This is a genomic window from Paenibacillus sp. CAU 1782 (genome assembly GCF_054551715.1).
This window is the reverse complement of record NZ_JBTOLL010000015.1, coordinates 1-114,338: the sequence shown is the minus strand read 5'-3', so window position 1 is coordinate 114,338 and position 114,338 is coordinate 1. Positions and strand designations below refer to the sequence as shown.

Here is a 114,338-nt window from a genome sequence, read left to right as displayed (position 1 = left end):
TAAACGTTTTGGTTTCTTCTGTGAGGTAAATCAGTCCGTTGTCCTGTCTCCATTCGGGCAATGCATCCAGCCAGTCGGCATATATATCCCGGCCACTTATCGCCCTTAGCTGATTGCAGCAGTTGCTTACCGCAATTAACTGGATGTGGACTAAATGTGATTAATTCATTTCCTTCATCAAAAAATAGATTTCCACAGCTACTGCATTGATAGATTGTTTTTGTAAGATCATAAAAAGAAGATCGCGCCTTCATTATTGCCTCTTCCTTCTCCTCTGGACTAGGCCCTGAGTTCTCGATCGCTTTATCGATTTCATCCAGCAGATCAAAAAAATCCTGATCCGATACTAAATGACCTTTATAAGGCAAATGATCGGTTATATCTCTTATGACATATCCACACTGACATTTAAAATGCAAAGTTTCACCTTCCCGTAAGAGATATTGTGCAATCTTTACCGCTCCCTTAAAGCCAACTCCTCAATCAAAGGCTTACAATCCCCTATTCACGCTCTCTTTTATTCTTAACTCCGAATTCAACGAATTGATGGCTGCTCATCCACGTATTCAAAAGGTCAGTGCTTACGGATTGTTGCCAGAAGTCTGAGGTTTTCCGCAGACCTTGCTCAATCTCTTCCGGCAATTCCACGATATATCCGATTTCCTCATTTGTAAAAGAAACTACCGTTGCTTCATCCTGGGTTAGAGCCAATACTTGAAACAAGTAGCAGCCTGGCTGCTCCGGATCGTTATTTAGCGGCGTTCCGAACAATTGCACTCCTTTGTCCGTATACAATAAGACGATTTGATGTTGATAAGCACTTAATTTGTGCATAAGCATCTCTCCTCCTCTGTACAGGAATTCCTCATCCTGCGTATCCTTTTCCATCCAGTTACATTCACTATACCGTTTATTCCCAAAGGATGGAAGACAACAAAAAAAGAAGGACAAGGCTTACTCCTCGTCCTCCATCACCGCAGCATCACTTTCGTCATCCTCAACATATTCCAAAATATCGCCAGGCTGACATTTCAACACTTTGCATATGGCATCCAATGTTGAAAACCGAATCGCTTTAATTTTCCCCGTCTTCATCATGGACAAATTTACATTCGAAATGCCAACCGCATCGGCAAGCTCATTCAGGCGCATTTTGCGATCCGCAAGCATTCGATCAAGTCTTATGACAATCATAACGTATGATCAGCCTCGTTCTGCAAATAGATGCCGTAATGAAAAACATAAGCCATAACCAGCGCGATAGCGCCTCCAATCAACGCGATAAAATCAATGGATGCGTTCGCAGAAATGTGGTTATCCGTGACCAGATTGATGATCGCCGGCATTGCAAATCCATTAAGGATTGGCGCGATAAGCGCAGCCGCCACAAGCACTGCTCCACACCTCAATAACAACGTGGCATTAACGGGAACAAACACGTGTCCATTGGATACATTACCGAAAAACCTTGCAATTAAATAGAAGCTATACCCATGCGGAGCCACGGTGACAAGACCCATGATCATAATCCCCAGAATCGTAATAAGCTCAGTTTTCCCGCCAGCAGGACGCATGTCGACATGGAGATCCAGGTAAGACAGGTCCACAAGAAAAGCCCTGGACTCTACGCTATGATCCTTCTCAAGCAGAAGCGCATTAGTGTAATGTCCTTCCGGTATGGTCATGTTCACTTCCATTCGCCCGATCAAAATTAAGACGACACTTAACACCGCCAGCCCCACCAAAAAATAACAGAGACCCTGCAGCAGCTGTGCCAATTTACTAGCGCGTTTTCTGTTCATCAGCTTACTCATCAGCCACCAACTTCCTTTTCCCTTTTCCAGGATCGTTTTCCATTTGAGTATATCACATTCCATTATGATTAGGAATAAAAAATTAATGATAAACGATAATTTTTTAATGTTTGTACCTCTTGCAAGCATATAGATAATTGCATCCCTGAAAAATTATTTTACAAAAATGGAACTTTTCTTGCGCTAATGTGTCTGTTTATAGGAGGTGAAGGAAGTAGTGGAAGATGAATATCTCGTAACGATGACGAGTTTGGGATCGACAGAAATGGAACCAATCATCGTAAAATATTGGAACGATATTTGGAATTATGCATTTGTATTAACCAAAAATCATGATGTAGCAGAAGATCTCGCGCAGGAAACCTTCATTAATGCCTTTCTTGCGCTGGACAAGTTCCGGGGACAATCGACGGTAAAAACGTGGCTGCTGAAAATTTGCCACAATCTTGCGATAAACCACAAGAGATCGGCCTTTTTTCGTAAAATTCTCCCTGTTCCGATTGTACGTTTTTCGGAGGGCGCTCCTTCCGCTGAAACCATCTATTTTTCCGAATCCAAGATGGACGAGGTTTGGAGCGAATTGTTGACGTTACCACTTAAACATCGAGAAGTTCTTATACTGGAAGTAAAATATGGATTATCAATTGCTGACATTGCTAACTTTCTCTGTATTGCAGAAGGCACGGTGAAATCAAGGCTTCATCGGGCGAGAAGCAAAATGAGAAATAAGCTGCGGGAGGAATGATATGAAGAGGAAAAACGTTGAAGACGCGCTTCAGAAAGGGCCTTATTCCGAGCCACGCCAGATCACAGTCGAACAAATCAACTACATACAAGAAAGAGTGCTTCGGAGGGGGCGGCAACAGCCGTTTGTACATGTAAAAAGAGTCATTCCATTCATGCTCAGTTTAGCAATTTTGGCCGTTATCGCTTGGGTCAGTCTGCCCATCGAACAGCAGTCCACTCCGATGGCATCCATACCTCCTTCGGATGAGCAAATTTTGCAGCTCATTCAAATGAACGAAACCGATCCCGATATGATGCCAAAAATTATGTATAAGGAAGAGCTAAATGATAATCAAATGCTCATTTTCACAAATACCGTAAAGCATGCGGATTCTATCATGATCTGGGAGGCAGGGGTATTGCAGTGGGATGAACACGGCATGGCGTGGGTCGTTGAGGGTAAAGTAAAAGTGCCACTAGGCACTGAGTTGGAAAACGAGAGCCTGAATGCAGAAGGAATAAATGAAGTCTTTTCCTACACATTTGTTCAATTGGCAGATCAAACACCCTCATTGGAACCCTCCTCCTACTTGCTTGCATTCGGAGCTTCTGTCGATCCTGATGTTCACTCCATTTGGTTTACTGACGAATCCAAGCAAGCTTATACTGCCAAAATGATCCCGTATGTGTACGAAGGTTATACGCTTTGGTTCACTCCCCTTCCGGGCCAAAACGAATTTTCTTACCAATTGCATGCGGTAGATGGCGAATCTGTGTCTGAACCGATAGATACTAACGATCATAAAATACCGCTTTATAGAAGGCTGGATATGTCCAATATTGCACCGGAGGACATTCATATCCCTTTGAATTTAGCCGACAATCAAACAGATGAAAATCCGGTAATCAAATTGCTGAATACATCGGCAAAAATCGACAGCCCCGAAGGTATTTTAATTGAAGCGGCTTATCTGCTTCGGGATGGAGTATCAGAATTTTGGATTTCACAATTTAGCGGACAACAAGGAGATCCGGATCAAGTATTGGAGGATTTAAAATTAGAGTTCCCCACAGAAACGTTAACCGAAACCATGATTAACGGCCATAAAGCGCTGATCGAGCAGAGTGAGGCACGCGGGCAAATCTTTATCGTTACGGAGAATTACTTTTATGCGGTTAATTCCGTCTATTCAGTTGATATTGATGTATTATTGTCTGCCGCGAAACAAATTAAGATTAGATAAGGAATAAAAAGCGGCAGCAAAAGGCTGAATATAAATGCCTTTTGCTGCCGTAGCATTAACATGAAGCGATACTATTCTCGTTAACCTATTAATCGAAACCAATTCCTATTCCTTAGATAATTCAGCTGACGCCTGGGCCGGATATGACTGGTCTACCATTCCATTCGGGATAGTAATATTCACTTTGTCTCCTACCGAGACAGCATTGAAATCTTTGTTATTAACCGAGAGCCAAATTGCATCAGGCTGAGCCTCCTCCAGGATCTCGTTAAGCGGCGCGTCGATTTCATCAACCTTATCACGCACTACCAGAACTCTCCCATCCTCTTTTGAAACAACAAAACCCTTTTTATAATTCCAAGGCCCGTCTACTTCATCTTTATTAACCGATGAACATCCTGTTGCCAGAACCAGTGCGAATACGAGTAAAACTATTATTTTTTTCAAAATAATCCTCCTCCAGGTTATGTAAAGATAAAAACGGCCCAATAGACGAATTTGTTGCAAAAGCAACAAAAAAAAGAAGCCCTTCGGCTCCCTCTTTATTGCGGCAATATGCCTTTATCTATGGCTTGCTGTACAAGCTCCTGCGCATGTGACCATAACTTTGCCGAACCGTCATTTATGCCCGCATTGCGTTTTAAAACCTGGCTGCTCGTAATGCCATATTGTCTCCAACTGGCGCCATCGTTATGATAATTATGGATGATAGGCTGAAGCCGGTCGAGTGACGAAGCAAATGCAGCTTCCGGTGTCGCCCTTTCTTCAAACTCCACCCATAGCTCCATCAGCTCTTTGGCCTGTTCCTCCGGCAGCAAACCAAAGATGCGGTCAGCGGCCTTTTGCTCACGCTCCGCTTTGTCTGTATGCCCCTGCTCGTCATAGGCAAATGTATCTCCGGCATCGATTTCGACCAGGTCATGAACCATAAGCATTTTGATAACCTTTAACAGATCAACCTCTTTATTGGCATGCCCTTGCAGAACAAGCGCCATCATCGTCAAATGCCAGGAATGCTCCGCGTCATTCTCCAGCCTGTCTTCATGAATAAGCTTGGTTCTGCGCTGGATGGATTTTAACTTATCAATCTCGATCAGAAATTCCATTTGCTTTTGAAAATCGTTGCTGCTCATTTAGCTCTCTCCCCAATACATACGATTTGGGCCATTTCAACCTCTCCCTATGTGACGGCCTACAACTTCTCCGCAACGATAATAAAGCTTTTTGGAATACCCGCGTCAAAAACATCCGATGACAAATTGGGCAACTCCTTCAGCACCTTCATATGAAGCCCGGCATTTGCAACCGAAGTGACAACTTCGCCTAATGTCCAGTTTCTCAAGTAAACTTTTGTTGCCGTAGGTTCCCCGTCCTTGTATTTGGAAAAAGAAATATCCCGCTCCTCTAGCTCCGTACTGAAATAATCGCCGCTCACTTTGTGTTTGCGGATTTTGGCTGTGGTTCCTTTGGAAGTGATCAGCTTGGTGGACACGGGATGAAAATCCTGCAAGATCAGTTTCCCGCCGCGCTTCAGCAACCCTGAAACGACTTGAAAGAGTGGATCAAGATCAACGAAATAATGCAAAATGCCGTTTTCCATAAATACAACGTCGTAGTCCCCAGTCAACTCATGGGAAGGGAGCTGGAGCACATCAGACAAAATATATCTCAGCTCCACGCCAGCCGCTTGGGCCAGTTCATGAGCATAACGCTCGTTGCCCTCCGAAAAATCAACCACTGTTGCTTGAGCGCCGAGCATTGACAGAGCTACTGCTTTCATTCCATTGGAACCAAGCAGGTTGATCACCTTTTGCTGGGACAAATTTTGCTCAAAATAATCGTAGATTTCGCCAATCCGCTTTTGCGGATAACTTCTCAGTTTTTCCGCTGCCTCCGCAGGCGTGCCAAACCGGTTCACCCAAGCCTCATAGGTGTCCGTGTTCCAGGCTTGTTTATTGATTTCATTCTGCTCCATCGGTCAAACCTCCACTTATGCTTGCGCTCAGTTCCTTTTCCATGCAATAAAACGGCAGAGGTCTTCTGGGGAATGTTACCTCTCCACGCAGCTCATACCCAAGCTTTTTGTAAAACTGAAACGCCATTTCGTTCCCGCTGTATACGTCCAAACGAATGGAGCCATAGCCCATATCAAGACACTGGTTATGTACAAACTTTATCAAAGATTGAGCGATGCCCCTCCCCTGATAGCGGGGCCGCACAGATAGTCGATGAAGAATCGCATGTTTGGCATTTTCGCTTTTCCAGCCAATAGCCTCATATTCCTTATAGCCGTGATCATCAAAGGAGACGACTCCCGTCACTTCCCCATCAACTTTCGTAATATAGATGCTTCCGCTGCGAAAATCCGCCTCGACATCTGTCATGTTTGGATAAATATCATCCCATTGTTTAATTCCTTGGGCCTCCAAATGAGCTCTGCACTCTTGCAATAGTTCAAAAATGGAAGTAAGCTCTGTCTCATCCGGCCTTATGATCTGCACTCCCATAAACATTATCCCTTCTGATACGAACTCTTACACTCGCAAATCGTATCATTATAAGGCATCGACAATCAAGGACCTATGACTCCTAAATCGGATTAGCTCGTTTTTGAGCTCGGATGAAGACCGAGGTTGGTACAGATATCTGTATTAATTGGAATCTGAAGATGTTTGTAAGCCAGCAAAACGGCGCCAGCCGCAGGAGAAAAGGCAGGAGTAATCACCTTGTAATGCTTGTTTCTGCCCTTTTGCATTTTGGAGCTGAGGTTTTGATGAAAGTAATCGCTATTTATGACACTGCCAATAAAAGAGAGCTTTACTTCAGGGCTCGCAAAATATGTGGCAAGCATTTCAATCCCCACCGCAATCTGATGGATTGCACGATCGCATACCGTCTGCGCCAAATGGCTATGATGGAGAGCTGCTTCCGTTATAAGGGGTGCTAACTGTGCAAACCTGCGATTTCGTTCTCTTTGATCTTCAATAAAACCACTGCGAGCCAGTTGCGACAAACCTTCAACTGAAGTTTGTTCCCAAAACGAAAGTATAGCTGCCGCCAGCGTCTGATCCGTTTCATCGATGTTGCCCGCTAGCAGCTCAAAGGTTGCATCATAGGCCAGAAATCGGGCTGCGCTTGCAGCATAGTGGCAAAGATCGTAATTTCTGATTTGCTGCCCGGACTCGGTTACTGCGTAGAGGATAGACCCTGTTCCGGATATGATAATAATGCCCGGCTCCGTGAGAAGCGCGCCGCTATGAGCTACCACCGCATCATTTACATGCTCCTTGAGGCAATGAAGTCCCGGGACTGCTGTCAAAGATGTCACCCACTCCTCATCGGACGGGGAATCGTATCCGGCAATACCCGCCGTCAACAGCCTTACTTGGGATGTGCTTTTTCCCGCCTGCAGCAGAGCTTCCTGGATGGCTTGTTGTACATTTTGGCTGGCATTGGAATCTTTATGAAGCGAAGAGGCTCCTTTTTCAACATAGGCAAGCACATTTCCTTGCAGGTCTGCCACCATCACTCGCGTATGCGTTCCGCCTCCATCGATGCCGATTACAACATCGTCCGCCTGTTTGTCCATCATATTTTCTCCTCTACTATTCAATAAACCCTTTCAAAATGCTCTACCGTCGGGGATGGATCATAGAAATGATGGAGCAGCGCTTTCCATTCCTGATAGTCAGCCGACTTCCGAAACCCAACCGTATGATTCTCCAATGTTTCCCACCGGATAAGCAATACGTATTTATTGGGCATTTTGTGTGCGTATTCTGCTATAACGCTATAAATCTTTTAAATAGTCCGTTGTCCCCGTCAACTCTGCCCATCTCGCCGACAAAAATTTTGCATAGTTAAATGAGCTGATCCCAAAGGTGCCTAACGAATGGCCATCGTTAATCTCTACCAGTTTCAACTTCCCGTCTCTATTAATGCCAAAATCCATGCCGTACGCAGCCGGCGCATCGGAGAAGTCCTTCATTGCATTCCGAACAATGCTCAAGTCCAGCCTGGAATCCCAAGCCCCTTTATAGGGTCTCACATCGAGAATTTGCCCGTAGCGGATAAAACATCGCCACTCCGTTACAAAATCGACGATCTCGGAGCACCACACGGCTGTCTCCTCTCGATCATCATCCAATCCGATGAAATCCCGATATTCTCGGACAACTTTTCCGGCAAATTTTTTGGTCGTGTCTTTTGGCTTAATAAACACATTCCATTGTTCTGGATGTTCCATAAGCTCCCGAATCGTAGTAGTCCAGACTTTCCTGCCCAAGTAGCGAGACAATGATTCCGGGTAATCAATTTCACCCTGGTTTCTTGAAAAGCCTAGCAGATCCAGACGTTTTCTCACATTGCCTATTCCTCCAACAACAACATCCTCCGGGTTATCTCCTTCAATTTCTTCCGCATGCGTATATTTGACCGTCTCCCACCCTAATGAAGCAAACCCTTCATTTGCAATAAAAGCATTGACGTTGTAGAAATCGCCATTTTTATCGCTCTGAATATAGGCTCTCATGTTCCATTCTCTCCTTATTTGCCTGCTGTATTGATCCAATACCTTTTGATCACGTTGCCGTCTTCCTGCGGCTTCACTAATTGTAGTTGAGTCATAGGCTTCAGTTCCTTTGTCTGCGAATAATTTATCCCCTGTTAAATCTGCTGTTTTCGCCTGAGCGAAGTAATATGAGCAACGTGATGATTGCCATGCCAGGCGTAAAGACCTAAATTGTAATCCAGTTTAATTACAGCCCCCGATTCCGGATGGACAAAATGCCTCTTGTAGTCGGATTCGCTCATTGCTTCCAATAAAATCGCCCATCTTTTATGCAGCAAATCCAGAAGGGAAAGAGACAGCTCAACCTCTGCGCGACTCGAATCCATAAGCTCCGCCCATCTCTCTTCGTAATAGGGTTTAATGGTAGGATTCTCTTCCGTTAACGCCAGCTTGAATCGAATAAAGCTGTTCATGTGACTATCCGCCAAATGATGCACGACCTGCCGGACAGTCCACCCTCCGTCTCGATAATGCAAATCAAGCTGTTCATTGCTTAATCCATGCACGGCCTCTTTAAGCTTGGCAGACAGCTCTTTTATTTCATTAATCCACTGACCTCTTTGCTGTAGAGTGATTTCTCCGCTTACCGAAAACTTTCCGATTGGGTACCTTTCTTCCATACCAACTTCCCCCTTATTCTACTTGGCGCTATTCGGAAGCCCTTCTATGATCGGCATCTCGTCAATTGCTATCGCAATCGGTGTCGTATACGACTTGATATGATAAGCAGCGCTTTGCGATGTCCTCGGTTTTAGATGTATCATGCCATTTTTAAGAGTAAGCGATGCGGCCAAAAAGAAGATATCCTCGTAAAAATTCAACTCCAAAAAAGTCAACTTCCGCCTGACATTGTTAAGTAAGTCATGATATTCAATCAGCGCTCGCGATTTTTTATTTAATGGTCTGATTTGATAGCTGACTTTTACACTATATTTGCTTGTTTCCTTTGTCAGATGTGTAATCTCCATTTCGCTGCCTGCTTCAAGCAATAACTGATAAACCCCATTCACTAACAACGTTTGCTCCTCGCTTTTGGCGATTGTCCGCAACACATTTGTGATGAGTTCAAGTATGTAGCGTTGCTTTTCGAGGTTGTTTTTACGGTTAAAGGCTGATTGTGAGACTCCCACATCATAATATTTCATCCACTTGTCAGCCCCGCGCTGAGACGGTGTAATGGTTTGCTCCTCCAACGCTTGCGTCATGACAATATAGACGTGATCGAAATCGCCTGTAATGTAACCAACTTCCCGCAGCTTTCTTGCATAACGGGCACATAGATAATGTGCTTCGTGGTCGGTCTGGTACTTCTTCCCGGCATAAACAGGAAGCGATTGGACAGTTTCGGCCTCTTCAAATAATCGGATGTCTACAATTTTTTTGTCTTTCATTGGTGCTCCTCTACATTTCTACGTCTGCAAGGTAATAGCCAGCATTAGAGACGCCGTCTTTTACTCCATTTTCATATCCAAAATAAACAAGATTACTTCAATTACTAATAACAAACTAGAAATTATAAATCCAATGATGAGCATAACGTTGCTTAATGAAGCGATTAAAAAAAAGTACCAGCAGATGAATAGGAAACAGGACAAAATAAATAGATTAATCGAAAAATTGAGTAATCATCAGAATGCAGGAATACGGCAAGTCCTATACCTAGACACATCGTGAGGTGAAAGCCCAATTTAAACAGTGAAACATTCAATCGCATTCAGCGTCACCTCTAAGCCGGATTAATCTAGAAACCCCGTCATTATACCGAAAACAAGCATTGCGACCAATAAAGCAATGACGCAGTACCCAAAAATTCTGAGAGGCTTAGGCAGTGTTCTAAAATCCACTTTTTTGGGAGGACCTGCTCCTTCTATTCTTTGTGCATCCTCCATCATGGAATGAATCCCCTTATTCTGAGCTTCTGCATAATCCGTCAATTGGTGAGTTTCGTGTTGTTTGTTGTTGTCCGACATAACCTCCTCATCCTCCTCTAAACGTCTACAAACTTGGAATGAATAACTTAGGCTCTCTCGACCTAATCCTCTGTATCCTCTTCCTCCAGGCAGGCCCCAATAAATTCAAATAAGCTCTTCGCTTTAACTGAACGATTGCCCCAATCATGCCAAAAATAGAGCACTTGCCCCGGTTGCCCCTCATCCGTTGGATCCGTATCCAGGCACAAATAATCCCCGCCACCGTTAGATGCAATAGGCAGCCATTTAGGGTTCCAAAGCAAAGGCTTTATCTCTTTGTCAAAACTTTCCTCCAGATCATCGCCTTCAAACTCTTCATTTAAGAAATTCCAGTTCTCCAGTATTTCCGAGATAGGAGAAAGCGTCAAATTTCGTATAAAACATTGACCCCCGATATCCCATAGCTGGCCGTTATGGATTCGATAAAACTCCACCATTTCCTTCGGAATCGTTACATTCATTGTCTCCTGAAGCTGATTAAGTTCTTCCTCGCTGGCGCCAGGCTGCAAAAATAACTTATTTTGAAAATCCGCGTCCTTTTGCAGCCCTTTTTGAATAATCGACTTCCATATCCATTCAGCCTGGCTCATTATGTCCAATCCCTTCCGGTTAGATGTCTGCGCTAATTAATTGATACTCGTAATCAAATTCCGAATGTATTCGATGTCCACCAAACATTTCCCCATCATTGAATTCGCAGTAGATATGCGTAGGATGAATGTGGATATGAAGCAAAGTAATCTTCGTTTCGAAAACGGCTTCAGTCAGATCATATTTTCCAGTGTTAACTTCGTCCCAGTCCAAATTTTCATCATATTCATCATATTCCGGCCAAAAGTCATTTTTGTAATCAATTAGCTCACGAGCGATCTGCGGCTTAACTAACTGTTCGAAAATTTGATATTTGGCAAATATCGCTTCTGCTCTGGCCATCAATTCGTATGCGTCAGTTTTCTTATCCTTCAGGTTCAACGCAAAACTTACTTTCCCATCATTTTTTTCATAGGCGTTGAATTCCTTGTTGTAAACAAATGAGCCCATTGTTTGGCTTTTGATCGTAGTTTCCATAAATGTCTGCTCCCCATCTATGCTCGATTTCCATCGACTCTTCAAGTATCTCCTTCTGCACAATATACAATTTGAACCTTCTAAAGCTTGTCATCTATTTTCCACTCATTATTTTCATACTTGAACAAATAACTCGCTTCACTACTTTCATCATTCTCCCATGTTCTAGTCACGGAAAGAATGACTTCCTCATTTTCGGTGATTTCTATTTCATTAATGGCAACCGCTTTTAAAATCAAAGACTCCTTATTGACTTCATAATAAATATCAACCATTTCATCCAATGTTTTTTCCTCTGAATAATCTTCTGTGCACCATGCATAAACTTTTTTTATAAAAGAATCCGTAGCATACTGCCGCCAATACCTAATATTATCGAAATTGCGAAAATAATCATTAACAGTAGCTTGAAAGTTCCCTCCTGGAGTAGATTCAATATGATAAGTCACTTCAACCGTTTTTTGTTGTGTACAACCAGCAATAATCACTAGCATAAACATAAAAATGAACATCGATTTTATTTTCATTAGAGAAAACCATCCTTTTCAGCTTTGAAAAATCAATTGTTGCTGAAACATCTCCTTGATCCCAATAATCAGGAAACGATTCAATCATACTTTGGAGTAAGCTTCGGGAACACTGTCATCTAATTTTCCTGTGCTACCTGTTAAGCATAATACCCGCCCTTTGCCAAATACTCTCCGGTTTCCTTGTAGTGCTTAACTATCTTGCCGAAGACCTTGTTTGCCATCCACTGGCTATGGTCGGTATTGAGGAGAATGACTACCTCATTCATTGGTGTATCCCACGAAGTCTCTCCACTGATTAACTTTTCAACGTCTACCTCAAGCAGTCCGCTCAACTCCTGAAGACAATGGCCAAATCGATACTGAACAGCTGTTCCATTCATTCCTGCAAGCTCAAAATCTATACATATAGCCATATAGGCATATCATCTCCTAATCATAACTATAAACGATTCCAAAACACGAACCTCGGCTGATCTTTCATTTTCACACTATCCGTTATTTCAGAACTCCGCTCCCAATAAAAGCTTTCATCAACTCTCTGGATATTTCCAAACCTTGCTGTCTATTGTCTGCGGGACCAGAAATGACGATCCCGTCTTCTGAACTCCAGCCTCTGCTTGCCTCGCCTGTATCCTGGTATTTTGCAATCGTTAATTTCTCAAAATCTCCTTCCATAAACAAATCGCCATATAAGTAATATTGCCCGTTGCTGTTGTTGATGTCATTATATTCCATGGGCCCTCGGCCATTTTTGTCAAAAGAAATGTTCAATTCTATCCGGTCTTCGGATACTGGCAATGTCTCGCCTTCAATGGATACCGATCCATAAAAATTCCGGCTGCCATTAAGGTTTCTAATGAATTCACCATCAATCAGGATAGTCACATTTTCGATATATTCCGGATTGGAATCGCCAAGCTGATATTGGACTCCTTTGACTTCCATCAGTATAGGTTTAGGATAAAAAAACCAGATTGCTGCTGCAACTATAGCGATTACTGCGGCTACTGCTATAATCAAGGTTTTGACTTTTCTACTATTCATATCGATGCCCCTCTGTCATATATCTATCTAAATCCCTCGCTCTAATCCATTTCTATTTCTTAGGCAACAAAATAAGCAGCAGCTAAACCAATCACTCCTGAAATGATCATGGCCAGTGGCCTGTCTCTAAAATCCAGCATTCTGTTTTCAGTGACATATTTGATCGTGCCTTGATTTCTAATTTCTTGAATTTCACGTTCAGCCTCAGCAGCATCTAGAACGGCATGTTCGTTTTCGTGCGGCGCAACTTTATTCCCAAACGCTCTGCCTCTCATTGAAGAAAAGATGCCAACTAGCAAAACAATTATTCCGCACATAAATAATGCATCCGATAAAGCAGACTCATTGTATTTGCTAATTACAAAGCTGGTTATGAATAGGCTAGCCGTAATGATGGCTGTTAAAATAAGCAATGATTTCATCTTTTTCATTAGGTTTATCTCCCTCTTACTCTTTTCAATAATCGTTAACGAACCTAATCGATTACAATACTTTCTTCTTCACTAAACAAATACTCATCATTGTTCAGTACTTCTTCCTCAACAAGCAGCCTTACTTTTGTAACGAGCTCATATGGCACATTATATTGTTCCAAAACCAGATACACCGCTTCAAAATAATAGTATAGATATGTTTTTAATGGATCTGCAGAGCTTGTAATTTGGTTATAAGGAAGCCACAATCCCCAGTCAATCTCTTTATATTTTTTAGAAATGTCGGGGCCTTTAATTCTGACTTCCTGTTGATCGCTTTTTGTTGAAACAATTAAATTCAAAGACCACCCTGCCTTGTTTGCATACAACGCGCATTCTTCCACGATAATTTCATTTAGTTTTTTTCTGATATACAAAGTGACCTTATATGAAATCGAAAAATAGATTCCAACTTGGCTAAACAAACTGGACGCGGTTATTTGCATATAAAATCCTTTCCACTTCGGAATTAGCTCCCATTATTACACAACACACATCCAAATAGTGATAAGTAAACAGCGTGCTTCTCACATGTCGGATATCCCCTTGGAATGGTAGAATTCACATCATCCTCTTCAATTTCGGTCCATTCCAGATAGCTGTCCATATTAACATATTCTTTTTCGAATACTTGAATCATTAGTCGGAATTTTTCCAAACAGCTAATGACCCAGTCCTTGCGTGGTTCATAACTTAACTTTTTCCAGCCTAACTCATGTATTGCTTCCGAAGCGATGCTCAACATAAACTTTTTTTCGCTTTCAAAACATTCTTCGGTCCAAGGCATTTCGTCAAGCTCAAACCCAACCGTTCCTATGCCTACTGCAGACTGGTCTCGCTGTGCCAACCAAATGACCAGCTCTTTTTCGCGATTGGTCTTTGCTAGTATGGAGCCGCTAATAGCCAGCACTTCAATAAAAACCGCGGTTAAACCATTCGACATCCCGATTGATTCCGCTAGGTGCTCCAGCTTTTTAGGCAATGATATCGTGTTTGCCATGAATGCTTCATCTCTTTCTATAACTTCATTCTCTAACTGTTGGTCAACTTATCTAGTTGGGGGTACGAAAAACAGTCTACGTTTCTACTGTTCTTCCGAATTGGCGCTACCGGCTTTTTGCAGTATCGTTGAATACAACACATTAAAGTCAATATTGGAAAACGTCGAAACTACAACCTTTACAGCATAGGTTTTGCCAAACAATCGGTCGGTCCGTTGCCAAAAAGACGGTTTACTTAAATGCCTTGTCCATATTCCAAACATCGTCACACCATTTTCAGAAAAACAGCCCATTTTCTCTATTTGATCAAACTCAATTACAACATGCCCAAACAACCATTTATATTCAAAATGTTGATCTACAACAAGGATATAAGGTTTATTAAAATAAGCTAACGACATCCAAATATAACCAAAGACTATAGCAAAAACAATAAACATTATATTAAGCACAATTTTCTGAGGATCGTCACCAGGTATGAGGACAAATCCAAGAAAAATCGCAATCAAACAACCATATAAAACATGAAGCCACCTCTTCAGCTTCGCCTTTTGATATAGGGGGAGAACATACAGTCCGTTCTCTTTAATTAGTGACTCTTTCATAACATCACCCTACTATAAAACGTTATTTGTCTACTTCCGTTAACTCATGCTTTGTCCAGGGGAAATGGTGAAGCACTTGATTTTCATATTGATCCAATTCTTCATGATAAACATGCATGTGTGGATCGGGAAAAACGATTCCTCCCTCGTATGGCTCAAAACCCACTTCATCAAGAAGCTGTTTGAAAAGTTCTACATTCCCATAAGCCAGCAAAATGTTTTCCTCGTCATATACGAAATAGGTCAGACTTTCATCCGATGAGCGAATCACAACCCTATGGCGACTGTCAAATTCAATGAATGTCTGGAAGACATCCAAAAAATTGACAACCTCGTTTAACTGCAGATGCTCCGCCTTGTATCTTGCTTCATCGTTATTACATCTAGATGTCATTAATATATACATCACTTCAAAGTTTTCTTTCGATTTCTCCAAGAGCTTCTTCAAGGTATCGATTGCACGTTCGTTAGGCCAAATAACAAGCCTTGAAAAATAATCAAAATTCTGCTGTATATACACTAACTTATCGCAAAATTGACTAAATTCATCTACGTACTGCGAATCATCCAAAACTACAAATTTTCTATTCATTGAGTAGTCACCTTTCTTTTAAAAATGAATCTATTACGAATCATCACCGGCTGAACTCCATAATCTTTTCTATAACAGTCTGAACCTCGCTTGAATCCCGAATGACAAAAAAATGATCGGCCTCGCCGGATTCTGGATCAGGCTCCCTTAAAGCGATTTGCCTGTTTAACACTTCCCCGAAGCTTGAGGCCGCCCGAAACACGTTGTGACTCCGTCCACTAACGGATATTCTCTCTTGAAGAACTGCATCCGGTATATCAAAAAAGACAAGTATGCTTTCAAAGTCCTTATTGTGAAAATAAGACAGAATCTCCTCTCGACCATGACGATTTCGATTGGAATTACAGAGGATGAGGTGGCGATTCGTATGTTGAACAGCGTAGTCGATAATCGTCCGGGTTATCGCATATTTAATCGTATTTGGTCCTTCAACAGGCCTTAAATTTATATAGTGAGCATTGATGAATTCCGCATGGTTGTCCTGATCGATGATGATGGAGTTGTTTATTTGCTTTTCCAACTCCCGTGCAAAAGTCGATTTCCCGCTGTGCGTCTTTCCTACGGTCATGATCACTCGCCGTTTCATATTATCAGCCTCCAAACTTTACCCGGGAGCATACTCCGAAACCCTCCGTCGGTTCCACAGTGGTATAACCCAAACACAATGCCGCCAGGCTTGATAATTCGGTGACCTTCACCCATGCCATGGTGAAATAACCAAGGCCCTTTTTTACTATAAATAATATCAAATGAAGCGTTAGGAAACGGCAACGTTTGATGTGCATCCACGACAAGAAATTCCAATGAACCATGCTCATGGATTTCTTTCTTTGCCGATGCAATGTACCCGTCAATACTATCAATGCCAATGACTTGTTTTGCTTGATCAACAAACCTTCTCGTGAAATGGCCATGGCCGCAGCCTACATCCAAGACGCGGGTTTCCATATTTATTCTAGACATAATTTTGTCCCCAAAAATATTCTCAGCTGACGGTTCATCAAAAACCGATTTCCATGGATATTTATACTCACCGGTTTCTATCGACAACCTCTCATACCACTCTGCTGTCTGCGGCTGAATCCACTCCGGATGTTTCATTGGGTCAAACAACCGCTCCACCAATCCAATCCCTCCCAATTAGGTTTGCTTATACATCATTTCTCCCACAATCTATCCACATGTAAAAGTTTTTCGCCTTCAAAAGTCATTTTGTACACATCAGGTTTTGATGTTTTCATCAAAAATTCAAAGCCATATTGTGGATCAAAATGTTCCATCATTAATGTCATGACTGCGCCGTGGGTGCCTATAGCTACCTTTTGGCCGTTATTTTTCTTCAAAATCTCCTCAAGAACGGCTACTGATCGTCGCTGGCAATCCACAACACTTTCTTCACCCGGCGAAGACAATTCCCGATTTATAAACATCTTATTAACCAACGGGTACAGTTCATGATCGGGCATAATCTTGTCATCGCTTAAAAAGACAATCTCTTTAAGCTCTTCAACCAGCTCGACTTCGCAGCTTAGGCTCCCTGCCAAATCTTCTACCGTTTGTACGGCTCGTAAATATGGACTTGAGTAAAAAGCATCGATGCCCTCCCGCTGAAGTAGACTCGTAATCCGTTTTGCATCAGCTGCACCTTTTTCCGTTAATCCACGGGTGCGTTCGTTTCCTTCGGCCTTTGGCGATTCTCCATGCCTTACCATATAAATGTATGTATACATGCCGTGAATTCTCCTCATGCCATAATGTTCATCAATATATTCATTTGAAGAGATCGGTTAGCCGTTTATATTAATCACTGATATTTGCTCTCGATCAAAATCTATGCTCAAAATATGATCTTGCAGGATATTGTCTCCACAAGTTATTGTTGCGCCGTAATCCTCACAGCTGTTAAACGTGATGTCCACGTTATAAACTTCAATCTCATTAAACCAATTCTGGGGTGTTTTGTGTTGCAGCTCATTTTCGTAAAAATGCCGAACAATCGTCTCGCATTGAGTAAACCAGTTGATGTAAGATTCAACATTAGGTGAAATGGAATACAGATCAACTTCAGTAGATATATAGATTCGAACATCATCTAAATTCTCATCGCAAATGATCTGATTAAATATCTGCACTGCATTTTTTAATGTATAGCATTTGTAGCGCTCATCGCTGTCTTTAACATTCTCCACGAAGACATCTATCATTATTTTTCTCCCAATTCCATCAAGTATCTTGTTCTACCAGATCTATAAGCCTGCATTTCAATACAAATCTCCCATTCCAGTATATCCTATTTTTTCTTGATCTGTTTCATTTTTCTGATGTGGAAACAAAAAAGCCGCTATACGAAAAGAGTGTTTTCTTCTCACAAGCAGCTCATGTTATAGCCTAATTATTTGTAGGCTTCAGTTTTAGATTTCGATAAATTTTCAGCATTTCTTTTAGATAAGTAACTTCATCAGCACTCAGGTCATCTTTCATTTTTTCACTAAAATGATTGACTAGTCGAAGCTTTTCCTTCTCAACAAACATATCCAGAGTAACCGCGACATGAACAATATCTTTATTATGTATATCCGAACATGATAGTACAAACAACTCATGCCATTTTTTATTCATTACATGGCAAATCTGGACAACTTCCATTATAGTGATAGGAAATTGAGGATCTTTATCGCAGCTATCTATAATCTCCTTCAATCTTTCTTCTTTTATATCAGTTTCAACAGATAAATGAGATAAACTCTGAAATTGGTCTTTATGATCTTCATCAAAATTCTTATAGGTTGGACGGAATGATCTCCATATAGAGGAAATTTTATACCTCCCCGTTTCTATTGCTGCTATAGCATTAGCTTCTGGTATTTCATATCCATGAATTTCAGAACCTAATTTAACAAAACCCTTATAGCGGTAAAATGCTACTAAACCGCTATACTCGGAAAATTCCAGGCTATTAATAATTGTTTTTATGCAACTATAAGCAGGTTCAATTTCACTCCTTAGTATCTTGCCAATATAGGATTTAGAATATCCTGACCTATAGGCTAAATCCTCTGTGGTCAAGTTATGTCTGGTTTTATACTCATTTAAATACCATTCAAAGTCTTTGATCATGTCATTGCCCTATCCTCTCTCATCGCCTGAAGTGACAATATAAAAACAAAATAAAAAGATCATTAAAATGTCGCTTTTTTAATTTACCATTTACACAAATGTTAATCAAGGATTTAAAATAACTTACTGTTCGCCTAAGTAGAACATTTATACTACCTCCCTAAACAAAAAACCTACAGCTTGTTACAAACTGTAGGTGAAAAGCACTTTAACTTTATTTAAGTTTAATAACTTTGGATCAACACGTCCATCAGAATATTGACTTGATTCATTGCCGAGATGGGATCATTAAACAGGAATTGGTCAAAATTGATCTGGTAGACATGATTGTTTTTGACAGCATCAAGATTTTTCCACATCGGGCTTTCCATCAGCTTGTTCACGGAATCCTGAGCGATTTCGTCCGATGCCAACACGAGGTGATCGCCGATGTATTCCGGAATTACCTCTTCGGATATGTCCAGATAAGACGACTCGTCTAGAATCCCGTTAATCACATCTTCAAGCACTTTCTCTTGCGGCTTTAATCCCCAATACGAGTACAAAATATTACCGCCCATATTACGGTCACGGTAGATCATTCTTGATGTTTCGCTGCGGACGTTCAGGATCGTAAACGTTTCATCAGGACCAAAAACTTGCTGAATCTGCTCTTTTGTTTGAGCTATTTTCTCATTATATCCCGTAATCCACTGTTCAGCCTCTTCTTGCTTGCCTAATAAATCGCCGATCAACCGGATATCTTTTACCGGATCCTGATTGACTTCAATGACGACGGTTGGTGCGATTTAGTTAAAGCCTTCATATCCGCCGCTTGGCTCCAGGTAAGCTTCGATCAAAATAATCAAATCCGGCTCCAGGCTTGCAATCAACTCAAGACTAAGCGGAGCTCCAAGATCCGTTATGCCCGTTGTATCCATTGCGCTTTCGGAATATTGCAGAATATAGGTCGCTGCGCCAAGCGGGCGCTCTCCCAGCGCCAACATATGGCCCAAATGATAGGCCGTAACAACGCGTTGCGGTTTGACCGGAATTTCTGTTTCTCCGTATTTATGAGTATACATTCTGGTCGCAGGGCTTGTTTCCGCATCATTGCTGCCATCGGTGCTTGCATTCGCGGATGCCGTCGTACTTGCTGTCGGAGATGCATTGCTTCCCTTATTATCTACGTTTGCGGCGATATGCCAAACTGTTTTTGGAATAGCCGACTGAAATAATAGACATCGGAATAACCAACAGCCAGAGCGATTTCACGTAAAGTAAGCCCCGTCGTAAGTAAATGCTGCCATGCCTGCTCCATCCGCAGCCCGATCATATAATCGTTTGGGCTTTTGCCAATCTCCGACTTAAAGAGCCTGTACATATAGCTGCTGCTGCATCCAAGCAGTTCCGCCAACTGTTCCATCGTTACGGTTTCTGTGTAATGTTCGTGAATGTAGCGAAGTCCCTAAGCCACAAGATCTGACGGGGCACCCATATCCCTTGCATTTTGAATTTGACTGAATAGCTCGTATATAAATTCAAATAGCATCGACTTCATTCGAATTTGAGCCAGTAAACCGGTTTGTTGCCATTCCTCATACATGCGACGCATCTGACTATACAGGAGCCCAGGCTCAGGTAGAATCACGTGATAAACAAACCCAAAGGGTTGCGGCAATTGGGCACGTTTTGTTAAAACTGCGGGTGTTGGCAGCACAGCCTTGTAGTAAAGAAAATAGTAAGAAAACTCATGTTTGGCGGGCATAATGTCTACAACCATCCCTTTTCCTGCATGCAGGAGATGGTGGCGCTTGAGGTAATATTTTCGCTCATCAATCCGCACGTACGCACTGCCGCTTACCACAAGCAAGAAGATATTTGCCGGAAGCTGATAGGAGGTTAAGTCCTGACCTTCCCATAGCACATTGTGCCGGACATCCAATATATTGGCGGCCGCCTGATTCCACAGCTGCATTTGTTCATCCCAATTCAATGCCTACACCTCGTGATAGCCCATTCTGAATCGGGGTTATTATATTCGATAATCATTCTCATTACAAGATTGGTATTAAACTTCTTACCGGTCTCTGATCATAGCTCGCTCCATTCTCTCGTTACATGCACTAAAGCATCCCCTTCAAATTCAAGCTTATAGATATCGGGCATTGTAGTCGATCTCCAAAAATCGTAGTGGAAGGTTTTATCGAAATAGTTCAGCATCAACGTCATAATATCACCGTGAGTACCAACTGCAATTTTCCTACCTTCATAAACTTTCAGCAATTGCAAAAGCGCTTTTACTGCTCGTTGTTGAGCCTGTAGCGAAGATTCTCCATCCTGAAAAGAATACTGAAAGTCATCATACAGCATAAATTTGGCCTCTTTAAAGGTGCCATGCCCCTCGGGTATTCTGCCAACATGCCGCTCTCTTAAGTCCTCTACAAGTACAATATCATTATGTTTAGCAGCACCGCCGCTTATCGTTTGAATAGCTCGTTCATACGGGCTTGAAAGATAGATCTCAATACCTGCTTGCTCCAATTTCGCAGTAACTCTGAGTGCGTCATTTTTCCCTTTTGGAGATAACCCTCGTGAACGTTCCTCTCCGGCAATATAAAATGATTCTGCATGCCTGACAAAATAAATAATGGTATTGGGATTAGTCATCGGCATTATGAAACTCCATTCTTCTTTTCATTAATTCCTGGATTACTGGTAAAACAGGCGGGCTTATCTTTTCGGGCAACACATCGATCGGAAAAAATCGGACCTCTTGCCCCTCGACATTTACCCTGATATCGCCGGTATAGGATTTGCTGCTGAAAACAATATCCACGTTATATACCTCATCTCCATTCGGGTACTTGTAGTACATGTTCTTTCCTGAAAAAACACCAAACAACGTTAATTTATCAACAGTTAGCCCTGTTTCTTCAAAAGCTTCTCTTGCCGCCGCCTCCTCGACTTTTTCCCCAAGTTCAAGAGCCCCTCCAGGAAAACACCAGCTATCGTTATCCGTCCTGTGCAGCATTAACACTTCACCCTCAGAGTTATAGAGAATCACGCTAGCACCGCACATCAAAATAGGACGACTTCCAACTAACCTTCTCATCTCTTTCATATATTCGTCCATGTCCATTTACCTCCAACGTGTAAGTTTCAGCATATAAGAAGAGCCTTTATTCCACTTGATGTGGTTTAAAGGCTCTTCTGCTGCTTTGTAGTTTCGTATTCCCTTACAAGCAGCCGTACACAATATTCCGTAAACGCCGTTGAACGTAATTCTCTTGGCTGTTCAACAGGTGCTGGGCATACATGACTGTAAGTCCGGAATCTGGATCAATAATACCCAAACAACCAGCCAAACCGCTCCATCCGAACTCTCCATGAGGACTTAGCGAACCGCTTATTGCCTTGGATACATGTGTGCGAACACCCAAGCCATAACCGTACCCCTGCATATGATCCCATGAGCAGTCACCGCGCGTAATATCGTTTAGGTGGTCGGTTCGCATCAGATCCACTGAAGCCTGCGACAAAATACGTACGCCCTCCGGGCTTGTGCCGCGTTGCGTCAACGCATTCAGGAACAGCGCGTAGTCGCTAACCGTAGACAATAGGCCTGCACCGCCGCTCTCTAGTTCCGTGCTAAAATAGAATCCGTTCCCATCTTCCCGAACGGCTTTTTCAAGCTCTTCATTATACATATACTGGGGAATCAGGCGAGTCTGCTGCTCACTATTCAAACGAAAGGCCGTATCATTCATACCAAGCGGGCCGGTAATGTGCTCCTGCAGATAAACGCTAAAGCGTTTGCCGCTTACAACCTCAACCAAAGCTCCCAGCACATCGTGACAAAAGCTATAGTGCCAATGGGTTCCCGGTTCGAACAAAAGCGGTTCCTTTGCCATTGCTTTCACGCAATCGCGCGTCGATAAGGTGCCGTTGGAACTCTTAATTGCTTCTTGAAGGGATGGCGTGCCAACATCATAGGAAAACCCGGCTGTCATCGTAAATAAGTCTCTGACCGTAATGGCTCTTTCCGCTTTCTCCAGCCTGACCTCCCCGTTAGACAACGTCTTCCTTACGGTCATTTCGGCAAACTCCGGCAAGTAATCGGATAAATTATCGCTAAGCAGCATTTGCCCTTTTTCAACCAACTGAAGACCTGCAACACAGGTCATGATTTTGGTCATGGAGTAAAGATTGAAGATGGCCCCGTCACCAATAGGCGTTTTTTCCTCCAAATTAGCGAATCCGTTACGATAGCGGAATACGGTTTCATTCTGATGCATGACCAGCACCTCTGCCCATGGAATCCTCCAGGAAGTGATACGGTCAATAAATGAAGCGAGCGGTTTAAAATCCATTTTGCCCCTCCTGCTATGTAATTATCGTATAAGACTATATGATAACTATACGACCATTTGTCGACATTGACTACTATCACATTCCTTTGCATACCCAAAGCTGCTTTATGACCCGAAGCCTACCTGTTCTATTTTTGCATGCCTGCCATAAGCCGGCCAAAAAATGATTTATTTCGTTCCGTGATGCCCCATGTTAGTCCCAATATAATTGGCGGATAATACATAGGGTTAATCCATGAGTAAGTCCCATCTATTAGCAGACGCCCCAACAATATCTCATTCTTATCATCAACTTTTAAAGACCATTCTCCGCTATAGGCTTGTTTGCCTTTGTTTTTTTGAACATATTTCACTGCTTTTCCAAAATCAAACGTTTCGACCAACGTATTATCAACATCTCTGCACATGGCTTTGAACTGGCTTTCCTTTTGCTTCCATGAAAAATGAGAATCCCAGATTTCAAGCAACTGGTACCCTGTTGAATTACCCTCTATTTTTGCCTTGATTTCATCTGAAACAAACACTTGATTAATTACCTTCTCTCCAACTGGAGGCTTAATTCGAAAGATATCATATCCCTTCACTCTCTCTTCAAGGAGGGCAACCTGTTCACAAATATCAAAGATATCTCTGATGTAACCGGGTGGTTTCATTTTTGAGTTTTCACTATCGATACAATCTGTAGCGCTAAGAACCTTCAAAATATAACATTGGAACTGACATTGCAGAGGTAAAAACTCGAATCGTTCGTTTGAATCGGTCAGTAATTCCTTTACTTTAGCGCTTACAATAAGACAACCTTCAATTGTTCCTAAAAAATCGGATGGTCTGTTGTTATCTTTATAGGTTACAGGTATTGGATTCCATTCATTTAAAACGGAACCTTCTGATTTCAGCAATTGGATCATACTCTCATGATCATCACGGTCTTCTACGTCCACCCTATTAAACGCCGGGTGATAATCAAGCCAATAAATTTTCATATGAACACTCTCCTTGAATTTAGTTCTACTATTTTTTGTATCATTCTACAAACGCTCTTTTAATCAAGAGCTTCCATTTATCTTTAAATCAAAGTATCTGTTTCCCTCAACATCATAGTTGATTGAGAAAAAGGCGGCTCCTCCATCATTCACTTGTATGTAATTTTCTTTCCAATCTTCATTACTTATGCTTAGAAAATTACAATACATTGTTGACTTACTGGGTCTATTGATTCCGATATATTGTCTTTTATAAGTTGTTATATAATTTGCAATGTGCACAAGTTCCTCAGTATTGTAAGTCATACCCGCTTGATCCATACCACCGCTATTAATTAGATCAACAAGATACTCTCCTATCCCTTCTTCAAATTGAGTTATCATCTCTATTGACGGCGTCCAATCACTTAGCTTGCTATTTGTTAAAATAACGCCTTCATAGTCATCTGTTTTAAGCAGCAACAAGTCCATTTCAATTGATCCTTTATTCGTACAACCCAAGAGCAGCACAGAGATAAGAATCAGTTGAAATAACGAATATGACTTCAATACTTATCAGCTCCTACTGTGACTATTTTAGGAACAACCCTATTTTATCCCCGAAACACAAATATGTTTACCGCTTTCAAAAAGCTCGACATTTCTGAATCCGGCGTCTAATAGTAGATTTCCAGTAAGCCCAGCATTATTGTATTCCTTCATGTGATATTCAATTTTATATTTCTCAGCCACCAAAACAAATTGACCTCCCGCTTTAAGTTTATGTCGGATTCCCTGAACAGCTTGCAAAATATCAGGCCAATGATAATGAGACTGGAAGGTTGTTATTGCGTCAAAATAATCATTTTCAAAAGGAAGCTCTAACACTGATGCCTGCTGAATATAGACATCGCCTTTTTCTATTAAGTCCTTGTTATGGTCGCTGGCCAAAGCCACTGCTTCCGGGGAAAGATCAATTCCGTAAATGCGCTCAAACTTACCGCTTTTGGATAATAAACCAATTGCGCTCCCTCCGCCACAGCTTGCATCCAACACGTTTTTTCCTTTTGAGAGCTTGGAGATCCCCCAAAGCGTCAGTTCTTTATGGGCGTTGTTCATAATTTTCAACATCACTTTACCAATAAAACCGTGTGGCAGACGACTTTGTTCAATCAATTTTTGCAAGATGCCCATACGATCATCCTTTTACTTATTGATCTCTACTAACTCAGATCCATCCACTTTTCCAATCTTCCATGTTTAATCCTCCGCCGCTTAAAATTGATACTCCCAGCGTTCTTCGATCATTTCCTGATTTGAGAGTATCTCGACTTTGCTTTCAACTATGCTAAAGCCGTACCGCTCATAGAGGCTCCTTGCAGCCGTTAATTTCTGATTAGTCCACAAGGTAATCTTTTTATATTGCCTTGCTTCAGCAAATTTCAATGCTTCTTCTAGTAGTTTTCCTCCCCAACCTTTGCCTCGTGCTTCCGTTTCGAGAAGAAACCATCGCAATTGGGCTGTATCGTCGCTTAGCCTGGTAATTCCTATACTTCCTTTTGGCCTTCCGTCCAGCTCCAGAATAAAAACCATTTCTTTCTCTTTGTCCACATTCTCTCTGAAAGAATGGATGGCATTCGATATAAAGCTTTTAAAAGATTCATCAAATTGATATTCATGATGGTATATTCGAACGTGGGATTCCATTATGTAATTGAAGTCATCTGAAGTAAAAGAACGAATCAATAGCTGCACCGCCTCTAATCTGCAAGTAATCTTTCATTTCCTTCTTATACAGTGAATGAATTCAGTACATTTTTCAGTGATTTTTTATCACATATTCTAAATAATTTGGTTTTATAAACTGCCATCTTCTTCTCCATCTCTTTCCGATTGTGTTCATAGTCATTGGTCCACTTGAACATCATTTTTAGCATTTGCAAATCCGGCTTATAGTGGGATTGCTCAAGCTTCAACCGTTGCTTTAAAAACCGGGTGATGATTCTTTTTCTGCGTATCCACAACGGTGGATCAAGGTATATGATCATATCAGCCATATCATATAAGTACTGATACGATTCCCTGTCCGTCCTTTCAAATATCCACATTCCATACTCTGCGTCAATTTAAGATTTTACTCAGTGGACTCCCCTCCGGTTTTCGGTAGAACGCTAGATCCTGGCTCTATAGTCGAAGGGGCTGTCCAAAAAGTCAAACGCTCTAACGGACACGGAAGTCCGTTAGACGCGTAAAACGCAGATTTTGAAATTCTAACGGACATCAATGTCCGTTAGAGCCCTAAAATGGGTAATTATTGGATAATTTTCACTGTAACGGACATCCATGTCCGTTACAAACGCAAAAAGCTAAAAAATAAGCGCTAACGGACACGGATGTCCATTAGCGTTTTTAATTGAATCAGATACGCGGATCGGCTTTTTGGACAGCCCCTTTGGGCTAGTGGGGGCTGGCAGCGGATTCTTCGATTGGCGCTTCCTTTAGTTCACTTAACTTTGTTTTTATATTTGCGATTAATACAACCGCTTCTGCACGAGTTAGTCGATCCTGCGGCTGGTAACCTGCAATGGTTTTGTCGGTTTTGCCGCTTGCAATGCCTGAATGGAGAACATACGTAATGGAATCATTCAAATTGTAGTTTTCCCCGGCAGTGTTTACGATCAGTCGGGCTACTTGTCCTCTTGTAATTGGCTGAGTCAGTTGATCGCCTACGTTCCAGTTCTTCTCTTTGGCATAAGAAATGACCCCATCATACCAAGGTTGACCGGGCTTCGAGCTTTCAACCATCACGCCATAGGAACGCAACAGGATGGTCAAAAATTCCGGCATCGTAACATTTTGATCCGGTCTGAAGGTGCCGTCCGAGTAACCGCTGATGACCTTTTCCTTTACCGCAAGCTCAATAGCCTCGCGTGCCCAATGATGCTGGACATCCTTGAAAAGCGCTGAAGGAGATTGGCCAGAATTCAAACCATCTCCAGCAGAATGAAGCACCATTTTCCTAACCTCAAGTCCGTTCCACAAAATAGCAAAGGTCTCGCCATTTTGTTGACGGTACAACTCCTGCATCGAGGCACGGATATGGCCGCTTTCCGCCCAGACTGTTTCAAACACTATCGGTATTTCCTTCAAGGTAGCTGGATCCAGCAAGGTTCTCTGCGGTTCCTTTACGCCATACCCGGAGAACTGGGTGATATCAAAAAAGGGATCATTATAATAATCTCGATGAAAATTAGAATAATTTTCATTGTTGAACATAAGAAATTTCTTTGGCGTATACGTTGCTAATGTTTTTCCATTGGAGGGATCGACCTTAATTAGTTTCGTGATCCAGTTAGCATCATCCGTAACCGTATAAATGAAATGATCCTGCAATTGAAATAATAGGGCGCCATCAGCCAGTTTAATAGACCACAGCTGCTTACCCGAACGATCAAAACCAACCAAACGTTTACTAATGGTTTTGTTACCCTGTTTGGGATCAATAATGATAGACGTTCCTATGAAATGTCCATCACTAGCAGCATTGAGGGTGAGCCATTCATTATCGGGTTTGGTTCGTTTAAATAGTTTGTTTCCCTTTTTATCAAAAAGTTCAACCGTCTTGGCTTGATGCACTAAAAAATTGTCGCCAACAAAATTCACACCTGTCATAAGGTCAGCCCAACCCTGGGTATAGTCCGTCTTCACCTTTTTGCTCCAGGATACCTCGCCGTCTTTGGTTAGAAGAAACAGCTTTACATCGCCGTTTTCATAGGTTTGTGCCAGACGCACAGTGCCATCATCCTGATAACGCAATTGCAGTCCGTTTTTTTTCTCCTTGGCATCCGGTAATGCGTACTTCTTCAATAGCTTCCCGTTTGGTCCGATTTTATGTACGGTTAAGCCTGAATCCTCTGAAAAATAATGCAGATATAAATTCCCTAACGCATCGACCTCAAATGGTTTCGTATTCATATATTCTAAATTTTTGATAGGCGACCGATAAGTCCATTTCACGTCTCCGTTTGGCGATATAGCGATATAGTCCGCATAATCGATTCCTTTTCCATCGGGAGCTAACTTGAGATAGGTGGTACCGTCCGAACTAAACTGCGGGAAAACGGGGTTATAAATTGTCTTTCCTGCATGCTTCTCCAGATTAACCATCCATTGCGTGCTCCAGCTTGGATCTTCTTCTTCGCCATGGACATTTACTTCCAACAAACTGAGCGATACAAGGACTAGAATGAGCACTGTGCATACTCTAAGATGTATAGACTTCATTATGCGTTCTCCTTTTTACTCCGATATTTACCTCAATTTGGATTACGAGAGTCTTTTATCCATGGTACCACCTCACGTATTTTTGTCAACAAGCCTGGTTGCGTGATACTGATCTCTGAATTTTTTTGGCGCCCTATTCAAGTAAGCTTCTCCAATGACTCCGATGATCTCTGTCCACTCTGCATGACGATCGAGCCTAAGCCCCACCCAACCCAGATATCCCGCATAGGGGGGGACAAAATAAACATCCGGGCTTGATTCAATCAATAAGGTTTAAACTCCGGGAGGTGCCGAACACCAAAGAGCTATTTTCCCATCATGATGATGGTTCACATGGTAGTGCACAAAAGAGAGCTTTTGATTGACAAAAAAGGTTGGCGCTCCATGGCTAACGCGTTCACTTGTTCCAGGCAAAGAAAGACAAAAGCTTCGAATTGATTCAAATAAAGCCTTATGCTCCGGCGATTGTTCAAATAGCGACTCCATGTTCAACTAAAACTGCACCTCCATTATGACTGCGTCTGCGATAGTCCATCTTTATTTATGTGTTCCAGTATGATGGCTACGACATCACTTGTATCCAGGAGATCCGTTGCAATATGGCGCTGAAACTTATCCTCCTTTAACGCCCGTACACATTTTTGAGCTTGCTGGTACTGCCAGCCCCCAAATACATCGCCTCGTTTTGCTAATCTGGCGTAGATGGTCTCCTCCGATGCAATTAAACTAAAATGATGGATGTCATCATCAATTTCTTTTAGCCCGTTATAGATATAGTGGAAATTCTCTTCTTTGTAGATTGTCATGGGTACGATCATGTGTTTATTATACTTCCGCTTTACTTCTCTTGCGGTTTTGACGGTCAGAATTCTCCACAGCTCAATATCTTGAAAATCATCCGTCCGTTCTTCCTCTTCCCTCACGGCTTCCGGAATCAAATTTCGAATCATATAGCCGATTTCTTCAGGATCGTATATCATACTGTTACGTATCAGGGGCTGGAGCATTTGGGCTGCGGACGTTTTCCCGGAACCAAAAGCCCCGTTAATCATAATAATCACTTCATCACCTCTCAGCGGCTGATTAGTCGCATTCCCCAGCAATTATAACCAGCTTTCAATTTCTGAAACCATTCCTTCATAATCTTTAAGCGCATGAATCGTCCCTATAACCTGTTCCGTTCCCATTGCTTCCTCTTTTTCGTCTGTACATTCAATCCGCAATGACCGTTTAAAACTATATTCCAACCATCCCAACTTGCTCCAGTAGCCAAGCTCCAGAACCTTTCTCCAGTTTGCGCGGACCTTCCCATAGCGTTCTTGATATCCGCCAATAAAAGCTAAAAAACTTTCTTTCTCAATCTGACCATTTTCGTTTATGGACCAATAAATTGCTGTTTCAATTAAGTCATGTTTTGGATTGATTTCTCCTGCCGATTCCCAATCGATTAGTATAGGGCCGTCTTGACTCCACATCACATTTTTGGGTTCCAAGTCTCTATGGCTTAAAACACTTTCTCCCGCTAGCAGCTCAGATGACTCCTTCGCCTCGCTATTCCATAGATACAACTGTTGGATGTTATCCGATAAAAGCTTCACCCAAGCTGAATTGCTTTCTCGACCTTTCTTTAAATACCACCGCCAATCAATCTCTGTTATTCCGTTAGAAGATTCTTGATCCCTTCCTATTCCAGAAAAATCGGTGTGGTGGATGCCAGCAAGAATACCGCCTATCCTTTTGCAATGATCCAACGTAATCTCTTGTGCCTTTAAGCTGTCTCCTTCTATCCAGTCAAAAACCAGATAAAACTGACCGTCGATATGATGCAAAAAAGACCCTTTAGTTATTTTCGCCGGTTGAGCAGGTATTCGATCAGATGCAATGACAGCTATTTTCTCTGATTTGATAAAATTATGAAATGCGGTTGGCCTCGCCATAATTTGCGGATTCAGAGCTTTCACCGCATATTTGCCCGTTGAGGTTTCCATCGCAAACATCCGATGCAACAAACCGCCTGATAGTGACACAGGAGCTTTAACTAATTCACCAAATGCCAATGTTTCACATAGCTTTTCAAATTGCAGATTGTATGAATGATTCATTTTATCGGCCCTTTTTTAAGTTTTTGTTCCAATCAGCTTTCAAGTGCAAAAAAAAGAGAGAGCACGCGGTCTCTCTCTTGAAGTCTTCTTACCATGTTATCCGACCGTACGTTTTATAGTTGTGCGGGGTAAGTTTATCGAATTCTTCTAATCCAACCAAATTGGGATATCTTATATCTATTTTATAACATTTTACTTACGGTTTGAACGTTTGATTTTTTTATAAATGATTTTTCCGCTCATCTACTCTTGTTACTGTCATAAGACGCTTTTACCGTTTCCACTCTAAAATTATGAAATTCACTTCTTATTTTCCTGAAGTCCTCAAAAAAAGCTTTTGCATCTGATAACTGATACTCCTCTAAAGCCTTGCCTTCTTTATAAAATTCGATATCCTGTTTCAAATCTGTTAATTTAACATAATATTCGTGCTCCTGAACAGATTTGGAAGCATGGTTAAATAAGCTTTCAATTGCAGTAGCCCCGGTAAGAAGCGCCGACAAAATAAATCCTACGGTACTTCCCCACGATATCTCTTTTATTCCCAAGATAATGGTTGTAATAATACCCAATGAAATAATCAGTATCTTCCATACTCGAGCTTTTAGGCGCGTTTTCACAAACTTAGGCCTTATATTTTTTATCTTTTCATTTATGTCTATTTCGATCTTTTGAATTTTATCAACGGCTTCCATGATGTAACCCCCATCACCTTATTTTGTGGTGAATTGTTGTATGTATTTTTCACTAACGAGAAAACACACGATCGATAAACGCCCGAAAGTTCGGCTGCAATTTTTTAGCCAGAGGCTCTAATGCTGCCCGGCTTAGCGCATCATGCTCAAGAGCAAATATCTCCTCATGATCAAACCAGACAATAGGGTAATCTGCCTCTACTCCACAGCTCACCGTATCAAAACAAATCGGACCCCATCCATCATTGTACAAGCTAAATGGAATATAACCGAAAGCCAAAAGCTGTTCCCAGGAACGCAACATGTATTCAATCTCGTATAATGGTTTATCGGATGGCTGCTCCGGCAACAAGACAGAATAATCCGGACCACGCACCTCGTTGATCAGATGAAAATAGGTCGTCAGGAAGGCTTTATAGAGGGAAGGCCATTGAAAGCCGTATTTCTCCTCTAGCACTTCAAGATCGCCAAGCACCAGGGTTGACGGGAGCAATTTCCATTCAACATAGCCTTCATGATCCGGTTCACTATTTTCCATGTCGGCAGGAACACCTGAATCTTCAAACGCTAGCTGATGGATTCGTTTGGATTCTCCAACTCTAAAGCTTGAAGGAACGCTGCTGATAAAGCGGTTGATCTTCTCTTTAACGTATTGTCGCTCTTGTTGCCAATCCATTGCAGTCCCTCGCCTCTAATCTTTATATTTCTTGGTACGAACTAAGCTGAACAGACCTCAATCAATCTGCTTGTATTCTCTTCCATTCATCTTCCAAGATGCCCATCTCGATTAAATTCCAAAACGTATCTTTATATCTTCTAGCATCTCTAATAAGTCCTTCTTTAACAAATCCGCATTTTTCATAACACCTGACAGCCGAGAGGTTAAAATCAAACACACCTAAACTAATTCGATGCAACTGATGCTCTTCAAAGCCGATTCTAAGCATTTCATTGATCATTTGCGTTCCATAGCCCTTGCCTTGATATTGATTGCCTACGAGCACCTTTCCAATACGACCCGAACGATTGTATTTATCGATGCCGCCTAGAGAAATATGTCCAACAACCTCATTAAGAGATTCATCAATTACCTTGAAAATGAACTTGGTCGAGGTGTTCTTATCATTTGCAGCATTCAGATAACTAGATAGTTGATCTTTTGAAAGTGGAAAATGAAATTGCGGTCCTGCCCATTGGAGCAAATACTCCTCATCGCCGCTCCATTCCATAAGTTGATCAAAATCCTCTGGTTCAAAATGTCGAAGAGTAATCATATCTCGTTGTCCTTTCTGTTCCTGTGTTATGCCCTCTAATCAATACCTTATTCTAGCATTAATTCCAATGATTTTTACAATGTTTGTATCCATTATTATTCAATAGTAATGACGTTCTCAAATTTAGCCCCAAATTCTTCGATACCTATATGAGGTTCAATTGCCCATCTTCTTCCCTTTAACGGCACATCGAAATTTTCGGGACTTATAAATATCCGTTTATCATGATTATTGTAATCTTCTATCGAATGTCCAATATTCCCATATGGATCAAGCAATTTATATTCACTTTTTTGTATGATTTCATTACAATATTGAAACAGTTCTCCGACTGTTCTACATTCTTTTGCATAGCTATATGTCTGTTCAAATAAATATTTTGCATCCTCAACCAACTTATTGAACATTTGGTCATGACCAACAACAATGGTTTCGGAGTAATCTCCCCATCTGCCCTTTAACATGGGGCTAAAATCGATAAGAACGATATCGGAATCCTGAAGTATAACTTCGTCTGAAGGTAAATGAGCACCCTGCGTGCAGTAAATGGAATTTTTATTAAAATTCACCAACATGGGATACCACAGTCCCTCGGCCCCTAACGAATACATCACTTCTTCACATTTATTCGAAAAAGCTTTTTCGGATATACCGGGAACTAAAAATGGTTTAGACTCTTGGCATGCCCGAATTGCAATTTCTTGTGCATTCATATCCGTTCACCCTTTACATATGAAATTTAAATATTTACTTCATCCCAGTTATAAATGACATATACTAACTGACATAAAACTGCGACTAAGTAACAAATATTAATCGCGAAATAAGCATTATTTCTTCTTGAGGTAGTCAAAAATTCATCTTCCGTAATTCTATCCTCATTAAACTGACTTTTTATCCTTTTAAAAGATACTCTTATTTTTTTGAACTCCAGTACACCTATTACTCCCCATAACAAAGTGAAAGTTAATAATAATGCATTAGCAAGAGACAACAGTATGCCAATTCCTACATCTGAAGATCTAATAAATCTATAACATAAGTGAACCGCAACTGTTATAGCGAAAAAAATCAATCCTGTAATACTCGCCATTGGCAGAGTACTATTTCTACTATCTCTATTGTTTCTAATGTCCCTCCCACCTCTCAGTCAGTTTTCCATCTCCTAGCCTTATATTGACATTTACATCTTTCTACGCCCTTATATTTTCTCCCCTAAGCTTATACTGTTTATTTTCTGACAGGCCAAAAGCTCTTTTATCTGGCTTTGGCTTGAATAAAATTTTCAACGCGTGAAACAACGGCAGCATTATTAATTAAATAAATTGACTCTGCTTTAAGCTCATCAATTTTTCCGAAAATTGTTTTCATTAAATCATCGATTTCATGAACATTGTTTAAATCGAACTCCAAATAATCTAATGGGATATTTTCTGTATTCGCCGTTGTGATCAAAGGTGAGTTTTGATGTCTTGAAATACATATCAAATGATGATTCTCAACTAATAGCTTTTGGGATAATACCTCACCAATTCCTCGAGATGCTCCAGTAACAATAAAATATTTCAAATTATATTCTCCTTTTTAAGAGAAAATAACGATCTGTTGAATTCAGATGGAACTTAGGTGCAGATGATCCAAGGTACCATCTACTCATTCAGTTATTCCTGGACTTACGGTTGTATAGATATTTACGATATTGCCATCCGTATCCTGCATCCATAATGATCGTCTTCCCCAGGGGTAAGTCTCTGGTAGTTTAATGAATTTCACATCAAGATTCTTCAATCGTGCATATTCTTCGTCGACATTTGCAACCTCTATTTCAATCGTGCATCCACCATGACCAATTCCATTTGTGCTTCCAGGCGCCAAGTTCTCCATCCCTTGTTTTGAACAGATATCTAGATGATATTCTCCGTTAACACGCAAACGTGCTGCTACCTCATCTCCAACAGCCTCGACTTGCAGGATTTTTTTATAAAATTCCATCAAGCTGATTACGTCATCCGTAATTAAACATATCCCGGTAAATTTCATAATTATCAGTCTTCTTTCATTATGATGTTTTGATAAGGAGTGTTTTAATAACTTCTCCGATCCAACTCCTCCAGTTTCGGAAATCAAAGTATCCGGTCAACTGGCGAGTTTTCCTAATCCCTATTGTTCAACTAATGAAATTCCCGGGAAATGATCATTCCAATATGCTTTCATTTTTACTAAAGCCTCTTCTTTCAATTCTTCACTTACTCCAATTTGTGAGGAATCCACCTCTATCCAATACCTATAGTTCACAAAAATATACTTCCAATGTTCTCGAATTTCGCAGAAAAAATCCATCGGGTTGTATTCATAAATTTCGCACCATTTTCTAAGTTGGTCACGTAGTGATTTTCCTTCAAAAAATGTTAATTCCGAAGATACCCCCTCATAGCCAGAGCCATAAAAAACATTAATCACCTTTATTCGACCAACTATATTGGCATTCATTTCTTCGAGGTCTTCAGATGGAATCCACAATTCTTCATGGGACTTTGCCCCAACAATTTGTTCTTCATATTGATCAATATACGGACTATCTACTTTAAACTCAGTGACAAAACCAACAAATCCCGAAAACTTATCTTTGGTATTCCAATCCCTTGCGATCTGATCGGCATATTGTTTATTCAAGACGGGATAGAATATCGGTTGTTCAGGTAACCGTGGAGGAAACGCCTTAAGATCCAGGTCCAAAATCAATTTCATCTCTGTTAGTCCAACCGGCCTATATAGAGTTTTCATCATTTCTCTCCCTTCAAAAACCACATATACATCTTCAGTTTGAATTGTCTGGCAAGCTCCGCATCTCTTTTGAAAACCCAATGAAAAAGCGGCCCTTCAATAAAGCCTACCAACTCTCCCTTTGTTTTTTCCAAACTTTCCTCCAGCTCGTTATAAGTGAAGTCCACATAAAAGTGTTCCGTGCTCTCTTTGTCAGGATCATCTGACCAAACTCTTGCATAACCATCGTGGTACGTGATACCCGGCCAAGGATCATGGCCCAACCATGGGCTTTTTTTCTCCTTAACCGAAGCGCAGATTTCTATCAGCTCCTCTAATCCACAGCAGCAGCTTGGCAAAATATATCTATGTTCATCCCTATAAAATGCAACACCACCTGAAATAGCTTTTTCATCTTCTTGTAAAATCTCATCAAATGAAGCCTTCATGGTTTGGCTGACATCAATATCGCTATATCCAAACAAATGCAATAAAAACAGCTCAACATCATGCTCACTGCTATCGGCAGTTAAACAAATGAATGGTTTACGTTCAATCTCGTTTTCAATCCAAACCGGGCAGTCGTAATAAGGATCAGTAATAACTGGCTTTGTATAAGGCATTCTCTCGACATCCCCATCATTCTCTAAAGTCACTTCTTTTATAGATCTGCTCCAAGGCTAAGTACTCCTTATGTTCAAAAGAAAACATAGGTATGGCTGCCATCCATTCAATGTTCTCACCAAGGTATTGTTTTCTATCTATAACATCTCTAGGGTTGCTTCTGTCTAGACCAATACGTCTCCATAAGATGCAATCCTGCGTCGTTTCTACTTCTGCAACGATAATCGTACAGTATAAATCGCAATCATCGGGACACATCAAAATAGGCATAATCTTCAATTTATCCTGTGATTTATAGATAATCTCTACCAGATTTGCTTCTTCCTCCAAGCTAATCCAATCCGCTATCGTTGGTATTAATCCCAACAAATAGTCATTAGAATAGAAGGTATATAGCAGTTGATCCAATGGCTCTCCGTTCACCAAAATAGTCAAATGCTCAGCGTCTACAAACTTACTGCTCTTACATACCACCGATAGCTGGCTTGTCATCGCCATGTTCCTCTCCTGTCACTTCATTCAACTGAAGCTTCCCTGGTAAATATTCAAGCACTACACTCTTGTCTCCGTTATAGATAACAGTGGCTTCATTTAGCGCCTTTGTGCCTGGTGAAAGCACAGATATCTCTTTCTTTTTCCTATTATCAAAATAGGTATATATCAAAAACATTAATGCTCGATCATTGTAGATCATAAAAGAATTCCTGTACTCTTTGAATGCTCCTCTTGCCACTTGACCTGTTTGGACTACATTAATGATTGCATTCGCCCGTATAATACTTATCGAAAATAGCGCGATACCAACAATTAGAATAGCAACGGCAGCCGGCAAAATGTTGGTATACCCATGGATAGAGATTGCGATTAACACGGCACCCAATAAAGAAACCACTGCGCTGATTTTCGCAAACCGGGTTCCTAGGCGAATAGACCATAATTTAGACTTAGGAATAACTCTCATCTTTTCCCTCTTCAAATCAAAGTAATCAGTACATTCTTTTTCATTACGCCATACGAAAACACAAAATTAAAATCATCACAATATTCATCTGAAGAAGACCCGCAACCCATTAGAATAATAAGTAGAAAAAGAGCGGCCGCTTTTTTATTCAAGTCATCACCCTTTCGCATTATTCTGTCCCCATACGTTACTAACTTCAATTTTCACTCCATATATTCTTATAAAGATTGGTGACTGTCAGATGTACGATTCCTGTTTCATTTACCGTCACTTCATTTGATTCATAAGCCGATAAAGGAAAAATATCAAATGAAAAATCATCCCCGTCCCTGTAATTTATTCCGCTTAGCCCAGTGTGGGAGCTGGAGTAGCTCTTTGATTTATATTCGGCTGTCATTGATGCTGACATTTCCGTAGTAAATGAATGTTCACCTAATGTTTTATGATGCAATCCTGAAATAAGCGTAGCACCCGATAGGGAATAATCCCCGATTGATCGAAATCCAATGCTATATGCACCTGATTTTATATTACCGGAATGATTTACCCAGGCTACATAAACGTTATGCTTACCGTCATCGTACAATACTTTGCCGATATTACTTTCTAAATCCGATAGATCTATCGAAACTGTATAGCTCTCTTGAATAGTATATCCATTCTTATCGCTGTAGTCCGTTGTGTTATTCGTTATAAATCCCATTCCTTCAGTCCATAAACCAAGCAGCCCTACTCGCCATAGTATCGTTAACAACAGCCCGATAATGGCTATAGTAGCTACAAACGAATTTCTAAAATTAATTTTCATCATTTGGTCTCCTAAAATAGTTCTGTCATATACTGCTTTAGCTGATGCTTGTCGTTGCTTGCACCGTACCCACAACTATTCCATTTTTATTGATCAATGCTACTTCATTTTCAGAGGTCCATTGCAATTTACCTAGATGAATATGAAAATTCCATTCATTTGGAATTTCACTGACTACAAGTTTTCTTTCAATTTCTTTTCCGTTTTTATCACTTACACATAGATGCATACTAATTTCATTGATTTCATGATCACATACAATGGCGACTTTCAAGTTACGCTTTGAATTATATAAGGGCTTCAATGGCTGATAGGTATTTTTAAGCCCTTCGTTTTCCATTCTTAAGAACACATCTACAAAATGTTCTCTGTTCCAGCCTTCTTCTTCAATCATTTCAAAGACCCCTTCTTTTAATACATTAAAAATCATCCACTTCTTTTCTTCAGGGGGCAAACTAAAATACTCGATAATATCAAACTTCATTTTAACTTCGTACACTTCCGATTTAACAAACTTGCGTTGTGATTTGTTAAGATCCGAGTAACAAGAAATCATTAATTTCCAAGAAAATGGAGTCTTATATCGATGCTCCTTAAGATACCTTTCTGCCATAGCTGCTACATGGCGACACTCATTTCTAAACGTCATTCGTTTACTCATCCAATTCAGTCTATAGTCCTCAGCACTAACTCCAACATAAGGCAAGTCCAAATCAATCTCTTTTAATCTCATATAAGCACTTCCTTCAAAAGTTAACGATATCCAGTTCTCGTTAAACCCAAGACGAATGACCGCGCATGACTATTATCTTAGATAATGTTGTCGCTTAGTTTAATCACTCCATATACAATCTCGAAGCATCCATCAATTGATCTTCTTCATCAAATACTCTTAATACGCGGTCAATGTCACTCACTTCATAACTTCTGACCACAATAAGCTGTTGCATATGAAGACCAGGCGGATCAATATTTGGTCTGGACAAATTGTTTAGCAATCGTTCCGGTGTATACAAAATACTCCATCTTTTTGAACCATCCGTGAAATACATCGTAATCTCTATCCAATTCCATTCTTTTGGATGCTCCGTTTCAACTTCATCATCAAATTTCCAGCTTAAAAGCCTTGGCCTTGACCTGGTATCTTCTCCCATAGTGTAGTTCCCCCTCCTTGCATCTATCGTCCGCATCGGATGTTGTGACTTCTTTCGAATGTACTCAAGTTCATTCTTCAATTCTGTATTCCATTCGCCTGCTTCTAGTCTTCATACCTAACGACTCATAAAATTCGATAGCGCCGCTATTAAATTCGTCCACGCCTAATTCAATATTAGTGGCAGAAATCTCTTTGGCATATCCGGTAAGAAATTCAAATAGTTTTGTACCTATTCCGGTTCCTCTTTGATTCTCTTCCACGCAGAAATCATCGATGAATATATATTTTCTAGGTTTAAAAATGGGACGGGACGCTGCTTCGACGATTCTAATCACTACATACGCTTGTATAACATTTCCCGCTCTATCCTCAGCAACGATAACGGCTGACTGTTCTTCCTTCAAAAGCTTCCTAAAATATCCGCTCCCCATAGGGTTATCAAAAGAGGAGTATATATCCGGCCGTGCTAATACATGCAGTTGATGTAACTGCGCAACAAGCTTAGCCACTCCCTCGTAATCGTCGACCTTCGCAAATCTTATCAGATGGGTCATATTATTCATCCCTCAAATTTCCATGTTTTAAGTGCCTTTACATGTTTATTATAAATCCTGTCTTTTTGCCTTTCATAAATCCTGCTCTTTCATAAAAATGATGTACTTCTTCTCTTTGAGAGCCCGTCATTAACATCAATTTATAACAATTCATTTCTTGGCCAATCTCTTTGGCTTTTTCTAATGCCAATTGACCAAAACCTTGTCTCCGATAGTCCTTATGTGTGATTACATTCTCTATTAATCCATACGGTCTTGCATTCCTCGTCAGGTTTTTAATAATGACCAGCACGCAAGAAGCAACAAGTAGACCGTCATGTTCAACAACGATAATGTTCATGTTCTTATCATCTAACATCTCATTCCAGCGATTAGACAAATCTTGATTCCTGATCAATTCCGGGTCATCTGGTTGAAGAAACTTATAAAGCACTAAAAGATCTTCCAACTCATCTACATGAATTAATCTAGCTTCAGTCACTTCCACACACCTGCTTTCAAATACGGATTTGTAGATGCGCCAATTGGTACAGTGTTATTTACTGTTTTCGGTCCGCTTTGAAGAAGCCAAAAATCGATTTCTCATTTTATAGAGCAACCATGTTTTTATTAACGACTCTTTAACGTTATGTACCGCGACCCTATCCCTAAAATAAAAATCTTCCCATTCAACTTCTATTTTGGCCATTGGTTTTACAGGTTGTTCACTGATCCATTCATCAAATGAAATAATTTCATTACTTGCTCTTCCAAACGTTTCCCGGGGCAGGAAATAGATCATTCCTTTTGTCCAAGGATCACTTATGTATGTCTCTTTGGTAATCGAAAAAAAGTAAAACTTTCTCCCGCTCCTCGTTTCAAGACAGCCATTTCTAATATTCCCTACCAGTTTGCCTTTATCTAAAACGGAATAAAATACGGGCCATATCCCATCCATTGTCGCAAAAACAGCATCTACATAGTTCCCGTTATGCAAGGTCTGCCTTCTTGGTTCGAACTCCGTTATGCTTTTTTGGTTTGAACCATGCAATAAAACGTTCTTATTGTTAGCGATATATTGAATAAATCGTTGCTTAGGAAAATGACTTGTATATTCAATTAAACCATCACCGTTTATCGCAGCATTGAAGATTGCATTGAACTCATCAATCTCCCCATCACAAAAAGACACTTTTGGCGAACTATAAAAAAGGATTTTCATGATGTTATTTAACATTTCTACTCAACGTTCCTTTTGCTTAATTTCTTAAATACCGAATAGTCCTCATTACACTGAATAAAACCTAATATCTTTTCGGCGCATTCTACTGGATTCATTACTTCTGTTGCATAATACGTTGAAGCTATGGGATCCAGCAGTATTTCCGCAACCAGCTGATCATCTGCTTTTCTTGGTGGATCAAGATTCGGATATTTAATGACAAAAACGAATCTCTTCCTGCTTCATCAGTTCAGTCGAAAGACTTGTTTTCCCTGAAATTGAAGTTCCGTTCAACAGTACAATGATTCCTTTCTTCATATGATTTCCCCTCCTCTAACTCTCATCTACTTCTCCCTTATAATGACTCATGTCACCATGCTGCACGATTGATGAATTGTCGTTATTAATTTCAATTTCACACAGACAAGTTGGGTGGATGTACGGCGGGTTCCAGATATTCTTTGTTGCACGCTGTTCAAAATAAGCCATGACCATTTTTATAACCACAGTATGAGTAACGATCAAAATAGACTTACCCTTATTGTGATGAATGATTTCATTCAGTTTCCCAATCGCTCTGTCCGACACTTGTTGAAACGTCTCGCTATTTTCCACTTGAAAAGCTTCCGGATCATTCCAGAAGTTATCAAATTGATGAGCAAAATTGCTCTTTGCATCCTCTTGAGTAATGCCTTCCCAAATTCCCAGATTTATCTCCTTGAATGCCTCTGATATTTCAATGGGTATATTTCGCTCACCCTTTATGATTTCTGCGGTTTTGACGGCTCTTTGGCTTGAACTCGTATAGATCAAATCAATCTTTTGATATTGAAGTGATTCGCCTAACCATGTTGCTTGCTTAATGCCAAGCTCCGTAAGGGGAGAGTCATTGTGACCTTGGAAACGTTTCTCAAGGTTCCATTCCGTTTGTCCGTGTCTTGTTACATAAATTCTAGTTGTTTCGTTCATCATTTTTGTTTGCTCCTTTATGCAGATTTATAGAGTTGCTAATTACGATGTCTTTCCCTTAATTGTAACCCCTATACCTTTACTCTACTAGCTTTTATTACCATGTGTTTAGATTCCATTCAGATCCGTATTGTAAGATCAATACTTGACTACAGGTTGGAACATTATGAGGAGGGAAATTGAACTTGTATAAGCGCCTATTAAGTTTGTTCCTATTGTTTTGTATTCTCTTAAACGTGATGCCTCCTGGGATTACCGCTAATTCACAGGTTGCTGACGAAGCTGCGGCAGCCAACCAAACAACTGTACAGGCCGCACCTCAACCTTTATTTGAGGATGTGGCACCTTCAGTCTGGTTCTATGACGCGGTTATGTATGTTAATCAGAATGGCCTATTCAACGGAACAGGCAAAAATATCTTTTCGCCTGACACCACCATGAGCCGTGCCATGTTTGTTACTGTGCTTGGGCGAATCGCCAAAGTAGATGCCAGTCTATACAAAACATCCGCATTTACGGATGTGCAGCCCGAAGCCTGGTATGCACCTTACGTGCAGTGGGCAGTCGAAAGCGGCATTACCAATGGAACAGGCAACAACGAATTTTCGCCGGATGCCCCTATTTCAAGAGAACAGATGGCTGCACTGACATTGAAGTATTTTGAAAGCGATCGTATCCCTTATCCATTAACTGACCATACATCGGAACCCGAAGATATATCCGATATTTCTCCGTGGGCGGTTGATGCGGCGAAAAAACTCTGGCAAGCCGGCCTGTTTACCGGAGATGCGAATGGTCATTTCAAACCGCTTTCTCAGGCGACTCGCGCTGAAGCGGCCGCTCTTTTTATGCGTACGAACAAAGCCGTAAGAGCCAGCGACAACATAACCTATACAATTGCATTCGATCCGAATGGCGGTCCTCCAATCGATAGCTTAAATCTGAAACGAGGAGAATCGCTGGATCGGCTTCCGCTGTCGTTCAAACAAGGCTCCATTTTTAATGGCTGGTATAAGGATCGTGACTTTACGCAACCAGTCATGAGTTACGATACCGTCAAAAGCGACATGACCTTGTATGCCCATTACCTTGCATACTCCGATGATGCAGTCATACTCACTCCCAATGCATACGCAATGGACCAGAAGCCGAACTTTAAAATCGCCGTGAAGGATTCTACAGGTAAAATGACGGCGGCAGCTGTTCAAGCCGGCATTTCGTTCAAATCTCCCTCCAATCCTGATTTTGCAGGGATTTCAATAACTGGCTCCAACGGCAGCTTTTCTATTGCTGCAAAAAACGATGTTTTTGAAGAGGGAAATACGTACCAACTCACATTGAATGATACTAACCTTGCTTTCACGGGCAAAGACGCAACAACCAGAAACTACATTTTCAGCATTGCCAAACAAGAGGTCATGCGGCTGCCTCTAAATCCTTACCTGATTTACTTGAAGTTTTCCGATATCTCGCAAATGAGTCAGAATGGGGTGCTCGTTACCTCTCCTTCGATTGCTGTCATGAGTGCAAATGTAGGTAGTGATGGAGCCAATTCCAGCTCAGTTTCCGCTACGAGCGGTACCTTCCAATACAAAGGAAATATAGTCTTGAAAGTCGGCGATACCGTCTCTGTCTATGAAGGAACACGTCCCGATCTGCGTACATTGAATACTTTGGATGATGGCGATATCGCCTATGTCGCAATCACTTCGGTTAAAGGAAATATCTATTCCTACACAACGGCAAACCCGATGAATGTGCTGCTTAAACCAAACGTGCTGCCGGTCGACCCTGCGTCGGACACCGACGGAGACAAGGAGAATCACTCCATTACGGTCGCTCCCGCAGCAATGGATTATTCACATGCCAAATATGCACCTATGGGTCTTAACGCTGCTACCGTTGCCAGAGTCGGAGACTTCCTTGCGCTCGTCAATATGCGGACCGGTGACTCCTCAGGCTACGGCAAAGTAACGTCCGTCTCAAACTCCGGGAATAATTATGTCATTGCCTATACCGATGCAACACAGGATGACATTACTCATGCTCTGGATTTCTATAAGCAGGAAACGATAGACGCGGCCGACCTATTGGATCAAACCGATATCGCTGTTTTGGAGAATCAAATCAAGAAACAGGCACTGGCAAGCGGATTTGTCGATAAAGCTGCTAACTATTTGACAACCGCGGCTTTGCAAACCGATAGCTTCAAAAAACTGATGGCGGCCAATGCCGCATCAACCTTCTCAAGCGCAAAAAACTCGGAAGTCCGCATATTATCCGCGGTACCGGGAGCTGAAAATGAGGATGTCACCCTGCACAACTTGCAGGTTTCAGCGGATATAGGCACGACGTTATCCCATTTCCAAGGGAAATCCGGATTGCGTCTGAATCTCGCGGTTTCAAGCGATATTCAGGTTTCGACAGGCGCGGACAACGATATCCTGATCCATATGAACGCTGCATTTACGGAAGAAGTCTCCTTGAGCGTAGGCGTAAATGGCAGTACGGTTTGGGGATACATCGACCTGGGGCTGTTTGATCTTCCGTACCCTAAGGACTACCAAGCCAGCGCCAACCTGGATGCCTTCACGTTTACAAGTATTGATGCATCTGCACAGATGGGCACCGTCGCAGCGGATACTCCGCTTGATCGCTGGAGTACGATCTGGAATACGGCCAAAAACAAAGTGGATATCAAAGACCAACTGGAAGCCGTCCTGAAGCAGTCTCCTTCCACTCCGGCTACGGTAAACGCCAACACGTTGGTGGAAAGCTATCAAGCCATGCTGGAGAACGAAACGGACTGGGTTGACCTGGTCGAGCAAGAAATTTTCGAATTCGACAAACGCCTGTTATTGGGTCTGCTTCATGTTAACTTTAAAGGGAATTTTGTCATCAGCATGAATCCCAATATTTCCTTGGGGATCGGCTTCAGCTATGAATCTGCGAAGAGATATACAGCCAGTTTTAAGCTTAGCGAAGGATCGCCTTCTTTTGGCACTGTGGATTTGCCAGGCGACGGCACCTATAATTTCTATTTCTATGTAATGGGAACGCTGGGGTTGAAGGCTGGCATTCGACTCGACCTGGCGGCCGGCTTGTTTCATATCGACTTGAACAGCATCGGAATAACGGCAGAGGGCGGCGCCTATCTTCAGCTCTACGGGTATTTCTATTATGAGAAGTCGTCTTCGGCACCAACCAAAACGTTAGGCGCATTGCTTTTGGAGATCGGCATGTATGCGGAGGCAGAATGGGGGGCACAGATTTTTAGCGGGTCATATTCATATTCCGACCGCTTTTTCAGTGAGTACTGGCCGCTTTATAGAGCCGGCACGCCGAATGGTCATTTTATCGATTTTGCCTATGAACAAAAGGATGCTCCTTCTTTTGTCGCTTTTGAGCAAGAGACTTTCCCATCCATTGATGACGCCTTTAAGCTGAACGATTTAAATCTGGTAACGGGCGAAATTATTGTAGGTAAAGATAATCCACAGAACTACACCATTACTTTTGATAACAATAAATTTAAGTACAATCACAGTACATCCCGTGTAAACGTATCACCAATAGCCACGGATGAAATACTTACCGGCAAGATGACCATAACGTGGAAAGGTTCAAAGACGGGTTTAAACTCCCTTCCCTACTCGCGCAGTATTAATTTGACTTGGTACAAGAGCGGATACGGAGCTATAACATTGAATCCTAATGTTCCAGTATCGGACGAATTGCAGTTGTACCGTTTCGGGCGGATTGTACTGCAGGTCAACGCATCAACCAAAAAAAATGATAGATTAACAAAAGCGCCAAAAGTAACGGGATTTACCTTTACGGGCTGGGCTTTGGACCCTGAAGGCACGAAGCCTTACAACATTCCCGACTTCATGCCATCAGGAAATATAATGCTTTATGCACAATGGATACCGCACACCAACATACCCTACATTGTCGATTACATTACGATTGATCCCAATACAGGGGAACGCACAACATTTAAAGCCGTTACCCTTTCCGGTACAGCCGGCGCTTCTGTTTCGCCGGTACCGATCACAATTGAAGGCTATGATACGCCGCCAACACGAGCCATTACAATATCCGGAAACGGATTATCGAAGCTTAGTTATGAATACCTGCCTGCTACGCGCAAAATAACGTTTTATGCTGATCCAGGCGGAGCCTCGATTGTTTATTCGGCCAGAGGCCTCTCGAAGATACCGGACAGCGCAGTGCCAACATTTACAAAACCCGGTTATACCTTTGCGGGCTGGTCGCAGGCACTTCCAGACACCATGCCATCCAGCGACACGACTTACACAGCGACCTGGAAAGTGCGCAGCGATACGCCTTACCGTGTTTCGAACAGACTGCAAGGTCTCGGAAGCAATACGCTTTACGTTGAAGCCGACACGGGAAGCTTTCAAGGAAGCACTGGGTCGCTTGCGGTGCCAGCGATCGGGCAATATCCCGGTTTTGCCTATGACCGCAGCACAGCCTATGACAGCAGCGGTAAAGCATTGACATCGAGCACGGTGGCAGCCGATGGAAGCCTTACGATCGTACGTTATTACACACGCAACAGCTACAACCTGACGTTTGATGCAAACGGAGGCACAGGCGGCACCAAAGCTCAAGTACAGTACGGCGCTGCCATACAGGCGCCAACCGTAACGAGAGCAGGCTGTTCTTTCACCGGTTGGTCGCCTGCGTTCTCAAGCACGATGCCGGCTCAAGATACATCCTATTCAGCACAATGGTATTGCTCGGCACCGGCACCGATTCAAACGCCGACACCAACACCATCGCCGATGCCGACGGCAACACCAGCGGCAACACCAGTGCCGACGCAGACATCTTCACCATCGCCGACGCCAACACCGACGCTTAGCGGCGCCAAGTCGGTTCTAACTAATGTGAACGGAAAGGTGAGCGGTGACAGCCTTTCGGTTCCGAGCACCCTGACCGTAAGCCAGTTGCTCGGCGGGTTAACGTTATCCCCGCACGCTGCCGCCAGCGTGTTGAATCAAGACTTGACCCCTGTAACCGAAGGGACGTCCGATATCACTCCAGGTATGATCGTACGTGTTACCGCTCAAAATTCGACTAGCGCGGATTATGTTATTCTGTACAACGACGTTACATTGACATCGACATCGACTAGCTATCAAATTGATCCCGTGGCAGGAACGATTACCGTGCCTCTTTATACTTACTATATGAGCTTTACTTACGCTGTCGCTGGACCGCCGAATGGAAGCTATAAAACGTATGATCAGAACAATACGGAGCTTGGACACGGAAGAAATGTGCAAAGCACCGACAGACTAGTCGTAACCGCGCAGGACGGCACTCAAAAAACGTATACCTTTGTCATCCAATAAGCTTATGGAAAAATGTGGAAAGTAACCAAAAATCGCTCGCGCAGCATGCGGGCGATTTTTTTTTTCAAAACGCAAGGGCGTATATGCAACCCGCATAAGGACATCATTTAGCTTCCTTTTGCTTTCTGCGGAGTTTGCATGCACACCCTATCTGTTCAGTGTATTTTTTTCATCTCATAATACTTGGCTTTTTTCTCATCGCCGCGTTCCCTATAAAACGGGATCAAAATATTCAATGCATCGTCGAACCTTACCTCGTAAGGTTGCTGTATGCTTAACGTCCATGAATAAAGCTTATTTTCAAATAACATGCCCCTGTACAACTCCACCATTTGCTCGAGGATCTCCATTTTACTCTTATCCGCATGATAACTTTTATTGAAGTGATCAAACTCCCACAAATCTACTTTAATGTCTTCGAGGTTGAGCCAAATGTTCCCGAGTCTGCTCTTGATCAAGTGATGAATGCCAAAAGCTTCGAATATCTTCTTTAAGTTATATTGCGTCGTATATAAGTTTGCATACCCTTTATCCAACTCCGAATCGGGCCACAAGTCATGAATGATTCGTTCTCTGGACACGGGCTTGCCGTTCATGCATAACAAATAAGCGAAAAGCTCCTCGGCTTTTCTGGTTCGCCAATTGTCGTCGATCAATTTCCCGTCTATAAATACGGAGAAATTGCCAAAACATTTGATCTCGATTTTGTGTGCCATGACGTTTTTACTTCTAATTTTCTTTATTTTTTCCAAGGTGACATAAAGCTGCTCGAACTTCACCGGCTTAACGAGAAAGTCCAACGCTTTTGTTTCAAGCGTATCTGTCACATAGGCATGGAAAGCGGATGTAAAAACAAAATCCATATCCGGTCTTTTTTTGAACATCATCCCGAGCAAGCTTATGCCATCGATCTCCGGCATTTCAATATCCAGAAAAGCAAGATCCGGCTGTACGCTGCTTAGTTCTTCTAAAGCTACTGCAGGATCGTCATACATCGCGACAACTTCGACATCCGCAATATTTTCCAACTTGCTCTTCAAATTCCGCAACGCATAATATTCGTCGTCTACAATTATAGCTTTCATGGCTGCTCCTTAATGGGTACGTCAAAGCGAACCGCAGTTCCTTTACCCTTCTCGCTGACGATTTGAAGCTGCGTTCCATACTCGGCCTTAAGCCGCGCGTTTATGTTGGCAAGCCCAATTCCCTTGCCTGTCGAGTATTCAAGCAGTTTATATTTGTCCGCCTCTTCAATGCCGACTCCGTCATCTTCTACGGATATAAAATAGCCCTGTTCAAGCTCCTTAACCCTAACCGTAACTGTTCCTGCCACTTTCCTTTTACGTATGCCGTGTTTAATCGCATTTTCTACCAAAGGCTGAATAACAAGGCGCGGAACCTTTAACTGAATATCCGGATCAATTTCATAGTTGACGATTATTTTGCCCGGGAACCGGGCTTGCTCAATGCGAACATAAAACTTGACTGTATCCAGTTCCTCATGAATAGAAATAAATCGTTCCGAATTGCTGTAATCAAAAATAGTTCTGAGATAATGGGACAAATCGTTGACCAGGCTGCCCGCTTTTTCTCTGTTTTCAGCGATAACCCCTTCTATCACATTCAACGTGTTGTGAACAAAATGCGGATCGATTTGTGCCCGTATAAAAGCAAGCTCAAATTGCTTGGATTGAATTTCGGAATTTTGAAATAAAACTTGATTGTGTTGCTTCTCTGCATGTAATTGATTAATAATTTCTGCAAGAGACAGTGCAAAGGCGGTAGCAGAGGCGCAAGATAGAAAAAATAAGTAATAAATAATAATGTAACTTTGAGGAAGCACTCCAAAAGTCATCAAATAAAACAGGATGACCGACACCAAACACAAGAGCCATGCCGTTATGAGTTGCGGCGAAATTATGGTTTTATTCCATATTCCTTTAACCATAATGATAAAATACAGTACAAACACCACAGAAGATGCGCCCGCGCCGAATGCTCCCAGCTCTTTACTGACGAAAAAGAACAGTACTAAAGTGATGGGGAAGAAAACGATGAGCAGTTTTAAACAGGCATCGATCTTGGGAAACCTGGTTCGGGTTTGAAAAAGCTCTCTCATAAAAATGGCGATGGCTAGCGACATGAAAATGCCGATGCCCGTGGAATATTCCGCAAGCCAATAGGCGTATTTGAAGCCGGTGATGTTTAAAAGTCCCGTCATTGCTGCATTCCACAACAAAGTAACGAGCACATAAAAGCAGTATTTTATAAACGTTTTGTTTTTAATGGCTAAACCCATGACCAAATTATAAAAAAACAATGCCGCCAAAACGCCAAGTAGGATGCCCCCCACCCAAACGTTTGTCATGCTTGTTTTCCTAAAGGAATCGTCATCTACGAGCTGGACAATAAAGTTTTGTCCGTATAACGATTTGCTTGTCATGTATATGTACTGATTAGGGTCAAAGTGAGGCGGGATTTTGATTGCGGGGTAGACATAACCGATCTCATCGGAATGGCCCTTATGCGCGTACCCGAATTGCCTAGCTGCATAATCGTTACTTGTCGGGAGGTAGATCGTTACATCTTCAAAAAGAGGGTTGTTTATGGTAAGGTAATTGATTTCTTCCGCGTTAAAGCGGTTTACTTTTATTTTGAACCATAATTGGGCCGGAGAATAGCCAACCTTGGAATAATTGCCTGGCAAAGCAACGAATTGATCGCTGACTTTAACGTCGGACAAGGTCATGGTTCCTGAATTGTCTTGTAGAATCTCCATGCTGATATCAGCTTTGGATTTGTTCGCATCCTGAAAATAAATGACGAAAACGAATGCGGTGCAAAGCGATATGGCTAAAAAAATGGCCATTATTTTCATAGAAAATAGAGTAGAATTCGATCTCATGAACATACTCCCCAGCAAACTGTAACGGTGTCGATTCTTGGAACAATTCTACCACGGTTCCCCTTATCCATCAATCTGTCCTGTAGGCAAGATCGATCCGCTTACGCCGAACGAGGTGCTTTCGGGAGATGCGGCCTCCGCCGCAAACAATGTCATTGTTCACCTTTTCGATCTCTAATTATTAAATCGACCTTCAAAAACGTTACTGTATCCACGACACCTGGCCAATGCCAGGTGTGTCTCACAAGCTTAACATTAAATTGCTTTAAGATTCTCTTTTATGGTACTCCGGTTTAAATCCATCCTTATTCTTATAATAAGCATCAATTGCTTCCTTGTTTGTTTTTAATGTTTCTATAATATCTGTTTCAGTAATTTTCTTTTTACTTAACAGTTTTGCGATATTGGAGTAAAAGATTAAGTATTCAGTAGAGGACAGTACATGAGGTACTCTATTTTCTTCTTTGGCTCTTTGTAGTTCACCATTTGCTCTAAATTCATACTCCTTATAAGCAGAATCAAGAGTAATTTGAAGTATAGATGACTTGTAATCATATCTTTTAGAAACAATTGAAATAATACTATTTGATACAACTGTAACCACTGCTACTCCTAGGCTTATAATCCCTACCAAAATTTCTGACTCCATATTTTCTCCTCCAATACTTTATTTTGTGAATTGAAAATAACGTTACTGTATCTAAGACGTCTCACCAGCTTTAAAAATATCATTCTTGTATTCACGAGCCCAGAAGGCATAAGCAACCAATCAAGCACAACAATTAAGTCTTGCCGGGGTGGCTACGCTACTTAACCTTGCAGGTTTGTTCGGATGATCTACTCCCTCGCGAGCTACTGTCAGAATTCATATCAACTTTATTTATTTCTTTTCAATACCATTTATTACTTGCTGCCTATACGTTTGCCATTGTTCTAATCCACGTTCTGGCTTGTTATCGAAATTAAGAATTTCTTCGTCAATTGCTTTCCAATTCGTTTCATCACATATTTTCTTTATCGCCAATATAGCTCTATTATCTCCTCTGACCTGAAGCATTATTGAGTTAATATTGCAGTCTTCAGATATGTTGATCTCTATTGAATATCCCTCTCTATTTAAGGTACCCCAAGATTTATCGGTAAAGTCTGCATCAGGGAAGATCAAGCTTAATTTATTTACTACAACTTCTCTACTACCTAAATTTTCAATGATCGACTCATCAATGTCTTCTACTTTATTTACATCCTTTGAAAATTTCATTAAGATGACATCCCAACTCACATTATCACCTCCGATGAATGATTATTTTTAATGCGTTTTCGAATAATGTTCTTGTGTTTAAAAAAACGGAATTCTTAAGTAACTAACGGGAATGGGGCGTTAGACTTTGCCTTACAGGGTTGTTCAGTTGTTTCCATTTGCCTGCTTTTCAACTTCTGCCGGACTGAAGAGCCTATTCAACGATGCGACGATGCAAGAACATAACGTTTAATAATACTTCCTCTTCATTAAATTCGCCTTCAAATTACCCTTTGCATGTTTAATATAAATCCCGTCTTCTTGCCTTACTAAATCCTGCTTTTTCATAAAAATGATCCTTAATTGCATAGCCGTAAGACGAGATGCGTAAATAGTATGTTTTATAAGGCCAACCTCATCAAGATACCTTTACAGTTCTATTTTGTTAAATGAATTCAGTATCATTAGACTCTTCAAAGTCTTATAGGCTCTCCATTCTAATAGCGCCGTTTCACCCGGGGGTTCCCATTCTATCAGCCATCCGCCAGCAACGTCTTGTTGAGAGTCTAACACTTTCAAATGTTCATGGATTGTATCATCTGCAAATATACTTCTACAATAAGAAGTCGAAGTTGGCGAAAATTCTAAAGGGGAAAGCCCATAGCTCAAAGAAGAAGCATCCAATCGAAAGAAATTAGATGTAAAAAGTTCATTAGATAACTTTTGAAATAGTCCTTTGATAAATTCTGTTTGAGGTACACTGTCGTATTTTTTAGTTTGAATATCTTTCAAACAGATTTCTGTCGCTTTATCAAGCCAGGAATTTTGCAGCCCCTGCCATTTAAGAAGCCCTACAAGGCCAGTTAATCTGCTAAATGATGGTTCAGTATAATGAGGGTTATTCCAATGTTCGGCTCTTGGATAATTTGCTGACGATGAATCAATTGTTTGAATTCCATTTTCAAGGTCAGCCCGAATAGATAGATAATCACATGCTTTACGAGCAATATTCTCATCCTTAATATTACAGTCATACAAAATACGTAATGCAAATTCTAAAAATAGAGGTTGACTATTAGGTGCCCGCAAATCAGGCTCAATTGCGTTTCCAAAACCGCCATCATCATTCTGATAAGCTTTTAGCGAAGATACTACATTACTCTTTGATCCACCAAGAAATATGTATTCAAATATTCTCCTTTCTAATAATCTTCCATTCCTCCAAATAATTCGCGGCTCTCTCAACATTCATATTGCCTTTGCCTCCCTTGTAGTCATAGATTCATATTTTCAACGTAGGGAAAATGGGTCCCATAATCTTCAATTTTATTCTAAGCCGTCAAATAAAAAAAATTCGGCAATTTCAGACAATGCCTTTGGATTTACGAACAGGAGAGGCTTGCCGGACCAAGGACGAATATCCGATGTGTAAATATCTTGTTAGCCCATAGCCTTTCTTTAAAATGAGAGAGCTGCATCTTTTTTTGCGCCCAATTAGACTTATCGCTTCAAGCGGCCTCATTCTTAATTACTTGCCCATTAAATAATTTTTATAGTATTCCTTGAATGCCAGATAAATAGGACCTATTTCATCTATTTCCGCGTTGAATTGATTATATATTTCACTTTTTTGTTTTTTTTCAATTATAGGGTCAAAATCAGAGTCTTCATAGTCAGTAAGTAATTCATAAAAGTATTCACAATCCTCTCTAACGTTTTGACAACTATCTGCGTATTCGCCTGATAAAAAAAGAAAACTTGCCCAAGATATTTCTCTACTCAAGTATTTCTGATAAAGACAAGCAATGTACTGATTGGCCATGTGACCATAATCCAACTCAACAAATGGTTCAGAATAGATATATGTATTGACGATTTCGATCGCCCTGGGCTGATATTTCTCCATAGACAGTTCGATAATCCAATATGGTGGTCTCTCTTGCTTTTCAATGATTTCATCACAAAAAGGGTGGAAATGCTTGTACCATATCAGCTTGCACATAAGCATATTACTAAGTTGACAAGCGAATTCTTTATTAAGTTCTACATTCATTTATTCATCTACTCTCAATCCTGTGCTATTCCTGTTACCGGAATACACCTACTTTTTGAGCTACAAAATCATTAAATGCATCAGTATGCTGCTGGTTAAATAATTCAGGTATTTTATCCAGCTCCATTGCTCCTCCCCCTGAAAAGTTGAGGATAATCATTTCATTACCTACTCTGCTTCTAATCCACTTAATATAATCCATCCGTTCTCTCCTTCCTTTGAAACTATTTCCTCCGACCAAAATAACTATCCAACTACGTTTCTATGCTTCGTTTTATGTAATTTTCAAGATCTTCCCTTGTCACTGGATGCAAAATTATACTATCCGATGCCATCATTCTTTCTATTAGATTTGATTCTTTAACCTTACGGCCCCACTTTCTCGAAAATGACTTCCAGTCGCATACCATTTCTATTAAATACTTCTCTGGCATTGGCAATGCTTCTTTTGTGTATTTATTGACTATCCAATATTCCCAATGATGTTTGTTATGATTTTGGTGGTAAAGCCAAGCCTTCTTCCATCTTAATTCGATGCCTTCACCTTTCTGATTTGAATAAAACTTAAGTGCATATGGAAAAAATTCTTGAGGCAAAAACTTTGACATATCATGAAATATGCCTTGAACATACAGACCTGCTTTCCAACATTCAATTAAAACGTTTAATTTATGGTCAAGAACATATAAGAAATATCTCCAGTATGGTTTCAGAATGGCTGCTCTCCTTTTGAGAATAATTAAGAACTATTCTTCAATTTCAACTATGATATTAACGACGGATGCATCGTGATTTTTAATTCGAAGTGGTGCTGTGAAGGCAGAAATCAGCTTTTTCCCAATTAAAGGAGCTGGATTTATATCCTCATATATCAGCATTGTCGGTTCTTCGTATTTTTCATGATCCAAAAATGCATGGTGGACAAAATATCCATTGTTTTTTGCTTCAGTCAAATTCTCTATACTTAGAGTGTCGATGGCTACTGCTTTACATTTTGGCAGATTTTTGCGGATAAATTCTGCAGCTTCTGGTGAAACAGCTGGGAAATGATTGGCGTATTTATCAAAATCCACATCACGGTACTTCCAGTGGCCTGTATTGAATATCAAAATATCAGCTTCATGCAAGTCTGTATATTCCATCAATTTATCCACCGTGATGAATCCGTTTGGTCCAAGCGGACAATCAATTAATAATGGCTTTTTGTAGATAAAGTCCTCAATCGGAACAGCATCGATTCCTTTTCCATTGTTCATATGATGCCATGGAGCATCGACATGGGTACCGGCATGGAGGTAGATGCTCAATACGCTTCCGTTCCAGTCATCTCCTTTTTCCAGTCTTTCTCTAGGTTCTAGTTTCACTTCTGGCAATCCTGGATACACAGGCATTCCTTCATAAATTGGATAAGCAATTTCAACATATTTCTTCATAAATAAACTCCTTTGATTCGTTTCCATCATGTGCGACGCCAGGACAGTGAACGTTGAAAGGGTATCAACCTTTAATGCTGATTTGCTTCAAATGCAATACGTCCCGATGTATAGTGCGCTTGGCTGCCACGAGTCCCATTCCGATCATAGCTGGTGGACTGAGGGCGAATGCCCGACTCATGAATACAGTGTTATTGGATGTTTGAGGTATCTTCTCGAATTACTTACAAATTCATCTTATATACCCCTGCTTCACCAAGAAAATCGCTTCTTGATAACTTTTTTTCTCCAAGCAATATTCGGTAATTTGTTATTGTTCCATCATGCGAGATTATAAATGTTATATTATACTTACCTTCGATCCAATTCAGCAGTTTCCTTGCATATCCTTCAAAAACCGTCTGCTCTATTCTATTTATTCCTTCTCCCCAACAATCCAAATTAAAATCCAGAATGTCAATGTCTCTAAATGTAGTTGTAATCTCATCTCTTGTATAAATATAATCGCATTTTAAAAACGGGAGATTGGGATTCTGAGGAAACATTCTTGGCCCAACAAGTGGACTAATCATAAATCCGGAATTTCCAGTCAACAGTAACGCACTTTCAATGGTTCGCTTTGACGGGCTGACTAATATTAAATCATCAGAATCGAATGATAATTGATTGCGAAGTTGATGAATCTGCATCTTGCCGTATTCCGTGAGCCCAGGATGCAATGTCTCTAATCGATTGGGATAGTCAAGTAAGTGTTCACCATGACCATGCCGAATAAATATGATCTCCAAATGAGTTACCTCCTGAAATCCAACTGTATGAAAGTTAATAATCATCAGAAGTATATTTCCGATTACAACTCGAACATTTTAAACAATATGTTCTTCTCTATTTCTTACTCTTATTGCCAGACATGCACGTATAACATCGATCATCTTGTATCTCCTCATACCTGTTTGTATAGCAAGTGACCAAGGAGCGGCCGTGACGGGTTTGGCTGTCTCAAATATTTTTCTGATCAATAAATTCTATACAGAAGGGCTGCATTTCAGGTCTTAAACAATATTCAATTCTTTGTCTAAAATCTTTCCATTCCACTTTTTCAAGTGCCTCTTCTAATGGGAAAAATCCTGAATCCAGGCTCTCTGATGATGTTTTTAATTCCCCGCCTATAGCCTTCGCTAAAAATAGTGTATTGCAAATTGAATTCCCTACATTCTGAAATATCCCGCAAAACTTAATAATTTCGATATCGATTCCCGATTCTTCTTTGGTTTCCCTAATGGCTGCTTGACTCAAGGACTCACCTATTTCCACTTGACCACCAGGCATCTCCCAACCTCTTCTTGGTCCTTTAATAAGCAACAATTCATTTTTTTCATTCAATACAATTGCAGCCGCAGACAGTATATGTTTTGGTGGATTCATAAAGAATTAGTCTTTCTTATTTGATTTTCAATCTGTGCCATATGGTGTTTGTTATGCCATATGAATCTTTGAACCGCAATTTCCAGTGTTACTTTTCCTAATACCTCGGTTTGTATCGTCCGTTTAAAATCGTCCTGATCTAATTCAATTAACAAATGGTAAAACCGATAGTGCAGCAGTTCAATAAGCGCAATTGAATGTTCGACTGGCAAGCTCTTATATTCATTTAATTCAGCCCATAGATCTTCACGATATGAACTTGCTAGCGGGTTTTCTTCAGTTAGCCCTCTCTTAAACCTTAAATATGCGTTCATATCATTATCAGCTAAATGATGAACGATTTGTTTTATTGTCCAGCCATTCATTCGATATGGGATATTTAGTTCGTGAGCTTCGATTCCATTTAGCAATGCTTTTAGTTTTTCTATTAATCCTGGAATTTCATTTATCAGATTACGTAATTGTTCACCGGATAGATGATGTTGGGCTTCAAATTGTCCGATGGGATATTTAACTTGATCCATTTCGCATCTCCATTCTTCATTCTTAATTAGTACAGCCTTTTTTCGTAACTCTCTCGTAACCCTTGCCTAATTAATTCTGTTGTATATTCCGTTGAATTCACGTGATCTTTCAAGATTGCAGGAATGGATAGCATCTTATCAGCGTTCAACCATGAATCGCTTTCTCATAATTTAGACCTCTTGAATGCTTTCGCACAATGTATAAAGCATTCCTCTACTTCTACTCCTATTCCTAACAGCGGTTTTTTATCATTGGTTTTCATTAAGTCAAGAATTTCATTATCTTTTATAACAAATGCTTTCCCGTTAATCCTAAGCGTTTCTTCTAGTCCAGGGATAATAAATATAATTCCGACTCTCGGATTCAATAAAATATTCCTCATTGAATCAATTCTGCGATTGCCTGGCCTCTCCGGAATTACGAAGTGCTTTTCATCTAAAATAGTTACGGAACCTGGCATATCCCCTCGCGGAGATACATCGCAAAATCCTTTATCATCGGAGGTAGATAAAAATAACAGAGGGGATAAGGAGATAAAATTACGACAATGAACATCTAAATCATATACGGTTTTTTTTCAATACAAGCTCACTCGGAAAGCCCAAAATCTCTCTAATCTCTTCTTCTGAAGACAAAATTTCTTTAAAAGGATTACTCATAGGAGGCCCCCAGTTTGAATTTTTCCTTAGACCGCTCTTATCTCAGATTGAGACGTTTGTTTTTTGATCTTCTTCCATGATTATACATCCGACAACCAAGTGACGAAAGACCTGCTATACTCTTGCGGATTAAAAGCCTCGACCCTGGTCTGGCTCAGATTCATTCGTGGGGATGATGAAGATGCTGGTATCAAAGGTTACAATTAACGCAACAATACAGAAAAGTGTGGGATGGATATGAGGAAACCTAGCGCCTTATTGGCCTGGAAAATGCTTATTACGGCTCTCCCGAAAGGGATCGTAGCCTTCATTATTATCGTTGCGGGTTTGTCGGCGAGCCTTCCGCTGTCGATTATTTTTATTGGAGTACCGCTGCTGGTGGGGACGTTGGCCCTTTCCCGAAAGATGCTGGTGAATGAAGCGAGATATGCCGAGGGATGGCTGGCCGGGAAGGAATACCCTGCCATTGCGTCAGAGCAACCTTTACCTGAAGCCCAGCAAGGATGGAAGCAATGGATGATGTCTGTGTTGAAAGATAGCCGGTCATACAGGGCGATTCTCTTCGGCATTCTTCAACTGCCGATCGGCATCGCGACCTTTACTATGGCTCTCGTGTTGCCAATTGTCGCATTTTCCGTGATGCTTTCGCCGCTCGCCTACGAAATTAGCATGCGACTGTTTTCATTCAATTTATTCGAAAACACTTGGGGACTGGATCAACTGGTAAACTGGCAATTAACTGCCGCTCATCGTTCCTGGATTGCCGGCGGGGTTGGTCTGATTCTCGCCTTGCTTTTGCCGCTGATGCTTAGAGGGCTTGCCTACTTGTATGCAGCCTGGATACTTACTGTAGCAGGTCAAGAGCCAACCCATTCACAGGTCATTGCGCCTACATCAACTTTCGACGAACGTCAGTCTTCTTTTGAGCTGGCACAATTAGAACTCCAGCAATATTGAACCGCTCATCCACGCCTAGAACACCAACCGCCCACCTTTAAATCCGGTTTTGGGCGGTGGTGTTTTAGGCATATCCCCATTCATCGAAATGCCTTTCAGGACTTCCTCGTATATTGAAAAGTTCCCTCCCTATTCGTCCCACATTCTTGTTACTTCTTTTAATTCCAGGCCTTCAAATATCATTTTATAGATATCCGGTTTCTTTAATTGATCCAAGAAATCTAATCCATATTTTGAATCAAAATGATTCATCATTAATGTCATGACAAGACCATGTGTTCCAATCGCAATTTTCTTTCCCCTGTGTTGATTTAGTATGGTGATTCGGCATGCCTGACCAAATAAATAATGGTTTTCATACAGACCTTCTTGGATTAATGTAGATAGTTCTGTATATTTTCCAAATCAAATAAATCGCTCTCATTCAAAAATTGATTTAGAATCTGAACATGTGTTCCTCCAATAATTAATAATATTCTGTCATCTGGGGAGGTTGAAATTCTAGTAATGTTCGAGAAAATAATTAAGTTCCTTTGATACCACCATATTAGCCAGTCCACACCAACATATTGCTCATTGAGTCCAATACGAGCCATATGAAGATTCATCTTATGATGTTGATGAATACTTGTCACGTTATTGCAATCAAGGTACATGTCCGTAATACTTTTGTAGCTTTCTTCACCATTATTTTCGTTCCTATTGTGTATCCAACCAAATATAGAATTGAAAAGCTCTGGCTGATTGACACGCGTCCATTCATATACTTCACCTACACTTCTTGTTCCTGCACCTTGTTCCATCCAATCAACTGGATATATTTCTTTATGGGATAAGTCAGCAGCGATACGAAACCCAACCTGGTGAACCTCATTTGCTTCTAATACAAAATCACCATTAACATAATCAGTAAACTGCTTATTAATCTCTTCGTTCTGTTTTGTCACGACCTCAACAGCTATCTTTGTTGGCCTATATTTCTTGATCATTTCAACCAAGTCTACAATCTCCTGTTGCCGTTTAAACGATAGTAAATTATCAATTTCAGCTTTATACAAGTCAGGTGTTGGTTTCATATGAAATGTTCCGAGTATTAATACTTTGGGCTTCCCTATCATTTTCAGCTCACCTCCTAGTTGCAATTTCGAACTTTCATAAATTGTACTCTATTGTTAATCCCCGTTAGCTTCATTTTTAGATTCAGTTCTGTCGTATAGCTTTGCTTTATGTATGAACCCTCGATTTAACCCCACTGATATAGATCCAGGATATAAACCTCATTTATTTAACTCTTTGTCCAGCTCTGCAGGTGTTTTCTCATCATTTCCCGGATACTTAATGTTTACAGCCACTTTATTTAACCGAAACAAAGAGAAAAATCAGCCTGCAGTAATGTTAAACATCTCATCTTTCCAATTATCCACTTCTTTTAGCCCTACATATTTAATATCTTTGTGATTCTTTAAGTTACTATTCGTATTGTAAACTTCTATTGCTCGATCAATTGGCTGATTAATATGAATAAACTGATATTGGTGTCCGTAACATCCCCCAAAGAAAGTAATGACATTGCTTACACCTTCTAAATATCCGTTAACTGTATGGAATAATTGTTGATTCATTGAATTTCACTATATTTCCTGGTAGTTTGAGTCGCTTTACAGAGCAATTCAGAGCTTTTAAATTTCATTCTTTCTGTCTTGCCTTATCCTTTCTAATGCTCTTTTGGCTGCTATTTTCCCATTATGCATTCCGTTTTTGGAGATCTCCACCAGCTTTTCCTTAGCTGGCATATAAGTATGAAATCCAATAATTTCACATGCTCTTTCTTGAACAAACATATCTTCATCGTCTAGATATTTTATGATGGAATCAAGATTTCCTTTTGGCGTTAATGCCATAATCGAAAAAATATACTGACAGCGAATATCATCGCTTATAAGTTCGTCAGAGCTTATCATTCGATGCAACTCGTCAACACAAACAAGGTCTTCATTCATTTCAGTTTCACTAACTTCAAACTCTGCTGGATAGTCTTTATTCAAATCATGCCAATCCAGATCAGGATGTTGTTCGATATTCGTTATGAATGAATGTATACTTCTAAAAGCCGGAGATACATCCGTTTCCTCATGATCGATATAACATATCCTGTATTTGCATGCGCCTTGCACGTACAAGCCGATATAGTTTGAATGATCATCGCTCCACAAAGGAATGATATCCTGATAAACCTCAATTTTGGACATATAATCAACTAATTCAATGATCTCGTCAGCTTCCATTAATCTTAAAAAATAGGTTTGATCCTTTTGTTTCTTCTTATGCAGCTCCAACTCCTCAACGAATGCAACAGGCAATGTGAGGCCGAGTCTAGAAAAAAGATCTGTAAACATGTTTGTGCTCCTCTTTGAGAATGTTAATAATGACCTTATACACATGAAGTCTCACTAGCTTATACTGCTAATCCATTTTGAGACTCTTCAATTTTTCTGTGGTTGTTCAAATTCAGCAAATAAACAATAGTCATATTGTTTTCCGTTCTATCTCGGCCAGAAATTCCTCTACATGTTCTTTCTAAAGAAAGAATACACTCTTTGCTTTTTTGCAATAAACTTTATTTTTTGGCCAGCAGTTGTAGTTGTAACTGGATAATAGTCATTTAAAAGCTTTTCTAACAACTCTTTAGGGAATCTTCCCTTGAATTCTGGAGTTGTTGGGAAAAATAATGCTGCCACTTTATTTATTCTTTCATCATATTCTCTTTTTTCTTTATCCCATAATTGAGTCGCAATTAAAGATGCATGTTCCTGGAATGCTCTAGCTTTTTCTTTGATTGTAATCTCAATATGCTCTCTATATAACTGTCTTTCTTGTTCTATATTTGACGCCATACGATATAGATTTTCTATAGATGTATATTCATCATAATCAAGTTCACTAATTAATATATGTTTATAGGTTTTCCATTCATTTGAAGAAATCACTGGTCTTGTTGCGTATAAATCCTTTGCATCTTTTAACCTATTAAGTTCATCTTCGATACTTCTGATTTCCATCAAAACTATAGATGCAGCATTCCTGCGCTCATCGTTTTTAACTACTTTATAAGAAATAAAAGCAAATAAACCTACAATAAGAATGATAAAGGTTTGAAAAAAGTTGCTATCAAAAAATTGAATTATGTTTTGGATCACTTGAATTGCTCCTTAGTCAATATAATTTATAGGATATTGCACATAATGTCCTGTATTCTCAACAAGTGTTTGTTGGGTGTTCAGTGAACGTTGGACCTCCAGGCGCATGATGTTAGACCCTCTTTGAAGAACTTAAGAAAGCTTGTTCCTCTTGTCACTTTATCTCTATTTAATTGTGTTGCTTATAACTTTAGCTCTTACAAAACACTTTATTCAAAGCCTCAAGATCACTATTTCCAATCCCTTTTTTACTTAGTACTTTTAATGAATTTGAACGTCTCCAGACCAAGTAAGTGTCGTTTTTATCGAAACTAATTATATCTTCCGGAAAACCCTCAAGTTTCTTTAATCCGAAATACTTACATAACTCCGTGTATTGATAATCATCGATAATATCATAGGTATTTCTAGTCCTCATATCTAATTCATATTCAAAAACCGCATCCCATTTTTCTTTATTTAACTCTTTCAAGATAGCTGCTTCCTCAATATGTGTGTCAAAGTTATTACATTGAAGCTCATATCCAAGATAGTATCTCCCCCGCTCGTCAATCGAAAATGTCTCCTGATATAATGTATCCGCACAAACATAATGACGAACAATAATATCATCTTCAGGCTCAATGATAATAAGACCCTTCTCATTAAGAAAGTCACCTCGACAAGGATCTTTTTGGAGAATACCAAACGTAATCGGTTCTAAATATGCATACTCTACATAACCCCCAAATCTTTTTTGAAAATCCATGAGTGCTAATGTAGGTTGAATTTTTATGGCTTCAAAAGTTTCTAAAATTTCTTTTTCATCTTTCACAGAACTTTTCCATTCACATTTTTCAAGATATTCTAAAGCCCTCTTAGATAATGTCACCCTCGTCACCCGCTTACGAAGTCTAAATTTTAATCCGCTATGTTAGCACAAATGCCTTCTCTAGCGTACTGGAGAGCTCATAATCGATAATCATGTGGCTGTACCAATCGATGATCACGAACAGATACATGAAGCCTTGACCCATCCGTAGGTACGTAATATCAATTCCCCAGACCTGGTTCGGGCGTTCAATCTTCAATCCACGCAATAGATACGGGCGAATATACTGGGCGTGGTATCGGGGTAGATCACTTCGATCCCCATCACGCGCATGAGCCGCTGGACACGCTTTCGATTGACGCACCATCCCATCTCTTGCAAGTTGCTGGTCATCCGCCTGTAGCCGAAGAACGGATGCTTGGTATACAATTTGTCGATCTCGTGCATCAGCTGTATATTCTCTGACAATTCTTGTTTGGGATCTCGTTGTCGATAGATATTCGTGCGGTGAAGGCTCAAGAGCTCGGATTGACGCTTCATGTTGATGTTTCGGTTTTCTCGCTCCACCATCGCTTCCCGGTCTCTTACGGATGTATTAGAACCCAGATTTTTTTTGAGCCAACTGACTTCAAGCGTCAGTTGACCCACTAGCTTCTCCAGTTGTTCTTGCTTCTCCTCATAGCTCTTTTTCATTTTTTCGGCCTCTTTTGTTTCTCGGCCGAATACCAAAGAGGCACGCTCCACAAACTCTGCTTTCCATCGGCTGAACATCACAGGGCTAACTTCATATTTCCCGGCGATCTCGTTCACCGTCTGCTCTTCTCTCAACACTTCCATGACGATTTTTGTCTTGAACTCTGCGGTATATCGATTCCGTTTCTCCATAGCTTTAGTATAACTTATTTATCTCCTCCTTGTGTCGCACTCTATGGGTTCATTATAAAGGTCCGTTCAGCAAACGCACTGAATATGTGATATTTGACAAGTGGATCGGCTACACTTAGTTGGACAATAAAAATAAGGGCTTGTAGAATAGACCTATCATGCGAAGGAGCGGATCTCTACAATGCCAAAACAACAACGACGTACCTTTACCGCAGAATTCAAAAGACAAATGGTGCATCTCTATGAGAATGGGAAATCCAGGGCAGCGATTGTGGAGGAATACGACCTCACAGCTTCTGCTTTAGACCGCTGGATCAATCAAGCTCAGACTACGGGTTCCTTAAAGGAGAAGGATAATCGTTCGTCAGAAGAAACCGAACTAATGGCGTTACGAAAAGAGAACCAACGTCTAAAGATGGAGGTAGATATTTTAAAGCAAGCGGCGCTGATCATGAGACGAAAGTAGCTATCATTCGAAATAACCTTGATAAATACTCAGTATCAGCATGGTGTAACGTCCTGCAAATCGCTAGAAGTACGTACTATTATGAAGCCAAAAAACGACAGAATGAAGATGTACTAGTAAAGGCGATTGTGGATATCCTCCATAAGAATCGAAAAGCCTACGGTACACGAAAGATCAAAACCAAGCTCAAGGAACAAGGGCTCATCGTCTCCAGACGCCGTATTGGCCGAATCATGCGCGAGCAGGGCTTGGTCTCCACCTATACCATTGCCCAGTTCAAGCCCCACAAAACCGCCTGTAATGGGGCAACAACGACGAATGTGTTAGATCGTGAGTTTGATCAGGCTGAGGCTAAACGCTTCGTGGTCAGCGATTTAACGTATGTGAAGGTGGGGAACCGCTGGCACTACATTTGCGTCCTCATTGACCTTTTCAATCGAGAAATCATTGGCCATAGTGCAGGTCCACATAAGGACGCTGCTCTAGTTTCGCGCGCCTTTGCTACGGTAGAAGGCGACCTGAGTCATATCCAGTGGTTTCATACGGACCGTGGAAGTGAGTTTAAAAACCAGAAAATGGACGAGCTTCTGGAAACCTTTGCGATCGGTCGATCGTTAAGCGCCAAAGGTTGCCCTTATGATAACGCTGTGGCAGAAGCTACCTACAAGGTTATGAAAACGGAGTTCATCTATCAGATGGAGTTCCAGAACTTTGATCACCTGCTTTTGGAACTATACGACTATGTCAACTGGTTTAACAAGCATCGAATTCATGGCTCACTAGGGTACATGACACCTGTTCAGTATCGCCAAGCAGCCCTTAAAAAAGCTGTCTGATTTAATGTTGACAATCCAATAGGGGAATCCAACCCAATAATTATTAATATCTGATTCTATATATACTTGTAGTCTTTGCTAATATCCATTTAGCTTCAGAATTTAGAAGCCTTTCATTAGTACAATAGCCACATAAGGATTTCCATTTCCTAAAGTTACAAGTTCTGTACTATGAACACTTTTCAGCTAATGTTGATGGCATTATTGAATTCACCCTAGGGAGCTTTTAATAAAATCTTTCTTTAAAATGGAGAATATCAATGTATCTGTAATTGTTTCACCAAATATATAATCCCGAAGTAATCCCTCCTGCACAAAACCTACTTTTGATAAAAGTTTTACAGATGAATTATTTTCAGGCATTACTTTAGCTTGTATTCGATTCACCTCAAGTTCATTAAATGCATACGGAATAATGGTTCTGAGCACTTCAGTCATTATTCCTTTCCCCCAATACTCTCTGGATAGGCTGTAGGATACATTCACCATGGATGCTCTAACGAAATCGTTCAATATGCATGTGCCGATAATTTTATCATCATCTTTGGTAGCGATTCCCCAAGTTATCATATCCTTTCTAGTGAATGCGTTTCTAAACCTCGTAAATGTCTTTGAAGCTGTCTCAATATTTTTGGGCCCTTCATATCCCCAAAATTTTGTTACTTCATAATCCGAGAAATAACTGTAATATTCCTCCGCATCCTCAGAATGTAATTCTCTCAATATAAACCTTTCAGTTTCAAGCTCAGGAAAAGTAATAAATGCATCTTTAAATGACATAGTGATCCTCCGACTTTTGTTTTTTATACCGCATCAATTTCAACTAATGCTTTTTGTTCGCGAGCCCAAAAGCCTTAAGTGACCAACAGGAACGGGTCAATAGACTAAAGCTTACAGGGTTGTCCGGCTAGTTCCGCTTCCCGGCTTCTCAACTTTCCAACCTCTACCGGACCGGGTAGCGAACACGCCGATGCTTGAACAGGGTGTTAGATGAAGTCAGTTGTTTCCTTGAATTAACGAAGTCCCTCTTTAACTATTCTCAATAATTCGTGCTTGTGATCTGGATGGCAAGCAATGATGTAAGGCTCTTCTTTCATTCCTGTAAATGGGTTCCCATCAAAATCTACTACGATGCCTCCGGCTTCCTTAACCATTAAAATACCTGAATACAAATCATCTCCTTCAGAATTATAAAGAATAATTCCATCGATATCCCCTTTGGCAAGCATGCACCATTGAAGTGTTGGCGCCCATAATCTCATCATTCTCTTGAAGTTTATATCGATATATTGTCTTAATTGAACTGCTCTTCTATCGTTCTGTACTTTGTGCCCTTGAATCCAACCAATATTTCCTTTCAAAATATGAAGATTACTTTTTACCCGAACCTGTTGATTGTTGCAATACGCTCCTTCACCAAGGACAGATACAAATAATCTATCAGTCAATGGCTCATAAACCACTCCAAGCACTGGTTCTCTTCTATACATCAACGTTATTGAAGTCGTAAAAACAGGCAATCCAATTGCAAAATTATTGGTTCCATCCAATGGATCAATAAGCCAAAGCCAATCATTTTTGATGCCTATTAACCCTGCCTCTTCACTGTGTATCTGATGGGTAGGAAAAGCAGCTCGAATTTGTTTGATTATGATTTCTTCAGCTAAATGGTCAACTTCAGTGACAACATCACCAAATTCATCTTTTGATTTCAAATCTACAAAATGATCAAATTTATCTCTAGAAATCATTCCTGCCTGGCGAATAATTTTTACTGACAATTCCTTTGCTTGTTGAATGATATTATAATCCATTCGGCACCCCTTTTAAGTTCTCAACTGTTTTTATCTAACGTTCTGTGTTCACGAGCCCGAAGGCCTTAAGATACCCCTGCTTTCCAAGCCTTTACTGAATTTAATCACTTACCGCAAATATTCAATTACTTCATTTAAATTCTCTGTATCTATTGGAGAAATCTTCAACCTGATTTACGAAAGAACGTAGTAGCGGCCATGTGAGGCAAGAGAAATCGGGGATGAACACTAATTTGGGGAATAATATTTGTCAGATTCCTGGGTAGGGAATAGAGCGTTGGCTGCTTTTAGCAGGCCCAAGTTCTACAACCCCTGGATTAAGCCAATGGTTTCGAATAAAGCCAGGATTTCCTTGCTGTCTGCAAAATTTGCAGCATTTCTCGTAGAAAATTCCGTTTTCGATCTACCAAAGATAGGGGCATTTTTTATATGGTGTTACTTTTGTAATTCAAGTTTAATTCTCAGTATTTGATTTATATGTCTAGCTTCATGTATATAAAGCAGTTCAATCCATTGTTTTAATGATAATTCTTTAAAGAAAGGATGCTTTGCAGCCTTCCTATCAAATATAGTAAGGTCTTCTTCCCCTTCAATTACGTTCAACAAACTTCTCCTTGTTTCAGTCAATTGCTTATGAATCATCTGGTATGTTAATTCTTCATCCTTCTGGGGTTTAGCAAAATCAGGTGACTCAAACTTCTTATTCTCATCAGCTAGCAAATCTATAGGTCTTGGAGGAGCGTAAAGATCATCAGCAACCAACCCTTGTTTTATAGCCTTAGTAAATAATAATTCAGTCATAACTAAATGCCGACAGACTTGACCTATACTCCATGCTCCTGCTCTCTCTGGCAGATTAAATAAATGAACCGGAACTTGTTCAAGTATTTGGTTAAGTTCTTTTCTAGTTTGTTCTATTTTTTCTATAATACCCCTCATCATAAATACACCAGCCTTAGTAAGTTCATATAACGTTTTTTATTCACAAGCCCGATAGGCTTAAGCTGCCCATCAATCCAGCGCAGCCATTAATTCCTGCCAGGTGGCTCCGCCACTTAGCCTTGCAGGGTTGTCCGGCTGATTCCGCTTCCTCGTTCTGCCGGATCGAGGAGCGGATGCCACGTTAGATGAAGTCTTTGCTCTCCAATATTTTCCTTGCATATCCATTCCAGTCCTTACAATCTGTATTGATTTCTGTTGTTGGCACTCTTGAGAATTTAGCTTGATTTCGCAATTCATTTTGGACTCGTAATAATTCACTCATTGAAGACCTTACCTCTTCTTCCGTTTTGGTTCTCCATATCTCTGGTTCTCTGCTCTTAATTCTTTCTTCTACAACTTCAGGTGAGATTGTAAGCAAAATACACTTGGCACCTAACGATTCGAGCTGTTCTTCTATTTTATTTATCTCGTCAAAATCCGAGCCTTCAAACGCAGCTCTGTGATTTAAGTGGAACCTCTCCAGAACATAAAATAGTCCCCGCGATCTTCTAGATGCAGGACCAAGTTGAACCGCCCATTCATTAAGTTTCCTTAGCATACTAACTCGTTCTTTAAGTAATTCAATGTGTTCCTCGCGAGTTAGGCTTACATATTCTCCATGTTTATTATTCAAAATTTGAGAATAATGTTCTCCAAGAATAACTACACTCCGTTCTGAGGATTCCTCTTGTGATTGAAATTGTTTTATCGCATTTAATACTGAAGTCTTCCCGGCATTTGAATACCCCTCAAGAATTATTCCTCTGATATGCATTTAAATCTCCTTTCACTAGCAACGATTTCGCCTAACGTTTTGTGTTCACGAGCCCGAAAAGCTTACGTTGCCCATTAATCCCACGCAGCGATTAATCTTGCCGGTATGTTTATTGCATACTAAAAGTGCCAAGAATTGCAGCATAAAAATGCTCAAGTAACGGCAAAGAAAAAGAGACACCTGCCAGCACCCTATGATCCTCCTATCGTTAGGTTTGCGAGAACTTGACGAAGGAGAATTAAAGGAATGCTGAAAACGCCTCAACAAGAGTATATCAAATTTCTACGATAATTAGAATAACTTTCCTTGAGTGACATCGCTAGACAGCTGGGCATTCACTGGCGAACAGCCAAGCGGTACGCCGATCAAAGCAATTGGATCGAGTCTCTTGGCAAGCGCAAGAGTAGCAGTCCTGTCTTGGGGCCTTGTATGAAGATAGCAGACACCTGGCTGGAGGAGGATCAACTTCTCCCGCGCAAGCAGCGGCACACCGGCGTTCGGATCTTTCAGCAACTGCGAACGGAGAATGCATTTACAGGTAGCGTCAGCTACCTGAGGGATTTCAACGTTTTTACGCCCACTACCGAATCGAGACGGTGTTTTTCAATCCGTACAGCGGTCACGAGTAGGGGAACGCCGAGCTGTGGGAAGCAAATCGCGCGCAACTCTTGACCTTGCCAGAGGAAGACTTCGAACCGTTCGACTGGGCGCAGCGGTTCTGAACACGTATGGTGAAATTCGCGTAGAAGGGACGACCATTCCATTGGTCGGTCACGCTCAGCCGGGCAGCGTCAACCACTCGCAGTTCATCCGGATGCTGCCGGAGGCGGTGCAGGTCTATGTCGGCGTTACCGACCTTGCCTTGCGCAAAGAGAGGTTGCAGGCGCTAGCGCATTGGTGCGGCGTCTACTCGATGGCACAGATTGCTGAGGTGCTGCGAACGGCATCCAGCGAGCCACGAGCGCTGAGCAAACAACGGCGCTTGGACTCATGCAAGTAATCCGGGACAATCTGGTAGCTTGGACTGAGACGCTCTCACCTCCGGGCACCCAAGCGGCCGTGAGTTTGCAGCACTATGGTCGTCTGATTCGACTAAAGCAAGCGATGGAACGTATTCCGCAGTAAAATTACACTGGCAGGTGGCCTCGGCATTTTCCGCAGCAAACTTAAGCATTTTTCGCTTGCAAAGACCACTCGTCTAATAAAATATTGTCTTACATACACGTGTTTTCGAGAAACACGCATATGCTACTCTAGTTCTTTAATTTGTCCCTCCCCTTCTTGAATTACTTCAATATCTCTTAATTCGTTCCGTAATATAGGATCCTTCTTGAAAAATCAAACAATTTAATTGCATTCCGTAAGCACATCCACCGTCAATTCCTATCTTGTCATCGCTAAACCAAATATTCGAAGTGCCATGAATATCTATTGTTTTTGTATGTCCAAAAATGATTTTTTTGTTTAGTTCAAATTTGTGTTTAATGAATTCATCCTTAATATACATAAAGTCGTACTCCGACTGATTCTTCCAATTCATAAAATTCGGATTCAAACCGGCATGAACATAAATATGATCATGATCTTCGTGATATAAAGGTAATTTGCTTAAAAAGTCAAGATGGTGACCAAAAGAAGACTTAATAGTTTCTCTCGCCTGATTCAATATATCATCCGAAATTTCATTTTTTATATTACAATAACTTCGAATGGTATGAAGTCCGCCATGTTCTAGAAATTTTGATTGAATCAATTTGCTATTATTATTTATCAAATCAACTAATCGTTGGTCATGATTGCCTCGTAAAGCAATAGCATTATGCTTTTTTACTAATTCAATTACCTTATCAACTACTTCTTTACTGTTTGGCCCCCGATCTACATAGTCACCAAGCAATAGTAATTGGTCATTGTCTGAATTGTAATTAATAAGATACAACATCTGATTAAATTGATCGATACATCCGTGAAGATCACTAATCATAATTATTCGCTTCATGAGAATCTCCTATAATAATGTTTAAACTCTAGAGGGATTTCACCTAACGTCTTTGTATTCATGAACCCTCACTGGCTTAAGGAGCGCATGCCCCGGGTTTGACGGACTTAGCCCGCACAGGGTTGTCCGACTGCCTTACTCCCCCGATATTATGTGAAGTCTTGTGACATCTTCAATCACCTTCAAAATCCTTGATATTTCAGATAAAATTTAATTCCTGCCCTATCCACATCTGAGAAGTCTATTGGGTTCTTCAAAAACAGTTCATTCAGCTCTTTAATATTAATCCATTGAATATCTACTGTTTCATCTCCAGCTTCTAATAACTCTCCACTTGCTCTACATCTGAAATAATATCCTACTGAATCAACTGGTCCTTTTATGTTTTGATAGGCTGCAAACGGCTTTAGACATTCCACTTCAAATTCAGAATTAATCCCATTTGTATCTACTCTTGTTTCAATTCCTTCAATTTCAAAAACATCTAATCCAGTTTCTTCTTTGACTTCTCTAATAACCGCTTGAGTCAAAGATTCAAAAAGATCTATTCTCCCACCTGGGAGTTCAAACTTTAATGACGAATCATGTTTTGCTCTTCTTTGAATTACAATCTCAATTTCTTCGTTATTCAATCGTTCAATGATGGCTCTTGAGTTTACAAAGAACATCGAATCAGTCCCTTATATTGAAATTAATGATCTTCAAAAAAGCACTTCACAAAATATCATTATTTCTTTTCTTTTAGATTTACAACCATTGTAATTGATGTTCCAACCCTTCCCACTTCAATAAATCCAAATCTTCGATAAAGATGTTCAGCAGCATGATTTAACGGATCAACGCTAAGTGATAGCTTCTTAATTTCCTTCTTCTTGGCCTCCTCAAATAATTCGTTTAATAATGCAGTTCCTATTCCTTTCCCCCTGAATTCACTTAATATTGCCATTCCTAATTCAGGTGTGTCTTTATCAATATATCCGAATCCTTTGTTGTTCTCATTAAAATATCGAGCTGTTATTGAACCGATAGACTGATCTTCATGATTAATCGCTATAAATCCAAAATCCCCCTCTTGTCCCCAACCATCAACATACTTTGAAATGAATGGATCTCGAATAATATCTTTACTGAACGGTTCCTGACCTTCTGAAACAAATAATGATTCATATAACATCTCCCATAGAAATGTAATATCATCTTTTCTAATTGGTCTAATAGTGTATTGAATCAGTGATTTCACCTCATATTATGTTTTCAAGTGTTTCGTCTAACATTATATGTTAACGACGCTCGACGAAGTCGAGTGTGTCCACAGCAACCACTTCTTCGAAGCCAATTCTGGGGCCGAGGGCGAACGCCCGATGCGTGAATATGATGTTGTGTGGTGCCAGTGTCGTCCAGTGTCGTCTTCGAAATGCTTACTATCCGCATTTCTTAAGACTCTTCATGTACTACAATCATATTTCCGGTTGGATCAAAAAAACGGAAGAACTTACGTCCTTCTTCGTCAATAACTGGTAAGCCATTACCTTCATAATCAGATCCAGATTCTTTAATTGAAGCAATTACCTGATCTATGTTCTCTACTTCTATACCTATTGTTGGAAATGGCTTTCCATCAACGGTAAATGTACTTGTAGTTTTATCATCCGTCTTCCATAGATTTATATTAGGTCCTTCGTTTAATTCAATAATTGCAAACACTCCAAAATCAGCCGCAAGTGTACCCCCCAAACAATTAACATACCAATAAATTGAATCTTCCAAATTATTTACAGGAACTTGAACATGACTGATAAATTTCTTCATCATTTTTCACTCTCCTCTTAGGTTTAATGATCTTACACTAGTTTCACATAACGTTTTTTGTTCACGAGCCCGAAAGGCTTAAGCTGCCGATCAATCAAGCGTAGCGATTGATTCTTGTCGGGTGGCTCCGCCACTTAGCCTTGCAGGGTTGTCCGGCTGAATCCGCTTCCTTGCTTCTCAACTTCAGCCGGACCGAGGAGCGGATGCGACGATGCGTGAACAGGGTGTTATACGCTGGTTCATTCTCCTTTGAAACACCATTACATTGCTTGATCTTCCATTGGGTTGTACAATTAATTCATAAGTTCTTATCGGAGGTGTATAAGCTTGAAGTGGATTAATATTCGTGATCAGTTTCCAGATTGTTGGGTTCTTGTTGAGGCATTAACGTCTCATTCAATTAGTAACAAAAGAACAATAAATGAAATGTCTGTAATATCTAATTATATCAATCCTAAAGAAGCTTGGGATACTTATAAAAGGTTACACTTCTCAGATCCATCCCGTGAATTGTATGTCTTCTATACTGGCAATGAACATATTAAAGTTATTGAACAACCATTCACTGGAGTTAGGGGTCTTCAATGAAAATCAAATTAGTTAACGGTCTTCCTATTGTTCCTCTAGTTCTAACATACAATCATAAGTCTATTATTCTAAATAACGTCCTTCTGGACACAGGTTGTGCCACTACTATTTTAGATACAGATTCTGTAGAACCTATTGGTTTAGATCCAGACTTTATTAATGGAAAAGCAGTAAGAATGTATGGCGTTGGCGGCCAAAGTGAATTATGTTACCAACAGAATGTTCAACACCTAAAAATTAATCACATCCTTCTTGAATCATTTACAATTCAATTAGGTTTGACTAAAGAGCCTTATGGATTCCATGCGATTCTGGGTGTTGATATTCTTTCCTCATTCGGTTTAAAGATACGAGGGCGAATGCCCGATGCGGGAATATAGTGTTATGTGATGCCTGTGCCTCCCTTGATTCGCTCCAAAATCCCCACAATTTTCAATCCTTCAATTTCTTTACTATTAATATTATAAATCTCTTTTATTCTTTCTTGTTTTTCCAATAGTGAATCATCAGTCCAGCAAAAATCATACATCGATGATTCATCGGAGATAAACATTTCGTAGTAGTCCATTTCAAAGATATCTTTAAAGAATTGAAATGCCTCTATATCAAGGTTGTCTATCCTTGCTACACTAGCAAACTTAATTTGCACTTTTGTTCCTGGCCTTGGTAGTTCATGACCTTCTGATTTATAAACATCAAATTTTTCTTTAAGTTTTGCATACGCCTCTTTTTTGAATGTCCATCACCATTCATCCAATACCAATTAATGATCCTAGCTTCCCAAGGAAACATAGTTAGATTTGTATCAGAAAGATCTCGAATTTCTTGCTGCCTATACTCGATAGGGTAATCATTAAGAGTCCACTTAGTTTTAAATTGTGAAAAAACTAATTTGTATATCCTCTTGATTGGTCTTGATATTGCAGCTAACCGATTCATTAAGTTCAACTCCTTTAAGTATTTGCACAGGTTTCACATAACGTTTTTGTATTCACGAACCTTCACTGCCTTAAACGACCGGAGGGAGTGGCCGCGACGCCGTTAGGCAGTGCAAGGTTGTCCTGCTGAATCTGCTTCTCTGCTACTGAATTCACTTCTTCTAAACCAGCTTCTTCTTCTTCGGCCGGACCAAGGAGCTGGAGGCGACGCAGCATGAATACGGTGTTATCTGCTGTTCGCACCTTCTTCGAGACTACTAGAAATCCTTTATTTCAATTCTATTTCCTTCTGGATCAATAATAACTCCTACAGTCCCCCAATCAAATTTAAGTGCTTCAACTTTTACTTTTCGGCTTTCAAGTTCTTTTACTGTTGTATCAAAGTCTTGCACTTCTATTCTTATAACAGTAGGGTTTTGAGCCCTATTCTTTTCATTCAAATTCGATACACCATTATTTTCAATCATTAAATAACTTCCACCAAAATCAAGTTTTGAGAGACCATCTTTTTCCTCTCTGACCTTAAGTCCAAGTTGCTCTGTATAAAACGAAACATTATTTTCGTAATTTTCTAAAAATAAAATGAATCCAGTTTCTTTTATATTCATTTGGTTTTATCTCCTTTGAACTTAATAGTCTATTACGGTTTTAGTCTTGCGCGAATTGCAGATAACGTTTTTTTCACGAGCCCGAAAGCCTTAAGTGACCAGCGGGAACGGGTCGATAGACTTAGGCTTACAGGGTTGTACGGCTGACTCAGCTTCCTCGCTTCTCAACTTCTGCCGGACCGAAGAGCCGATGCGACGATGCGTGAACATCGTGTTATCTGAAGGAACAATCCTCTCTGGAACACCATTCATTCTAATCAGTTAAATAAATTCTTCAGAAATAAAAAAATGATTCATAAGATGTTGGTCTATTGTTAAAGCAATTTGTCTCAGTTCATTATTCATTTGATTCACTTGTTTTAAGTCTAGTTCAACAGAATTTCCGTGAGCAATTTGATTTCTTAGATCTCTTATGGTGTGATACTTTTTCACTTGTTCCTCTTCCAACTCTAAGTTAAATACTCGTTTCATATATTTAGGAATATCTACTGATTTTAAATTGCCTAACTGTTCGATCAACATCTTTATCCCAAAGGAAGAAAATAGTTGACTAGGAAAGACAAAGTCTGCTGCTATTAATGTTCTAGACGAAGATCTTTGTCTGTCTCGATGGTTAGGAACTCGTTTATACAGTGCAACTTTTTCTTTTAGATACTTTTCATATTGATTATTTATCGCTAACTTATTTTGCTGTTCTGCGCGCCCCTCAAAAGCATCAGAACCACCATGAAAATCAATTAACTCCCTTACTATGTCGATTACAAAAGCTTCAAAATAGCTAAAAGATGATAATAAAATATACTTACACAATTCTGGCTTATAGTTTTGTGCTTGTCCGCGAATTTGTTCAATAGAATTTGAAACCTTAAAATAGTCAGGACTAGGTAAAGAGGGTATCTGCTTTTTTTGCACTAAACTCGCTTGTAATTTCATACAAGGGACAGCCTGGCAAACTACATAAACAAAATCAAAAGATGATTGAATTTGCTCTTTTAACTTCATATATGAGGCTGAATTCATCGGTACTCTGGGCATTCAATTACTCCCTCTTTTATTCTATTTTTCTTTCAGATAACGTTCTTGTATTCACGAACCCTCACTGGCTTAAGCGCGTATGCGCGGGTCCGACGGACTTAGCCAGTGCAGGGTTGTTCGGCTGATTCCTCTTCCCCAAATCCCTCTTCCGGACCGAGGGCCGGATGGGCCCGATGCGTGAATACGGTGTTATCTGATGCCACACACTTCGAAGCAATTCTTAATATCCGTCTAAATTAATCCAATTATATCAACCTTATTTACCTCAACATATTTAAAAAGATATTCAAATAAGTCATTATCATCACGATACAAGTACAGCTGTCCAGCCAAGATTTCAATTGAATTTATTATGTTAATACTCTCTCTCCCATGTGTTCTGGAAAAGCTGGATACCTGAAATTCTTCAAGATTATTGACGTTAGTTCTTAATGAACTTACATTAATTCCATTTGAATTTAATAAGTTTTTGATGCTCTTCATAATATTGAAATCTTTATCTGCTAGTATTCTTTCAAGCGCATCAATAGTTTGATCAAAATATGCGCCACTTGGGTTCTCTAAAAAACCTAATATTCCGTTCATAGATAACTCTGTATCTAGATTAATTAGTAATACAATGTCCCTGAATACGATTGGCACTTGATCGAGTGACTTCCTTAAGTGAGCATATTCTTTACCATATATATTAATTGCAATATGTCCCACTATATCTTCACCAGACATTGATAGGATATTATCCATTGGAAGTAATCTATTAATTAGATCTTTAGTATTCATCATTCTTCTTCGATCACACTCACTTATTAATAATTTCTTGTGTGGTTTCAGATAACGTTTCGTATATTCACGACGCCCGGCGAATGCCGTCCGGCTGATACAGCTACCCTGTCAATATCCTCTGCCGGACCGAGGGGCGAATGCCCCGATGCGTGAATATGGTGTTATGTGAAGTTCATGACTTCTATGAATTAACAAATCAAAATTTCTATTATTTTGTTTCAAGTTCTGTCCATTCCTTAAATGTCCTAATTATCTCTTGTAGATTTTTCACTCCTCCATAACCTTTAAAAACCCAATTTTCAACTCTACAGTGAATCCAATCAGTTTCACTTCGTTCAATATCAATTTGTTTAAAATACTTTTCTTCTAGTTCTGTTTCTTCTAAAGATATTTCTAACACCCAACCTGGGTTATCTATGGTATCTAGCTTTATTCCATTTGTATGTTCCCAATCTTCATTGCATTGACGTTCATACCATTCCTCAATCCATTCTAAGTAGTTAATCGTCTCGACCTTCCTTCTTTCGGTATTCGTTGTCTATCGCACTTCATGAATTTCACATAACGTTTTTTGTTCACGAGCCTGAAAGGCTTAAGTTGCCGATCAATCAAGCACAGCGATTGATTCCTGCCGGGTGGCTTCGCCACTTAGCCTTGCAGGGTTGTCCGGCTGAATCTACTTCCTCGCTTCTCAACTTCTGCCGGACCGAGGAGCGGTTGCGACGATGCGTGAACAGGGTGTTATAAGATGTTCCCGCCTTCTTCGAGTGCGCGAGCAAGATCCTTTATCCAGTCCTTATTGCCATTGGTCTTTATCATGCTTTCTAATAACCATTGTTTTGATTGCTTGTCCTTCATTCGTTCTAAATAGATCTTAAAATCATGTTCATCTTCAGTTCTTGTACCTAGGCTTTTAAATAATAATTGCCATGCCGGATTTACAAACGGTCTTTCAAGACTTCCTTTAATAAAATTGTTTATGTGCATTTTTATATTTCTATTCTTTCTAAAGATTACTTCATCTTCAATTAATTCTGTAGCGAGTATTTCAATAAAGTCTTCATCCTTAAATAAATGTAAGCAATACCTTGGTAGATCTAAATCACTTATAGACTGAAATGGTTCTAATCGACTTTCCCCAGGTATTGCCACTTGAATTTCCCAGTCATGAAAATAAGAAATAACGTATTCTATATCGCTTCTAAAAATACAAATATCCATATCTTTATGGGTTCTTGTGACTTCACCAATAGCTAGATCGATTGTCCAACCCCCTGCAATAAACCAAGGCCTATTAAAAGATTTCATTAACAATTCGACTTTGTCGAGATCAGGAGAAATTATTATTCTCACCTCATTATTTGAACTTAAGGCTCTTGCGGGGATTTCTTATAACGTTTTGTATATTCACGACGTCCGGCGAATGCCGGGTGTGTCCACAGCAACTACTTCTCCGAAGCCGCTTCTAGGACCGAGGGCGTAGCCCGATGCGTGAATATGGTGTTATAAGAAGGATATGCCATCTCGAAAAGCTAAAAGACTCTTTTCAAATTATTTGTTGTATCATATAAATGCAATTTAAAAGTTCTACTGAATCCCTCTAATCCTGGGAACAATGAATCCGGTGTAATATTCATCAATCTTAAATTTCTAATACATTCAACAATCAATGACTTACTAACAATATACTTATATGCAACAACTTCACCTTTTTCATCAACCCCATTCTCAATATCATATTGAGAAAGTAAATAATCTAATGTTCTATAATTTGAACTTGGAACCATGAAAAGTCCTTGTTGTTTCAAAATCCGTTCATTACTTATTTGTGGCTCAAAGGGATATACAAATAAATTTTTTTGACTCACTTGAATGAAAAGTTTGTTTAGTAAAAGCTCTGTTTTTTTGAAGTTTAACTTGTTTTTTTCTCTAATATATTCTAAATTAATTGCATATAATGCAAAATCTTCTTTGGCATTTTCAACTCCAAAGAACAATCCAATAAATGGAGAAAATGTCCAATCAACCATTCGTGTAGGCGCTCCATAATGTTGCATTAATGACAACCACTCAAGTTTATTATTTGTATACTCATTATTCGGTTCATCTTGTATTAACTTAATAATATCCAAATGGCTATCTGGGTTTATGGTCAAGTAAAGATGTGATTGTGATTTAAACATTCTTATTAACTCAACTTTCGCAGCTTGAATTACCGAATAACCCCTTGATGTACAAGGGCAAATCAGCCATCCACTGCTGGAGTTGACACCATACATTCTGTTTGTCAGCCTTGCTCGATGCACTAGCCAAGTTTAAGAATAACGTCATCAGTTGTCCAAGTGCAGTTTGGTAGTCTAAATCACGAACTTCATCCGCATACAAGAAAAACAACCCACCAAGCGAGCGTGTATCTCCGGTTTGCCGTCGCTCAAACTCCATCACCAAGTAACGGCTAAATACGACGGTCGTATGGCTGATGAGCATATCAAAGGAACGGCCTTGAAACTCGGTTCCTAGTTTCAAATAGCTTTTGGTTACTTTGAAAAACGTCTCGATGCTCCACCTCATGCCGCAAATGCGAACAATCTTATTTGGCTCTAAAGTTAGATCCGTACTGAGAATGGTCAGCCCTTCACGCCGCTTATTGCGGTTTTGAACGAAGACGAGTTTAACCAGCATACCGCAAGAAGACCGGACAATAACCGAACCATGACAAAGTCAATAGGGGCAAGTTGAAGCCGTCAGACCAGCCAAGCGTTAGCAAGGTATATCCTTTGGTAAATCGACCGGTTGCATGGTCGAACACACGAGCAAGCAGTTCCGCCTTCTTGCTGCGATTCCGCTGAAGAGTGGAGTCGTCCAAAATGAATACTTTTACACGCTTGGCTGATGTAAGCGCGGCAAACTGCCGAACCACCGTAAAGCTAAGCGAATGAAGAAAAACTCGCCATGCATAGCTTGAATGATTCAAGAAACGGTAGACCACATCTTTGCCTGGCAATGAAGTGCCGCGGCTGCTCTCCAGCAGTCGGAACCAATTCTTCCCTTCAAACACAAGCGAGAAAAGCAATTGAAAAACAGCAAGCGCAGAAAGGCCAAACGACTTGCGAATGCCAGCCTGGCGAAGGAGATGACCAATTTTTAAAGTGTGAAAAACAGTTGAAAAACGAGACTGGTCATACAGGGAACGATGGTGTACCATAGATTTACACACCTTTCTTTGTTTGCATGGTTGCTCGACACTTCCATGATACCAAACGAAGAAGGTGTTTTTTTGTCAAGTCAAGGAAAAAACAGGCTCAATTCTTACATCCGCAAGGCATTCAAGCTAATTTGCAGCTGCGAAAGTTGAGTTATTAATTCTTTTTCATATATATTCTTTTTCTTTTCCCACTCTCCACCATTACTATTTATTAAATCTTTTGCCCTATCTAGCTCTCTAAATAGACTGGACGTTATATTCCATTCTTTTGACGCTTGACCTCTAAAAATCCATTTTTTTGACTCTAAGTTAAGTACAGAAGAATAGAAATGATGCCAGTTCTCTATAATTATTTCTTTCCACATTTTTCGAATCTCCTTATTATTCAATATGTATATCTTTCTTATAACGTTTTTTTGTTCACGAGCCCGAAAGGCTTAAGTTGCCCATCAATCAAGCGTAGCGATTGATTCCTGCCGGGTGGCTCCGCCACTTGGCCTTGCAGGGTTGTCAGGCTGATTCTGCTTCCTAGCCTCTCAACTTCTGCCGGACCGAGGAGCGACAGCGACGATGCGTGAACATTGTGTTATGTGAAGTATGAAATCGCTTCTGCGACTCACTTACAATTCAGCATTTTTCATTATTAAATAACGTTTATATTCTGGATAATCAGTCATCCCTTTAACTTTCATCCAATCAAAATATGATGGATTTTTCCTAATTACATCTTCAATTCTCTCACCCTTATATTTACCAAAGGTCATTACTCCGATAAAAGATTTTAATGCATCAATCATCTTTTTAGTATTTACAGCAAAAACTTCTCGATTTTTATAAGTTTTAATAATTCTATCGTCATAAAAATACTTCTCCATTTCTTCGTCTCTTTCATCATTTAATAAATCAATAAGCAATCTAAATTTCCCTTCATTTAAATAATTATCAATCAAATATACATTTGCCCCAATATCAAGCATTGCAATTTGACACTTTAGATATTCTTCTAATGAAGTTAATTCTAAATATTTATTTAATTCATTTTCGTTATAAGTAGATATTTCATCGTCATAATTCGCAATAAATAAAGCAATATTTCTCCTCATTAAAGATCTCCTTTGAATTCATATTTCACAAAACGTTTTTTGTTCACGACGCACGGCGAATGCCGGGTGTGTCTGGCTGATTACGCTCCCCTGCCTACTACTTCTACCAGACCGAGGAGCGTCCTCTTTTTTGTTTTGGCAATTGCACATAACGTTCATGTATTCACGATCCAGCACATGCTGGGTGTCCGGCGTATGCCGGACCAAGGACGAATATCCGCAGCGTGAATATTATGTTATGTGAAGTATTCTTTCTTCATTGAACTACATTGCACTATTTTTTGATTACGATGGAATTATAGAATTTCTCAAAACTATTATCTTTTTTGATTAAGTCATCAATTTTAATGGAATCAACAATACCTTTGATATATTGTTCAACAGTTTGATTGGATCGCTGAGCATTTCGCTGCATATAGTCTGATATTCTATCTGGTAATTCATTAAATATCCAAGTCTCAATATAAGGATCTGTAATAATAATGTTGTTAGGTTTTAAATGTGCCTTTTCTATAAAGAATTTCATAGTTTTATCTATTTCACCATCTGAATCAACAATAACTAAGATATCTGCATCAGAATCTACCTGTGACCTTACTGAATTAATAACTTTAGGCATTACATATTTCCCCATGGCGACAACTATAGTTACTCGTTTAATAGGTTTATCTTTTATAATTTTTTTCATGAGTCCTAACAGTATCTCTCTATCCCTATTGCCTTCGCATATTAATATTATGTCGGTGTTAATCTTATTTATCTGATTTTCAGACACAATACTTCCGGAAATAGATTGATAACTTAATACTTGAGGTAGAGTAGGTTCTATCGTTTCCTTTAAATCATTTTGTATACTTACTGAGTTATACGGGAAGAAAACTATACCTTCCTCAGCAGCCTGTCTCAATTTAGTAGTTAGTACCTTCCTAAATCCATACTCTTCTTTTACACAAACTTCAAAGTCCTCTTTATCAAATAAAATAACATTTAAAGTTTTCCCTAGACTCAGTGCGTCAACAGCATCCTTGCTATATCCTGATAATGAAATGAAAATACCTATAGTTCCTAAAAGCTTCCCATCTACTTTCCCCTTAAATTGATATATAGATGATGCAGGAAGTTCTACACTATGCCACTTTAGTTCAAGCAAATATACCTTATCCCCTAACAGAAAGGAACCATCGATTTCTTCTCCTTCAGGTCTATATCGCATTCTAGGTTCAAGCTTTTCTAAATCTAGAAGTTTCTGAACAAGAACTTCTAGTTCTCTTCCTCTTTGTCTATACCAATTTCCATCAGCATCTTTTGGTGGGGCTGCTAATTTTTCATATTGATCTATGATTTCTCTTTTCATTTCTTCCTCCTTGTTTATAAGAATTTTTCACATAACGTTCCTGTGTTCACGACGCTTGGCGAATGCCAAGTGTGCCAGGCAGCTCCTTCTTCCCCGAAATCCCTCTGCCGGACTGAGGACGTATGCCCAATGCGTGAATATAATGTTATGTGAGGTTCTATTAGAAAGTTATATTTACTCAGTTCTTTTAGGGATTCTTTTCATTATTTCCTCCCTGATTTTCAGCACCATTTTCTCTGATGGATATATCTTTTTATCAGGAAAGTCAGTTAGATTAGTACTCCATTGATAGGCGTAAAACTCAGGAGAGCGTTCAATAAATTCTGCGAGTATTGGATTCACTTGAGGATCGCCAGAAGCTTGAATATGCATAACAACCTTATCAAATATTTGTATCAGAGCAATGCCATGCTGCTTTGCATATTCCGCTGCTCCGCTTTGAAAACCAGAAGTAGAAATTAATATTCCTTTGTGTGCTCCTAAACTTCGTACCTTATCCGCTAAAACTACGATTTTTTCACGTTCTACAGGTCTTGTATAACGCTTACACTCAACAATTACCTTAAAACTTACGGACAAGGCGATAAATTCAGCCATAATATCTATTTGATATTCTCCATCACTGGTCTGAACTTTTTGATTATGAAGTATTGAAAAATCCTTAAGCATTTCAGTTTCAGCATATGCCTTCAATACTTCAAGACAATATTTTTCAAAATCCGTAGCTGAAATGCTAGCGACAAATCCACGGTATGGGTTTATTTCCAACACCTACTTTCATTTCTATGATGTTATCAACTTAAATTTTATTTTTATTTTTCAGTCTTTAAAGCACTTGATAGAATTTTCACATAACGTTTTTTGTTCACGAGCCCGAAAGGCTTAAGCTGCCGATCAATCGAGCACAGCGATTGATTCTTGCCGGGTGGCTCCGCCACTTAGCCTTGCAGGGTTGTCCGGCTGAATCTACTTCCTCGCTTCTTAACTTCTGCCGGACCGAGGAGCGTATGCGACGATGCGTGAACATGGTGTTAGGCGAAGTACATGCTTACATCTCTTTAAACAAATCGTTTTGTTTCAGCAATTTTGAAAAGTGATTAATTCTCGCAGTAGTAAATGCTACATTGTAAATTGGTGTTGAATATTCACCAATTAACTCAACAAGAACAGACTCCCCTACAATTGTAGTTTTCACTTTATTCCCATAGATATCTAATCCATTTACGTGAAGAAACATCATTAATTCTTCAAAAGGAATTAGTGAATTATATTGATATTTTTGGGTCAGCATTTTGTTTACTTCTGGTTTTATTAAAAGGTTTATACTAAACTCAAATTTTTTACTCTCTCCTTCTTCAATCTTTATAGGATACTCAATTTCTTTACTATTAACAGTGACCTTATTAATCAATTTACTGTAATAAAATGAACTATCTCCGACCAATTCTTTTAGATCATGATCGATAATTGAAATAGTTCTTTTTGAATTATTCGATACCAATACCTCATAATTCAATGGGATAATTGCTTCTCCTAAATTGCCAAGGTTCATTTTTTGATATAAGACTTTTTCTTCATTTGAAATGCCAATTAATCTTATATCTATTAATTCCATTTCGTCTTTCTTATCCTTTTGGACTGTATAGTATGTATTATATATCCAACTAAAAACTGAAAATAACAATGCAATGCATGCAATAATTAAAGTAATCATTTCATTCGTAGTAAACCTTCTGCTCATAAATTAGTATTTCTCCTTTAGTTTTGTGTATTTCGCCTAACGTTTTTATCTACGTATTTCGCTAAAAACTCTATACCTGCGGTTTTTCGCGAACTTGTTCGTGAATACCCCCACCCTGCAGTAATTCACGCCCAGCACACCTGTAAATCCACATCATTTCTCCAACTATTCACCCTTCATCAACCCATCTAACGGACTACGAATCCGCCGAACATCTTTTACGCTTACATGCGTATACCGTTCTTCGTTTTACTACTCTGGTGGCCCAGGAGCTCCTGAATATATCGCAGGTCGGTTCCACCCTCCAACAAGTGCGTGGCGAAGGAATGCCTTAGAGAATGAACGCTAACCGGTTTATCAATTCCCGCTTCGCTTTTGCATCGCTCAAATAGCTTCTGCACACTCCTCTCCGTCAAATGCCTTCTCCCATCCTGGCCCGGGAATAGCCACTGATCTGCACTCATACCCGCTGCATATTCCTTGACCACAAATCCTGCCGCATCAGAGAGCAGCGTGACACGATCCTTGCGCCCCTTGCCCTGCCGAACAGTGATGGCTTTACGCTCAAAATCCAAATCTCTCATTCGCAGCCTGACTACCTCGCCAACCCGAAGTCCCGCGGAATATAGCAAATACAGGAGTACTCGATGCTTGGCATTTTTCACTACCCTCAACAGAGCAAGCATATCTCCTGAAGACAATACGTTTGGCAGCTTCCGCTCCTTTTTAGGCCGTACAAACGATGCTCCCTGTTTCTCTCCCAGCACATGCGCTGAATAAAACTTGAGAGCACTAATAGCCTGATTGACAAAAGAATGCGATCTCCCCTTCCCAAGCAGAGCAAGCGAATAGTCCTCTATACTAGACAAACGACTTTCGCCCTCAGCTTTAAATGCTTCAAATCGCTTTACATGCCCACAATAAGCCTTGATGGTACGATGGCTATAGCCACGCAACATTAATTTCCTTGTCAAATCATCCATAGCAGCTTTCTCGCTATACTCATTTGTTCCATTTGCGCCATTTGCTCCATCTCGAAACTTCTCTCGCTGCCGTTCCTCCACCTTTTCAATCCAAAAAGGGCATTCCTCCATCAAGGCTTCCTGAATCTCAAAAGAGTCGGCACAGGAAACCACCAACTCCCACAATTCCTCTATACAGGCAATCGTATAAGGCACAGCCCAGGCTCGCTCCGCCGGCTGCCATTGTCGGTTTTTAAGTCCCTTAATAGCCTGCACATCTGCCGAGCTAAACCGTTCCATTTTGACAAATAACAAGAAATCATCCTTTTTACCTACAAAAACATGCATATTCTCCCATCTCCCCTCAGTATACCAAAATTATCAAGCGCTAACAGAAAAAAAGAGACCCTCCGTTTGCTTGTCAGCAAACGTAAGATCTCCAATGCTTTTGGATATTCGACTCTCCGGCTCTACCACGAAAGGCGCAATCGCTTATCCATATATTTTACATTAATCCTTACAAGGATCAAGCCTTTGCGGAAACATCAGCCGGTCCTGTAATATCAACAGCTGCTTTCTTTTCCAGCAAAGCAACAGATCTCATCCTGGCTACAACCACCCCAAGCCCAATAACGGACACTCCCGCTACCATGAACAAAAGCCCAATTCCGCGTCCCGGGCCAGTGCCAATTAATTGCCCTACCGTCGAAGCCAAACCGCCGCCTACTTCCAACAATGGATTAAATACGTGGTCGGCAAGAGGCCCGGCAGACGCATATGCCAGCACGTAACCCAGCTGCGACACAACCCCGATAATGCCCCATGCCCTGCCTTGCGCTTCATTTGGGATATTCGTTCGAATCAATACATCCGCCCCCGTATTAACAAAAGGCATGGCAGCAAAAAATAGGAATCCCGCTGCGGCAATCAGCCATACATTGGCGGACACTCCGATCAGGGAAAAGAACAGCCCCGCAATCAGCAGCCCGCCGGATAACATGCGCACGTAGTGGCGGCTTTTGCTGAACAGCCCGATAAACAAGCTGCCAAGCAGCAACCCCGTTGCGCTGACCGATTGAACGATACCAAGCGTTCGCGCATCGGATAGCGGAAGCACCATCGGGGTATACAATGTCTCCAGAAAACCCATATAAAATGTGATCGCAGTGAGCAGCAGCGTCAGCATCAATACCCCACGATTGGTTACGACCAATTGCCAGCCTTCCCGCAATTCGTGAGCCATTTGAACAATGGGCTGACGTTTGGTTTTTTTACTCTTCGAATTTGTACCCTGCTGCCCGGCTTTAGCGGACTTGGCGCCAAAGCTCCTGCGAACAGCCGTAATGGTCAAAAAGATCACAATAACCGTCGAGATATCCAGCATGATTAACACTTCTACTTCCACCACTCGCAATAGAAGGCCCGCCACAACGGGCGAAATCAAAAACTTGGCCGCTCCGGCCAGTTGAACCATCCCGCTGGCCTTGGCAAAATGCTCCTCCGTCAGCAAATCGCTTATGCTGGCCCGATATGCTGGTTCCGTCAAGGAAGCGAACATAGAGCTGAATGCAACAGCTGTGCAAATTTGCCAAAGCGCCGCTTCACCTGTAGCCAACAGGAACAACAGATAAGCCAACCCGATAACCGCTCCGCCGTCTCCGACCAGCATCATGAGCCTTCGGTCAAAACGATCCGCCAAAACGCCGCCCACCGGCGCCAACAGAATAATAGGCAAAAATGCGCTTAGTGTCACCATCGAAACAGCCGTAGCGGATTGCGTTTGCTGAAACACATACACCCCAAGCCCAAAAGCGGTTAACCCGCTGCCAATACTGGACACGAACTGTCCCACCCATAGGATCAAAAATGTGCCAAACGATTTATTATTCATAAACACAACATCCTTTCTTCCTGCTCTTGTTGCCCAATGGTCTTTTGTCTTTTTTTGCCTCAACCTTTGCCTTTACAAAACACTCGACCGACAGTCGGTCTATAAGATGATAGTAAAACGCCGGCTTCATCTTGTCAAGATGAAAACCGGCAATTGCGCAATCTATTCTTTTAACAGCGGCAGTCGAAAATAGAACCGGTTCCCTTCCCCATCCTGGGAAGAGGCCCCCATGACGCCGCCGTGTTCTTCAATAATATATTTGCATATGGCGAGCCCAAGGCCGGAGCTTCTTCCGTCGCCGCTTCGGGAAGAGTCTGCCCGATAGAAACGATCGAAGATATGCGGCAAATGCTCAGGCGCAATCGGTCGGCCGTTATCTCGGACCGTAACCTCCAGCTCCGAACCGGAAACAGACGCATCAATGAAAATAACGGCTCCCGCCCCGGCATATTTGACGGCATTGCCGACTAGATTATCGAACACCTGCGTTAGTCGAACAGGGTCCGCCATCAACTTACCCTCGGGAAACGGCCTGCCCACAATAAGCTTGGCACTTTTTATGCCGACAAAAGCGCCACCGTCCTGCAGCCCGCTTCCAGCGTCCGCTACCTTCACCGTTGGAAGCGCGCTTCGATCCCCCCATCCACTTTCCGAATACTCGCCGGCTCCCTCAAAAAACTCCTTTTCCAGCGGGGCCATCAGAGACTCCAGCAGCAGACGGCTGTCATACTCCTGAAAGCTAATCGGCAAGTGGCCGGATTCCAGCTCGGAGAACTGGAACAGGTCCTCCATCAGCTCGTCCAGCTTGTCCGTTTTGTCTCGAATGACGGTCAGATAGCGGTCGAATTGGGCTTTATCCCTGGCAACGCCGTCTTTTAGCCCCTCCACGTATCCTCGAATGGAGGACAGCGGCGTCCTCAAATCATGCGAAATACTCGCAATGAGATCATTGCGAGCCTGCTCATAGGCTTGCTGATTTTGCGCGGATTCGACCAGACGCTGCCGCATTAACTCAAACATCGAGCTAAGCCGGCCCATTTCATCATCCGACCGGTAGGCAACCTGGAAATCCAGATTGCCTTGTACGATCTTTTCGGCCGCCACCGTTAACTCCTTGAGCGGATTCAATACTTTTTTCTTAATCATCCTTGCCGTTAGCAGCGTGCAAACCATCAAGGGCAGAACCACCATCGCCACCACTGACAGCGACACGCTAAAATACTGAGGCCCCTCCTGCGAATCACTGCCGGGGACAACGGCAAAAGTCGCAAACGGAATAACCAGCAGCGGCAGCAGCAGCAGCACAATAAGCGAGGCTAACAGCTGAAATGTAATTCCCCGATATCTCATCGCGCCCCTCCATCGAATTTATACCCGACTCCCCGGACAGTGAGCAGATAAGCCGGATTGGCGGGTTCCCGTTCAATCTTTTCGCGCAGCTTCCGGATATGTACCGCCACCGTATTCATGTCCCCATATTCGTTCATGCCCCAAACGCCGGCGAAGATTTGCTCTCTCGTAAACACCTGATTGGGATTCAACGCCAGAAATCGCAGCACCTCGAACTCTTTTGCCGAAAAATGAATCTTCTCCTCCTCCACCCGTACCTCGTATCCCTTCAAATCCAGCTCAAGTCCGGGATAACGCAGCACATCCGGCGTATGGGAAGGCGTCGCAAGACCGTTGAACCGGCGAAGCTGCGCCTTGACTCTGGCTACAATTTCACCTGGACTAAAAGGCTTGACCACATAATCGTCCGCTCCAAGTCCCAAACCCAATACCTTGTCGGAATCGCGTTTTTTGGCGCTGAGCATGATGATGGGCACATTCGAACGCCCGCGCAAAATCCGGCAAATCTCCATCCCGTCCAATCCGGGAAGCATAATATCCAGAATAACCAGCTGGGGCTTGTACAGCTCGAACAGCCGGAGCGCCTCCTCCCCGTCGCGGCACAACACCGCTTCGTACCGCTCCAGCTCCAGATAATCCCTTAACAGCTCGGCAATTTCTTTTTCGTCCTCGACAATCAGAATCCGTTCCTTTGGCATGACCGCATAGCACCTTTCGTTATCACTGGTTCCCTAATCATACCCAATTGCGGTCCCCTCGTAAAATAAAGCTTACACCGTTTCAAACCCGATCATGGAAAGCAACAGCAGTACAACCGCAACGATGGTGAGCAGGGCGTAGATGATTTTTTTGTTCATCGGATTCACCTCATTCCCTCACTATTTGATTTCCATCCGGCGAAAAACAATGACTCCCAGACAGCCAAACACCGCAATACTCAAGAGCGGCACAATAATAAGCTCTGGCATCCCGGATGCCGGCACCCGATTTGTGGCAATGTCCATAAAGTAATGAAAAATCGAATGCTCATACAGTGTTTTGTAGAGTGCCCACTGGCTGGCCAGCCATTGCGAGACCGAATCGAAAAAGAGCAGAAACAGCATCACTGCGCCCACCGTAATGCCGCTCATCCGGGTGCCGATGGCGAATACGGCCACCAACGTCCCGAATGCCGCGCCGTACAGAATCGTAAAACCAATGGAGCGCAACGCATAAACGCCTCCGCTTATATCGGGAAACGAACCAAAACCGTTCAAGAGCGTCCCCCCAAGCGTGCAAATCAGAGGAAACATCAGCGATAGCAGCACGACTCCAGTCAAATAGGCCACAAGCTTTGCCGCATAGATGCGCCCTCTGCCATGCCCCGAAGCAGCCGAAAGCTTCATCGTGCCTAACCCGTGCTCCCGCGATAGAAAAAAACCTCCCAGCACAGCCAAGCTGAATTTCGTCAAAACGATATTGATCTGCAACGCATTGCTAAGACCGGTCATTCCGGTCACGCCCCGATCCTCCGGGCTAAACACATGTAGAAACACCGTCAACAAACTGGCGGTAATGAGAAATGTCAGGAAAAGCAGCCTGAGCGAAGGCTCCTTGTACATTTTATACAGCTCGGATTTCAGCAGATTGCCCATGCGAAGCCTCCCCGATCAGCTTGGTGTAATAATGCTCCAAATCTTCGCCCCGCGACGCCAATTGCCGAACCTCAAGGCCCGCCCTGAACAAGGCCGCCGAGACTTGGCCCGCTTGAACATCCGATTCCCTTAGCAAAATAGTGCCGTCCTCTTCCAGCCTGCAATCCGGGCTTTGCAGCTCTTCGTTTAATACCGCCAATGCTTTGGCAGGTTCGTCGACCTGTATATGGAGATATTGGCGGCACTTCTCCTTTAATTCGCCGGCCGTCAGCTGCTCCAGCATACGCCCGTTATGAATCATGCCATAGTCCGTCGCCAACAAATAAAGCTCGCTCAGAATATGGCTGGAGATCAGAATCGTAATGCCCATCTCCGCGTTCAGCCGCAGAAGCAGCTCCCGCAATTCCACAACGCCAACCGGATCAAGCCCGTTGGTTGGCTCGTCCAGAATGAGCAACTCCGGCCGTCCGATCAACGCCGAAGCCAAACCCAACCGCTGCTTCATGCCAAGCGAGAAGCTCCCCGCGGTTTTGCTCCCCGTCTCCTCCAGGCCGACTAGCCGAAGAGTCTGCTTAACGGCTTCCTTATCGCGAATTCCCTTTTGAAGCCGAAATACCTCCACGTTCTCCGACGCTGTCATATGAGGGTATAACGCTGGCGCTTCGATGGCGATGCCGATTCTTCTTCTTGCCTCAACAAGGCTTCCTCCCCCGCCGCATCCAAACAGCTCCAGTCCGCCCGAGCTTGGCTCTACCAGACCTGCCGCGATACGCATAAAGGTCGATTTCCCTGCTCCATTTTGCCCGATAAAACCGTAAATGCTTCCTTTCCGAATGCCCAAGTTCACCTCGTTTAACACCTTTTGCCGCTTGTAGCTCTTGGACAATTGAAACGCCTGCAGCGCTAATGCCGACATCTGCCTTCCTCCTTCTTCTCCTCCTGTGTCACGCTTAAGTGATACAGACCTTAGCTTATATGTCACACAAGCGATCCTAGTCTAAGCCTTTAACCAGCCCATCTCGTTTGGGCTTTCTACAGTATAAAAGGCCATCATAAACTGCTTCGTCCAGTCCAATTAAAGCGGCATAAAGCTTTCATTAACGCCAGATTAACAAATAAGCGTCGACGCTTTGGGGCGGCAATAGAGCATCAAAAAAGACGCCGGTTTCCCGGCGCCTTCGTCTCGATTATGATCTAGCTACTGGCGAGTAATCGTGTAGCCTTTTTCTTGCAGCTTCGTAATAATGCCGTCTTCGCCCAGCATATGAAGGAATCCGGCAACTACAAAGTACGTGTCTTTGTTTTCGTCTGCGAGGTAACCTTCTACTTTTTCAATCATTCCTTCATTGCGGTCGCCGATCATGCCTTTATAAAACTCGGGCAGCTCCTTCATGGCATCAGTCATTGCGGCCGATGCGGCATCGTCTCCGCTTTGCCACATTTTGGCCATGGTGTCAATGCTGTTGTCTGGTTGATGGAATGCGGCAACAGTTTCCTTCAGCATGGAAGATGTCAGCTCATTCGAGAAATTATTGAACATCGAGAACTGGGAATCAAACGATTCAAGCTCAAGTACGGATTTGCCCGTAGCCATTGCTTTTTGCAGGAAATACATGTCGATGCCAAGACCCGTGTCATAACCGCCAAGCGCGGATTTCAGAACCGTCAATTCATTGCTGACTGCCCAAGGCTTGAAAGGATCGTAAGCCGTTTCCGGCGCGCCGATTTCCTTCAAAATACCTTGCAGCTGCGTATACGTTTCGGCGTCAATATGATCCTTCAGGGTTGAACCGTCGTCATAAGCCATGTATTTTTGGATTTCGGCAATTTTTTCCTCGTCCATTGGTGCCGCGATATTGACTTCCACTACCAGATGGTCGGAGTTGGCATATGCAACGTTTAATTCGGGACGCATCGGGTACATAACATCATTGCCTACATGGATGGAACCCAGCAGGTATACGACGGAACCGTCTTTCTCAACCTTCCAGAAGTAGCCTTTGCTGTCTTGCAGCTCCAGAGCGGCAGCGCGTTTGTCGGCATCCCAGCCAACACGGTAACCGGCATTTTCAGCCAAGAAACGAAGCGGAGCGTACAAAGTGCCGTTTACGATTTTTGGAGCAACAGTCAGCTGATACAATTCATCGTTAGCCAGTGCAAATTCACTGTCGCGCTCCAGGGCAAAAGTAAGCTCGTCTTTTACAGCGTGAAGAGTGGACGTCTCAGCGTCCCAGTTTAGTTCATAACCCAATTCTTCCAGGAAGGATTTTACCGGAATCAGCGTAGTTGCATTTTCAATAAATGGCTGCCCGCCAACAAACGTCAGCTGCTCTTCGCCAAGCAATACATTTACGGAAGGTGCGGCAGTCTGCGCTTGTGCGCCGGTTGCGAATACAAACAGCATAACAAAGCTTAAAAGTAGTGCGGATAATTTCTTCATTTCATTCTTCAATCCTTTCAAAAGGTTTTATGTTGGTATACTGTATATATCTATATACACAGTATATTCACACTGGGCACATTTGTCAACACTCTAGTTAAAAGAGTTGTAGATTTATCCAAATCGATTTCCAAAATTATCTTGATTATACCAAATGGATTTAGAAGATCAAAATGGCCTGCTCTATAAGTGCAATTAAAGAACCGGCTGAAAAGGACAGAGTGAGAATGGTTCTGGTAAAAAGGCGAAAAGACAAAAACCCGAAAGGCGATTAGGGCCATTCGGGTTTTGCCATGTTACGTCTATAAAGCCGATTGGACAGCCGATGGGCTGCGCTAGATTCATATACGCCTGGATTTAAGCTTCCACCAATTCGACAACGGCGCCCGCCTTTAGCGTGTTGCCGATCGTGCAGGCGCGCTCCGTCACGGACTTCAGCTTTTCCTTGTAGGCTTCATCCAGGTTGGGCGGCAGCGTGACACGTACGTGGAAATCGCTGAAACGGTTGCTTTTGTCCTCCGACTTAATTGCCGTTACTTCAATATGAATGGCATTAACATCGTATTCCACGCCATCGTAGTTCATAATTTTTTGCAGCGAAATGGATACGCAAAGTCCAAGCGATGCCTCTAGCAGCTCGCGCGGCGACAGCCCTGCCGAATGGGGAGAGTGGCTTCCCTTCAATTGATAACCCGCTTCGTTGTATATCCCGTCTTGCCCGTCTACCACTTTTATGATTGTCATGGTTTAACTCTCCCTTGGTGAACGATTAGTTGAAGAAACGATCTGTCTGCTTCTATCACTTTGTTTGATTCTATAGAGGAGCCGCGATTATGATCAGGCTTGGTCCTTCTTCAAAACTCATGGTGGTGGCACGCCACCCGATGCCCATCGGCCGATACCTTCAGCTCCGGTACCTGCGTTTTGCAGATGTCGCTCGCCAGCGGGCAGCGCGTATGAAATACGCATCCGGATGGAGGCGATAGCGGAGACGGAATTTCGCCTTGCAGCACCGTCCGCTGCTTCAGCTTTCTGCGGGTAAAGTCGGGCACCGCCGAAAATAAAGCCTGGGTATACGGATGCCGCGGCCCCTGGAACAGCAGCTCCGTCGGCGCTTCCTCCACGATGCGGCCCAAATACATGATGCCGATCCGGTCGGAGATATACCGCACCACGCTAATGTCGTGCGTAATAAACAGGAGCGTCAGCTTCAGCTCCTTCTGCAGCTGCCGGAGCAGATTCAGAATTTGCGATTGAATGGACACGTCCAGCGCGGAAACCGGCTCGTCGCAGATCATCAGCTTTGGATTCAGAATCAAGGCGCGCGCCAATCCCAGCCGCTGCCGCTGCCCCCCCGAAAACTCATGGGGATAGCGAAAATAATGCTCCGGCTGCAAGCCCACAACCCGCAAAATATGAAATACGGCTTCCCGCCTCGCCTCTCGATTGCCCATGTTGTGAATGATCAACGGCTCCTCCAGAATTTGCCCTATCCGCTTGCGCGGATTAAGCGAGGAATAGGTATCCTGAAATACTAGCTGGATGTCTTTGCGCAGCTTGTTCATCTCCGCTGCCGACAATCGGGACAAGTTTCTTCCCTCGTAGTCGACCTCTCCGCCCGTTGCGGGGGCCAGCCCCAGAATGCTGCGGCCAGTCGTGCTTTTGCCTGAACCGGATTCTCCAACCAGGCCATAGGTTTCTCCCTCGTACAGCTGAAAAGAAACATCCGTGACCGCATGTACATGCGCGCGGGTGCCAAACAGCTTGCCGAATGGCCCGTAGACCGGAAATTTCTTCTCCAGGTTTCGCACGTCCAGCAGTACCTTTTTGTTCTCTCCGTGAAGCTTGTTTGCTCCGCTCATCCCGCCGCCTCCTCTTGCTGCTTGGCAATGGCTTCGAAATGCCAGCATTTGACCCCGTGGTCGTCGCGATACCGAGTCATCGGCGGCTCCTGCTCGCGGCATTTGCCATCGGCAAACGGGCAACGCGTCGAAAAGCGGCAGCCCTGCGGAACGTTGCCCAAGGAAGGAACGGCCCCTTCGATAACATGCAGCTTTTCGCTCCTGTCCCGGTCCATACGTGGAATGGATGCGATCAATCCTTGCGTATAGGGATGCAGCGGCGAATCGAAAAGGCGGTCCGTTGTCGTTTCCTCCACGATTTGCCCCAGGTACATGACCTTGACGCCCGTGCATATTTCCGCAACAACGCCAAGATCATGCGTGATGAACAGCACGCCCATGCCGAGGCGCCGGTTCAGCTCCACGATGAGATCAAGGATTTGCGCCTGGATGGTTACGTCCAGCGCCGTTGTTGGCTCGTCGGCGATCAGCAGGCGCGGCTCGCAGGACAGCGCCATGGCGATCATCGCCCGCTGCTGCATGCCGCCCGACAATTCATGCGGGTAATCGTCGACCCGCACTTCAGGCGATGGAATGCCAGTCAAACGGAGGATGTCGATGACTTTTTTCCGAGCTTCCTTTTTGGACAAGCCTTGATGAAGGGTAATGGCTTCTCCAATCTGCTCTCCGATGGTGTATACGGGATTAAGCGAGGTCAGCGGATCTTGAAAGATAATGGCAATGTCGTTGCCGCGCACCTTTCTCATCTCCGCCTTCGACAGCGATAGCAAATCCCGCCCGTCCAGCTTGACCTCACCCTCGTAGCTGATATCGTCGGTATGGTCCAGCAGACGGATAATGGATTGCGACATAACGCTTTTGCCGCAGCCGGATTCGCCAACGATTCCGATGATTTCGCCTTGCTCCACGGAAAAACTGACACCGTTAACAGCCGTGACCTTGCCTCGCTCGGTATGAAAATGTGTTTTTAACGAATGAACCTCCAGCAGCGGTGTTGTCACCTGCTTCCCCTCCTTTTTTGCGGCAAGCCAACATTATCTCCGCTTCCCCTTGACCCTTGGGTCCAGCCAGTCGCGCAGGCCGTCGCCCAGCAGGTTCAGGCTTAGCACAGACAGCACAATCGCAGCGCCGGGGAACACAACCATCCACCAGGCTTTGTAGATCACGAGCTTGCTGGCTTGCAAAATATTACCCCAGCTTGGCTCAGGAGCCGGAATGCCCGCTCCCAAAAAGCTAAGCGCCGCCTCCGAAATAATCGCCTCCGCAAACACAAATGTCGCCTGCACCAATAGAGGAGACAACGTATTGGGAATGATATGGACCCAAATCATGCGGGTATCGCTCGCCCCCTGCGCGCGCATCGCTTCAATATAGGTTTGCTCCTTGATCACCAACGCGCTGGACCGTACCACGCGCGCAATGTTGGGCGTAAACACAATCGTCAGCGCAATAACTACATTAAGCGCGGATGCTCCCAGCGCAGCCATAAGCGCGATCGCCAGCAGAATGCCGGGAATCGCTACCAAGCCGTCGCAGATGCGCATCAGAATATGGTCAAGCGTCTTGTAAAAGGAGGCGTATACTCCGATCAGCAATCCCAGAAACGACGACAACGCCGCTACGATCAGCCCTACGCTGATCGACACTCTGGCTCCATACAACAGCCGGGTGAAGAGATCCCGTCCGAATTCATCCGTGCCCAGCAGATGCAGGCCGCTTGGCGCTTTGAGCCGCTCCGTCACCTTCATGGCGTAAGGGTCGAAAGAGGTCAGCCATGGCCCAAGCGCAGCCAGCGCTGCCAGCACGACAAAGATGGCCGCGCCCGCCACCAGCGCGGGATTGGAGAAGAAGCGGCGGCGGCTGAGGGCCCGCTGCTCCTTGCGCATTCTTTTGCTGAGATCCGCGATATATTCTTTGCTTTCCGTTATCTCCACTTGCTTCTCCCCCTATTTGCGGTCCAGCCGCACGCGCGGGTCCACAACGCCGTACAGCAAATCGATCAGCAAATTAATGACCACATACATCAACGTAACAATCAGCACCACGCCCTGAATGACGGCATAATCCCGTCTGGCGATGGAGTTCAGAATGAGCTGTCCCAAGCCGGGAATGTTGAAGATCCCCTCTACAACCACCGCGCCCGTCACCAATGTGCCGAACGTTTGCCCCAGCACGGTCAGGATCGGCAGAAAAGCGTTGCGAAACGCGTGCTTGAACAACACCTTGGCTTCGCCCACCCCTTTGGACCGGGCCGTTTTGATAAAATTAAGGTTTAGCACCTCCAGCATGGAGGAACGGGTCATCCGCGCAATCAGCGCCGCCTGAATGGTGCCAAGCGAAATGCCGGGCAGGATCAGATGCCTCAGATGCTCCCCAAAACCTTTGCTCAGCTCCACGTAACCCGCCACCGGCAGCCATTGCAGCTTAACGCCAAACAGCAGAACCAGGAACAGGGCCAGCAGAAAACCAGGCACCGCCATGCCCATCAGCGACACGCCCATCAGCGTATAATCCGCTGCCGTTCCCCTTTTGTAAGCCGCCAAAATGCCAAACGGTATCGCCAGCGCGATCGCGATCACCTGAGCGATGATAGCGAGCGACAGCGTTGGCCCGATATGCTCCTTGATCGCTTGGGCGACGGATTGCTTCATAAAGATGGAGTTGCCCAAATCCCCTTGCAGCACCTTGCCGATCCAGTTTGTGTATTGTGTGAGAATGGGTCCATCCAGTCCCAGCTCCTTGTTCAAAGCCGCGATTTCATCCGCGCTGGCCTCCATTCCCAGAATGGAGGAAGCCGGTCCCCCCGGCGTAATATGAATGATCAGGAACAAAGCCGCCGTTACAACAAACAAAACCGGAATAAGCGACAGCAGCCTTTTTGCGATATATGCCAGCACAGCTTTCCCTCATTTACACCAAATTTAGCAGAAAAGGATGCCGAAAGCTGACCTGTGGCGTGTATGAAAACCCGCTCCAGCAGCTTCCGGCACCCTCCTCCGGCGACCGTTCTATTTTTCCAGCTTCGCGTTCCAGACGACAGGAGCCTCGAACAGTTCAAAGCCTTCCAGGTTTTTGTTGATTGCTACAATGCCGTTATAGTGGCCGATAACCGTTGAGGAGGCAATTTCATAGAGATAGCCTTGTAGCTTTTCCCACTCCTGCTTCGCCGCTTCGGGACTTGCCGCCCCGCGAATGTCTTTCAGCGCTTGCTTCACGTTTTCGTCGTCCAGCCCCGCCCAATCCGGATTAACCGCCAGCAATTGCGGAGGCGTCAATTGGTAGCCCGTGCTGGCTACGAAAATATCCCATTTGCTGCGATCGTTTTTCGTTTCCAGGAAGGTGGGAAAATCGTAGTTGTCTACTTTTACATTCAAGCCGATCTGACGCAGCTGCTCCTGAATAACCAGCGTAGCCGTGTACATTTCGTTATAATCTTTTGTTGTCAAAAGGGTGATTTCTTCGCCGTTGTAACCCGCTTCTGCAAGCAATTGCTTCGCTTTTTCAGGGTTATTCTGGTTGTAGTATTCCGCGCCCGCTTCATTGGACCACAATACCTGGTTGGTGTTCAGGTAACCTGGAGCCAGGGAATACAGCTCCGGCTTGGCAAAGCTCGCCAGCATGATTTCTTCATTATTAAAGGCCGCAAGAATGGCTTGGCGAATTTTCACATCGGCCAGCAAGCCTTCGCGAGTATTGAAAAATGCCGTCAGAGCGCCGCCCGGGAAGGACTGAAGCTCAAGGTCGCTCACTGCGGCCAACTCGTCGTAACTTTCGATCGGAATGCTGTCGGCTACGTCGTATTGTCCTGTTTTGACACCGGCAATGCGCGTGGAGTGATCCGTTACGAAATGGAAGTACAGATTTTCGGTTGGCGCTTCCTTTGTTCCGGCAAAGCCGCTAGCAGCGCCTTCCGGCGATTGATATTGGTCGTATTTCACGAGGTGGATGTATTGATCCTGCTTCCACTCCTGGAACTTGTACGGGCCTGTGCCAATGTATTCGGTGATGCCTTCAGCCGGTGCGCTTTCGATAATTTCCTTCGTCGTGATGGACGGGAATTGCGCTTGCGAAGCGATCAGGATCAGCACGTCGGAGGTTGCGGATTCAACCGTCAGTTTAACTGTGTAAGGATCGACCTCTTCGAACTTGGCATTGGCAAGCAGCACCTTCGCCCGGGATGAAATCGCCAGCCAGCGGTTCATGGAAGCCACCACATCATCCGCTTGCAGCTCTTCGCCGTTGTGGAACTTCACGCCTTTACGCAATGGGAATGTGTACGTCAAGCCGTCTTCGCTGACCTCCACCGATTCCGCCAGCACTGGCACCGGATTATAGTTCGCATCCAAAGTAAACAGCTGTTCGAAAATATTGCCCGCCGTATCCAGCGCTACCGCCGATACCGTAATGGCTGTATCCAAGGTTGGCGGCTGAGCCGTCAACGCAATATTCAAGGTGTCGCGGTATTCCTTCGCTTCCGGCGCCGCTGTTTCTTCGGTTTGTCCCGCTCCGCCGTTTGCCGCGGTTGGGCTGGAAGCAGGCTGTGCGTCATTTTTGGAGCAAGCCGCCACTATCGTCACTAGCAAAATCGCCGTTATCAGTTGTACCCAAACTTTTGTCTTCATCGTCCATCCCCCTGTTTGTCTATAAAGATGTAAGGTGTTTCCTCAAAAACAACTATCTTGATTATTCATAGTTATTTAGTAGGAATAATAAGATAACCCAATAGTAGTATAGCAGGGAAAGGATGTCAATGACTGAAATTTCCTGATAACGCTTACCGGAGGAAATGTTTGGCTTCTGCTTAGTGCGATGTAAAAGCGCAGACTAGCATAACGCAAAAAACACGAGTTTAGTACAAGGAAAAAAACACAAGATTGGCACAACGCAAAACAACAAGACTCGTTCAACTCAAAACCACAGACTCGTTCAACGCAAAAACACAAGCTCAGTACAACACAAAACCATAGACTAGTTCAACTCAAAACCACAGACTAGTTCAACGCAAAAAACATAAGCTCAGTACAACACAAAACCACAGACTAGTTCAACTCAAAACCACAGACTCGTTCAACGCAAAAATCATAAGCTCAAGGTGCTGCAACATGCTGCAAAAAAATGACCTCTTTCACCCAACTTTCACCCTGCCTGTAGTTTAGTGGTCATCTATGACCGCTAAAGCATCATTTGGCTAGTTTCGCTTCGGCTAACGGTCACCCTTGTCCTTTATCCGATCAAAAAAGGCGAAAACGAGGTAAAAATAGCTTCTTACGGCCGTGAATGACCGTTAGAAACTCGCTTTTTGTAAAAAGAAGCCTCTAATGGCCATCGATGACCGTAAGAGTAAAAGACAGCTTATTCAGTCATTCCTGTGAATCAGTTATTCCTGTGAAGAGGTCTTTCAGCTAGCCCCCGCAAGACGGCACGTTATTTCAGGCATGAATTCCGCAAGCTGGGCGAGCCGCTTGCGAACCTGATAAACTTATCCGCATACAGCAGCATCTGTTCAAGCTTCTGGAGATCAAGCGGGTACACGGCCGTGGAGGTTCTCCCTTATTTGCGCTTTGGCTCCGTTGGAAATCTTCAGGATTTGAACAGCGCAGGCTACAGCCTGGAGGAGATGTTGTTGGCTGCGAGCAAAGTATATGGTGAATCTGCGGTTGCCAATGTCACCGCAACCACTCTCTTCTCGGCAGAGGCAATTGCCAATACCGCAGCAGCGGTGCTTGGTCAGAACCCCGAAGAAATAATGGCCAAGCAAATGCGGAGCAACCATGCCTGGGCCTTCGATACGGCAAACGCGCTTCGGACGGCCTATCGGGTAACCGATCCCGTTCAAAGCGCGACACTGGAGTTGTCAATAAAAGTGCAGTTTGAAAACACACTCATACAGAAATCCCGTTACTAGGCTGCTTGTGACAGCACTCTTTCGCGATAAATAGCTGGGGGCCAGCCCCGTGGATTGGAGGTGTAGATTCGCTGCCTGTTGTAGTAGACCATGATGTATCTGAAGATAATCGATTTGATAAAGGCCATCGGATGGCGCTCCGTTTTGAGCGGGTATAGTTTCTCTTTCTTTAACGTAGCAAAAAAACTCTCCATCCTTGCGTTGTCATAGCAACGTCCTGTGCCGCTCATGCTCTGAATGGCATCTCGATTAGCGAGACTTTCCCGGAATGCATGGCTCGTGAATTGGCTGCCTCGATCACTGTGAAAAACCATGCCACGCGCATGTCTTGCCTTGCAGGCGTTCTCAAAGGCTTGGATGCAGAGCTCTTTGCGCATGTTGTCGTCCATAGCGAGGCCCACGATCTCGCCATTGAAACAATCCAGCACCGCAGACAGATAGAGCTTGCCGTCTGAACAAGGGATCTCGGTGATATCCGATAGCCACTTTTGATTGGGTGCTGAGGAGCTGAAGTCTCTCTGAATGAGGTTCTCGCTCTTTTGAGCTTCGGCATCCTCACGTGTAATACCGTTTGGATGGCGTTTCACCTTCTGTAGCAGGCCATGCTTCTTCATGATGTGGTAGACCGTACTGTAGCTGGTTGTAACCTCTCGCTGTGACAGCGTGTAACCTCTCGCTGTGACAGCGCCAGCAGCATACGCTTCACACCGTAATTTCGGTTGTCCTCATGTTCACCAATGATGGCTTTGATTTCGACCAGAAGCCGTTGCTGCCGCTCCTCTTTGGGTGTCGGCTTCAAGCTACGATAATAGCCCGATTCGCTGACAGCAAGTGCTTCGCACATCGCCTTGACGGTCCATTGATCCCGTCGTTCACGAATGTAAGCATAGAGCTGGCATGCCTTTACCGCTTCCGGTCTTTTGCGAAAAAACCGAGTGCGTCCTTGAGAATGTCATTCGCGCGGCGCAACTCGCTGATTTCTCTTTCTAATTCGATTTCACGCGGTGTTTTATCCGTAGATGCATAAGCGCGTCCGCTTCCGATATGCGCCCCATCGCCGTGCAGGGCTCTTTGTTTTCTCCACCCCTGCATCGTATGGTAAGGCACGCCTAATTGATCGGCGGCTTTCTTTGGACCAATCTCATCGCTCAATCGTACCGCTTCTACTTTGAATATGTTGTCGTATTGATTCATTGTCTCTCGTCCCCTCGTCTGCTTTCATTTTATTTCATACGAGGGTGTTTTTCGACTGCATTTTTATAGTAGCACTCCAGATTCCGCCTCGCGGCGGACACCCTTGCTCTTGACTAACGGTAGGCGTTCGCCAGCCCCCGTTCGGGACTTTCACCCTAGAGATGACGCCCATGCTGGGCGTACCGCAAAAAAACTGGCTTGGGGGATTCCCAGGCCAGTTTTTTTTAAGTTGAAGCAGGCTATCTGTTTCAATTCACGTTCTTGCGTAAGGAGCGACTTGGCAATGGTTATCCAAGTCCAAGTGCCAGCTGCAAACGAAAATTACCCAAAAGCGGCTTTTCTAATTCCGTGCAAAGTAACCCCCCCAGACACCGCACGACCTGTTGGAGATCAGAATGATGGAACCCGACTCTTAGCGCTCGACAATAATCTGAAAGAAAAAAATGCGCCATGGTTTCGTCCAGTCTGCGTTATCCAATCTCATCAATAATCTGCAGATGAGTATACAATTAACAATTGTCTAGATATATGGGAAGGAGCATAGAAAACCCCACCTATATAAAAAGAAGCATGCAACTTTAGATGACCTAAAACCGTTTATAGTGATAGAAACTACAATAAAATCAATGATCAAAGAAGGGGATTGAACTGATGAAAAGACTTCAAGTTTTTCGTGGAATATTCACAATCACACTACTTTCTTTATTAATAGCTTGCAGTGATTCTACTTCGACTCCGACTTTAGCTCCTGGCGATGCCCATCCCCCTACTACAGAATCAACAGAAACGGAGGGAGAAGTATTGAAACTAAGCGAAAACGAAATCGTCAAGGTAAGTATAGCCTTCAGATCTGGTGATTCAATAGGTGTGATTGAAGAACCCTCGGACTTAAAAGAGTTAGTGCGGATTGTCAATAATGCCCCTCGCGCTGCAGGAGAGATGACTTCAGATGACTATGGAGTTTTCACTTTTCATTTAAAAAATGAATCAACAATTTCACTCTTCTTTAGCGGACATGGGAGATGGTATGAATATCAAGGAAACAACTTTCAAATTGATGAAACAAATGTCGCTCTCCTAAACGCACTCGTAGACAAAATAAAACAATAGAAGCTGAAAATTATAACATTCTGAAAATAATTTGATCGAATATGTTAACATGACAGGTAATGCTCTATGTTAAACGATGAAAGGACCTCAATTTCCACCACTACGCAGAAACTGAGGTCCTTCCCGAAGAACTCTGGACTCAAACAGAGTATTAAAGATAAATTTACGTTTGAGACAATCCTTTTATTCCCCTCGTGTTCTTTATACAAATAATCATTCTATTCGTTGAGCTAATCCAATATTCAACTTTAATTATCTGGATCAACAACTTTCTCTGTATTGCTGGTGTATAATGTAACATTTCCAGCCGCAGTCAAAGCCGGGCTAATTTTTGTTACATATCCCCAAGTTCCCGCAGGATAAGTATCTGTCTTGACTGAATTCCCAGAAACAATACCTACTATTCTAGTGGTAGTGTAAGCCTCAAAAACAATCCCTCCGCTGTCACCGCCAGCTATCACTCCGCCTGTCTCCTTGTATATTTGGATAAGATTGGAAAGCGAAATGCTTCCATAGGTGACGCTTGAACTGGTACTACTTACTGTTCCACACGTAACTCCCGTTGTGTTACCTGACTTGCAAAGTAATTGATTAGTCAGAACGCTTGAAGTTGTCGTATACCTTTTGTCATATTCAGCATTTGCTACGTTACCGTAGTAAAATTCGTTACTAATTTTCTTCTTTTTGTTCGTTAATAGGATTAAACCCACATCAGTACCGCCATTTGTATACGCCGAGAAATGTTGAGTTCCAATAGCGGTCCCCCCCTGTGATACTGAAGCCCCCGTATTAGTAATACAATGTCCTGCTGTTATTAAAAATTCTCTAGTGTCTTTAGTAGCAGTCCCGGTTGTACTGCAACCAAGACTAACATAAATCCCACCACCCAATACAGTAAATTCATCTGTTCTCAATTTTGCCGGTTCACTCGGAGCACCGGTTTCTATATTCAATACTTCATCGTATTCTAAAAGTAACGCAGCAAGACTTATCCCTTTCTCTTCATGAAAAGTTTGAATAGGCTGCTCATTAATAGAAACTGTAACTTCCTGATCTTTTACACTAGAACTAATTACAGCATTTAAACTTGAGAAATTTGGATAATTATTTTGCAAATTGTTTAAGATGTTATCTTGAATTTGAATGAGATCAGCTTTAGAATATTTGACACTTTCTACTTCTAATAAATCTTGAGGAATTATTCTTTTCATCTCTTCTACAAATGCAGCGACTTTATCGTTTGTTTTGGCGATAGCCACTACAAACTTAAAGTCATTCTCATTATCAATGTAAATCTCACCGTATTGATTAAATCCTTCAGTATCCCCAAAATACTCTCCTACGATCGTGAAGATAGATTCAAGATATTGTTTCTCATATTCCAACTGCTCTTGTTGTTTTTCACTTAAAGGAAGCTCTGATTCAACTTGATTAATAATTTCATTTTTTGTTTCATCTTGAGCAAATGCAGTCGAGTGTAACAATAACAACACAATAAGCATCAATGACATTACAAGCTTTTTCATTTTTTCATTCCTCCCCGATTTTCAACTCATATAATTTAGTGTAAATAGATAGCATATTCCTATCGCACAGGAAATTTATTATACTGCTAAATTTTCATTTACTTACTTCTGAAGTATGAAAATTGCATCTGTCTAGTAGAATGCTTATAAAGTGCTCCATTCTAAAGATAGAGATACTGTACTCGCTGTTTCAGTCATTGGTTGTAGTCCACATCAAATAATAAGCAACATTATTTATAAAGAAACAATGAACCGTATCACTCTCCTGTTCATGATATTTTGTCTACTATATCTTCCCCTCCTTGAAATCAATATATGGGGTTTATCATGTTCATTGAATAGTAAATATGCGAATTGTATTAAATCACATGTCAATTGAAGCTTTTTGACGTTTTTCATCTTATTTTGCAACTTAACCTTGGGCAGCATGAAACCGATGAATTTGCTTTGAAATAATTAGGCAAAACAGCAATCTGCCACTGCATAACAAACGCTGCTAAGAATACGAGCAATCCAATAATTGCTACCTTCGATTATATCCGACATAAATAAATAATTAAAAATGTTTTTTACTAATGTTATTGATTTATTAACTTAATACTCCTCTTTACATCGATACACTGCAACTACATCTTCAAATAAATTGTATTAATTTTAATTATATCAAAACAAATGTCGAATGCAGTTTTCGAAGTATTTTATACCAATCTGTAACATTGAGAGAGGAATTGGATAATATAAACTAGCTTTCGTGTTGATATATTACCTCTGAATTCGCTATACTTTTATTATATTACATATTTGGGAGGTAATTAGGAGTGTTATATGGAGTGATATGTGATGATGATGCGGAGACCCACGAAAACTTGCGGCACTTTTTTGGTGATTTTGAAAATATAATCGGCCGCCAGATTTTTTTAACTCATTTTTTTTCAGGAGAGGAATTAATTGAGCATTATCGAAATACTAACAGTCATCATTTCCACTTTCTATTTCTCGATATTGAACTACCAGGAATTAATGGACTAGAAACAGCTAAGCAACTACGCTCCCTCCCTAATAGGGATATCATAATTCTGTTTTTAAGCAGTTACCCGCAATACGTTATGGAAAGTTTTGATGCTCTTACATTCCAGTATTTACTTAAACCGTTGTCCTTTGATATTTTCAAATCGAAAATGATGAGAATTTATGACCATATCAACTCTACAATGAATAAAGTTTTGTTATTAAAAGATTATCAAGGTAAGAGCATTGTATCCCTTTCAGAAATTATCGCTATATTAAAACTAAAACATTCATTTGCTCAGAATAAATTGAAAGTGGTCACAGCCGAACAAGAATATATTATTAAAGGCACGATCTCATCCTATCAGAAAAAATTGGGACAGCCTTTTTTGCTCGTCTATCGTTCAGTTTTAGTGAACATGGATTACATTCGTAGGTTTACAGTTCAATCTGTAGTCATGAGCAATAGTCAGGAATTCCCAATAAGTCGTGCTCAAACCAAGCTAATCAAAGATACTTACTCACATTACATGGCAGGAAGATTTATTGTATGAGGTTGGTGCTCCTTGCCTTGGACATCGACGCTCTATTAAATCATGCACTAAACGTCTCACAAAAATAAATACAAAAAATGAATGATCAGATCAGCATGGAGCCAAACAACAACATTACCTCATATGACATTTGTATTGTAATCGGAAATATTTTAGACAATATACAGTGAAGAAGCCCAGCGTTCTCTAATTCATGATGCGGCAGATGGAAGTGGCGTGCGAAAGCTAGGATCCCGACAGTTGTCGTTTGGTTGATTCAGCAAGCAACTGCTATTCAAACAAGCGTTTTCCGATTATGGGGATTTTTCAAGTGCCGTTATTAGGGATTTTGGAGTTATCAAAAAAAGTGCGGTTTAAAAACAAACTCATACAGAAATCTCGTTACTAGGCTACATTTGACAGCATTCTTTTCCGATAAATAGCTGCAGGCCGGCCCCCTGGATTGGAGGTGCAGATTCGCTGTTTGTTGTAGTAGACCATGATGTATCTAATGATAATTGATTTGATAGAGCCCATGGGAGCTTGCCGTCTAGACAAGGGTCTCCGGTAATATCCGATAGCCACCTTTGATAGGTGCTGAGGCGCTGAAGTCTCTCTGAACGAAGTTCTCGCTCTTTTGGGTTTCGGATGGCATTTCACCTTCTGTAGCAGGCCATGTTTCTTCATGATGCGGTATATGAAACTGTAGCTGGTTGTAACCGCTCTTTGTGACATCGCCAGCAGAATACGCTTCACACCGTAATTATGGTTGTCTCCATGTTCGCCAATAATGGTTTTGATTTCGACCAGAAGCAGTTGCTGCTGCTCTTGTTTGGGTGTCGGCGCACTTTTATCGTAGCACTCCAATTTCAATTGTTTCATTACAACAAACACCCCACGCAGACATCCCGTCCGCATGGGGGCTATAATGACAACTATCCACTTTCAAAAGTCCCATCGCCCTAGCAACCAAACGATCACGGAGGCCCCTTAGCCGCCTCTAAATCGCCGCTTTCCCCTTCCGCAGCTCCTCTTGCAGGAGCATGATATCCAGCTCGCTGGGTCTCACGCCGCCTTTGACGGATAGCGCCGCTGCCGTTCCTGCAGCCTGGCCCGTTGCCATGCAGCTTGGCGTCAGTCTGGTCGTTGCCAGCGCTTCATGCGAGGTCGAGATGCATCTTCCCGCCGCAAGCAAATTGGGGATATTGAGAGACAGCAGGCAGCCGTATGGAATGTCGTACGCTCCGTCGCCGGAAATGAAGGAGGCGGTTACGCCTTTGCCCGACGGATCATGGATATCAATGGGATAGCCGCTGCGGGCAATCACGTCATCAAACTTCCGGCCTTGGACCACATCATCCTTGGTCAGCAAATAACGGCCTACGATACGGCGCGATTCCCGAATGCCGATCTGCGGAGCCACGGCCGAAATCGACGCTCGCTGGAAACCCGGCACATCGCGCTGCAGAAATTCAGCCATCATCAGCACCTGCTTGCGTCCCTCCTGCTCCGCTAGCGTCAGATCCGCCGCGCTTGTTGCATCCAGCCCCTGTACCCGCGTGCAGTTGATCAACACTTCATCATCGGCCGGCCCGGCGAAAAACAACACCTGATCGCGGTTAATCGGCACGCCGGATTTTTTCCAATGGCTGTAGAAGCCGCTAACTCCCGTCAGAGGCAAATCCTCCAGCTCCGCAATCGGCGTTTTGCTGTAAAATTCCTCTGGATGCTGGATCATGTAAGCCTTGATCTGAGCCAGGTCCACGCCGCGCATTCTGAATTTCATCGTCATCGGCTGCGATTGGCTGTCCCCGTCCCGTCCCTGAAGCGTCTCCGCGCCGGACAGCTTGGCAACGTCGGCATCGCCGCTGGTATCCACAAACATCACTCCGCTCACCAGCGTCCGTCCCGATTTGTTCGTTACATAAACGCCTTCGATGACGCCGTCCCTTACCGCAACCTCATCCACAAAGCTATGGAGCATCAATGTAACGCCTGCTTCCTGGAGCATATCCGCCGCGACCACCTGATAAATTTCAGGATGATAAGGCGTCAGCGTGCGGACAAAACCAACGGTATCCCGCAAATGCCCCGGCGACCCGCCCCGCTCCTGCAGCCGATCCACAATTTCCTGGGCAATGCCTTTAATCACCTGTTCCCCGCTATCCGTGTGGAAGGTCATCCAGGGATACACCATCGCCGCCGTGGACATGCCCCCAACAAAGCCGTAACGTTCGATCAACACGGTCCTGGCGCCTTGCCGCCCTGAAGCAATCGCTGCCGCGATCCCTGCCGGACCGCCGCCGATGACAACAACATCGGCTTCTACTTTGTTCTGCATATTCACATTTCCTTTCTTAATGGGCTGTTTCTTTTCCCAAGCAAGGGGATGCGACACCTTCTGAACCCGCCCTGTATGTTTATGCACAGTTCTATGCACAGTTCTATGAACAGACCTATTGCACTTCACGTATTCAGAGCGCTCTAAGCCCTGGACTCGTTTTCAAATTATAGGACTATTCCTTCAATCCCGTCATCGCTACCCCTTCAATAAAGCGTTTTTGCGCCATGAAGAAAACAAGCAGCAGAGGCACGGTCGCCATAACCGTTGCGCTCATCAGGTAATGCCAGGATGTGCCGACTTCGTCGGTGAACAGCGACAGGCCAAGCGGCAGCGTCATCAGCTCGCGGGTATTGATAAAGATCAACGGATCAAAAAACTCGTTCCATACTGTTACAAAGGTGAAAATCGTCAGCGTCGCCATGCCCGGCTTGGCAATCGGCAGCATAATTTGCCAGTAAATGCGGAATCGGTTGCAGCCGTCGATCATTGCCGCCTCCTCCAGCTCCGTAGGCACAGTAATGAAAAACTGCCTCATGACGAAAATACCGAACACGCCGCCCGCTCCGAATATCGGCAGCAGGATTAGAGGCAAATGCGTATCGATCCAGTTCAGATCGCGCATAAACAGAAACATTGGAATCGCTGTTACCTCATGCGGAATCATCATTGCGCTGAGCAGCACCAGAAACACAAAGTTGCGGCCCCAAAACGGGATTTTGGCAAAAGCATATCCCGCAAGCGAAGCAAAAAAGACAGTGCCTGCAACGACGACAAGAGAAATATAAACGCTGTTGAAATAAAACCGCTCAAACGGAATGAGCGAAAACACATCCATATAGTTCTCCCACTTAAATGTGGAGGGGAACAGCTGGGGCGGATAAGTGAAAATATCCTGCGGCTCCTTGAAGGAGGTGGACAGCATCCACAGAAACGGCACCAGCATCACCAGCGAAATTGCCGACAATGCGGCATAAACGCCAAACGCCGACAGCGTCTTGCGAGCGCCTGTATTAGGTGTCGCTTTCATTGAATACCCACCTCTTTCTAAGCTGCCATTGCAGCAGAGTCAATACAAGCACAACAAAGAACAGAACAAACGCAAGCGCGGAAGCATAGCCCATCTGGAACAGCTTGAACGCTTTTTCCCATATATAGTACACAAGCACTTTTGTACTGTTGCTCGGTCCGCCCTGGGTCATGACGTAGATTTGTCCGAATACCTTCAAGGAACCGATAACGGTCATGACAACAGTCAGAAATACCGTTGGCGTAATCATTGGCAAGGTGACGTTGAAAAAGCTTCTGGTTTTCCCCGCTCCGTCCAGCATCGCCGCTTCATACAGCGAGCGCGGAACCTGTTGGATCGCCGCAATGAAGAGAACCATGTTCAAACCTACGTTTTTCAGCACGCTGGTAATAATAACAGCCGGCATCGCAAGGTTGTCATTGTAGAGCCAAGCCGGCCCTTCGATATTAAACATCAGCAGCAATTGGTTGATCAGCCCGGAATCCGTCGCAAACATATACTTCCATACGATGGACCACACGATAAGGGAGGTCATGACGGGCACAAAAATCGCCGTTCGGAAAAATCCGATTCCCCTCATGCTTTTGGATAACAACAGCGCCAGCATCAGAGCCAGCACGATATTAAACGGCACTAATCCCGCTGTAAAATAAAACGTATTCCCGAAAACCTTCCAAAACACTTCATCTGTCGCAATATTCCGATAATTTTCCAGCCCAACAAAGCTGTGCTCGCCCAGCAGCGGCCAGTCCATAAAGCTCATATACAACGCTTTCCCCATCGGGAACAATAACAGCAACGTAAAGCCCAGCACCATCGGCGATATGAATAGCCAACCCGTCAGTTGCGCTTCCCGGGCAAGCGGTCCGCCTCTGCGTTTCTTGCCACTTTTTTTCACTCCGCTACACCGCCTCTAGCTCAATCTGTCTATTGCATTTCGGAATTCGCCCACTGCTCTGCGCAGCTCGTCCTCTGCTTTGCCTGTAACAATTGCCCCTAGCAAAATAGCGCTGACTCCGGCATCATGCAGCACCGGCACATCCCCGATCACCAGCTTGCGCTGCGAAGGCAGAATAATCGGCAGGCCGGAATGCTGCGCCAAATACCGGTAGTTCAGCACATCGGCAAAGCTGAGCGGCGTTCCGTATTCGCTACCCGGTACAATAGAGGTTTCCAGTGCGGCAAAACCAAAGTCGGCTGCGCCTTTCACCCGGTCAAAGTCGTACGTCTCATTGATCGCAAACGTGCGGTCCAAACCATTCTCCTCCAGCATTAAGGAAGGCAAGTGATGTGCATAGATGGAATAAAAATCAAACCCCAATGGAGCCAATCGCTCGATTTCCTCGCGCGATACGTCTTCCAGACTGCCGGATGGCACAACGCCAAACGGACCGTCGAACTTCTCACGAATATTGCGAAACACTTCTTCATATTGGTGCAGCGGTCCAAAATGATTGCCGCTCGCCCGATGCCCTACATTAAAATGAACCTTCAGCCCGTCCGCGCCTTCATCCAGCGCCGCTTGCGCCAGGTTGGCGTCATTGGCGGGCAGGCTGATAAACAGGCTCAGCTTTTTTTGCCCCAGCTGCTGCTTCAATTTCCCCATGTTGTCGCTCACTCCTTCAAGCATGCTTGAAGCCGAGGATGCCGGCACGCTGGCCCTTACAGCCTGCCGAGCTTCGCTTCCGCAAACGCCGAGTCGCTTGGCGGTTGACGGTTGGCGGTTGACGCTTGGCCGTTGACGCTTGGCGGCGACAAGCCGTACGGCAAAGCTTCACCAAGCCAACCCCATTGCCGCTCTTCCAGCCCACCAAACCGCCGTTTCCTTTAACCGGGCGGTTCTGTGCGGTTTGCAGCTGCCGGCATCCTCAGCCTTCGCTTTCTTTTCCTATTTCAAAATAGCGTCCACGTCGGATTGCATCTTCGCCATGTTTTCTTCCGCGGTGCCCGCTTTGCCGAACAAGCGGTCAAAGCCTTGCAGAATCGCATTGTCGATATCCTGCCAACGGATGTGGCCCGGAATGATGCGCGCTTTTGGCATTTCATCGATTACGGATTGAATAATATGCTCCACCGGAGGATTGTTTGGCTGTTTCAGGAACGAATCAGCGTTCAGCACGGAAGTGCGCGGCGGTACAAAATATGTCGCCGTTGCTTCAATGCCGGACTGGCTGGCAAAATACTTCAGCAGCTTTTTCGACTCTTCCGGATGTTTGCTATCCTTGAACAGCGTATAACCCGCTTGTCCAAGCATGGACACGCTGCCTTGGCTGCCCGCAGGCATAGGAGCGATGCTCCACTCGAAATTCGTGATTTCACGCGCTTTGGATACATAGCTGTAGTTGTCGAAGAACATGCCCACATTGCCTGCATCGAAGCTCACTTGCTCGCCGGCTTTTGGATGGGATTGATCGTCAAACATCATCCGGCCCAGCAACTCCATCGTTTCAACGCCGTATTGGTCGTTCCACGTAAAGGCCGTCATGTCTTCGCTGAACGGGCCGCTTCCATTGGACCAGGAGTAGGAGGACAGGATCGCCCATGTTTTCCAGTCCCGGAAGAAGTTTGCGCCGTAGACGCGATTTTGCGCGCTATTGTCGGCAATCGCTTTGGCGGATTCCTCGAATTGCGCCCAGGTCCAGGTGCCTTCGGTCGCAAGCGTGTTGGGATCGGTCAAACCGGCTTGGTCAAACAGGGTTTTGTTATAGAACATGACGACGGGCGGTGTTGAAAAAGGCAGTCCAAGCAGTTGATCGCCATCGCGGAACAGATCAAGCGTGCTCGGGATGTAGTCGTCCAGGTTGAATGCCGCATCGTCTTTGAATTCGGAGACATCGGCCAGGATGCCGTTTGCCTTAAACTGCGGAATCATCCGCTCCGATACCCATGCGATGTCGGGGAGAGATTTGCCGGCGGCGAGTACCGAAATCTTTTGCTGATACTCCGTAAACGGAACGGATTCCATTTTTACCGTAATGCCGGGATTTTCATTTTGGAAGCCTTCAATGAGCTTGTTGTACACATCCATATGCCCCTGATTGCCCCACATCAAAAACTTCAACTCTACATCCGCTTGCTGCTCAGTGCCTCCGTTAGTTCCGCTGCCAGAGTTTTTCGTGTCCGTGCTTTGGCTGCTGCAGCCCATTGCCATACCTAGCAGCAAAACCGAGGTTAGAGCCAGTCCTGCCTTCTTCATGCAAATCCCCCTTATCAACGTTTGTTTTGATGACTACCCCAGTATAGCGAAGGGGAATGCCTCTCTTAAATCACTTAGATTACAGGAAAGGTTCGTTTTCTTTATCTCTTTTGTCAGAAAACCTAACCAAAACTTACCTTCGAGCTTCAAATATTCAATTCATCCCTCGCTCGGACTAAACTGATTGCGGTATTCACCGGCCGTCATGCCGCTTTGCTGCTTGAACACCAGCATAAAATGCTTCGGGCTTTGATGCCCCGACAGCCTTGCCACATCGTAGATTTTGAGCTGCGTGTGGCTGAGCAGCCATTTGGCCCGCTCCATGCGGGCTTCGGAGACGTAATCGGAATAATTGCTCCCCGTCTCGCCCTTGAACAGTTGGCTCAAATAAGTGGCGTTCAGGCTAACCTGGGAAGCAACCGTTTGCAGGCGCAAGTCTCCGTCGATATGCAGCTTAACGTATTCTTTGACATCCCGGATGATTTTTCGGGCATCGCCGCTATTCTCCACCTGCGGGGAATCCGGCGCATGCATCGGCGTGGACACTCCGTAACGCTTGTCCAGCAGCAGTCTGGCCTTCTCCAGCACGGAAACCAGCTCATGCCGCTCAATCGGCTTCAGCAAATAATGAAGCACGCCATGCTGGATCGCCCTTTGGGCATATTCAAACTCGCCGTATCCGCTCAAAATAATAACCAGCAGCTCGGGATACATCTGCTTGACCTTCTCCAGCAGCGTCAATCCGTCCATTTCCCTCATGCGGATGTCGGTAATCATCAGGTCGGGCACCTCGGATTTCAGGTAACTCAGCGCCTCCCGCCCGCTTGCCATCTCCCCCGTCACCTCAAAGGAATGAGCCGATTGGCGGATCAGCTCGCGCAAGCCTTGGCGGATAACCATTTCATCTTCAACCAGCAGCACCTTATACACCTTCATCAGCTCCTTCCGCGGGAAGTATAATCGTGATGGTAACCGCAAGGCCTTGTCCCGGGCTGCCATCAACAGTCAAGCTTGCGCCTTCTCCATACAGCAGCTTCACGCGCTGGCTGATGTTATGCAGCCCCAGCTCATCCTGATCGCTCCGCTGCAGCGAAGCGTAGACAGGCTGTCTGCTGATTTCCTCATTCAGCGCTTCCATAGAGGCTTCGTCCATCCCCTTGCCGTTGTCCCGCACCGTAAGGAGCATCTCATTCTGAAAACGGAGAGCGGATATCCAGATGATGCCGCCTTCTTCCCGGCCGTCGAGCCCGTGGTAGACCGCATTTTCGACAAGCGGCTGCAGGATCAGCTTTGGGATGCTAATTTCCTTCAGCTCCTCCTCCACGTTAAAAAACACGCGAAGCTTTCCGCCATAACGAACCTTATGAATACGGACATAGGAGGCGACAAAATCAATCTCCTCCTGCAGCTTCACCAGCCGCCCCGCCCGATCAATCGTATAACGCAGCAGCTTGCCCAGCGCGGTGACCATGTCGGATACCTCGGCATGTTTTTGCTGAACGGCCATCATATTGATAGACTCCAGCGTATTGTAGATAAAATGGGGATTAATCTGGCTTTGAAGCGCGGACAACTCCGCTTCCTTCTCCCGGATGCCAAGCACAAACACCTCATGAAACAGCCGGTTGATCTCCTCCATCATCCGGTTAAAGCCTCGCCCAAGCTGGCCAAACTCGTCATTGCTGAGGGGACTGACCCGCTTGTTGAAGTCGCCTTGCTCAACCCGGGCCATATTATTTTTCAGCTCGATCAGGGGCCGGGTCATCCGGTAGGACATCATAATCGCCAATATCATAGCTAGTCCCACGCACGCCAAGGCAATCCAGAGCGTAAACACCAGCAGCTCGCGGGATTCCTTCTGAATCACATCAATCGGCGTCAGCCCAATGACGGAGAGGCCGGAATAGGTCGAATGATGCCGTACGAACAGATACTGGTTCCCGTTAATCCGTTCCCGCTGGCCGCTGACCAGCTCCTGCAGCCGCTCATGCTTCGTCAACTCGCCATAAGCCGAAAAACCACTTTCCGACGCCCGCTCATAGATCAGCCGCTGCTGCTCGTCCACAATCATCAGGCTGGCCGCCTTTTCAATATTCAAATTGGCCAAAATGCCGCCAAACGCATTGACGTTTGCATCGATGATCATGTACCCCAGCCGTTCCAGCGTCTTGGGTTCCTTGATCACCCGCGCCACGGAAATATATTCAGCCTCCGGCTCACTATAATAGGAAGGCATATGCGGCGGAATGATTTGCCACTCACCATCGGATTGCTCCAGCGATTGAAACCATTCCTCCCCTCTGCCGTCCCATACGGCGTCAATCGCCATGGCATCCACATTGGAAAACAACGCGCCGTTGTTGCTGATCAGATGAATGCCGTGGATTTCCGGACGGTCGTAGGCTTGTCCGGATGTATAGAGCTTCATTTTCAAATAGTCATCCGAAATGACCCACGAGCCGGAGCCCATCGGGCCGTTATATTTGGACAAAATCGACAACACCTTCTCGTCGTACAGAGGCATCAGCGACAGCCGCTCCAGATCCTTCAGCAGCCGGTCCAGGTTTGCGTTCACCTGTCCTACGATATCTATCGTATATTGCTCCGTCTTATCGTTCATCGTGGATGAAAAATGACGGTAAGTCACGATTCCCTGCAAACAAAGCGGCAGCAGAATCAATATCGTAAACAGGAGCAGCAGCCTTGTCCGCATCTTGCTTTCCTTTAAGTGGCTTCCTAACCATTGCAGCATGTGCTCCACCCCGTTATCGGCATCGTTGTCAGGTATTTTTGTTAAGTTATTTGACATTAAAACACTATCTGAAGTTTATCGTATAATGGGACGCATTTGAATCCTATCCTTCAACTTTTGGAAAGGGTACGGAATCTCAAGTTTATGAAGGCGCTTACGAAATTTTTAAATCTATTTTACTCATCGCATACAAAAATAACCCCCCAGACGAATCTGGGGGGCATGCTGCCGGGAGCCGCTCCGCTGACAGTGAGCGAGCGACGACCACTTTACAATAGAAGCTGGCGTATTCATTACAGCTTACTCTGCAAAACCTTGACAGCTGCCTTTTATCCGCCTAGCGGTCACCGATGACCGCTAGAAGCCCAAATGGATGCATTCGCTTCAGCTAACGGTCACCCGTGTCCTTTAGACGCTCAAAAGCCACGTTTTGGGGATGAATGTAAGCTTTTACGGTCATGGATGTCCTTTAAAAATGCACATTGCAACAAAACAGGGCTATAACGGTCATGGATGTCTAAGCTTGCCCCACAAGAGTTCCAAGTTATGGATAAATGAAAAACAAGACTACTCAACGAAGAGGTAAGCCTTTATGATGGGAGAAAACCTATAGTGATGAGGCAGGGATAACCCATG

General features: G+C 42.7%; 133 protein-coding genes and 5 pseudogenes (1 of these 138 running past the window's edge). 11 read left to right on the top strand and 127 right to left on the bottom strand.

Annotated elements, in window-relative coordinates; genetic code table 11:
• The 4 genes from ACX93W_RS22080 to ACX93W_RS22065 form a co-directional block, all read right to left on the bottom strand.
• Positions 1-419, bottom strand: partial view of a hypothetical protein gene (locus ACX93W_RS22080; protein WP_459394528.1) — the 5' portion only. The gene continues 25 nt to the left of window position 1, outside the view; 419 of the gene's 444 nt are visible here — the first part of the coding sequence; its start codon is at positions 417-419; its stop codon lies beyond the left edge, outside the window.
• 82 nt (positions 420-501) lie between these two features.
• Positions 502-834 carry a hypothetical protein gene (locus tag ACX93W_RS22075; RefSeq protein ID WP_459394527.1) on the bottom strand — a complete coding sequence of 111 codons (333 nt, stop codon included), beginning with the start codon at positions 832-834 and terminating at the stop codon, positions 502-504.
• Positions 835-954: 120 nt separating this feature from the next.
• Positions 955-1,194, bottom strand: a complete 240-nt coding sequence (locus ACX93W_RS22070; RefSeq protein WP_459394526.1) for a helix-turn-helix domain-containing protein — start codon at positions 1,192-1,194, stop codon at positions 955-957.
• Positions 1,191-1,814 carry a DUF2975 domain-containing protein gene (locus tag ACX93W_RS22065; protein ID WP_459394525.1) on the bottom strand — a complete coding sequence of 208 codons (624 nt, stop codon included), beginning with the start codon at positions 1,812-1,814 and terminating at the stop codon, positions 1,191-1,193. Before ACX93W_RS22065 ends, ACX93W_RS22070 begins: the two co-directional genes overlap by 4 nt.
• A 217-nt stretch (positions 1,815-2,031) precedes the next feature.
• On the opposite strand from ACX93W_RS22065, the gene ACX93W_RS22060 reads away from it, so the two are divergent.
• Positions 2,032-2,559 (top strand): RNA polymerase sigma factor, encoded by a 528-nt coding sequence (locus ACX93W_RS22060; protein ID WP_459394524.1) that lies wholly within the window; start codon positions 2,032-2,034, stop codon positions 2,557-2,559.
• Position 2,560: 1 nt separating this feature from the next.
• Positions 2,561-3,784, top strand: a complete 1,224-nt coding sequence (locus ACX93W_RS22055; protein ID WP_459394523.1) for a hypothetical protein — start codon at positions 2,561-2,563, stop codon at positions 3,782-3,784.
• Positions 3,785-3,889: 105 nt separating this feature from the next.
• Here the strand turns inward: ACX93W_RS22055 and ACX93W_RS22050 are convergent, their stop codons facing one another.
• The 57 genes and pseudogenes from ACX93W_RS22050 to ACX93W_RS21770 all read right to left on the bottom strand — a co-directional run bounded on the left by ACX93W_RS22050 (position 3,890) and on the right by ACX93W_RS21770 (position 41,462).
• A complete protein-coding gene (locus ACX93W_RS22050; RefSeq protein ID WP_459394522.1) occupies positions 3,890-4,231 on the bottom strand; it encodes a DUF3221 domain-containing protein in 342 nt (113 codons plus the stop codon).
• A gap of 95 nt (positions 4,232-4,326) precedes the next feature.
• A complete protein-coding gene (locus ACX93W_RS22045) occupies positions 4,327-4,917 on the bottom strand; it encodes an HD domain-containing protein (RefSeq protein WP_459394521.1) in 591 nt (196 codons plus the stop codon).
• 59 nt (positions 4,918-4,976) lie between these two features.
• Entirely contained in the window at positions 4,977-5,759 is a 783-nt protein-coding gene (locus ACX93W_RS22040) for a class I SAM-dependent methyltransferase (RefSeq protein WP_459394520.1), read from the bottom strand.
• Positions 5,746-6,291, bottom strand: a complete 546-nt coding sequence (locus ACX93W_RS22035) for a GNAT family N-acetyltransferase (protein WP_459394519.1) — start codon at positions 6,289-6,291, stop codon at positions 5,746-5,748. The genes ACX93W_RS22040 and ACX93W_RS22035 overlap by 14 nt, the downstream gene beginning before the upstream one ends.
• A gap of 92 nt (positions 6,292-6,383) precedes the next feature.
• On the bottom strand, positions 6,384-7,376 hold the full coding sequence (locus ACX93W_RS22030; RefSeq protein WP_459394518.1) for a BadF/BadG/BcrA/BcrD ATPase family protein: 993 nt from the start codon (positions 7,374-7,376) through the stop codon (positions 6,384-6,386).
• A gap of 17 nt (positions 7,377-7,393) precedes the next feature.
• Positions 7,394-7,540, bottom strand: a pseudogene (locus ACX93W_RS22025) (antibiotic biosynthesis monooxygenase); the annotation flags it as partial.
• A 34-nt stretch (positions 7,541-7,574) separates the two neighbouring features.
• Positions 7,575-8,315 (bottom strand): ATP-grasp domain-containing protein, encoded by a 741-nt coding sequence (locus ACX93W_RS22020; RefSeq protein ID WP_459394517.1) that lies wholly within the window; start codon positions 8,313-8,315, stop codon positions 7,575-7,577.
• Positions 8,316-8,449: 134 nt separating this feature from the next.
• Positions 8,450-8,974, bottom strand: a complete 525-nt coding sequence (locus tag ACX93W_RS22015; RefSeq protein WP_459394516.1) for a YfiT family bacillithiol transferase — start codon at positions 8,972-8,974, stop codon at positions 8,450-8,452.
• An 18-nt stretch (positions 8,975-8,992) separates the two neighbouring features.
• Positions 8,993-9,745 carry a hypothetical protein gene (locus tag ACX93W_RS22010; protein WP_459394515.1) on the bottom strand — a complete coding sequence of 251 codons (753 nt, stop codon included), beginning with the start codon at positions 9,743-9,745 and terminating at the stop codon, positions 8,993-8,995.
• A 345-nt stretch (positions 9,746-10,090) separates the two neighbouring features.
• Positions 10,091-10,324 carry a hypothetical protein gene (locus ACX93W_RS22005; RefSeq protein ID WP_459394514.1) on the bottom strand — a complete coding sequence of 78 codons (234 nt, stop codon included), beginning with the start codon at positions 10,322-10,324 and terminating at the stop codon, positions 10,091-10,093.
• Positions 10,325-10,386: 62 nt separating this feature from the next.
• Positions 10,387-10,917, bottom strand: coding sequence for an SMI1/KNR4 family protein (locus tag ACX93W_RS22000; RefSeq protein WP_459394547.1), 531 nt, complete (start codon positions 10,915-10,917; stop codon positions 10,387-10,389).
• A gap of 16 nt (positions 10,918-10,933) precedes the next feature.
• A complete protein-coding gene (locus ACX93W_RS21995) occupies positions 10,934-11,392 on the bottom strand; it encodes a DUF2262 domain-containing protein (RefSeq protein WP_459394513.1) in 459 nt (152 codons plus the stop codon).
• A gap of 80 nt (positions 11,393-11,472) precedes the next feature.
• Positions 11,473-11,919 (bottom strand): hypothetical protein, encoded by a 447-nt coding sequence (locus ACX93W_RS21990; protein ID WP_459394512.1) that lies wholly within the window; start codon positions 11,917-11,919, stop codon positions 11,473-11,475.
• A gap of 140 nt (positions 11,920-12,059) precedes the next feature.
• Positions 12,060-12,335 (bottom strand): hypothetical protein, encoded by a 276-nt coding sequence (locus ACX93W_RS21985; RefSeq protein WP_459394511.1) that lies wholly within the window; start codon positions 12,333-12,335, stop codon positions 12,060-12,062.
• Between the two features lie 82 nt (positions 12,336-12,417).
• Positions 12,418-12,966, bottom strand: coding sequence for a hypothetical protein (locus ACX93W_RS21980; RefSeq protein WP_459394510.1), 549 nt, complete (start codon positions 12,964-12,966; stop codon positions 12,418-12,420).
• Positions 12,967-13,025: 59 nt separating this feature from the next.
• Positions 13,026-13,397, bottom strand: a complete 372-nt coding sequence (locus ACX93W_RS21975; protein WP_459394509.1) for a hypothetical protein — start codon at positions 13,395-13,397, stop codon at positions 13,026-13,028.
• A 44-nt stretch (positions 13,398-13,441) separates the two neighbouring features.
• The gene (locus ACX93W_RS21970; RefSeq protein ID WP_459394508.1) at positions 13,442-13,741 is read right to left on the bottom strand and encodes a hypothetical protein; all 300 of its coding nucleotides are present in this window, start codon (positions 13,739-13,741) and stop codon (positions 13,442-13,444) included.
• 167 nt (positions 13,742-13,908) lie between these two features.
• Positions 13,909-14,439: a hypothetical protein gene (locus ACX93W_RS21965; RefSeq protein ID WP_459394507.1), complete on the bottom strand. Its 531-nt coding sequence runs from the start codon at positions 14,437-14,439 to the stop codon at positions 13,909-13,911.
• A gap of 84 nt (positions 14,440-14,523) precedes the next feature.
• Positions 14,524-15,045: a hypothetical protein gene (locus tag ACX93W_RS21960; RefSeq protein WP_459394506.1), complete on the bottom strand. Its 522-nt coding sequence runs from the start codon at positions 15,043-15,045 to the stop codon at positions 14,524-14,526.
• A gap of 22 nt (positions 15,046-15,067) precedes the next feature.
• Positions 15,068-15,637, bottom strand: a complete 570-nt coding sequence (locus tag ACX93W_RS21955; RefSeq protein ID WP_459394505.1) for a hypothetical protein — start codon at positions 15,635-15,637, stop codon at positions 15,068-15,070.
• A 43-nt stretch (positions 15,638-15,680) separates the two neighbouring features.
• Positions 15,681-16,223 carry an ATP-binding protein gene (locus tag ACX93W_RS21950; protein ID WP_459394504.1) on the bottom strand — a complete coding sequence of 181 codons (543 nt, stop codon included), beginning with the start codon at positions 16,221-16,223 and terminating at the stop codon, positions 15,681-15,683.
• A complete protein-coding gene (locus ACX93W_RS21945) occupies positions 16,220-16,759 on the bottom strand; it encodes a class I SAM-dependent methyltransferase (protein ID WP_459394546.1) in 540 nt (179 codons plus the stop codon). The genes ACX93W_RS21950 and ACX93W_RS21945 overlap by 4 nt, the downstream gene beginning before the upstream one ends.
• Positions 16,760-16,794: 35 nt before the next feature.
• Entirely contained in the window at positions 16,795-17,367 is a 573-nt protein-coding gene (locus ACX93W_RS21940) for a histidine phosphatase family protein (protein ID WP_459394503.1), read from the bottom strand.
• A gap of 57 nt (positions 17,368-17,424) precedes the next feature.
• Entirely contained in the window at positions 17,425-17,841 is a 417-nt protein-coding gene (locus ACX93W_RS21935) for a hypothetical protein (RefSeq protein ID WP_459394502.1), read from the bottom strand.
• A gap of 184 nt (positions 17,842-18,025) precedes the next feature.
• Positions 18,026-18,754, bottom strand: coding sequence for a hypothetical protein (locus ACX93W_RS21930; protein WP_459394501.1), 729 nt, complete (start codon positions 18,752-18,754; stop codon positions 18,026-18,028).
• A gap of 224 nt (positions 18,755-18,978) precedes the next feature.
• The gene (locus tag ACX93W_RS21925; RefSeq protein WP_459394545.1) at positions 18,979-19,542 is read right to left on the bottom strand and encodes an ABC transporter substrate-binding protein; all 564 of its coding nucleotides are present in this window, start codon (positions 19,540-19,542) and stop codon (positions 18,979-18,981) included.
• On the bottom strand, positions 19,543-19,818 hold the full coding sequence (locus ACX93W_RS21920) for a hypothetical protein (RefSeq protein WP_459394500.1): 276 nt from the start codon (positions 19,816-19,818) through the stop codon (positions 19,543-19,545).
• Positions 19,819-19,919: 101 nt separating this feature from the next.
• Positions 19,920-20,189, bottom strand: a complete 270-nt coding sequence (locus tag ACX93W_RS21915; protein WP_459394544.1) for a helix-turn-helix transcriptional regulator — start codon at positions 20,187-20,189, stop codon at positions 19,920-19,922.
• Positions 20,190-20,201: 12 nt separating this feature from the next.
• Complete coding sequence (locus ACX93W_RS21910) at positions 20,202-20,729, bottom strand: hypothetical protein (RefSeq protein ID WP_459394499.1); 528 nt, start codon at positions 20,727-20,729, stop codon at positions 20,202-20,204.
• 98 nt (positions 20,730-20,827) lie between these two features.
• Complete coding sequence (locus ACX93W_RS21905; protein WP_459394498.1) at positions 20,828-21,409, bottom strand: histidine phosphatase family protein; 582 nt, start codon at positions 21,407-21,409, stop codon at positions 20,828-20,830.
• Positions 21,396-21,869 (bottom strand): NUDIX hydrolase, encoded by a 474-nt coding sequence (locus tag ACX93W_RS21900; RefSeq protein ID WP_459394497.1) that lies wholly within the window; start codon positions 21,867-21,869, stop codon positions 21,396-21,398. Before ACX93W_RS21900 ends, ACX93W_RS21905 begins: the two co-directional genes overlap by 14 nt.
• A gap of 103 nt (positions 21,870-21,972) precedes the next feature.
• Positions 21,973-23,106, bottom strand: a complete 1,134-nt coding sequence (locus ACX93W_RS21895; protein ID WP_459394496.1) for a serine hydrolase domain-containing protein — start codon at positions 23,104-23,106, stop codon at positions 21,973-21,975.
• A 128-nt stretch (positions 23,107-23,234) separates the two neighbouring features.
• Entirely contained in the window at positions 23,235-24,089 is an 855-nt protein-coding gene (locus tag ACX93W_RS21890) for an imm11 family protein (RefSeq protein ID WP_459394495.1), read from the bottom strand.
• Between the two features lie 63 nt (positions 24,090-24,152).
• A complete protein-coding gene (locus tag ACX93W_RS21885; protein WP_459394494.1) occupies positions 24,153-24,638 on the bottom strand; it encodes a hypothetical protein in 486 nt (161 codons plus the stop codon).
• Between the two features lie 39 nt (positions 24,639-24,677).
• Positions 24,678-25,262, bottom strand: coding sequence for a class I SAM-dependent methyltransferase (locus ACX93W_RS21880; RefSeq protein WP_459394493.1), 585 nt, complete (start codon positions 25,260-25,262; stop codon positions 24,678-24,680).
• Between the two features lie 81 nt (positions 25,263-25,343).
• Positions 25,344-25,814, bottom strand: coding sequence for a GNAT family N-acetyltransferase (locus tag ACX93W_RS21875; RefSeq protein WP_459394492.1), 471 nt, complete (start codon positions 25,812-25,814; stop codon positions 25,344-25,346).
• Between the two features lie 711 nt (positions 25,815-26,525).
• Complete coding sequence (locus ACX93W_RS21870) at positions 26,526-28,352, bottom strand: S-layer homology domain-containing protein (RefSeq protein ID WP_459394491.1); 1,827 nt, start codon at positions 28,350-28,352, stop codon at positions 26,526-26,528.
• Between the two features lie 509 nt (positions 28,353-28,861).
• Positions 28,862-29,404 (bottom strand): AAA family ATPase, encoded by a 543-nt coding sequence (locus ACX93W_RS21865; RefSeq protein WP_459394543.1) that lies wholly within the window; start codon positions 29,402-29,404, stop codon positions 28,862-28,864.
• 51 nt (positions 29,405-29,455) lie between these two features.
• Positions 29,456-30,454, bottom strand: coding sequence for an aminoglycoside phosphotransferase family protein (locus tag ACX93W_RS21860; RefSeq protein ID WP_459394490.1), 999 nt, complete (start codon positions 30,452-30,454; stop codon positions 29,456-29,458).
• A 239-nt stretch (positions 30,455-30,693) separates the two neighbouring features.
• The gene (locus ACX93W_RS21855) at positions 30,694-31,149 is read right to left on the bottom strand and encodes an SLATT domain-containing protein (RefSeq protein ID WP_459394489.1); all 456 of its coding nucleotides are present in this window, start codon (positions 31,147-31,149) and stop codon (positions 30,694-30,696) included.
• 52 nt (positions 31,150-31,201) lie between these two features.
• On the bottom strand, positions 31,202-31,825 hold the full coding sequence (locus tag ACX93W_RS21850; RefSeq protein ID WP_459394488.1) for an SMI1/KNR4 family protein: 624 nt from the start codon (positions 31,823-31,825) through the stop codon (positions 31,202-31,204).
• A 61-nt stretch (positions 31,826-31,886) separates the two neighbouring features.
• Positions 31,887-32,423, bottom strand: a complete 537-nt coding sequence (locus ACX93W_RS21845; RefSeq protein ID WP_459394487.1) for a GNAT family N-acetyltransferase — start codon at positions 32,421-32,423, stop codon at positions 31,887-31,889.
• A gap of 95 nt (positions 32,424-32,518) precedes the next feature.
• The gene (locus ACX93W_RS21840) at positions 32,519-33,136 is read right to left on the bottom strand and encodes a M24 family metallopeptidase (protein WP_459394486.1); all 618 of its coding nucleotides are present in this window, start codon (positions 33,134-33,136) and stop codon (positions 32,519-32,521) included.
• A gap of 544 nt (positions 33,137-33,680) precedes the next feature.
• Positions 33,681-33,992, bottom strand: coding sequence for an SDR family NAD(P)-dependent oxidoreductase (locus ACX93W_RS21835; protein WP_459394485.1), 312 nt, complete (start codon positions 33,990-33,992; stop codon positions 33,681-33,683).
• An 84-nt stretch (positions 33,993-34,076) separates the two neighbouring features.
• On the bottom strand, positions 34,077-34,463 hold the full coding sequence (locus ACX93W_RS21830; RefSeq protein ID WP_459394484.1) for a VOC family protein: 387 nt from the start codon (positions 34,461-34,463) through the stop codon (positions 34,077-34,079).
• A gap of 120 nt (positions 34,464-34,583) precedes the next feature.
• The gene (locus ACX93W_RS21825) at positions 34,584-35,210 is read right to left on the bottom strand and encodes a hypothetical protein (RefSeq protein ID WP_459394483.1); all 627 of its coding nucleotides are present in this window, start codon (positions 35,208-35,210) and stop codon (positions 34,584-34,586) included.
• Entirely contained in the window at positions 35,207-35,809 is a 603-nt protein-coding gene (locus ACX93W_RS21820) for a hypothetical protein (RefSeq protein WP_459394482.1), read from the bottom strand. The genes ACX93W_RS21825 and ACX93W_RS21820 overlap by 4 nt, the downstream gene beginning before the upstream one ends.
• 16 nt (positions 35,810-35,825) lie before the next feature.
• Positions 35,826-36,308 (bottom strand): hypothetical protein, encoded by a 483-nt coding sequence (locus ACX93W_RS21815; RefSeq protein WP_459394481.1) that lies wholly within the window; start codon positions 36,306-36,308, stop codon positions 35,826-35,828.
• Positions 36,274-36,771, bottom strand: a complete 498-nt coding sequence (locus tag ACX93W_RS21810) for a hypothetical protein (RefSeq protein ID WP_459394480.1) — start codon at positions 36,769-36,771, stop codon at positions 36,274-36,276. Before ACX93W_RS21810 ends, ACX93W_RS21815 begins: the two co-directional genes overlap by 35 nt.
• A 196-nt stretch (positions 36,772-36,967) precedes the next feature.
• A complete protein-coding gene (locus ACX93W_RS21805) occupies positions 36,968-37,582 on the bottom strand; it encodes a hypothetical protein (protein WP_459394479.1) in 615 nt (204 codons plus the stop codon).
• 34 nt (positions 37,583-37,616) lie between these two features.
• The gene (locus ACX93W_RS21800) at positions 37,617-38,312 is read right to left on the bottom strand and encodes a hypothetical protein (RefSeq protein WP_459394478.1); all 696 of its coding nucleotides are present in this window, start codon (positions 38,310-38,312) and stop codon (positions 37,617-37,619) included.
• Positions 38,313-38,415: 103 nt separating this feature from the next.
• Entirely contained in the window at positions 38,416-38,733 is a 318-nt protein-coding gene (locus ACX93W_RS21795; protein WP_459394477.1) for a hypothetical protein, read from the bottom strand.
• 70 nt (positions 38,734-38,803) lie between these two features.
• Positions 38,804-39,289 (bottom strand): GNAT family N-acetyltransferase, encoded by a 486-nt coding sequence (locus ACX93W_RS21790; protein WP_459394476.1) that lies wholly within the window; start codon positions 39,287-39,289, stop codon positions 38,804-38,806.
• A gap of 37 nt (positions 39,290-39,326) precedes the next feature.
• Positions 39,327-39,770, bottom strand: a complete 444-nt coding sequence (locus tag ACX93W_RS21785) for a GNAT family N-acetyltransferase (protein WP_459394475.1) — start codon at positions 39,768-39,770, stop codon at positions 39,327-39,329.
• Positions 39,771-39,824: 54 nt separating this feature from the next.
• Positions 39,825-40,505 carry a hypothetical protein gene (locus tag ACX93W_RS21780; protein ID WP_459394474.1) on the bottom strand — a complete coding sequence of 227 codons (681 nt, stop codon included), beginning with the start codon at positions 40,503-40,505 and terminating at the stop codon, positions 39,825-39,827.
• A 198-nt stretch (positions 40,506-40,703) separates the two neighbouring features.
• The gene (locus ACX93W_RS21775) at positions 40,704-40,808 is read right to left on the bottom strand and encodes a phosphotransferase-like protein (RefSeq protein WP_459394473.1); all 105 of its coding nucleotides are present in this window, start codon (positions 40,806-40,808) and stop codon (positions 40,704-40,706) included.
• A 15-nt stretch (positions 40,809-40,823) separates the two neighbouring features.
• Complete coding sequence (locus tag ACX93W_RS21770; RefSeq protein ID WP_459394472.1) at positions 40,824-41,462, bottom strand: histidine phosphatase family protein; 639 nt, start codon at positions 41,460-41,462, stop codon at positions 40,824-40,826.
• A gap of 182 nt (positions 41,463-41,644) precedes the next feature.
• Here ACX93W_RS21770 and ACX93W_RS21765 point away from each other — a divergent pair, with 182 nt between their 5' ends.
• Complete coding sequence (locus ACX93W_RS21765; RefSeq protein ID WP_459394471.1) at positions 41,645-46,843, top strand: InlB B-repeat-containing protein; 5,199 nt, start codon at positions 41,645-41,647, stop codon at positions 46,841-46,843.
• A 155-nt stretch (positions 46,844-46,998) separates the two neighbouring features.
• Here the strand turns inward: ACX93W_RS21765 and ACX93W_RS21760 are convergent, their stop codons facing one another.
• The 13 genes from ACX93W_RS21760 to ACX93W_RS21700 form a co-directional block, all read right to left on the bottom strand.
• Positions 46,999-47,928: a response regulator gene (locus tag ACX93W_RS21760; protein WP_459394470.1), complete on the bottom strand. Its 930-nt coding sequence runs from the start codon at positions 47,926-47,928 to the stop codon at positions 46,999-47,001.
• Positions 47,925-49,622, bottom strand: coding sequence for a histidine kinase (locus ACX93W_RS21755; protein ID WP_459394469.1), 1,698 nt, complete (start codon positions 49,620-49,622; stop codon positions 47,925-47,927). The genes ACX93W_RS21760 and ACX93W_RS21755 overlap by 4 nt, the downstream gene beginning before the upstream one ends.
• Before the next feature lie 391 nt (positions 49,623-50,013).
• Positions 50,014-50,397, bottom strand: a complete 384-nt coding sequence (locus tag ACX93W_RS21750; RefSeq protein ID WP_459394468.1) for a hypothetical protein — start codon at positions 50,395-50,397, stop codon at positions 50,014-50,016.
• Positions 50,398-50,628: 231 nt separating this feature from the next.
• A complete protein-coding gene (locus tag ACX93W_RS21745) occupies positions 50,629-51,030 on the bottom strand; it encodes a hypothetical protein (protein ID WP_459394467.1) in 402 nt (133 codons plus the stop codon).
• A 387-nt stretch (positions 51,031-51,417) separates the two neighbouring features.
• The gene (locus ACX93W_RS21740) at positions 51,418-52,236 is read right to left on the bottom strand and encodes a hypothetical protein (protein WP_459394466.1); all 819 of its coding nucleotides are present in this window, start codon (positions 52,234-52,236) and stop codon (positions 51,418-51,420) included.
• Positions 52,237-52,516: 280 nt separating this feature from the next.
• On the bottom strand, positions 52,517-53,041 hold the full coding sequence (locus tag ACX93W_RS21735) for a hypothetical protein (protein WP_459394465.1): 525 nt from the start codon (positions 53,039-53,041) through the stop codon (positions 52,517-52,519).
• 34 nt (positions 53,042-53,075) lie between these two features.
• A complete protein-coding gene (locus ACX93W_RS21730; RefSeq protein WP_459394464.1) occupies positions 53,076-53,243 on the bottom strand; it encodes a hypothetical protein in 168 nt (55 codons plus the stop codon).
• Between the two features lie 52 nt (positions 53,244-53,295).
• A complete protein-coding gene (locus tag ACX93W_RS21725) occupies positions 53,296-53,754 on the bottom strand; it encodes a DUF5662 family protein (RefSeq protein ID WP_459394542.1) in 459 nt (152 codons plus the stop codon).
• Between the two features lie 33 nt (positions 53,755-53,787).
• A complete protein-coding gene (locus tag ACX93W_RS21720) occupies positions 53,788-54,474 on the bottom strand; it encodes a cyclase family protein (RefSeq protein ID WP_459394463.1) in 687 nt (228 codons plus the stop codon).
• Between the two features lie 224 nt (positions 54,475-54,698).
• Positions 54,699-55,262 carry a histidine phosphatase family protein gene (locus ACX93W_RS21715; RefSeq protein ID WP_459394462.1) on the bottom strand — a complete coding sequence of 188 codons (564 nt, stop codon included), beginning with the start codon at positions 55,260-55,262 and terminating at the stop codon, positions 54,699-54,701.
• Positions 55,263-55,473: 211 nt separating this feature from the next.
• Entirely contained in the window at positions 55,474-55,899 is a 426-nt protein-coding gene (locus ACX93W_RS21710) for an NUDIX hydrolase (RefSeq protein ID WP_459394461.1), read from the bottom strand.
• A complete protein-coding gene (locus ACX93W_RS21705; RefSeq protein ID WP_459394460.1) occupies positions 55,896-56,423 on the bottom strand; it encodes a YfiT family bacillithiol transferase in 528 nt (175 codons plus the stop codon). The genes ACX93W_RS21710 and ACX93W_RS21705 overlap by 4 nt, the downstream gene beginning before the upstream one ends.
• A 164-nt stretch (positions 56,424-56,587) precedes the next feature.
• Complete coding sequence (locus tag ACX93W_RS21700) at positions 56,588-56,944, bottom strand: MSMEG_1061 family FMN-dependent PPOX-type flavoprotein (RefSeq protein ID WP_459394541.1); 357 nt, start codon at positions 56,942-56,944, stop codon at positions 56,588-56,590.
• Between the two features lie 376 nt (positions 56,945-57,320).
• Here ACX93W_RS21700 and ACX93W_RS21695 point away from each other — a divergent pair, with 376 nt between their 5' ends.
• On the top strand, positions 57,321-58,040 hold the full coding sequence (locus tag ACX93W_RS21695) for a sensor domain-containing protein (RefSeq protein ID WP_459394459.1): 720 nt from the start codon (positions 57,321-57,323) through the stop codon (positions 58,038-58,040).
• 129 nt (positions 58,041-58,169) lie between these two features.
• Here ACX93W_RS21695 and ACX93W_RS21690 read toward each other — a convergent pair.
• The 8 genes and pseudogenes from ACX93W_RS21690 to ACX93W_RS21655 form a co-directional block, all read right to left on the bottom strand.
• A pseudogene (locus ACX93W_RS21690) lies at positions 58,170-58,358 on the bottom strand (histidine phosphatase family protein); the annotation flags it as partial.
• Positions 58,359-58,414: 56 nt separating this feature from the next.
• Positions 58,415-59,158 (bottom strand): DUF5694 domain-containing protein, encoded by a 744-nt coding sequence (locus ACX93W_RS21685; protein ID WP_459394458.1) that lies wholly within the window; start codon positions 59,156-59,158, stop codon positions 58,415-58,417.
• Between the two features lie 261 nt (positions 59,159-59,419).
• Entirely contained in the window at positions 59,420-59,662 is a 243-nt protein-coding gene (locus ACX93W_RS21680) for a hypothetical protein (RefSeq protein WP_459394457.1), read from the bottom strand.
• 57 nt (positions 59,663-59,719) lie between these two features.
• Positions 59,720-60,436, bottom strand: a complete 717-nt coding sequence (locus ACX93W_RS21675) for a HEAT repeat domain-containing protein (RefSeq protein WP_459394456.1) — start codon at positions 60,434-60,436, stop codon at positions 59,720-59,722.
• Positions 60,437-60,604: 168 nt separating this feature from the next.
• Positions 60,605-61,237, bottom strand: coding sequence for a hypothetical protein (locus ACX93W_RS21670; RefSeq protein WP_459394455.1), 633 nt, complete (start codon positions 61,235-61,237; stop codon positions 60,605-60,607).
• A gap of 190 nt (positions 61,238-61,427) precedes the next feature.
• Entirely contained in the window at positions 61,428-62,108 is a 681-nt protein-coding gene (locus ACX93W_RS21665; protein ID WP_459394454.1) for a hypothetical protein, read from the bottom strand.
• A gap of 43 nt (positions 62,109-62,151) precedes the next feature.
• A pseudogene (locus ACX93W_RS21660) lies at positions 62,152-62,441 on the bottom strand (DDE-type integrase/transposase/recombinase); the annotation flags it as partial.
• A 270-nt stretch (positions 62,442-62,711) separates the two neighbouring features.
• Positions 62,712-62,933 (bottom strand): annotated as a pseudogene (locus tag ACX93W_RS21655) (transposase); the annotation flags it as partial.
• A 181-nt stretch (positions 62,934-63,114) separates the two neighbouring features.
• Between ACX93W_RS21655 and ACX93W_RS21650 the strand changes: the two are divergent.
• A protein-coding gene (locus ACX93W_RS21650; protein WP_459394453.1) for an IS3 family transposase occupies positions 63,115-64,235 on the top strand; the annotation gives its coding sequence in 2 pieces (ribosomal slippage) (positions 63,115-63,364 and positions 63,364-64,235; 1,122 coding nt in all).
• A gap of 210 nt (positions 64,236-64,445) precedes the next feature.
• Here the strand turns inward: ACX93W_RS21650 and ACX93W_RS21645 are convergent.
• The 4 genes from ACX93W_RS21645 to ACX93W_RS21630 form a co-directional block, all read right to left on the bottom strand.
• Positions 64,446-65,015, bottom strand: a complete 570-nt coding sequence (locus tag ACX93W_RS21645) for a GNAT family N-acetyltransferase (protein WP_459394452.1) — start codon at positions 65,013-65,015, stop codon at positions 64,446-64,448.
• A gap of 233 nt (positions 65,016-65,248) precedes the next feature.
• Positions 65,249-66,049 (bottom strand): inositol monophosphatase family protein, encoded by an 801-nt coding sequence (locus ACX93W_RS21640; RefSeq protein WP_459394451.1) that lies wholly within the window; start codon positions 66,047-66,049, stop codon positions 65,249-65,251.
• 435 nt (positions 66,050-66,484) lie between these two features.
• Positions 66,485-66,991 carry a DinB family protein gene (locus ACX93W_RS21635; RefSeq protein WP_459394450.1) on the bottom strand — a complete coding sequence of 169 codons (507 nt, stop codon included), beginning with the start codon at positions 66,989-66,991 and terminating at the stop codon, positions 66,485-66,487.
• A gap of 181 nt (positions 66,992-67,172) precedes the next feature.
• A complete protein-coding gene (locus ACX93W_RS21630) occupies positions 67,173-67,805 on the bottom strand; it encodes a hypothetical protein (protein ID WP_459394449.1) in 633 nt (210 codons plus the stop codon).
• 643 nt (positions 67,806-68,448) lie between these two features.
• On the opposite strand from ACX93W_RS21630, the gene ACX93W_RS21625 reads away from it, so the two are divergent.
• On the top strand, positions 68,449-68,805 hold the full coding sequence (locus ACX93W_RS21625; RefSeq protein WP_459394448.1) for a hypothetical protein: 357 nt from the start codon (positions 68,449-68,451) through the stop codon (positions 68,803-68,805).
• A gap of 291 nt (positions 68,806-69,096) precedes the next feature.
• Here the strand turns inward: ACX93W_RS21625 and ACX93W_RS21620 are convergent, their stop codons facing one another.
• The 4 genes from ACX93W_RS21620 to ACX93W_RS21605 all read right to left on the bottom strand — a co-directional run bounded on the left by ACX93W_RS21620 (position 69,097) and on the right by ACX93W_RS21605 (position 71,616).
• Positions 69,097-69,804 carry a metallophosphoesterase family protein gene (locus ACX93W_RS21620; protein WP_459394447.1) on the bottom strand — a complete coding sequence of 236 codons (708 nt, stop codon included), beginning with the start codon at positions 69,802-69,804 and terminating at the stop codon, positions 69,097-69,099.
• Positions 69,805-69,986: 182 nt separating this feature from the next.
• A complete protein-coding gene (locus ACX93W_RS21615) occupies positions 69,987-70,472 on the bottom strand; it encodes an NUDIX hydrolase (RefSeq protein WP_459394446.1) in 486 nt (161 codons plus the stop codon).
• A gap of 59 nt (positions 70,473-70,531) precedes the next feature.
• Complete coding sequence (locus tag ACX93W_RS21610) at positions 70,532-71,044, bottom strand: GNAT family N-acetyltransferase (protein WP_459394445.1); 513 nt, start codon at positions 71,042-71,044, stop codon at positions 70,532-70,534.
• 194 nt (positions 71,045-71,238) lie between these two features.
• The gene (locus ACX93W_RS21605) at positions 71,239-71,616 is read right to left on the bottom strand and encodes a VOC family protein (RefSeq protein ID WP_459394444.1); all 378 of its coding nucleotides are present in this window, start codon (positions 71,614-71,616) and stop codon (positions 71,239-71,241) included.
• 324 nt (positions 71,617-71,940) lie between these two features.
• On the opposite strand from ACX93W_RS21605, the gene ACX93W_RS21600 reads away from it, so the two are divergent.
• Positions 71,941-72,201 carry a hypothetical protein gene (locus tag ACX93W_RS21600; RefSeq protein ID WP_459394443.1) on the top strand — a complete coding sequence of 87 codons (261 nt, stop codon included), beginning with the start codon at positions 71,941-71,943 and terminating at the stop codon, positions 72,199-72,201.
• Complete coding sequence (locus tag ACX93W_RS21595) at positions 72,198-72,581, top strand: pepsin/retropepsin-like aspartic protease family protein (RefSeq protein WP_459394442.1); 384 nt, start codon at positions 72,198-72,200, stop codon at positions 72,579-72,581. Before ACX93W_RS21600 ends, ACX93W_RS21595 begins: the two co-directional genes overlap by 4 nt.
• A 2-nt stretch (positions 72,582-72,583) precedes the next feature.
• Here ACX93W_RS21595 and ACX93W_RS21590 read toward each other — a convergent pair whose 3' ends face one another.
• The 26 genes and pseudogenes from ACX93W_RS21590 to ACX93W_RS21465 form a co-directional block, all read right to left on the bottom strand.
• Positions 72,584-72,850, bottom strand: coding sequence for a hypothetical protein (locus ACX93W_RS21590; protein ID WP_459394441.1), 267 nt, complete (start codon positions 72,848-72,850; stop codon positions 72,584-72,586).
• Positions 72,851-73,396: 546 nt separating this feature from the next.
• The gene (locus ACX93W_RS21585) at positions 73,397-73,747 is read right to left on the bottom strand and encodes a VOC family protein (RefSeq protein ID WP_459394440.1); all 351 of its coding nucleotides are present in this window, start codon (positions 73,745-73,747) and stop codon (positions 73,397-73,399) included.
• Between the two features lie 261 nt (positions 73,748-74,008).
• Entirely contained in the window at positions 74,009-74,782 is a 774-nt protein-coding gene (locus tag ACX93W_RS21580) for a HEPN domain-containing protein (RefSeq protein WP_459394439.1), read from the bottom strand.
• Positions 74,783-75,013: 231 nt separating this feature from the next.
• Positions 75,014-75,565, bottom strand: coding sequence for a DMP19 family protein (locus ACX93W_RS21575; protein WP_459394438.1), 552 nt, complete (start codon positions 75,563-75,565; stop codon positions 75,014-75,016).
• A 208-nt stretch (positions 75,566-75,773) separates the two neighbouring features.
• Positions 75,774-76,052 (bottom strand): immunity 53 family protein, encoded by a 279-nt coding sequence (locus ACX93W_RS21570; protein ID WP_459394540.1) that lies wholly within the window; start codon positions 76,050-76,052, stop codon positions 75,774-75,776.
• 254 nt (positions 76,053-76,306) lie between these two features.
• Positions 76,307-76,918: a nucleotidyltransferase domain-containing protein gene (locus ACX93W_RS21565; RefSeq protein ID WP_459394437.1), complete on the bottom strand. Its 612-nt coding sequence runs from the start codon at positions 76,916-76,918 to the stop codon at positions 76,307-76,309.
• Between the two features lie 179 nt (positions 76,919-77,097).
• Complete coding sequence (locus ACX93W_RS21560) at positions 77,098-77,748, bottom strand: FRG domain-containing protein (RefSeq protein WP_459394436.1); 651 nt, start codon at positions 77,746-77,748, stop codon at positions 77,098-77,100.
• Positions 77,749-77,758: 10 nt separating this feature from the next.
• A pseudogene (locus ACX93W_RS21555) lies at positions 77,759-78,770 on the bottom strand (transposase).
• Positions 78,771-78,874: 104 nt separating this feature from the next.
• Positions 78,875-79,135 carry a hypothetical protein gene (locus ACX93W_RS21550; RefSeq protein ID WP_459394435.1) on the bottom strand — a complete coding sequence of 87 codons (261 nt, stop codon included), beginning with the start codon at positions 79,133-79,135 and terminating at the stop codon, positions 78,875-78,877.
• Between the two features lie 255 nt (positions 79,136-79,390).
• On the bottom strand, positions 79,391-79,873 hold the full coding sequence (locus ACX93W_RS21545; RefSeq protein ID WP_459394434.1) for an exodeoxyribonuclease X C-terminal domain-containing protein: 483 nt from the start codon (positions 79,871-79,873) through the stop codon (positions 79,391-79,393).
• Positions 79,874-80,147: 274 nt separating this feature from the next.
• Positions 80,148-81,227, bottom strand: coding sequence for a restriction endonuclease (locus ACX93W_RS21540; RefSeq protein WP_459394433.1), 1,080 nt, complete (start codon positions 81,225-81,227; stop codon positions 80,148-80,150).
• A 174-nt stretch (positions 81,228-81,401) separates the two neighbouring features.
• A complete protein-coding gene (locus ACX93W_RS21535; RefSeq protein WP_459394432.1) occupies positions 81,402-81,998 on the bottom strand; it encodes a restriction endonuclease in 597 nt (198 codons plus the stop codon).
• A 277-nt stretch (positions 81,999-82,275) separates the two neighbouring features.
• Positions 82,276-82,968, bottom strand: a complete 693-nt coding sequence (locus ACX93W_RS21530) for a hypothetical protein (RefSeq protein ID WP_459394431.1) — start codon at positions 82,966-82,968, stop codon at positions 82,276-82,278.
• Between the two features lie 224 nt (positions 82,969-83,192).
• Complete coding sequence (locus ACX93W_RS21525; protein WP_459394430.1) at positions 83,193-84,278, bottom strand: tyrosine-type recombinase/integrase; 1,086 nt, start codon at positions 84,276-84,278, stop codon at positions 83,193-83,195.
• Between the two features lie 178 nt (positions 84,279-84,456).
• The gene (locus ACX93W_RS21520; protein ID WP_459394429.1) at positions 84,457-85,821 is read right to left on the bottom strand and encodes an MFS transporter; all 1,365 of its coding nucleotides are present in this window, start codon (positions 85,819-85,821) and stop codon (positions 84,457-84,459) included.
• Positions 85,822-85,983: 162 nt separating this feature from the next.
• Positions 85,984-87,171: a sensor histidine kinase gene (locus ACX93W_RS21515; RefSeq protein ID WP_459394428.1), complete on the bottom strand. Its 1,188-nt coding sequence runs from the start codon at positions 87,169-87,171 to the stop codon at positions 85,984-85,986.
• Positions 87,168-87,869, bottom strand: coding sequence for a response regulator (locus ACX93W_RS21510; protein WP_459394427.1), 702 nt, complete (start codon positions 87,867-87,869; stop codon positions 87,168-87,170). Before ACX93W_RS21510 ends, ACX93W_RS21515 begins: the two co-directional genes overlap by 4 nt.
• Before the next feature lie 180 nt (positions 87,870-88,049).
• Entirely contained in the window at positions 88,050-88,805 is a 756-nt protein-coding gene (locus tag ACX93W_RS21505; RefSeq protein WP_459394426.1) for an ABC transporter permease, read from the bottom strand.
• Positions 88,774-89,721 (bottom strand): ATP-binding cassette domain-containing protein, encoded by a 948-nt coding sequence (locus ACX93W_RS21500; RefSeq protein ID WP_459394425.1) that lies wholly within the window; start codon positions 89,719-89,721, stop codon positions 88,774-88,776. The genes ACX93W_RS21505 and ACX93W_RS21500 overlap by 32 nt, the downstream gene beginning before the upstream one ends.
• A 282-nt stretch (positions 89,722-90,003) precedes the next feature.
• The gene (locus tag ACX93W_RS21495) at positions 90,004-91,245 is read right to left on the bottom strand and encodes a TraB/GumN family protein (protein ID WP_459394424.1); all 1,242 of its coding nucleotides are present in this window, start codon (positions 91,243-91,245) and stop codon (positions 90,004-90,006) included.
• Between the two features lie 357 nt (positions 91,246-91,602).
• On the bottom strand, positions 91,603-91,989 hold the full coding sequence (locus ACX93W_RS21490; protein ID WP_459394423.1) for an OsmC family protein: 387 nt from the start codon (positions 91,987-91,989) through the stop codon (positions 91,603-91,605).
• 110 nt (positions 91,990-92,099) lie between these two features.
• The gene (locus ACX93W_RS21485; protein WP_459394422.1) at positions 92,100-93,107 is read right to left on the bottom strand and encodes an ABC transporter ATP-binding protein; all 1,008 of its coding nucleotides are present in this window, start codon (positions 93,105-93,107) and stop codon (positions 92,100-92,102) included.
• Positions 93,104-94,108 (bottom strand): ABC transporter ATP-binding protein, encoded by a 1,005-nt coding sequence (locus ACX93W_RS21480; protein WP_459394421.1) that lies wholly within the window; start codon positions 94,106-94,108, stop codon positions 93,104-93,106. The genes ACX93W_RS21485 and ACX93W_RS21480 overlap by 4 nt, the downstream gene beginning before the upstream one ends.
• Positions 94,109-94,141: 33 nt before the next feature.
• Positions 94,142-94,993: an ABC transporter permease gene (locus ACX93W_RS21475; RefSeq protein WP_459394539.1), complete on the bottom strand. Its 852-nt coding sequence runs from the start codon at positions 94,991-94,993 to the stop codon at positions 94,142-94,144.
• Between the two features lie 60 nt (positions 94,994-95,053).
• Positions 95,054-96,004: an ABC transporter permease gene (locus ACX93W_RS21470; protein WP_459394420.1), complete on the bottom strand. Its 951-nt coding sequence runs from the start codon at positions 96,002-96,004 to the stop codon at positions 95,054-95,056.
• Between the two features lie 111 nt (positions 96,005-96,115).
• Entirely contained in the window at positions 96,116-97,729 is a 1,614-nt protein-coding gene (locus tag ACX93W_RS21465) for an ABC transporter substrate-binding protein (protein ID WP_459394419.1), read from the bottom strand.
• A gap of 914 nt (positions 97,730-98,643) precedes the next feature.
• Between ACX93W_RS21465 and ACX93W_RS21460 the strand changes: the two genes are divergently transcribed.
• Positions 98,644-99,012: a hypothetical protein gene (locus tag ACX93W_RS21460; RefSeq protein WP_459394418.1), complete on the top strand. Its 369-nt coding sequence runs from the start codon at positions 98,644-98,646 to the stop codon at positions 99,010-99,012.
• On the opposite strand, the gene ACX93W_RS21455 is transcribed toward ACX93W_RS21460, so the two are convergent.
• Positions 99,009-99,674, bottom strand: coding sequence for an IS3 family transposase (locus ACX93W_RS21455; RefSeq protein WP_459394538.1), 666 nt, complete (start codon positions 99,672-99,674; stop codon positions 99,009-99,011). The two genes, ACX93W_RS21460 and ACX93W_RS21455, sit on opposite strands and share 4 nt — an antisense overlap.
• 241 nt (positions 99,675-99,915) lie before the next feature.
• A complete protein-coding gene (locus tag ACX93W_RS21450; protein WP_459394417.1) occupies positions 99,916-100,206 on the bottom strand; it encodes a hypothetical protein in 291 nt (96 codons plus the stop codon).
• A gap of 651 nt (positions 100,207-100,857) precedes the next feature.
• On the opposite strand from ACX93W_RS21450, the gene ACX93W_RS21445 reads away from it, so the two are divergent.
• Positions 100,858-101,316 carry a hypothetical protein gene (locus ACX93W_RS21445; RefSeq protein ID WP_459394416.1) on the top strand — a complete coding sequence of 153 codons (459 nt, stop codon included), beginning with the start codon at positions 100,858-100,860 and terminating at the stop codon, positions 101,314-101,316.
• A gap of 248 nt (positions 101,317-101,564) precedes the next feature.
• Here ACX93W_RS21445 and ACX93W_RS21440 read toward each other — a convergent pair whose 3' ends face one another.
• Entirely contained in the window at positions 101,565-102,842 is a 1,278-nt protein-coding gene (locus tag ACX93W_RS21440; RefSeq protein WP_459394415.1) for a S1 family peptidase, read from the bottom strand.
• A gap of 818 nt (positions 102,843-103,660) precedes the next feature.
• Between ACX93W_RS21440 and ACX93W_RS21435 the strand changes: the two genes are divergently transcribed.
• Entirely contained in the window at positions 103,661-104,404 is a 744-nt protein-coding gene (locus ACX93W_RS21435) for a LytR/AlgR family response regulator transcription factor (protein ID WP_459394414.1), read from the top strand.
• Between the two features lie 384 nt (positions 104,405-104,788).
• Here ACX93W_RS21435 and ACX93W_RS21430 read toward each other — a convergent pair whose 3' ends face one another.
• The 8 genes from ACX93W_RS21430 to ACX93W_RS21395 form a co-directional block, all read right to left on the bottom strand.
• Positions 104,789-105,265: a hypothetical protein gene (locus ACX93W_RS21430; RefSeq protein WP_459394413.1), complete on the bottom strand. Its 477-nt coding sequence runs from the start codon at positions 105,263-105,265 to the stop codon at positions 104,789-104,791.
• Positions 105,266-105,383: 118 nt separating this feature from the next.
• Entirely contained in the window at positions 105,384-106,724 is a 1,341-nt protein-coding gene (locus ACX93W_RS21425; RefSeq protein ID WP_459394412.1) for an FAD-dependent oxidoreductase, read from the bottom strand.
• A 175-nt stretch (positions 106,725-106,899) separates the two neighbouring features.
• Entirely contained in the window at positions 106,900-107,754 is an 855-nt protein-coding gene (locus tag ACX93W_RS21420; RefSeq protein WP_459394411.1) for a carbohydrate ABC transporter permease, read from the bottom strand.
• A complete protein-coding gene (locus tag ACX93W_RS21415; protein WP_459394537.1) occupies positions 107,738-108,571 on the bottom strand; it encodes a carbohydrate ABC transporter permease in 834 nt (277 codons plus the stop codon). Before ACX93W_RS21415 ends, ACX93W_RS21420 begins: the two co-directional genes overlap by 17 nt.
• A gap of 96 nt (positions 108,572-108,667) precedes the next feature.
• Entirely contained in the window at positions 108,668-109,360 is a 693-nt protein-coding gene (locus ACX93W_RS21410; RefSeq protein ID WP_459394410.1) for a hypothetical protein, read from the bottom strand.
• 282 nt (positions 109,361-109,642) lie between these two features.
• Positions 109,643-110,950 (bottom strand): ABC transporter substrate-binding protein, encoded by a 1,308-nt coding sequence (locus tag ACX93W_RS21405; protein WP_459394409.1) that lies wholly within the window; start codon positions 110,948-110,950, stop codon positions 109,643-109,645.
• Positions 110,951-111,109: 159 nt separating this feature from the next.
• Positions 111,110-111,886 carry a response regulator transcription factor gene (locus tag ACX93W_RS21400; RefSeq protein ID WP_459394408.1) on the bottom strand — a complete coding sequence of 259 codons (777 nt, stop codon included), beginning with the start codon at positions 111,884-111,886 and terminating at the stop codon, positions 111,110-111,112.
• Positions 111,873-113,702, bottom strand: a complete 1,830-nt coding sequence (locus ACX93W_RS21395; RefSeq protein ID WP_459394407.1) for a cache domain-containing sensor histidine kinase — start codon at positions 113,700-113,702, stop codon at positions 111,873-111,875. Before ACX93W_RS21395 ends, ACX93W_RS21400 begins: the two co-directional genes overlap by 14 nt.
• Positions 113,703-114,338 lie beyond the last annotated feature (636 nt).

Coding starts and splice junctions, on each gene's coding strand:
- ACX93W_RS21585 (WP_459394440.1), bottom strand. CDS start 73,747: ATGAATATAAAAGAAACTGGATTCATTTTATTTTTAGAAAATTACGAA.
- ACX93W_RS21795 (WP_459394477.1), bottom strand. CDS start 38,733: ATGGGAGAAGATACCAGGTCAAGGCCAAGGCTTTTAAGCTGGAAATTT.
- ACX93W_RS21525 (WP_459394430.1), bottom strand. CDS start 84,278: ATGCATGTTTTTGTAGGTAAAAAGGATGATTTCTTGTTATTTGTCAAA.
- ACX93W_RS21640 (WP_459394451.1), bottom strand. CDS start 66,049: ATGGATTATAATATCATTCAACAAGCAAAGGAATTGTCAGTAAAAATT.
- ACX93W_RS21905 (WP_459394498.1), bottom strand. CDS start 21,409: ATGCCGATGACTAATCCCAATACCATTATTTATTTTGTCAGGCATGCA.
- ACX93W_RS21920 (WP_459394500.1), bottom strand. CDS start 19,818: ATGTATACTCATAAATACGGAGAAACAGAAATTCCGGTCAAACCGCAA.
- ACX93W_RS21400 (WP_459394408.1), bottom strand. CDS start 111,886: ATGAAGGTGTATAAGGTGCTGCTGGTTGAAGATGAAATGGTTATCCGC.
- ACX93W_RS21755 (WP_459394469.1), bottom strand. CDS start 49,622: ATGGAGATTCTACAAGACAATTCAGGAACCATGACCTTGTCCGACGTT.
- ACX93W_RS22010 (WP_459394515.1), bottom strand. CDS start 9,745: ATGAAAGACAAAAAAATTGTAGACATCCGATTATTTGAAGAGGCCGAA.
- ACX93W_RS21405 (WP_459394409.1), bottom strand. CDS start 110,950: ATGAAGAAGGCAGGACTGGCTCTAACCTCGGTTTTGCTGCTAGGTATG.
- ACX93W_RS22030 (WP_459394518.1), bottom strand. CDS start 7,376: ATGATGGACAAACAGGCGGACGATGTTGTAATCGGCATCGATGGAGGC.
- ACX93W_RS21560 (WP_459394436.1), bottom strand. CDS start 77,748: ATGTTTAAATCACAATCACATCTTTACTTGACCATAAACCCAGATAGC.
- ACX93W_RS21860 (WP_459394490.1), bottom strand. CDS start 30,454: ATGAATCATTCATACAATCTGCAATTTGAAAAGCTATGTGAAACATTG.
- ACX93W_RS22005 (WP_459394514.1), bottom strand. CDS start 10,324: ATGTCGGACAACAACAAACAACACGAAACTCACCAATTGACGGATTAT.
- ACX93W_RS21955 (WP_459394505.1), bottom strand. CDS start 15,637: ATGAATAGAAAATTTGTAGTTTTGGATGATTCGCAGTACGTAGATGAA.
- ACX93W_RS22055 (WP_459394523.1), top strand. CDS start 2,561: ATGAAGAGGAAAAACGTTGAAGACGCGCTTCAGAAAGGGCCTTATTCC.
- ACX93W_RS21730 (WP_459394464.1), bottom strand. CDS start 53,243: ATGGATTATATTAAGTGGATTAGAAGCAGAGTAGGTAATGAAATGATT.
- ACX93W_RS21420 (WP_459394411.1), bottom strand. CDS start 107,754: ATGAAAGCGACACCTAATACAGGCGCTCGCAAGACGCTGTCGGCGTTT.
- ACX93W_RS22045 (WP_459394521.1), bottom strand. CDS start 4,917: ATGAGCAGCAACGATTTTCAAAAGCAAATGGAATTTCTGATCGAGATT.
- ACX93W_RS21895 (WP_459394496.1), bottom strand. CDS start 23,106: ATGGATTTTAAACCGCTCGCTTCATTTATTGACCGTATCACTTCCTGG.
- ACX93W_RS22015 (WP_459394516.1), bottom strand. CDS start 8,974: ATGGAAGAAAGGTACCCAATCGGAAAGTTTTCGGTAAGCGGAGAAATC.
- ACX93W_RS21615 (WP_459394446.1), bottom strand. CDS start 70,472: ATGTTCTTTGTAAACTCAAGAGCCATCATTGAACGATTGAATAACGAA.
- ACX93W_RS21395 (WP_459394407.1), bottom strand. CDS start 113,702: ATGCTGCAATGGTTAGGAAGCCACTTAAAGGAAAGCAAGATGCGGACA.
- ACX93W_RS21770 (WP_459394472.1), bottom strand. CDS start 41,462: ATGATGAACGAAACAACTAGAATTTATGTAACAAGACACGGACAAACG.
- ACX93W_RS21515 (WP_459394428.1), bottom strand. CDS start 87,171: ATGAGATATCGGGGAATTACATTTCAGCTGTTAGCCTCGCTTATTGTG.
- ACX93W_RS21740 (WP_459394466.1), bottom strand. CDS start 52,236: ATGTTGAGAGAGCCGCGAATTATTTGGAGGAATGGAAGATTATTAGAA.
- ACX93W_RS21980 (WP_459394510.1), bottom strand. CDS start 12,966: ATGAATAGTAGAAAAGTCAAAACCTTGATTATAGCAGTAGCCGCAGTA.
- ACX93W_RS21815 (WP_459394481.1), bottom strand. CDS start 36,308: ATGGCGATGACAAGCCAGCTATCGGTGGTATGTAAGAGCAGTAAGTTT.
- ACX93W_RS21840 (WP_459394486.1), bottom strand. CDS start 33,136: ATGAATGCACAAGAAATTGCAATTCGGGCATGCCAAGAGTCTAAACCA.
- ACX93W_RS22075 (WP_459394527.1), bottom strand. CDS start 834: ATGCACAAATTAAGTGCTTATCAACATCAAATCGTCTTATTGTATACG.
- ACX93W_RS21760 (WP_459394470.1), bottom strand. CDS start 47,928: ATGAAAGCTATAATTGTAGACGACGAATATTATGCGTTGCGGAATTTG.
- ACX93W_RS21620 (WP_459394447.1), bottom strand. CDS start 69,804: ATGAAGCGAATAATTATGATTAGTGATCTTCACGGATGTATCGATCAA.
- ACX93W_RS21810 (WP_459394480.1), bottom strand. CDS start 36,771: ATGAGAGTTATTCCTAAGTCTAAATTATGGTCTATTCGCCTAGGAACC.
- ACX93W_RS21935 (WP_459394502.1), bottom strand. CDS start 17,841: ATGATAGATGTCTTCGTGGAGAATGTTAAAGACAGCGATGAGCGCTAC.
- ACX93W_RS21510 (WP_459394427.1), bottom strand. CDS start 87,869: ATGCCAAAGGAACGGATTCTGATTGTCGAGGACGAAAAAGAAATTGCC.
- ACX93W_RS21425 (WP_459394412.1), bottom strand. CDS start 106,724: ATGCAGAACAAAGTAGAAGCCGATGTTGTTGTCATCGGCGGCGGTCCG.
- ACX93W_RS21630 (WP_459394449.1), bottom strand. CDS start 67,805: ATGCATATCAGAGGAATAATTCTTGAGGGGTATTCAAATGCCGGGAAG.
- ACX93W_RS22065 (WP_459394525.1), bottom strand. CDS start 1,814: ATGAGTAAGCTGATGAACAGAAAACGCGCTAGTAAATTGGCACAGCTG.
- ACX93W_RS21530 (WP_459394431.1), bottom strand. CDS start 82,968: ATGAGCAGAAGGTTTACTACGAATGAAATGATTACTTTAATTATTGCA.
- ACX93W_RS21485 (WP_459394422.1), bottom strand. CDS start 93,107: ATGAGCGGAGCAAACAAGCTTCACGGAGAGAACAAAAAGGTACTGCTG.
- ACX93W_RS21995 (WP_459394513.1), bottom strand. CDS start 11,392: ATGGAAACTACGATCAAAAGCCAAACAATGGGCTCATTTGTTTACAAC.
- ACX93W_RS21720 (WP_459394463.1), bottom strand. CDS start 54,474: ATGAAGAAATATGTTGAAATTGCTTATCCAATTTATGAAGGAATGCCT.
- ACX93W_RS22035 (WP_459394519.1), bottom strand. CDS start 6,291: ATGGGAGTGCAGATCATAAGGCCGGATGAGACAGAGCTTACTTCCATT.
- ACX93W_RS21490 (WP_459394423.1), bottom strand. CDS start 91,989: ATGACAATCATAAAAGTGGTAGACGGGCAAGACGGGATATACAACGAA.
- ACX93W_RS21940 (WP_459394503.1), bottom strand. CDS start 17,367: ATGTATACATACATTTATATGGTAAGGCATGGAGAATCGCCAAAGGCC.
- ACX93W_RS21790 (WP_459394476.1), bottom strand. CDS start 39,289: ATGACCCATCTGATAAGATTTGCGAAGGTCGACGATTACGAGGGAGTG.
- ACX93W_RS21800 (WP_459394478.1), bottom strand. CDS start 38,312: ATGAGATTAAAAGAGATTGATTTGGACTTGCCTTATGTTGGAGTTAGT.
- ACX93W_RS21990 (WP_459394512.1), bottom strand. CDS start 11,919: ATGAAAATAAAATCGATGTTCATTTTTATGTTTATGCTAGTGATTATT.
- ACX93W_RS21685 (WP_459394458.1), bottom strand. CDS start 59,158: ATGATAGGGAAGCCCAAAGTATTAATACTCGGAACATTTCATATGAAA.
- ACX93W_RS21410 (WP_459394410.1), bottom strand. CDS start 109,360: ATGGGGAAATTGAAGCAGCAGCTGGGGCAAAAAAAGCTGAGCCTGTTT.
- ACX93W_RS21820 (WP_459394482.1), bottom strand. CDS start 35,809: ATGCCTTATACAAAGCCAGTTATTACTGATCCTTATTACGACTGCCCG.
- ACX93W_RS21675 (WP_459394456.1), bottom strand. CDS start 60,436: ATGTTTACAGATCTTTTTTCTAGACTCGGCCTCACATTGCCTGTTGCA.
- ACX93W_RS21495 (WP_459394424.1), bottom strand. CDS start 91,245: ATGAAGAAATTATCCGCACTACTTTTAAGCTTTGTTATGCTGTTTGTA.
- ACX93W_RS21540 (WP_459394433.1), bottom strand. CDS start 81,227: ATGAAAAGAGAAATCATAGATCAATATGAAAAATTAGCAGCCCCACCA.
- ACX93W_RS21645 (WP_459394452.1), bottom strand. CDS start 65,015: ATGTCATTTAAAGATGCATTTATTACTTTTCCTGAGCTTGAAACTGAA.
- ACX93W_RS21735 (WP_459394465.1), bottom strand. CDS start 53,041: ATGAATGTAGAACTTAATAAAGAATTCGCTTGTCAACTTAGTAATATG.
- ACX93W_RS21865 (WP_459394543.1), bottom strand. CDS start 29,404: ATGATTAACGGGGCTTTTGGTTCCGGGAAAACGTCCGCAGCCCAAATG.
- ACX93W_RS21780 (WP_459394474.1), bottom strand. CDS start 40,505: ATGTTAAATAACATCATGAAAATCCTTTTTTATAGTTCGCCAAAAGTG.
- ACX93W_RS21580 (WP_459394439.1), bottom strand. CDS start 74,782: ATGCCCAGAGTACCGATGAATTCAGCCTCATATATGAAGTTAAAAGAG.
- ACX93W_RS21965 (WP_459394507.1), bottom strand. CDS start 14,439: ATGGCAAACACGATATCATTGCCTAAAAAGCTGGAGCACCTAGCGGAA.
- ACX93W_RS21520 (WP_459394429.1), bottom strand. CDS start 85,821: ATGAATAATAAATCGTTTGGCACATTTTTGATCCTATGGGTGGGACAG.
- ACX93W_RS21505 (WP_459394426.1), bottom strand. CDS start 88,805: ATGGGCAATCTGCTGAAATCCGAGCTGTATAAAATGTACAAGGAGCCT.
- ACX93W_RS21475 (WP_459394539.1), bottom strand. CDS start 94,993: ATGCGCAAGGAGCAGCGGGCCCTCAGCCGCCGCCGCTTCTTCTCCAAT.
- ACX93W_RS21950 (WP_459394504.1), bottom strand. CDS start 16,223: ATGAAACGGCGAGTGATCATGACCGTAGGAAAGACGCACAGCGGGAAA.
- ACX93W_RS21550 (WP_459394435.1), bottom strand. CDS start 79,135: ATGTGGAAAGAAATAATTATAGAGAACTGGCATCATTTCTATTCTTCT.
- ACX93W_RS22070 (WP_459394526.1), bottom strand. CDS start 1,194: ATGATTGTCATAAGACTTGATCGAATGCTTGCGGATCGCAAAATGCGC.
- ACX93W_RS21845 (WP_459394487.1), bottom strand. CDS start 32,423: ATGATTACTCTTCGACATTTTGAACCAGAGGATTTTGATCAACTTATG.
- ACX93W_RS21500 (WP_459394425.1), bottom strand. CDS start 89,721: ATGTCGGCATTAGCGCTGCAGGCGTTTCAATTGTCCAAGAGCTACAAG.
- ACX93W_RS21825 (WP_459394483.1), bottom strand. CDS start 35,210: ATGATGAAAACTCTATATAGGCCGGTTGGACTAACAGAGATGAAATTG.
- ACX93W_RS21870 (WP_459394491.1), bottom strand. CDS start 28,352: ATGAAGTCTATACATCTTAGAGTATGCACAGTGCTCATTCTAGTCCTT.
- ACX93W_RS21635 (WP_459394450.1), bottom strand. CDS start 66,991: ATGATGAGGGGTATTATAGAAAAAATAGAACAAACTAGAAAAGAACTT.
- ACX93W_RS21850 (WP_459394488.1), bottom strand. CDS start 31,825: ATGGATTGGCAACAAGAGCGACAATACGTTAAAGAGAAGATCAACCGC.
- ACX93W_RS21890 (WP_459394495.1), bottom strand. CDS start 24,089: ATGAAAATTTATTGGCTTGATTATCACCCGGCGTTTAATAGGGTGGAC.
- ACX93W_RS21450 (WP_459394417.1), bottom strand. CDS start 100,206: ATGAATCAATACGACAACATATTCAAAGTAGAAGCGGTACGATTGAGC.
- ACX93W_RS21680 (WP_459394457.1), bottom strand. CDS start 59,662: ATGAATCAACAATTATTCCATACAGTTAACGGATATTTAGAAGGTGTA.
- ACX93W_RS21430 (WP_459394413.1), bottom strand. CDS start 105,265: ATGAAACAATTGAAATTGGAGTGCTACGATAAAAGTGCGCCGACACCC.
- ACX93W_RS21575 (WP_459394438.1), bottom strand. CDS start 75,565: ATGATGAATACTAAAGATCTAATTAATAGATTACTTCCAATGGATAAT.
- ACX93W_RS21880 (WP_459394493.1), bottom strand. CDS start 25,262: ATGGGCATCTTGCAAAAATTGATTGAACAAAGTCGTCTGCCACACGGT.
- ACX93W_RS21830 (WP_459394484.1), bottom strand. CDS start 34,463: ATGAAATTTACCGGGATATGTTTAATTACGGATGACGTAATCAGCTTG.
- ACX93W_RS21595 (WP_459394442.1), top strand. CDS start 72,198: ATGAAAATCAAATTAGTTAACGGTCTTCCTATTGTTCCTCTAGTTCTA.
- ACX93W_RS22040 (WP_459394520.1), bottom strand. CDS start 5,759: ATGGAGCAGAATGAAATCAATAAACAAGCCTGGAACACGGACACCTAT.
- ACX93W_RS21415 (WP_459394537.1), bottom strand. CDS start 108,571: ATGGTGCTGGGCTTTACGTTGCTGTTATTGTTCCCGATGGGGAAAGCG.
- ACX93W_RS21975 (WP_459394509.1), bottom strand. CDS start 13,397: ATGAAAAAGATGAAATCATTGCTTATTTTAACAGCCATCATTACGGCT.
- ACX93W_RS22020 (WP_459394517.1), bottom strand. CDS start 8,315: ATGAGAGCCTATATTCAGAGCGATAAAAATGGCGATTTCTACAACGTC.
- ACX93W_RS21750 (WP_459394468.1), bottom strand. CDS start 50,397: ATGGAGTCAGAAATTTTGGTAGGGATTATAAGCCTAGGAGTAGCAGTG.
- ACX93W_RS21695 (WP_459394459.1), top strand. CDS start 57,321: ATGAGGAAACCTAGCGCCTTATTGGCCTGGAAAATGCTTATTACGGCT.
- ACX93W_RS21545 (WP_459394434.1), bottom strand. CDS start 79,873: ATGAGGAGAAATATTGCTTTATTTATTGCGAATTATGACGATGAAATA.
- ACX93W_RS21465 (WP_459394419.1), bottom strand. CDS start 97,729: ATGAAGACAAAAGTTTGGGTACAACTGATAACGGCGATTTTGCTAGTG.
- ACX93W_RS21775 (WP_459394473.1), bottom strand. CDS start 40,808: ATGAAGAAAGGAATCATTGTACTGTTGAACGGAACTTCAATTTCAGGG.
- ACX93W_RS21985 (WP_459394511.1), bottom strand. CDS start 12,335: ATGGCTATATGTATAGATTTTGAGCTTGCAGGAATGAATGGAACAGCT.
- ACX93W_RS21805 (WP_459394479.1), bottom strand. CDS start 37,582: ATGATGAAAATTAATTTTAGAAATTCGTTTGTAGCTACTATAGCCATT.
- ACX93W_RS21855 (WP_459394489.1), bottom strand. CDS start 31,149: ATGGAAGCCGTTGATAAAATTCAAAAGATCGAAATAGACATAAATGAA.
- ACX93W_RS21445 (WP_459394416.1), top strand. CDS start 100,858: ATGAAAAGACTTCAAGTTTTTCGTGGAATATTCACAATCACACTACTT.
- ACX93W_RS21930 (WP_459394501.1), bottom strand. CDS start 18,754: ATGATCAAAGACTTTGAATGGTATTTAAATGAGTATAAAACCAGACAT.
- ACX93W_RS21440 (WP_459394415.1), bottom strand. CDS start 102,842: ATGAAAAAGCTTGTAATGTCATTGATGCTTATTGTGTTGTTATTGTTA.
- ACX93W_RS21705 (WP_459394460.1), bottom strand. CDS start 56,423: ATGGATCAAGTTAAATATCCCATCGGACAATTTGAAGCCCAACATCAT.
- ACX93W_RS21710 (WP_459394461.1), bottom strand. CDS start 55,899: ATGAATCCACCAAAACATATACTGTCTGCGGCTGCAATTGTATTGAAT.
- ACX93W_RS21900 (WP_459394497.1), bottom strand. CDS start 21,869: ATGGACGAATATATGAAAGAGATGAGAAGGTTAGTTGGAAGTCGTCCT.
- ACX93W_RS21605 (WP_459394444.1), bottom strand. CDS start 71,616: ATGATGAAGAAATTTATCAGTCATGTTCAAGTTCCTGTAAATAATTTG.
- ACX93W_RS21960 (WP_459394506.1), bottom strand. CDS start 15,045: ATGAAAGAGTCACTAATTAAAGAGAACGGACTGTATGTTCTCCCCCTA.